The organism is Methylobacterium sp. CM6257 (assembly GCF_054611515.1).
This window is the reverse complement of record NZ_CM137735.1, coordinates 2,902,501-3,017,843: the sequence shown is the minus strand read 5'-3', so window position 1 is coordinate 3,017,843 and position 115,343 is coordinate 2,902,501. Positions and strand designations below refer to the sequence as shown.

The following is a 115,343-nucleotide window of genomic DNA, read 5'->3' as shown; positions in this document are numbered from 1 at the left end:
CCAAGTCCTGATTGAACCGCGCCCTCGTCTTCGCCAGCGCAGCGAAGCAACCCAGACTCCCCAGGCTCGCCAGTGTCGCGCGGCTCCGGATTGCTTCGCTGCGCTCGCAAAGGCGGTATGGGTCAGCTCACCAGCGTCAGGGGCAGGGCGAACAGCGCCAGGGTGAGCAGCCCCAGCACGAGCCCGCCCTGGAGCCAGCAGGCCGTGCGGTAGAGCATCAGCGCCCGGGCGATGTCGCCGGCCGCAGCCTCGGCCCGGCCGTCGCCCATATGGGCGTCCGGGACGAGGGTGCCGCCATAGACCCGCGGCCCCGCGAGCCGCAGGCCGAGCGCGCCGGCCATGGCGGATTCGGGCCAGCCGGCATTGGGCGAGCGGTGATGGCGCGCATCCCGGGCCATCGCCCGGAGCGCCCCGCGCGCGTCGGCGCCGCGCAGGGCGGCGGCCCCGGCGATCAGCAGGCCCGCGAGCCGCGAGGCCGGCAGGTTCACCCCGTCGTCGAGCCGGGCCGCCGCCCAGCCGAAAGCCGCGTAGCGCGGCGTCCGGTGGCCGATCATGCTGTCGGCGGTGTTGATCGTCTTGTAGAGCGCGCCCCCCGGCAGGCCGAGGCAGCCGATCCAGAAGGCCGGCGCCACGATCCCGTCGGAAAAATTTTCCGCCAGGCTCTCGATGGCGGCGCGGCAGACCGCCGGTCCGTCGAGGCGCTCGGGGTCGCGCCCGACGATCATCGCCACGGCCCGGCGCCCGGCCTCCAGGCCGCCTTCGCGCAGGGCGCTCTCCACCGCCGCGACGTGGTCGTGCAGGCTGCGCTGCGCCGGCAGGCTCGCGCAGAGGAGGCCGAGGAGCAGCAGGGCGGGGAGGGGGCCGGCGAGGCCGGCGAGCGCCGTCAAAGCGAGCGCCGGCAGGCCGACTGCGGCGAGCAGGAGTGCGAGGGCGAGGCAGCCCGCGATCCGGCGCCGCCGCTCGGAGCCGCGGTTGAGGCTCCGCTCCAGCGCGGCGATCAGCCGGCCGATCCAGGTGACAGGGTGGCCGACGGCCCTGTAGAGCGCGTCCGGATAGCCGGCCGCCGCCTCGATCCCGAGGGCGAGGATGAGGACGGCAAGCGTGTCGGGCGGATGGACCATTCGGTGTGGAGCGTTCCCGCGCGTGAGGTCGCCTCGATCGCCCATGGCGGCGATCTCGGCGGGCTGCGACTGGCCTTTCCCGACGCGCCGGAGCCCTGGCTCGACCTCTCGACGGGGATCAATCCGGTCCCCTATCGCGTGCCGCCGGTGGAGGCCAGCGCCTGGACGCGGCTGCCCGAGGCCGCCGAGGTCCGGGTCCTCCGGGAAGCGGCCGCCGCGGCCTACGGCGCGCCGGATGCTGCCCAGGTGGTGCCGGCTCCCGGCACCCAGATCCTGATCGAGACCCTGCCCCGGCTCCTGGCGCCGACCCGGGTCGCGGTGCTCGGCCCGACCTATGGGGAGCACGCCGCCGCCTGGCGGCGGGCCGGGCACGGGGTGAGCGAGGTCACGGGGCCCGAGGCCATCGGCGACGCCCGGGTGGCGGTGATCGTCGATCCCAACAATCCGGACGGGCGGACCCATCCGCTCGCCGAGCGCCGCGCCCTGGCCGAGGCGCTCGGCGCCCGGGGCGGTCTGCTGGTCGCCGACGAGGCCTTCGCGGATCTGGAGCCCGTGGAGAGCCTGTGCCGGCACGCGAGGCCGGGGCTCGTGGTGCTGCGCTCCTTCGGCAAGACCTACGGGCTCGCGGGGCTGCGCCTCGGTTTCGCGGTCGCCGACCCCGGCACGGCGGCCCGGATCGCCGAGGCGCTGGGTCCCTGGTCGGTATCGGGCCCCGCCCTGGCGATCGGGCGCGCGGCCCTGTCGGATACGGCGTGGCGCGCGGAGGCCGCCCGGGCGCGGGCCGCGGACGCGGCCCGTCTCGACCGGCTGATCGCCCGGGCCGGCGGCCGGATCGTCGGCGGCACGTGCCTGTTCCGGACCGCCGACTTCCCCGACGGGCCGGACCTCTACCGGCGGCTTGCGGCGGCCGGTATCGCGGTGCGGCGCTTCGCCGAGCGCCCGGAGCGCCTCCGCTTCGGTCTTCCGGCCGGAAAGGCGAGCTGGTGCCGCCTGTCGCGGGTCCTCAAATAGACCGCGCTCCGGGGGGGTGCGGATCGCGGGCCGCCACGATCACGGCCAGCGCCGAGAAGGCGAGGCCCACCGCGCAGACCCCCGGCCAGCCGACCAGCAGGAAGGCCTGCGAGCCGGCATAGGCGCCGAGCGCCCCGAACACGAACAGGGTCGTGAACAGCACGGTGTTGATGCGTCCGCGCGCGCCGGGGACCAGGGCGTAGGCGCGGGTCTGGTTGGCGATGAGCGCGCCGTTCATGCCGATGTCGATGAGCAGCACGCCGAGCGCCACCGCGGTCAGCGACCACGTGCCCCCGGCCCAGAGCACCACGAAGGAGAGGGCGACCAGCAGGCTGCCGCCGAGCACCACGGGCTTCGCCCCACGCCTGTCGGTGAAGCGGCCCGAGATGGGTGCGACGAAGGCGCCGCAGACGCCGATCACCCCGAACAGGCCCGCCCCGGCCGCGGAGAGCGCGAAGGGCGGCCCCTCCACCAGCAGCGCCAGCGTCGCCCAGAAGGCGTTGAAGGCGGCGAACAGCAGCGCCTGCGACAGGCTCGCGGTGCGCAGGACCGGCTGCGTGCGGGCAAGATGGAGGATCGACAGCATCAGGGCGCGGTAGCGCAGGGGATGCGTCTGCACCGTGTGGGGCAGGGTGGCCCGGGCGATGCCCGCCATGGCGAGCGCCAGGAAGGACGCGACGAGGAAGACCGGCCGCCAGCCGAGATGGGCGCCCAGGAAGCCGCTCGCCGTGCGGGCGAGCAGGATGCCGGTGAGCAGGCCGGTCATGACCTGGCCGACGATCCGCCCGCGGCTCGCGTCGGGGGCGAGCTCGGCCGCGAACGGCACGGCCTGCTGGGCCGCGCTGGCGAGGGCACCGACCACCAGATGGGCGAGCGCGAGGCTCGCGAGATTCGGAGCGAGGCCCACCGCCAGCAGGGCCAGGGCGAGGCCGAGGCATTGCCACACGATCAGGGCGCGGCGCGGGAGCGCATCACCCAGGGGCACGAGCCCGACGATGCCGAGTCCGTAGCCGACCAGTGCCGTGGTCGGCACCCACAGGGCGGCGCGGTCGCCGAACTCGGCGACGATCAGCCCGAGCAGCGGCTGATTGTAGTAGATGTTGGCGACGGCCCCGCCGGCGATCAGCGTCAGGCCGAGCCGGGCCTTCGCGTCGAGGACGGTTGTCACGGCTGGGTCGAGGGCAGGCAGGCACGCCGCCGCGGAAGGGCCATGGTCGGGTCCGGGTGTGGGGGAGAAAACGGCAGGGGCGCGAGCGATACGGGGAGAGCGCGCCGCCCGGCAAGCGGCGGCGGCGCATCCCTGCCGGCACGCTGCGGGCCCCTTCACCGCGGCCGCGGCCGCACCATATGCGATTGATGCGGTTCACGCCGCCCATGTGTGGGCGGACGCCGCAGGCACATGTCCCGGGCGCCGAGCCGATCCAGGTTTCGCCCGAGACTACGAATGAGAGGGCGGTTTCGTTCCGTGCGGACGCATCCGGGACCGCCGCAGCAGGGAGTACGGGATGCCGAACTACCGCGTCGACTTCGCCAAGGAGATCCTCGGGGTGCCGTTCACGATCGGGTCCGTCGAGATCACGCGGGCACGGGACCCCGAGCGCGCCCGGCGCGCGGCCGAGCTCCGCTTCGCCCGCCAGCACGGCGTCGGCGACTGGCGGGAGCGGGCTGACCTCGCCACCGTGGCCGAGCGGCTCTGAGCCGGACGGGCGGCCCCGTCACACGGCCTTCATCCCGGGCTCGCAAGCTGGCTGCCCGGACCGCGACCGCTCAAGCTCTGGTCGCGGCGGCCGCGCCGTCCTAGAGTGGACGGCAGGATCGGGAACCTGATCGGGCCTCCATGCGGAGGCCGGCGGCTTCCGGATCCGGTTCCACGCGCTTCCGATCGACGAGCCGGCGTCGCGGAGCCGGAGGCGTTTCACGTCCGGGCCGACGGGGGTCAGTGCGAAGGTCATGGCGGCGATCTCCTTCTTCGGCGACCTGCTTCAGACCATCAGTGAGCGCGGCCGCGACCTGATCGGCATCGGACGCAGCGACATCACGGCCCGGGGCAGCGCGGGCGAGCTGGTGAAGTTGTGCGAGGACCTGATCTCCCGGCGCGGCGAGGCCTCCGGGGTGGCGCTGGCCCGTCTGATCCTCGACCGCTACGCGAGCTTCGGTCAGACCGAGCGCCACGCCTTCCTGCGCACCATCGCCCTGGATTTCGACGCGGACCACGCCGCCGTCGACGAAGCGATCGCCGCCTACCGGGCCGCCCCGTCCCGCGCCCGCCTCGGTACTCTGCACGAGGCCGCCGAGCCGCGCAGCCAGGAGCTGATCCGCCGTCTCAACCTCGCCCGCGGCGGGACCCTCAGCCTCGTGCGGATGCGCGAGGACCTGTTCGACCTGCGCCGGGCGCTCCGCGCCGGCGAGGAGGCCGATCCCAGCCTGCTGGACGCCGTCGACAGCCTCGATTGCGACTTCGAGCACCTGTTCGCCTCGTGGTTCAACCGCGGCTTCCTGGTGCTGCGCCACATCGACTGGACCACGCCGGCGCATATCCTCGAGAAGATCATCCGCTACGAGGCGGTGCACGCCATCAACGGCTGGGATGACCTGCGCGCCCGGATCGAGCCGCCGGACCGGCGCTGCTTCGCCTTCTTCCACCCGGCGCTCGCCGACGAGCCGCTGATCTTCGTGGAGGTGGCGCTCACCGACCAGGTCGCCTCGGCCATCGCGCCGATCCTGTCGCAGGAGCGCAAGCCGCTGCAGCCGCGGGCGGCCAATACGGCGGTGTTCTACTCGATCTCGAACTGCCAGAAGGGGCTCGCCGGCGTCACCTTCGGCAACTTCCTGATCAAGCAGGTGGTCGAGGATCTGACCCGCGAGATCCCCTCGCTCAAGACCTTCGTGACGCTCTCGCCAGTGCCGGGCTTCGCCGCGTGGCTCGCCCGGGAGCGCCGGGCCGACAGCCCGCAGGGCCTGCTCCCCGAGGATGTCGAGACCCTGCGGGCGCTGGACGATCCGAACTGGCCTACCGACAAGGCCCGGGCCGAGACGGTGCGCCGGGCGCTGATCCCGGCGGCGGCGGCCTATTTCCTGCGCGCCAAGAACGAGCGCGGGCGCCCCCTCGACCCGGTGGCCCGGTTCCATCTCGGCAACGGGGCGCGCCTCGACCGGATCAACTTCCTGGGCGACACCTCCAAGAAGGGCCTCGCCCAGTCGCACGGTCTGATGGTCAACTACCTCTACGACCTCGCGGCCATCGAGCGGAACCACGAGACCTACGCGAATCTCGGGACCGTGGTCGCGGCCCCTGCGGTGACGCGGGAGCTGCGCGCCAAGCTGCCGCCGCCCCGCGCGGTGGTGCTCGCCGACGCGTGATTCAGCCGCCCGGCATCAGCCGGGCGAAGGACAGGGTGATTCGCCGGGCGGCGGCCTGCGCGGCCTCTCCCTCCAGAGGCACCCGGCGGTCGAGGATCAGCGCGGCGAGCCCGTGCACCAGCGACCATGCGGCGAGCGTCAGGTCCTCGGCCGGCCAAGCCGGTCCCGCGAGGGCGGCCGCCCGCCGCTCCAGGATCCGATAGGCCCGTCCCTTGTCCGATGTCCGGCAGGGCCGCGTGAACATGAGCCGGAACAGGGCCGGGTGCCGGCAGGCGAAGGCCACGTAGGCCGCTCCCTGCGCGGCCAGCGCCTCATTCCCCTCCGCGGAACCGTCGGCCCCCTCCAGGTCCGTGGCGAGATCCGCGAAGCCCCGGGCGGCGACCGCTTCGAGGAGCTCCTCCTTGCTGGCGAAGTGCCGGTAGGGGGCCATCGCCGACACCCCGCAGGCCCGCGCCGCCCCGCGCAGCGAGAGCGCCGCCTCGCCGCCCGATTCCAGCAGATCCAGAGCCGCCGAAACCAGCGCCGCGCGCAGGTCGCCGTGGTGATAGGTCTTTTCCGAAATCGATGTTGACACTGTACGCAGACCGCCCCATGTTTACAGTGCATACAAACCGAGGAGGCCGCATCATGCAAGGAGCCCCCGCCCGCCGCTCCGTGGACCTCTCCGCCTATCCCGACCTCGTCGTGGTCTATCTCGGCTTCCGCGTGACCCGCTGGCGCGGCCTGCTCGCGCTCATGGGGCTCGGGCGCGACATCGCCGCTTCGGTGCGGAGCCGGCCGGACGGGCTGCTCGCGCACGAAAACCTGTTCTTCGGGCTCGCCCATGTCGGCATGCGCCAGTACTGGCGCGACCTCGAGAGCCTCGAGCGCTTCACCCGCTCGGAGCCGCACCGCAGGTGGTGGCGGGATTTCTCCCGGGACGCCCAGGGGTCCGGCTTCTGGCACGAGGCCTATGCCCGGGGTGGCATGGAGGCGATCTATGTGGGCATGCCCGCGCCCACCGGGCTGGGGCTGTTCGCGCCCGAGCGTGCCCCCGAGGGGGCCTTCCTGTCGTCGCGCCAGCGGTTGGCCGCCTGAAAGGGCTCGCCGAGAGGGCCTCCGGGGGGCTATGGGTGCCGCAAACCCACGGCCCGTGGCAGCTCGACCGCACGATGACCAACCACCTCTTCTCCCTGATCCGCGACGGCGTTCCCGATTCCGCCAAGACCGTGATCGAGACGCCCGAGGGGCGGCGTTACACCTACGCGGACCTGATCGCCCGCTCGGGCGCCTATGCGGCGGCCCTGCAGGCGGCGGGCGTGCAGCCCGGCGACCGGGTGGCCGTGCAGGTCGAGAAGAGCCCCGAGGTGATCTTCCTGTATCTCGGCGCGGTCCGGGCGGGCGCGGTGTTCCTGCCGCTCAACACCGCCTATACGCCGGCCGAGATCGGCTATTTCCTCGGCGACGCCGAGCCGGCCGTCTTCGTCTGCGATCCGGGGAAGCGCGACGCGCTGGCGGAGGCCGCCGCGGGCGTCCGCCGGACTTGGACCCTCGACGCCGCCGGCGGCGGCAGCGCCGCCGAGGCGGCGGACCGGCAAGGGGACGGATCCAGTGACTTCGCCGACGTGCCCCGGGGCCCGGAGGATCTCGCGGCCATCCTCTACACCTCGGGCACGACCGGGCGCTCGAAGGGCGCCATGCTGACCCACGACAATCTCGCCTCGAACGCCCGGACGCTGGTGGAGTTCTGGCGCTTCACCGCCGACGACGTGCTGATCCATGCCCTGCCGGTGTTCCACACCCACGGCCTGTTCGTGGCGATCAACACCGTGCTGGCGAGCGGCGGCTCCATGCAGTTCCTGCCCCGGCTCGATCCCAAGCTGATCCTGAGCCTGATGCCGCGGGCCACCGTCCTGATGGGCGTGCCGACCTTCTACACGCGCCTCCTGAAGGAGCCGGGCCTCACGCCGGAGGCCGCCCGGAGCATGCGCCTGTTCGTGTCGGGCTCGGCGCCACTGCTCGCCGAGACACACCGGGAGTGGCAGGCCCGCACGGGCCACGCCATCCTCGAGCGCTACGGCATGACCGAGACCAACATGAGCACCTCGAACCCCTATGACGGGGACCGGGTCGCCGGCACGGTGGGCTTCCCCCTGCCGGGGGTGTCGTTGCGGGTGGTCGAGCCGGAGAGCGGCGCCGTTCTCGGCGCGGACTCCGTGGGCATGATCGAGGTGAAGGGCCCGAACGTGTTCCAGGGCTACTGGCGCATGCCCGAGAAGACCGCGGCCGAGTTCCGGGCCGACGGGTTCTTCATCACCGGCGACCTCGGCAAGGTCGACGCCCGGGGCTACGTCCACATCGTCGGGCGCGGCAAGGACCTGATCATCTCAGGGGGCTTCAACGTCTACCCGAAGGAGGTCGAGACCGAGATCGACGCCCTGCCGGGCGTGATCGAATCCGCGGTGATCGGGCTGGCCCATCCGGATTTCGGCGAGGCCGTCACCGCCGTGGTGGTGGGCGGTCCGGAGGCTCCGGACGAGGCCGGGGTGCAGGCCGCCCTGGAGGGACGCCTCGCCCGGTTCAAATGTCCCAAGCGCGTGCTCTTCGTGGACGAGCTGCCGCGCAACACCATGGGCAAGGTGCAGAAGAACCTGCTCCGCGAGGCCTATGCGGGGCTGTACGCGGCCTGAGCCGGGCCGCTCCGCCGGTCGGGACCGGCGCTTCAGAGGTTGTGCGCGGTCCGCTCGCCCTCCGGCGGCTTCGGCGTGTCGGTCTCGGCGACTTTGCGGGCGGCGGCGTTGAGGTTGTCCGGATCGAGGGCAGTCTGGACGAATTCGCGGCCCATATTGGTCACCTCGCGGGCGTAGCGCAGCCCCTGGTCGCGCATCTCGTCGGCCCAAGGGCCGATGCTCCGGTCCTCCTGGCGGGTGCGCGGCAGCAGCGCGCCGAGCAGCAGGCCGGCGGCGACGCCGACCACGCCGACGAGGAGCGGGTTATCGTCCACGAAGCGCTCGACGGCGGTGCGGCCGCGGTGGAGGCCGTCGATCCCCTGGCTCGTCAGATCGTCGAGCGCCCGCATGTTGCGCCTGCGGAGCACGGCCGCACGGTCCCGTGCCTCGTCGTAGGCCGAAGAGGCGCGCGCGCGCGCTTGGTCGGCGGCACCGCCGAGACGCTCGTTGATGTCGTTGGCGAAGCCCGACACGGTCCGGCGCGCCTGATCGGCGAGGCCGGCGGCGCGGTCGCCCGCGGTCTGAGTCCCCTCCTTGATGGTGGACGCGGCATCGGCTGAGCGCGGCGCGGCGCCGTGCGGAAGCGGATCGTGCAGGCCGCGCGGGTCGGGCCGGAGCGTGAAGTCGCCGGCCGCCTCGCCGGGCGCCCCGAGCGGGTCGCCGCGGCCGGCCGGGTCCGGCTGAAGGCTCTTGTCGCCCGAACCGGGCGGCATCGCCGCCTCGGCGGCGAGCGGTCCGGGATGGCTGGTCGGGGTGGCTGGGGTGCCGGGCTTGTCGGTCATGGCGCTGTCCTCGGATGTCCGTCTCGGCGGCGCGCGGCCTGCGCAGGCGCCGCTTGTCCCGGCCTTCCGGCCGGCCTCGGGTCGTTGCGGTCCGGGCTCTCCTGCCCGGTCTTCGGGTCTCGGTCCTCAGATCTCGGTCTTCTCCAGCGGATCGCCGGCCGGACGCACCGTCGGGAGATCGGGGTCATAGCCGCGGGCGGCCCCGGTGTTGAGGGTGGCCACCCGCTCGGCCGCCACCTGGGTGCGGCGGCGCTGGGCGTCCCGCGCCATCCGGTTGAACAGCAGGCCCACGCCGGCGGCGATCAGCAGCACCGGCACGGGGTTGCGACGCACCGCCTCCAGGGCGCTGTCGTAGGCGCCGTTCAGGGCCGGCACCCGGCGGGCATTGCCGAGCATCTCGTCTACGATGTTCGGCACCGAGAGCTTGCCCTGGATGCGGTCGATCGTGTCGTCGAGCCGGGCCCGGCTCTCCTCGATCTCCTTCTCGAGGTCGTTCATCGAACTCATCCGGACACGCGCTCCGACAGGGCCTGGGCATCCTGGCGCACCTGGCGCGTGGTGCGCGTCGGGGCCAGGGTCGAGAGAGAGAGAACGCTGCGCGCCCACAGGGCCATCCCGAGGGCGATCAGGAGCAGCACGCCGCCCACGATCAGCGCCGAGAGCCACTCGGAGCCCACGATCGTGGCGAGCCACTTCACGAACGCGCCGATCAGGACCAGCAGGGCGACCACGGCGAAGACCGCGGAGCCGACCATGCAGGCGAGGCCGACGATGAGCTGGCGGATGTTGCCGGCCATCTCGGCGCGGAACAGCGCGATCTCCTTGCGGGCGAGCTCGTTCGTCTCCCGCAGGGCGTCGCCGATCAGGCTCTGGATGCTGGAGGGACCGGCAGAGGCGCCCGTGTGGCGCGGATCAGGACCCTGGGCCATGGCTCAAGCCCGGAAGGTATCGCGGGCGTCGCCGTCCGGCGCTTCCGGCGGCAAGCTCGACGACTTGACGAAGCGGGCGGCGATTAGGCCGGCCACGAAGGTGCCGACCGCCACCGCCACCGGGGCGCGCCGGGCGAAGGCCTCGGCCTCGCTGTAGAAGTCGCCGAGGCTGCGCCGCTCGATCGAGGCGCCGAGCTGCTCCAGCCCGTCGGCGGCACTGTCGAAGAAGGCGCGCACGTTCGGCTTGTCGCCCAGATCGCGGCCCGAATTGCGGATCGTCCGGGCCAGCTCGTGGACCGACTGCGCCGCGTCGCTCTTGCGCTGCTCGACATAGGTTTGCGCCTGCAGCCGGGCGGCGTCGAGCAGCCCGCGCCCGCGCTCGGCCGCCACGTCGGCCAGCCCCTCGACGTCGCCCTGGAGCGCGCGCCACTGGGCGCGCTCGTCCGCGGCACCGTGCGGCGTCTCGTGGAGCGGATCCGCGAGCGGATCCCTGGGCGTGTCCTGCGGGAACTCGTTGCCGGCCATCTCGAAAACACTCCTCGCGGCGCGGGGGCGCCACCGCTCGCGGCGACCGCGGCCCCCGCGATGGCTGAGTAACTGATTGGGCTGTCACCGGTTCCGGTGCCGATTGCGCTCCGGATCGAACCGGCTTGGCGCCCGGATCCGGGCACCGCTCAGCGCGCGTTCAGGCGCGGTCTGGCAGAACCGCCACGCTTGCACAGCGCCGCGCCGAGCCGGCCGCGGGGACGGCCCGGGGGAGGCCGCGCAGCGCCGGAACGGAGCGGCCGCCCTGTTCCGGAACGGCACGACCGCGACTTGACCCGCGCCCGGCTTCACGCTTGGGTTGCCTCAAGACCTAACAAAGGATCGCGCAGGGCCTCCGCGCGTTCTGACATATTAGTGAAGTCCCGATGCAGGCGCGGCCGGCCGCGCCCCTGATCCGGAGCCGACCCGCGTGGCACGCCTTGTGATCGTATCGAACCGCGTCGCCGTCCCGGAAGAGGGCGGCAAGGCGGTGGCGGCGGGCGGCCTGGCCGTCGCGGTCAAGGAGGCCTTCACGGCCTACGAGGGGCTGTGGTTCGGCTGGAGCGGCACCATCACGGAGGAGCCGTCCGAGGAGCCGACCCTGATCGACCGGGGCCGTGTCCAGTACGCGGTGGTCGACCTCTCGCCGCAGGATCACCTCGAGTACTACGCCGGTTTCGCGAATCGGGCCCTGTGGCCGATCATGCATTACCGGCTCGGGCTCGGCGCCTTCTCGCGCTCGGATTATGCCGGCTACAGCCGCGTCAACCGGACCTTCGCGCGGGCGCTCGCCAAGCTGGTGGAGCCCGACGACATCATCTGGGTGCACGATTACCACCTGCTGCCGCTGGCCGCCGAGCTGCGCGGCCTCGGGCTCGACAACCCGATCGGCTACTTCCACCACATCCCCTGGCCGGCGGCCGACGTGTTCAACTCGCTGCCGGCGAGCGGCGAGTTGCTGCGCGCCATCGTCGATTACGACCTGATCGGCCTGCAGACCGAGGCGGATGTCCAGAACCTCCAGCGCAACCTCGTGGACACCCAGCGGGCGATCCCCCTGGGCGGCGGCTCGCTGATGGTCGACGGGCGCCGGACCCGGCTCCGCGCCTTCCCGATCGGCATCGACGTAGCGGGCTTCAAGGAGGCCGCCGACAAGGCGAACGCCAACAAGGTCGTGCGCGAGACCATCGCGGGCCTGCGCACCCGCAAGCTGCTGATCGGCGTCGACCGGCTCGACTATTCCAAGGGCGTGCCCGAGCGGATGGAGGCGGTGGAGAGCTTCTTCGCCTCGAATCCCGACCAGCGCGGCAACGTCACCTACATCCAGATCACCCCGAAATCCCGCAGCGAGGTGCCGGAATATGAGCAGCTCGCCCGCGAGGTGAACGAGAAGGTCGGCGAGATCAACGGGTCGCTGGGCGACCCCGCCTGGACGCCGATTCAGTACATCACCAAGGCCTATCCGCGCCCGGTGCTCGCCGGCCTCTACCGGGCGGCGCGGGTCGGCCTCGTCACGCCGATGCGCGACGGCATGAACCTCGTCGCCAAAGAGTACGTGGTCGCTCAAGCCGAGGACGATCCCGGCGTGCTGGTCCTGTCGAAATTCGCCGGCGCCGCCCGGCAATTGCCCGAGGCGCTGCTGATCAATCCCTACGACCGGTTCGAGGTGGCGGAGGCGATCCGCGCCGCGCTCTACATGCCCAAGGCGGAGCGGGTCGCCCGCTGGAAGCCGATGGTCGAGCGCATGACCCGCGAGGACGTCGACTGGTGGGCGCGCAACTTCCTGGCGGAGCTGGAGAATTTTCGCACGATCGAGCGCGAGCCGCCCACCGCCGCCGCCGCCGCCGAATAGCCGGCGCGTCCCGCTGATCCCGCCTGCGGCCCCATTTGCGACCGGACGCCCCGCATGATCGCCGTCGATGACGGGGTGCCGGCGCCGCTCGGTGCGCATTTCGACGGGCGCGGCGTCAACTTCGCCCTGTTCTCCGAACACGCCACCGCGGTCGACATCTGCCTGTTTGAGCCAGGTGAGCGGCACGAGGCCCGCACGGTGCGGCTGCCCTGCCGCACCGACGACGTCTGGCACGGCTACCTGCGCGGGGTTCTGCCGGGCCAGCTCTACGGCTACCGGGTGCACGGGCCCTGGGATCCGGCGGGCGGCCACCGGTTCAACGCCTCGAAGCTGGTGCTCGACCCCTATGCAAGGGAGATCCGCGGCAGGATCCGCTGGCATGACGCGCTCTACGGCCACCGCCGCGGCGCGCGCGAGGACCGCATCGACCGGCGCGACAGCGCTGTCTACATGCCCAAATGCGTGGTCACCGCCCCCGAGGTGCCGAACCTCGCCCTCACCCCCGTGCGCCGGCCGCTGGCCGAGACGGTGGTGTACGAGGCCCACGTCAAGGCGCTGACCCGCACCCATCCCGACATCCCCGAGGCCGAGCGCGGCACCTACGCGGCGCTCGCCCATCCGGCGATCATCGACCACCTCGTCAAGCTCGGGGTCACGGCCCTGGAGCTCTTGCCGATCCAGGCCTTCGCGGATGACCGCTTCCTGGTCGAGAAGGGGCTCATCAACTTCTGGGGGTATCAGCCCCTGGGCTACTTCGCTCCGGACCCACGCTACCTGGGCGAGGGCGGCCCCGGCAGCCTGAAGGCGGCGATCCGGGAGCTGAACGCCGCCGGGATCGAGACCTGGCTCGACGTGGTCTACAACCACACCGCCGAAGGCGACCATACCGGCCCCACGCTGTCGTTCCGCGGCATCGACAACGCCAGCTACTACAAGCTCGACCCAGCCGATCCGCGCCGCACCATCGATTGCACCGGCTGCGGCAACACCTTCGACGTGAGCCACCCGCGGGTGATGCAGCTTGTGCTCGATTCCCTGCGCCACTGGGTGATCGCCTACGGCATCGCGGGCTTCCGCTTCGACCTCGCCTCCAGCCTCGGGCGCGCACCTCTCGCCTTCACCCCGCAGGCGGCCTTCTTCCAGGCGGTGGCGCAGGACCCGGTGCTCGCCCGGGTCAAGATGGTGGCCGAGCCCTGGGACATCGGGGAGGGGGGCTACCAGCTCGGCGGCTATCCGCGCGGCTGGAGCGAGTGGAACGACCAGTTCCGCGACGCCACCCGGGGCTTCTGGCGGGGCGATCCCGGCACGCTGGCGAAGGTGACCCAGGGGCTGACCGGCTCCCGCGAGGTGTTCGCGCCCTCCCGGCGCTCACCGCTGGCCAGCGTCAACTTCATCGCCAGCCACGACGGCTACACGCTGGCCGACACGGTGGCGTACGAGGAGAAGCACAACGAGGCCAACGGCGAGGACAACCGCGACGGCCACGGCCACAATGTCAGCCGCAACTACGGCGTCGAGGGCGACACCGACGATCCCGCGATCCTGGCCGTGCGCGCCCGCCAGAAGCGCAACATGCTGGCCACCGTGATGCTGGCCCAGGGCGTGCCGATGCTGCTGATGGGCGACGAGCGCTCCCGCAGCCAGGGCGGCAACAACAACGCCTATGCCCAGGACAACCCGACGAGCTGGATGGACTGGACCACCGATCCGGATCCCAGGCTCACGGACTTCGTCGCCAACCTGCTGGCCCTGCGCCGCGCCCAGCCGGCCCTGCGGCGGCGGCGCTTCTTCACCGGCACGCTGATCGACCCGGACGAGCCCCTGCGCGACGTGCACTGGCTCTCCCCCGAGGGCACCGAGATGGAAGGGCGCCACTGGTCCGACGACGGGCTCCAGGTGTTCGGCATGCAGATCGGCAACGACGGCGGCCCGGGCGACCGCCTGCTGATGCTGTTCAACGCCGGGGAGGGGGCCTGCACGTTCCACCTCGTCCCGGTGATCGGCGGCCCGTGGCATCCGGTCTTCGACACGGGCGAGCCCACCGGCGCGCTCCCGCCGGACGCCCCGGCCTACGCGGCCGGCGCCGCCGTGCCGCTGCCCGGCCGGACGGTCCTGGTGCTCACCGCCGCGGGGACGGAGAACGGGACGCGGAACGGATGGGTGCCGGGGCGGTAGGCGCTCACGCCGAAGCGGGCCCCGGTTCGGCGAAAACGTCGGCCGCGCGTCCGGACATCCCATCCTCATCCGGGGGTGCCCGCGTCGGCGGGCCTCGACGGAGGCCTCCAGGCAGCCGCGCGGCCGGCTGGAAGCCTCCTTCGAGGCCTGCGCTGCCCTTCGACACCGCAGGATGAGGGGGCTGGCCGGCACGATCCGGAACCCGACGCAGGCTCCCGGCAGGATGACCGGACACGAGGCCCTGCCCTTCCCGGGAGCAGGGAGGCATCGCGCGATGCCCGTCCCCCATTGCCACACCGACGTCCCGCCATAGCTGCGCTGCGGGAACCGGATCGGGCCCGGGGCCTTCTCCCACGACGATGACCCTGCTGCGCTTGTGCCCCGGTGCGCGCGGCCAATGACGAGGACGGTGGCCCGATGCGGCGCGCCCACAGCATGGATTTCGGGGCCGAGATGGTCGAGGGCGGCGTGCGCTTCGCCCTCTGGGCGCCCACCGCCAAGAGCGTCGAGCTCATTGTCGACGGCACCGACCATCCCCTGCCCGAATCCGGCGGCGGCTGGCGGCGCACCGCCCTGCCCGGGGTGCGGCCCGGCGCCCGCTACGGCTTCCGCATCGACGGCGACCTCGTCGTCCCCGATCCCGCCTCGCGCTTCCAGCCCGACGACGTCTCGGGCCTCAGCGAGGTGATCGATCCGCGCGCCTATGCGTGGTCCGACGAGGGCTGGACCGGGCGCCCCTTCGAGGAGGCGGTGATCTACGAGTGCCATGTCGGCACCGCAACGCCGGAGGGCACCTATGCCGGCCTGCAGGCCCGGCTGCCGGATCTCAAGGCGCTTGGCGTCACGGCGATCGAGCTCCTGCCGCTCGCCGATTTCAAGGGCTCGCGCAACTGGGGCTACGACGGCGTGCAGCCCTACGCCCCCGATGGCGCCTACGGCCGCCCGGAGGACCTCAAGCGCCTGATCGACGCCGCCCACGGGCTGGGCCTGATGGTCTACCTCGATGCGGTCTACAACCACTTCGGCCCGGCCGGGAACTACCTCCACGCCTACGCCAAGACGTTCTTCACCGAGCGCCACCAGACCCCCTGGGGCGCGGGCATCAACTTCGACGGCAAGGAGAGCGGCGCCACGGTGCGGCAGTTCTTCATCCAGAACGCCCTGTACTGGCTGGAGGAATACCGTTTCGACGGCCTGCGCTTCGATGCCGTCCACGCGATCCTCGACGATTCGCCGCGGCACTTTCTGGCCGAGCTCGGCGAGACGATCCGGAAGACCTTCCCGGACCGGCAGATCCACCTGATGCTCGAGAACGAGGCCAATCAGGCGCGCTGGCTGGAGCGGGACGCCGCCGGGCGTCCGAAGATGCACGACGCCCAGTGGGCCGACGACCTGCACCATTGCTGGCACGTCCTGCTGACGGGCGAGGACGCCGGCTACTATAAAAGCTTTGCCGACAAACCCGTCGAGCACCTCGCGCGCTGCCTGGCGGAGGGCTTCGCCTACCAGGGCGAGCCGTTCTTGACGCTCGACAACCACCCGCGGGGCGAAGCCTCCGGGCACCTGCCGCCCTCTTCCTTCGTGACCTTCCTGCAGAACCACGATCAGGTCGGCAACCGGGCGCTCGGCGAGCGCCTCAACCACCTCGCAGACTCCAAGAAACTCGGCCTCGCCCGGGCCGGCTTCCTGCTGGCGCCGCAGATCCCGATGCTCTGGATGGGCGAGGAATGGTCGGCCTCGGCGCCGTTCCTGTTCTTCGTCGACTTCGCGCCGGACGAAGGTCTGAACAAGGCAGTGCGGGACGGCCGCCGCCGGGAGTTCAAGAGCTTCGCCGCGTTTGCGGACGACACCTCGAAGATCCCCGACCCGACCGAGCGCGAGACCTTCGAGGCTTCGAAGCTCGACTGGTCCGAGCGCGAGCGCTCGCCCCACCGCGAGGTGCTGGCCGAGACGACGCGGCTCCTCGCCTTACGTCGCGACGTGATCGTGCCGCTGGCGAAGTCCGGCTATGAGGGTGCCGCCGCCAGCCTGCCACGCAAGGATGTGGTCGACTGCACGTGGCGCTTCGGCGCCGGCACCCTGCGCTTCGTCGCCAATGTCGGGAGCGCGCCCTTCGCGGTGGATCCGGGGAGCGCCCGGGTGGTCTGGACCAATGCCCCGGACGGGGCCGGATGCGACCTGCCCGCCTGGACCGGCGTGTTCCTGACGGAGTCCCGCTCGTGAGCGCCCTGGAGCAGCTCGCCGATCTCGTCGGCGTGGCTGCCGGCTACACCGACGCCTTCGGCCAGCCCGTCGAGACGCCGCTGGAGGTGCGCCGGGGGCTGCTCGCGGCGCTCGGCTTCGCGGTGGACGACGAGGCGGCGATCGCCGGGAGCCTCGCCCAGGTCGAGCGCCTGCGCCGCGGCCTGATCCCGCCGCTCCTGCCCGTGGAGGCCCGACGGACCGCCCGGGTGCCGGTGCGTCCGCAGGACGGCGCGCCCCACACCCTGGTCTGGCGCCTCGTGGACGAGCGCGGAACGGCCCGGGAAGGACGGGCGAACCTGCAAGGGGCCGAGCCGGGCTTCGAGCTGCCGCCGCTGACCCCCGGCTATCACCGTCTCACCGTCCAGGCCGGCCAGATCCGCGCCGAAGCCTGGGTGATCGCCGCACCCCAGCGCTGCTGGCGCCCGCGTCCCTACACGGAGGAAGGGGCCTCCGACTGGGGCATGGCCGCCCAGCTCTACGGCCTGCGCTCGGCCACCAATATCGGCATCGGCACCTACGCGGATGCCGGCGAGGCCGCCCGCGAGGCCGCCCTGCGCGGGGCGGCCTTCCTGGGCCTCAGCCCGGTCCACGCCCTGTTCGGCTCCGACCGGACCAAGATCTCGCCCTACTCACCCTCCTCGCGCCTGTTCCTGGAGACCCTGTTCATCGCCCCGCGCAGCCTGCCGGGGCTCGCCGGGTCCCGGGCCGAGGCGCTGCTCGCCGAGCGCGCGGACGCGATCACGGCGCTGCGCGAGGCGGCCCTCGTCGACCACCAGGGCGTGGCCGACGTGCTCGACCCGGTGCTCCGGGCCCTCTGGGCCGAGTCACCGGCCCGGGCCGGCACCGATGCGGCCTTCGAGCGCTTCCGCCAAGAGGGCGGCGAGGATCTCGAAGCGCATGCCGTATTCGAAGCGCTGTCGGAGCATTTCCGGGGGCAGGGGGCCCACTGGCTGGGCGACTGGCCGGAGGCGTATCGCCGCGCAGGCACGGAGGCGGTGCTGGCCTTCGCGGCGGAGAACGCCGAGCTGGTCGGCTACCACGCGTGGCTGCAATACCTCGCCGACCGGCAGCTCGCAGAGGCCTCCGCGGCGGCGCTCGGCGCCGGCATGCGGGTCGGGCTCTACCGCGACCTCGCGGTCGGCGCCGACCGGGGCGGCTCCGAGATCTGGTCGCATCCCGAGCGCTTCGCCGACCAGGTGTCGATCGGCGCGCCGCCGGATCTGCTGGCGCCGAAGGGCCAGAACTGGGGCCTGCCGGCCTTCGACCCACTGGAAATGGAGCGCGACGGGCTTAGCGCCTTCCGGGCCTTGGTCCAGGCCAACATGCGCCACGCCGGCGCGATCCGGATCGACCACGCCTTCCAGCTCGCCCGCCTGTTCCTGATCCCCCTCGGGCAGGGAGCCCAGGCCGGCGCCTACATGGCCATGCCGTTCGAGCCGATGCTGGCGGTGCTGCGGCTGGAGAGCCACCGCAACAAGTGCCTCGTCATCGCGGAGGATCTCGGCACGGCCCCGGAGGGCTTCTCCGACGCGCTGATGCGGGCCGGGGTGCTGAGCTACCGGATCCTCGCCTTCGAGCGCGAGGGCGACGGGAAGTTCAAGCCGCCCTCCGCCTACCCGCGGGACGCGCTCACCGCCATCACCACCCACGACCTGCCGACCTTCGTGGGCTGGTGGCGCGGGGTCGACACCGACACCCGCCAGTCGCTGGGTCTCTACGACCAGGAACGGGCCGAGGCCGAGCGGGCCGAGCGCGTGGTCGAACGCCGCCGCCTCGCCGAGGCTCTGGCCGGCGAGCAGCTGCTCCCCTCCACCGAGCCTCCGGATGCCGCGCCCTTCGAGGCGGCTGCCCGCTATCTCGCCCGGGCGCCCTCGATGCTCACGGCCGTGCAGTACGAGGACGTGGTCTCCGAACTCGCCCAGGCCAACGTCCCGGGCTCGACCGAGGGCTACCCGAACTGGCGGCGCAAGCTCGACCGGGACCTCGCGGACATCGCGGCCCCCGGCGGCCCGCTCGCCAAGCTGGCGGCTTCTCTCTCCGCCGAGGCGCGGGGGCCGCGCTCGGGCGCCGCGCGGCTCGCCGCGCCGCCGCCGCGCGCGACCTACCGGCTCCAGTTCCACAAGGACTTCACCTTCGCGGATGCGGACCGGATCGTCCCCTACCTGCACCGGCTCGGGATCAGCCACGTCTACGCCTCGCCCCTCCAGAAGGCGCGGCCCGGCTCGACCCACGGCTACGACATCGTCGACCACGGCGCGATCAACCCGGAACTCGGAGGCGAGGAGGGTTTCGTCCGGCTCTCGGAGACGCTGCACGCCCACGGGATGAAGCTCCTGCTCGATATCGTCCCGAACCACATGGGCGTCGGCGGGGCCGACAACCCGTGGTGGCTCTCGGTGCTCGAATGGGGCTCGCTCTCGCCCTTCGCCGACGCCTTCGACATCGACTGGCAGCGGCTCGGAGCCGGGCGCAACCTCGTGATCCCGTTCCTCGGCGACCGCTACGGCGAGGCCCTGGAGAAGGGCACGCTGGAACTGAAATTCGACCCCGAGAAGGGGGCCTTCAGCGTCTGGCACTACGAGCACCAGCTGCCGATCCGGCCGCTCAGCTACCCGACGATCCTCAACCGGGTGATCGCCGCCATCGGGGCCGTGGACGACGACACCACCGCGGAGCTGCTCGCCATCTCGGAGCGGCTGCGCGCCATGGGGATCGACACCGACGAGACCCGCCGGAAAGGCTTCCCCGAGGAGGCCGAGGGCCTGAAGCGCCGGCTCGCCGAGATCTACGGCGTGTCGCCGCTGATCCAGGAGGCCACCGCCAGCACGCTGGCGCTGCTCAACGGCTTCAAGGGCCGCCCCGACAGCTTCGGGCCCCTTCACCGGCTGCTGGAGGCCCAGGCCTACCGCCTGGCCCACTGGCGGGTGGCGTCGAGCGACATCAACTACCGCCGCTTCTTCGACGTGAACTCGCTCGCCGGCCTGCGGGTCGAGCTGTCCGACATCTTCCACCGCTCGCACGAGACCGTGTTCCGGCACGTCCGCGAGGGCCGGATCGACGGGTTGCGCATCGACCACATCGACGGGCTCGCCGACCCGCTGGGCTACGCGCGGGCGCTGCAGGCGGCCGTGGGCCCGGGCTTCTACGTGGTGGTGGAGAAGATCCTGGAGCCGGGCGAGCGGCTGCGGCCCTGGCCGGTGGCCGGGACCACAGGCTACGACGTGCTCAACCAGCTCGACGGGATCCTGGTCGACAAGGCTAAGCGCGGGAAAATCGAGCGGCTCTACACCTGGGCCACCGGCTTCGACGAGCCCTACGGATTCCAGCTCCGCGCCGCCAAGGCCGAGATCCTCGAGATCAGCTTCGCGAGCGAGCTGGAGGTGCTGACCACCGACCTCAAGGAGGTCGCCGACGCCGACCGGCGCACCCGCGACTTCACCGTCAACGCGCTCCGCCGGGCGCTGATCGAGATCATCGCGCGCTTCCCGACCTACCGGAGCTACCTGCCGCCGGAGCTGGAGGAGGGCGAGGTCGAGCCCGAGGATGTCCGCCTGATCGAGGGGGCCGTCGCCAAGGCCAAGCGCTGGTCGAGCCTGCCGGACCGCTCGGTCCACGACTTCGCCGCCGCGGTCCTGCTCGGGCGCATCGAGACATCGGGGCCGGGCCGGCCGGACCCGCGGGTTGCCTTACGCTTCCGCCGCCGGTTCCAGCAGCTCACCGGCCCGGTCATGGCCAAGAGCCTGGAGGACACGCTGTTCTATCGCTACGCGTGCCTGCTGGGCCTCAACGAGGTCGGCGGCGATCCGGGCGAGTACGGCATCGACGCGGAGCATTTCCACGACCTTCAGATCGCCCGCGCCCGGGACTGGCCGAACGCCATGATCACCACGGCGACCCACGACACCAAGCGGGGCGAGGATGCCCGCACCCGGCTGCTGGCCCTCTCGGAGATCCCGGAGGAATGGGCCGGCGCCTGGGACCTATGGCAGCGGGTCGCCGGGCCGCACCTCGCCCGCATCGACGGCGAGCCGGCGCCCGACGCCAACGACCAGTGGATGTTCTTTCAGGCGATCCTGGGTGCCTGGCCGCTGGAGCTGCTGGAGCACGATGAGCCCGGGGCGATCGAGGCGTTCCGCAATCGGCTGATTGCCTACGGCGAGAAGGCCATGCGCGAGGGCAAGCGCCGGTCGAGCTGGGTCAATGTCGACGAGGTCTACGAGGGCGCGGTCAAGAAGCTGTTCTCGGCGCTGATCGCCCCGGGCTCGGATTTCCTCCGGGAGCTCCGGCCCTTCGCCCGGCGGCTCGCCCATCTCGGCATGCTGGCGAGCCTCGGCCGCACGGTCCTGAAATGCACCCTGCCGGGCCTGCCCGACACCTACCAGGGCACGGAAGTGTGGGACTTCTCCTTCGTCGATCCCGACAACCGCCGCCCGGTGAACTACCCGGCCCTGGAGCGGATGCTCGAGGAAGGCGGAGCGCCGGCGGAGCTGCTGGCGCACTGGCCGGACGGGCGGGTCAAGCAGGCAACCCTGACGCGGCTGCTGGCGGAACGGGCCGAGCGTCCCGACTTCTACGCGAGCGCCGCCTACGAGCCCGTGACGGCCACGGGCGCGCGGGCCGACCACGTCATCGCCTACCGGCGGACCGATCCCGGCCAGGAGGGCGGCGACCTGTTCGTGGCGGTGCCGCGGCTGGTGGCGGGCTTCGTCGGCGCGGCGGTCTGGTCGGGCGAGGCCTTCGCGGGCACCCGGGTCGACCTCGGGGCGGGGACCCGCTGGCGGGACCTCGTCTCGGGGCGGACCGTGGAGAGCCAAGGGGAGGGGGCCGATCTCGGCGCGCTCCTGCGCGACCTGCCCTACGCGGTGCTGCGGCGGGAGCCGTGAGGCTCCGCCCGACGCGGCGCTGTCACGCGGGGTCGGCTAAGGGAGGCACGCCCGGGCGGTTCGGGCGTTACGACAGAGTGAACGGGAGCCAGAAGCCAGCATGAACGCACCGACCAAAGCCGCCGCGACATCCGGGGCCGAGGCCGTCCTGCCGGCCTCCCTGGCACCCCGGGCCGAGGGGCCGCGGATCTACAACCTGTTCCCGCTCCTGGTCGGGCGCGTCTCGGACTGGACCGCCGAGCTGCCGCGGATCGCGGGTCTCGGCTTCGACTGGATCTACCTGAACCCGTTCCACCAGACCGGCGGCTCGAAGAGCCTCTACGCGGTGGCGGATCACGAGCGGCTCGACGAGCGGTTCCGCGACCCCGACGGCACGCCCGACGACGAGCAGATCCGCCGCTTCTGCGCCGCGGCGCAAGCCGCCGGCCTGTCGGTGATGACCGACCTCGTGATCAACCACACCGCCGACAACGCCCGGCTGGCGACGGAGCGGCCCGACCTGTTCATGAAGGAGCCCGATGGCTCGATCATGCACCCGGCGGCCGTCGATCCGGATGATCCGTCGATCCGCACCGTCTGGGGCGACCTCGCCGAGCTCGACTACCACACGCCGGCGGCCCGGGACGAGCTGACCCGGATCTGGGGCGCCTACGTGGCCCGGCTCCAGGGGCTCGGCGTCGCGGGCTTCCGGTGCGACGCCGCCTACAAGGTGCCGCCGGAGACCTGGCGCGTCCTGATCGGGCAGGCCAAGGGCCGCGACCCGGCCTGCCTGTTCGCCGCCGAGACCCTCGGCTGCACCTTCGAGGAGGCCCGGGCCACGGCGGGTGCCGGCTTCGATTACCTGTTCAACTCCTTCGCGTGGTGGGACCTGAGGAAGCCCTGGGCGCTGGAGCAGTACGAGCGCCTGCGGGTGCTGGCCCCCTCCATCGCCTTCCCGGAAAACCACGACATGAAGCGGCTCGCCGCCGAGATCGGCGGCGGCTCCGAGGCGGTGGCGGCCCACCTGCGCACCCGCTACGCACTCGCCGCCTTCTTCTCGGCGGGCGTGCTCATGCCGATCGGCTACGAGTGGGGCTACCGCCGGGCGCTGCACGTGGTCGAGACCACCCCGCGCGACCGCGAGAACGAGACCGGCATCGACATCTCCGGGTACATCCGGGCGGTCAACGCCCTGCGGGCCGAGCTGCCGGCCGCCAATGTCGAGGGCGCGCAGCTCCGCATCTCGTCGCCCGACAGCGATCTCGTGGCGCTCGCCCGCTTCGACACCGGCCACCCGGCCTCGGCGCAGCACGGGCTGATCGTGCTCTACAACCCCACCGACCGGCCGGTACCCGTGGAGGCCGGCACGCTCATCGCCCGCACCGGCGGAATGCTCGGCGCCTTCGTCGACCGGACCCCGGAGGCCGAGCCGATCGCCTTCCATCCCGGTAGCGCCATCGACCTGCTCCCCGGAGAGCTCCGCATCCTCGCGGCCGGCGCCCAGCAGGTCGCGCGGGTTCCCGAGCGCGGGACGCCTGACGGCGAGGGGCGGGTGGTGATCGAGGCCGTGAGCCCTGAGATCGACGGCGGCCGCTCGCCGGTGAAGCGGATCGTCGGCGAATCCCTCCGGGTCGAAGCGGACATCTTCTCCGACGGCCACGAGCTCATCGACGCCGCGATCCTGTCGCGGGTCGCCGGCAGCGACACGTGGCGCGAGGACCCGATGGTCTTCGTCGACAACGACCGCTGGGCCGGGCACTTCCCCCTGGAGCGCAACGCCCGCTACGAGTTCACCCTGATCGCGTGGCGCGACGCGTTCTCGTCCTGGGTGCGCGACACCCTGAAGAAGCGCGCCGCCGGCGTCGACGTGCGCCTGGAGACGATCGAGGGCGTGGCGCTCGTCGAGACCGCCGCCTCCCTCGCCCGGACCCGCGGCGGCCGCGACGCGGAGCGCCTCGCCGCCCTGCTCGCCGCGCTCGCCGCCGAGGAGACGGGCTCCGCCGCTCAGCTCGACCGGATCCTGGCACCCGAGGCGTCGCGCCTCGTGCGCCGGAACGCCGAGCGGGTGAACCTCACCCGCTATCCCGTGACCCTGCCGGTGATCGCCGACCGCCTCGCGGCCCGGTTCTCCGCCTGGTACGAGATCTTCCCGCGCTCGCAGTCGATGGACGCCAACCGCCACGGCACCTTCGACGACGTGATCCGGCGCCTGCCCGAGATCCGCGAGCTTGGCTTCGACGTGCTCTACTTCACGCCGATTCACCCGGTGGGCCGCACCAACCGCAAGGGGAAGAACAACACCCTCAAGGCCGAGCCCGGCGATGTCGGCTCGGTCTACGCGGTGGGCTCGGAGGAGGGCGGCCACGAGGCCGTGCACCCCGAACTCGGCACGCTGGAGGATTTCGAGCGGCTCGTGGCGGCAAGCCATGCCTACGGGATGGAGATCGCCCTCGACTTCGCGATCCAGTGCTCCCCCGACCATCCCTGGATCAAGAACCACCCGGAATGGTTCGAGTGGCGCCCCGACGGCACGCTGAAATTCGCCGAGAACCCGCCCAAGAAGTACGAGGACATCTCGAACGTCCACTTCTACGGGGGCGCCCTGCCCTCGCTCTGGATCGAGCTGCGCGACGTCCTGCTCGGCTGGTGCGCGCGGGGCGTGCGCATCTTCCGGGTCGACAACCCGCACACCAAGCCGATCCCGTTCTGGGAATGGGTGATTGCCGAGGTCAATGGCCGCTATCCGGACGCGATCTTCCTCGCCGAGGCCTTCACCCGGCCGAAGATGATGAAGAAGCTCGCCAAGGCTGGCTACCAGCAGAGCTATACCTACTTCACGTGGCGCAACACCAAGCAGGAGCTGACCGACTACGCCCTGGAGCTGGCCGGTCCGATGGGCGAGTATTACCGCCCGAACTTCTTCGCCAACACGCCCGACATCAATCCCTACTACCTGCAGACGAGCGGCCGTGCCGGATTTATCGTCCGCGGCACGCTGGCCGCGACCCTCTCGTCGGTCTACGGCATCTACAACGGCTTCGAGCTGTGCGAGGCCGCGCCCTATCCCGGCAAGGAGGAGTACCTGAACTCGGAGAAATACGAGCTGAAGGCCTGGGACTACGACCGGCCCGGCAATATCCGCGAGCACATCATCAAGCTGAACAAGATCCGGCGCGAGAACCCTGCCCTCTGGGACTTCCGCAACGTCACCTTCACGGGCGCCTGGAACGACAGCATCATCGCCTACGCGAAGACGACGCCGGAGCGCGACAACTGCATCTTCACCATGGTCAACCTCGACCCGAAGAACCGCCAGGAATGCACCTACGAGGTGCCGCTCTGGCTGTTCGGCCTTCCCGACGACGGGGCCGTCGAGGTCGAGGACCTGCTCCAGGGCTACCGGTTCGAGCTGCGCGGCAAGACCCACCGCATCGCCCTCGATCCGGCCGAGCGATCCTGCGTGATCTGGCGCCTCCGGGCGCCGCGGCGGGTTGCGGGCTGAGGCCGCGCGTGGCACTCGACCATGACACCTGATCCCGGCGGCTTACCCGTCGCCGACCATGGCATCCCGCGCGGCGGCCCACCGCCCGCGCCCCGGCCGGTCACCCCGCCGGTTCCGTCAGATTCGACCGATGAGGCAGCGACGCGATGATCGATCGCAGCGACCCGCAATGGTACCGTGACGCCATCATCTACCAGATCCACGTCAAGTCGTTCTTCGACTCGAACAACGACGGGATCGGGGATTTCGAGGGCCTGACCCAGCGCCTCGACTACGTGCGCGATCTCGGCGTCACGGCGATCTGGCTGATGCCGTTCTACCCCTCTCCCCTGCGCGACGACGGCTACGACATCGCCGATTACCGGGACATCAACCCGTCCTACGGGACCATGGAGGACTTCAAGGCCTTCGTGGAGGCGGCGCATGCGCGGGGCCTGCGGGTCATCACCGAGCTCGTCATCAATCACACCAGCGACCAGCACCCGTGGTTCCAGGCCGCCCGCGAGGCGCCCCCCGGTTCGCCCGAGCGCGACTTCTACGTCTGGTCGGACACCGACGAACCGTACAAGGACACGCGGATCATCTTCCTCGACACCGAGGCCTCGAACTGGACCTGGGACCCGGTCGCCAAGCAGTATTTCTGGCACCGCTTCTACAGCCACCAGCCGGACCTGAACTTCGACAACCCGAAGGTGCTGGAAGCTGTCATCGACGTGATGCGCTACTGGCTCGACATGGGCGTCGACGGGCTGCGCCTCGACGCGATCCCGTATCTCGTCGAGCGCGAGGGCACGAACTGCGAGAACCTCGCCGAGACCCACGAGGTCATCAAGAAGATCCGGGCCGCTCTCGATGCCAGCTATCCCGACCGGATGCTGCTGGCGGAAGCCAACCAGTGGCCCGAGGAGACCGCCCAGTATTTCGGCAACGGCGACGAATGCCACATGGCGTTCCACTTCCCGCTGATGCCGCGGATGTACATGGCGATCGCCCGGGAGGACCGGCACCCGATCACCGACATCATGCGCCAGACCCCGGAGATCCCGGAGGGCTGCCAGTGGGCGATCTTCCTGCGCAACCACGACGAGTTGACGCTCGAAATGGTCACCGCGGAGGAGCGTGATTACCTCTGGTCGTTCTACGCCGCCGAGCGGCGGGCCCGGATCAATCTCGGCATCCGCCGCCGCCTCGCGCCTCTGCTCGAGAACGACCGGCGCAAGATCGAGCTGATGAAGTCTCTCGTCCTGTCGATGCCCGGCACGCCGGTGCTCTACTACGGCGACGAGATCGGCATGGGCGACAACATCTATCTCGGCGACCGCGACGGGGTGCGCACGCCCATGCAGTGGACCCCCGACCGCAACGGCGGCTTCTCCCGGGCGAATCCCCAGAAGCTGTTCCTGCCGGCGATCCAGGACCCGATCTACGGCTTCGACGCGATCAACGTCGAGGCCCAGACCCAGGCGCAGACGAGTCTCCTGAACTGGACGCGGCGCATGATCGCGATCCGCAACAACAGCGTCGCCCTCGGGCGCGGCACGATCCAGTTCCTGTACCCGGGCAACCGGAAGGTCCTGGCCTGGATCCGCGAGCATGAGGACGAGCGGGTCCTGTGCGTGGCGAACCTGTCCCGCGCCCCGCAGGCGGTGCAGCTCGACCTGTCGGAGCTGCGCACCGCGGTGCCGATCGAGCTCACCGGCGGCACCGAGTTCCCGGCGATCGGCGACCTGCCCTATCTGCTGACCCTGCCGTCCTACGGCTTCTACTGGTTCTCGCTCAGCGCCGCGCGCTCCGGCGCGGTCGGTCCGCAGCAGGAGCCGCCCGAGCTGTTCACCCTGGTGCTCACCGGGGGCATCGAGACCCTGATGAGCGGGCGCGAGCGCGTCGCCTTCGAGCGCACCGTGGTGCCCGCTTTCCTGATCAGCCGGCGCTGGTTCGGCGCCAAGGGCTCGCGGATCAAGGCCGTGAAGGTCATCGACTGCGCCGCCCTGAACGTGGACGGGAGCCCGCGCTTCCTGCTGCCGCGGCTGCAGGTGCAGCTCGCCAACGGCGAGGCCCAGGAATACTTCGTGCCGGTGGGCGTCGACGAGGGCCGCGAGGACGAGGCGCTGCTGCCTTTCGCGGTGGCGCGGGTGCGCCGGGGCCCGCGCACCGGCCTGCTCTACGGTGCGGCCGGCTCCGACGACTTCGCCGCCGGCCTGATCGACGCCATGCGCCGGGGCAGCGAGATCCCCACGGAGAGCGGGCGGCTCGTCTTCGCCGTCACCTCGGCCTTCGACCCGGACGTCACGGTCGACCCCGCCGACATCCGCCGGCTCTCGGCCGAGCAGAGCAACACCTCGATCGCCATCGGCTCGAAGATGATGCTCAAGCTGCTGCGCCGCCTGCAGCCGGGCATGCATCCCGAGATCGAGGTCGGGCGCTTCCTCACCGAGCAGGCGGGCTTCGCCAACACCCCGGCGCTGCTCGGCACCCTGGAGCACGTGGCCGAGGACGGCACCCGCACGGCGCTCGCGGTGCTGCAGAAATTCGTCATGAACCAGGGCGACGCCTGGACCCTGATGCTGGAAGGCCTGCGCCGGGACTTCGAGACCGTGGTGCTCACCCCCGAGAGCGAGGCCGCGACGCCCGAGGAGGCGTTCCAGGCCCACCGGCCCTGGGCGGACCTGCTCGGGCGGCGCACCGCCGAGCTGCACTCGGCTTTGGCGATCGAGACTGACGATCCGGCCTTCGCGGCCGAGCCGTTCACCGAGGACGACCTCGCGGTGCTGGCCCGGGACGCCCGCCACCAGGCCGAGCGCGCCTTCCGGGCGCTCAAGGGCCTGGCCGAGCGCGGCCTCGACGCCGGCAAGCCCGCCTGCGCGGCGCTCAGCCAGCGCCGCCAAGAGGTCGAGGCGCTGATCGACGCGCTCACCGCCGAGCCGCCGCGCGGCGCCCACAAGACCCGCATCCACGGCGACTACCATCTCGGGCAGGTGCTCGTCTCCGAGAGCGACCTGATCATCGTCGACTTCGAGGGCGAACCCTCGCGCCCGGCCGACGAGCGCAGGGCCAAGTCGATGCCGCTGCGGGACGTGGCCGGGCTGATGCGCTCCTTCGCGTACGGGGCCGAGACGGTGACCCGCGAGATCGCCGCCCGGTTCGGCGATTCCGAGGAGCGGGCGCGGGATGCCGCCACGGCGTGGCGCGGCATGATCGAGGCGGCCTTCCTCGCCGGCTACGAGACCGCGGTCGAGGGCTCGCGGGCGGCCGTGACCGACTTAGGGACCCGCGCCCGGCTGCTGCGCCTCTGCCTGCTGACGAAGGCCCTGTACGAGGTCGATTACGAGGCCAACAACCGGCCGGACTGGATCGAAATTCCCGCACGCGGGGTTCTCACCATTCTGGACACGGACGGATACGAGCCCGGAGCATCTGAATGACGGCGATCGACGAGACCTTCGCACCGCGGGTCGACCCTGAAGCGGCGACGGCGCGGAACGCGGATGTCCCGGGCGCCGCCGGCGCGCCGCCGAGCGTCCACCCGGACGCGATCGCGGCCCTGATGGCCGCCAACCACGGCGACCCGTTCGCGGTGCTCGGCCCGCACCGGGTCGGGCCCAAGGCCTGGGAGGTGCGGGCCATTCTGCCCGAGGCGCGCGCCGCCGCCCTGGTCATGGACGGCCGCACCGTGCCGTTCGAGAAGCGCCACCCGGACGGGTTCTACGTCGCTCGGGTCGAGGGTGAGCACCGGCCGCTCTACGAGATCGAGGTCGAGTTCTGGGATGGGTCGAAGCGGCGCCGCTACGACCCCTACGGGTTCGGCTCGTCCATCGAGCAGTACGACGTGGCGGCGCTCCGCGAGGTCGGCACCAACCTCGTCTACCGGATCCTCGGCGCCCAGTCGGGTCAGCTCGACGGCATCGACGGTTTCCGCTTCGCGGTCTGGGCCCCGAACGCCCGCAAGGTCAGCGTCGTCGGCGATTTCAACGATTGGGACGGGCGGCGCCACCCGATGCGCCTCTGGCAGGACGGCGGCATCTGGGAGCTGTTCGTGCCCGGCCTCAAGGCCGGCGTCAGCTACAAGTTCGAGATCCGCGGGCCCGACGGGTCCCTGGTCCCGCTCAAGGCCGACCCGGTCGCCTTCGCGGCCCAGCACCCGCCGGAGACCGCCTCGGTCACCCACGGGTCGGGCGAGTTCGACTGGCGCGATTCCGGCTGGATGAGCACCCGCGGCGCCAAGGATCCGCGCCACGCGGCGATCTCGGTCTACGAGGTCCATCTCGGCTCCTGGGCGCGGGTGCCCGAGGAGGGCAACCGCTACCTCACCTACCGGGAGCTGGCCGAGCGCCTGATCCCCTACGTCAAGGATCTGGGCTTCACCCATATCGAGATGCTGCCGATCACCGAGTTCCCGTTCGACGGGTCCTGGGGCTATCAGCCGGTCTCGCTGTTCGCGCCGACGAGCCGCTTCGGCTCACCCGAAGATTTCGCCGCCTTCGTGGACGCCGCCCACGAGGCCGGGATCGGCGTGTTGCTCGACTGGGTGCCAGGCCATTTCCCGCTCGACGCCCACGGGCTCGGCCTGTTCGACGGCACGCATCTCTACGAGCACGCCGACCCGCGCCAGGGCTTCCACCAGGATTGGGGCACCTACATCTACAATTTCGGCCGTACGGAGGTCGCGACCTTCCTGGCTGCCAATGCCCGGTTCTGGCTGGAACACTACCACCTCGACGGCCTGCGCGTGGATGCCGTCGCGTCGATGCTCTACCTCGACTATTCCCGGCGCCAGGGCGAGTGGATCCCGAACCGCTACGGCGGCAACGAGAATCTCGACGCCATCGACTTCATGCGCAAGACCAACGAGGCGACCTACAGCCACGCCCCCGGGACGATCACGGTGGCGGAGGAATCGACCTCCTGGCCGGGCGTCTCGCACCCGACCTACACGGGCGGCCTGGGCTTCGGCTTCAAGTGGAACATGGGCTGGATGCACGACACCCTGCATTACATGCAGGAGGATCCGATCCATCGCCGCTACCACCACCACAACTTGACCTTCGGGCTTCTCTACGCCTTCTCGGAAAATTTCATCCTGCCGCTCTCCCACGACGAGGTCGTGCACGGGAAGGGCTCGCTCCTCGGCAGGATGCCGGGCGACCGCTGGCAGAAATTCGCGAATCTCCGGGCCTATTTCGGCTTCATGTGGGGGCATCCCGGCAAGAAGCTGCTGTTCATGGGCGGCGAGTTCGGCCAGGAGCGGGAGTGGAACCATGATTCCAGCCTGGACTGGCACCTGCTGGACGATCCCCTACACAAGGGCGTCCAGAGCGCGATCCGCGACCTCAACCGGCTCTACGTCTCAACGCCTGCCCTCTACAGCCGCGACGTCGAGCATACCGGCTTCCAGTGGCTGGTGGCAGACGACCAGGACAACAGCGTCATCGCCTGGGCCCGCAAGGGCGCCAAGCCCGGCGAGGTCGCCATCGTGGTGTCGAACTTCACGCCAGTGCCGCGGGAGGGCTACCGGATCGGCGTGCCGCAGGCGGGCTTCTACCGCGAGGCGTTCAACTCGGATGCCGGGGTCTACGGCGGCTCCAACATGGGCAACCAGGGCGGCCGCCACACCGAGGATCAGGCGAGCCACGGCCAGGGGCAGAGCCTGTGCCTGACCCTGCCGCCGCTCGCCACGATGATCTTCCTGCTGGAGGGGTGAGGAGGTCACGCGCCGCGCTCTCCCTCCTCCCTCTGCGGGGGAGGGAAGCCTCGGGACCCGCCGCGCCCTACGCCGCCCGCCAGCGCAGGGCGATGCTGTTGCCGATGGCGCGGCTGTAGAGCCCGGCATAGCTGTCGGCGGCCTGATCCCAGCCGAAGCGGGACGTCATGGCGCGCCGCCGCATGGCGTTGAGGCGCTTCTTCTGGCCGAAGGCCTCCAGCGCCCTGCGAACCGCCGCTCCGAAGGAGGCGGCCGAAGCCTCCGCGAAGGTGAAACCCGTGACCCCGTCCTCGACCGTGTCGGCGAGGCCCCCGGTCCGGCGCACGATCGGCAGGGAGCCGAAGCGCTGCGCGTACATTTGAGCCAACCCGCAGGGCTCGAAGCGCGAGGGCATCAGCAGGAAGTCGCTGCCCGCGAACATCCGCCGGGCCTGCGCCTCCTCGAAGCCGACATGGACGCCGACCGCGTCGGGATGGCGCTTGGCCAGTCCGCGGAGTGCCTGCTCGAACCGGCCCTCGCCCTGGCCGATCACCACGAGCTGGCCGCCCTCGGCCACGATGGTCTCGGCCGCCTGGAGGCTCAGGTCGATGCCCTTCTGGTGGACGAGGCGCGACACGATGGCGAAGAGCGGCCCACGGGAGACCGCCAGCCCGAACTGGCGGCGCACCGCCTCGGCATTGGCACGCTTGCCCTTCCAGTCGTCGACCTCGAACCGCGTGGCGAGGTGCGGGTCCGCGCTCGGGTCCCAGGTCTCGTCGATGCCGTTGAGGATGCCGGCGAGCCGGCCCTGGCCGGCGCGGGTGCGCAGGAGCCCGTCGAGGCCGCAGCCCATCTCGGGCGTCTGGATCTCCCGGGCATAGGTCTCGCTCACCGTGGTGACCTGCGAGGCGTAGAAGATGCCGGCCTTGAGGAAGGAGAGCTGGCCGTAGAACTCGGCGCCGTCCACCTGGAAGGCCGATTCGGGCACGCCGAGGCGGGGCAGGGCGTCCCGGGGGAACAGGCCCTGGTAGGCGAGATTGTGGATCGTCAGCACGCTCGGCACCCGCCGGCCACGCCAGGCGAGGTAGGCCGGGGCGAGCGCTGCCTGCCAGTCATTGAGGTGCAGGAGGTCGGCCGCCCAGTCGGGGTCGATGCCGGCGGCGATCTCGGCCGCCGCGAGGCTGAGGCGGGCGAAGCGCAGGTCGTTGTCGCCGAAATCGCCGTGCTGGTCGCCATAGGGCGTGCCATCGCGCTCGTAGAGATCGGGGCTCAGCAGGACGTAGATCCGCAACCCGTCCGCCGCCTCCACGAGGCCGAGGTCGCAAGGAGGAACACCCGCGAACCCGTCGAGCCGGGCGACAACCGGGATATCGGGGAAGGCGGCGCGGACCTGACGGTAACCGGGGATCAGGACGCGGATGTCGTAATGCGGCACCAGGGCCCGGGGCAGGGCGGCCGAAACCTCGCCGAGACCGCCGGTCTTCACGAAATCGGCCATCTCGGGCGTGGCGTAGAGGATGCGGCGGCGCAGCGAGGCCGGCCGGGCCGGGATCGTCACGTGCAGAACGCCGTCGCCTTCGCCGGACGTCCGTTCGGCGAAGGAACCACCACGGCGCGCATCGAGCATCAGCATTGATCCTGGCCGGGCGGAATGCCCCGATCTGGCAGAGGATCGGCCAGGCACGGCTGTCGCGATCTCAACCACGTCCAATGCTCCTCCGCCGCCACGGTTCCGCTGCGACGCACAAAATAGGCCACTATCAGCGTTAAGCTTCACTTACTTATGTGGCATTGCGGCGAAAATACTGCATTCCAGTTCAGTCTTGGCGCAGGATCACCCCCTCGGCGGCCGCGAGGGCGAGGGTGGCCCGGGCCGTCTCGCCCGCCCGCCCGGCGCGCGTGGAGAGCAGCACGGTCCAGGTCCCCTCGGGCAACGGCAGCATCTGCCCGAGGGTCCCGAAATTCAGGACCACCCGCAGGACCGTGTCGCCGGCGAATCGCTCGTAGGCGAACACGTCCGCGGCCCCGAGAGGAAGGCCCCGGTAGCCGCCGACCGACAGCGCCGCGTGGTCGCGCCGCAGGGCGAGCAGCCGCCGGTGCAGGGTGAGCATCGAGGCCGGGTCCGAGCGCTGGCTCTCGACGTTGCGGGTCGCCCAATCCTCCGCCAGCGGCAGCCAGGGCTCGACCGTGGAGAAGCCGGCCTGCGGACTCTCGTCCCACTGCATCGGCGTACGCTCCGGGTCGCGGCCGTGCCCGGGCTCGTTGCGTTCCCAGGGGTCCCGGGCGCGCTCGGGCGGGATCGGCACATGCCCGAGCCCGAGCTCGTCGCCGTAATAGAGGGTCGGGGTGCCGCGCAGGGTCAACAGCAGCATCGCCGCGATGCGGGCCTGATCCTCCCCGACGCGGGCGGCGATGCGCGGCTGGTCGTGGTTGCCCAGCACCCAGTTCGGCCAGCCGCCCTCGGGCAGGGCCGCCTCGTAGCTCGCCACGAGGTCGGCCACCGCGTCCGCCCGCCACGGCGTCTGGATCAGTTGGAAGTTGAAGGGCAGGTCGGCCCCCGTGAGGTCCGGGCCGTAATAGGCGACCAGCCGCTCGACCGGCAGATAGATCTCGCCGATCAGCACGCGCTCGCCGTACGGGCGCAGCACCGCCCGCATCCCGGCGATCACGTCGAACACCTCGGGCCGGTCGGCGGAATAGACCTGGGTGAAGCGGCCGATCTCGGGCGCGCCGGGCGCGTAGTCTGGATTGGCCGGGTTGTCGCGGAATCCGGCATCTTTCATCAGGTGCCAGATCACGTCGACCCGGAACCCGTCGACGCCGCGCTCCATCCAGAAGCGGAGCACGTCCTGCATGGCCTCCTGCACGGCGGGGTTGCGCCAGTTCAGGTCCGGCTGCTCCGCCAGGAAGGCGTGGTAGTAGTACTGGCCGGTCGCCTCATCGAGGGTCCAGGCCGAGCCGCCGAAATTCGACAGCCAGTTGTTCGGCGGACCGCCCCCGGGGGCCGGGTCGCGCCAGATGTACCAGTCCCGCTTCGGGCTCGCGCGCGACGACCGGCTCTCCGCGAACCAGGGATGCGCGATCGAGGAGTGGTTGGGCACGAAATCGAGGATGACCTTCAGCCTGCGCCGGTGGGCCTCGGCGATGAGCGCGTCGAAATCCGCGAGCGTGCCGAACAGCGGGTCGATCCCGCAGTAATCGGCCACGTCGTAGCCGAAATCCGCCATGGGCGAGGGGTAGACGGGCGAGATCCACACGGCGTCGACCCCAAGCCAGGCGAGATAGTCGAGGCGCGCCGTGATGCCGGGCAGGTCGCCGACACCGTCGCCGTCCGTGTCCTGAAAGGAGCGCGGATAGACTTGGTAGACGGTCCCGCGCTTCCACCAGACAGTATCGGTCATCCTGCGCCTCTCGCGTTGCCGGCCCAGGGTTAACCGCAGATCCCGGCGCTGGCGACCGGCGACGGATGCGCCCGGTGCAGCAGGGCCACGCGCGGGTGTGGCTGGAATGACACGACGCGGCGCCATATCTCCGGGGGCGTGCCCGTGCGCTCCGCTGGAGCGGCGCTGCCACGACTTCGCCGGAAGCCGATCGCACAGTCGGACGCTTCGGGGCACGGATCGCTCGGTCGTTCATGCGCCGGCAATCCGTCAAAAGAGATAATCCGCCCACGATACCCCCGGCGCTAGAATTCGGGGAGCTGACTTTGGGGGACCCGCACGTGTTGAACGACGTTCTGATCCGGCCTGGGCCGCAAGACGCCTCGCGCGACGAGCGCGTCTCTGAGAACCCGGCACCCGCCTCATGGACCGCCCCGGCGCTGTCCGCCAGCGGCGATGCCGTGGTGGACCTGCGTGAATCGATCCGCGCCAAGCTCACCTTCGCGCTGGGCCGTACGCCCGAGACCGCCCGCCCGCGCGACTGGTTCGCGGCGACCGCGCTGGCCCTGCGCGACCGGATCGTGGCCGCATCCCTCGCCGCCGAGCGCGGCGTGCCCAACAAGCGCGTCTACTACCTGTCGCTGGAATTCCTGATCGGCCGACTGATGTCGGACGCGCTGAACAATCTCGGCCTCACCGAGAGCACCCGGGCCGCGCTCCGGGAACTCGGGGTCGACCTCGACGCCGTGCAGGATGCCGAGCCCGATGCGGCTCTGGGCAATGGCGGCCTCGGACGGCTCGCCGCCTGCTTCATGGAGAGCATGGCCAGCATCGGCATCCCGGCCATGGGCTACGGCATCCGCTACGACCACGGCCTGTTCCGCCAGTCCTTCGAGGACGGCTGGCAGCGCGAGGCCCCGGAGACCTGGCTGGCCGAGGGCAACCCCTGGGAATTCGCCCGCCCCGAGGCGACCTACACGATCGGCTTCGGCGGCGCCGTCACGCTGTCCTCGCCGGAAGAGGGGGTGATCCGGCGGCACTGGCAGCCGGCCGAGACCGTGCGGGCGGTGGCCCACGACGTGCCGGTGGTCGGCTGGCGCGGGCGTCACGTCAACGGCCTACGGCTCTGGAAGGCCGAGGCCGGCGAGCCCATCGACCTCGCCCGCTTCAACGGCGGCGATCATGTCGGCGCGGTCGCGGCGCGCATGCGCGCCGAAGCGATCTCGCGGGTGCTCTACCCGAGCGATTCCTCGGCCGAGGGCCAGGAGCTGCGTCTGCGCCAGGAATACTTCTTCACCGCGGCCTCGATCCAGGATCTCGTGGCCCGCCACGTGGCCGAGCGCGGCGACGTGCGCTCCCTGCCCGACCACGCGGCGATCCAGCTCAACGACACGCACCCGGCCATCGCGGTGCCCGAGCTGGTGCGCCTCCTGCTCGACGAGCACGGCCTCTCCTGGGAGGATGCGTGGCACGTCACCACCAACACGCTGAACTACACCAACCACACCCTCCTGCCCGAGGCGCTGGAGACCTGGCCGGTGGAGCTGATGGAGCGGCTGCTGCCGCGCCACATGCAGATCATCTACCTGATCAACTGGATGCACCTGGAGGAGCAGGCCAAGCACGGCCGCCAGGATGCCGCCTACCTGGCCTCGATCTCGCTGATCGACGAGTCCCACGGAAGGCGGGTGCGCATGGGGCACCTCGCCTTCCACGGCGCCCGCCGGGTCAACGGCGTCTCGGCGCTGCATACCGACCTGATGCGCTCCACGGTCTTCGCCGACCTGCACGCGCTCGATCCCGACAAGATCGTCAACAAGACCAACGGCATCACCTTCCGCCGCTGGCTCCACAACGCCAATCCGGGCCTCACCCGGCTCGCCGTGGAGACGGTGGGGGCGGGCGTGCTCGATGATCCGGCGCTGCTCCGCGGCCTTGAGGCTCACGCGGAGGATCCGGCTTTCGTGGCGCGCTACGCCGCGACGCGCCGCCAGCGCAAGGAGGCGCTCGCCAGGATCGCGGCCGAGCGCACCGGCATCGACATCGATCCGGATGCCCTGTTCGACGTCCAGGTCAAGCGCATCCACGAGTACAAGCGCCAGCTCCTCAACGTGATCGAGACGGTGGCGCTCTATCAGGCGATCAAGGCCGAGCCGCACCGGGACTGGACGCCCCGGGTGAAGATCTTCGCCGGCAAGGCGGCGCCGAGCTACGTCCGGGCCAAGCTGATCATCAAGCTCGCCTGCGACGTGGCCAAGGCCGTGAACGACGATCCCGAAGTGGCCGACCGGCTGAAGGTGGTGTTCCTGCCGAACTACTCGGTGAGCCTCGCCGAGGCGATCATCCCGGCCGCCGACCTGTCCGAGCAGATATCCACCGCCGGCATGGAGGCGTCGGGCACCGGCAACATGAAGTTCGCCCTCAACGGCGCGCTCACGGTCGGCACGCTGGACGGCGCCAATATCGAGATCCGCGACCATGTCGGGGCGGAGAACATCTTCATCTTCGGCCTCGACGCCGCGGGCGTTCAGGCCCGGCAGGCCGAGCCGGACTACGCCGCTCGGGCGATCCAGGCCTCGCCGCGTCTGGCGGCGGCGCTCGACATGATCGCCTCGGGGCGCTTCTCGCCGGAGGAGCCTGGCCGGTTCCGGCCGCTCACCGACGACCTGCGCCAGCGCGACCAGTACCTGCTGACCGCCGATTTCGACGATTACTGGCGGATGCAGCGCGCCATCGACGCCGCGTGGCGCGACAAGCGCGGCTGGTGGGCGAAGGCGATCCGCAACACCGCCCGCATGGCGTGGTTCTCCTCCGACCGGGCGATGCGGGAATACGCCGAGGAGATCTGGCGGGTTCGCCTCGGCTGAGCCGCCGGCATGGTCACGGATCCGAAAGGTCCGTGACCGTTCGCGGGTGCAGGGCGAAGCCCTGCGATCGGCCTCGACCCCGACGACCCGCCAGGGAGCTCACGCGCCTTGAGTCCTCCTGAGCCGCAGCGTGATGCGGCGCAGATTGCGCCGGAGCCGGTGGCGCAGGAGCGCGGCGCGCGCGGCGAACCCGAGCCTGCGCCGACAGAAGACATGGGACACGCGCCCGAGCCGCGGGCCGCGATCCGGCTCGCCCTTGCGCAGGGCGATGTCCGGGAGCGCCGCCGATTGCGCGAGCCGCAGGGATCGCGCCGCCGGCAAGGCGAGGCTGCGGAAGACCGAGCGCGTGTAATAGGAGAATTCGTCGTAGGCGACGATCCCGCGCGCGCGCCTGGTTCCCGGATCCTCGACCGTCAGCGTGCCCGCCTGCGGACCGTAGGTCACGAGCAGGCCGATCACGTCCCGGGGGTGCCCGAGCGGGATCTCGGCGCGGCCGTCCTCCGGGATCTCCAGGAATTGCAGCTGGACGCCGTTGCGCCGCAGTTCGAAGCCGCAGGTCAGTCCGGGGAGGGTGCGCAGAGGCAGGGATTCGAACCGACCCGGCAGCGCGCGGAACCGGTCGATGTAGGCGCGGCCCGGGGGTGGGGCGCGCAGGAAGCTGTAGACCAGGGTGCCGTAGAGTTCGGCCCCGGCCGGCGTGACGTGGGTTCCGTCCTTCAGGAGATAGGTGATGTCGCCCGCGCCCGCCTCGGCCACCGGGGCGGCGATGTCGAGAAACGGGATGCCGTAGAGGGCGCGGTACTCCGCGAGCAGGCCGGCGACGGTCTCGGCCCCGTACGCGACGCCGCCCTGGTGGAGATTGAGGAAGGCGACGGGCAGGTCGCGCCGGGCGGTCGCCGCGAGGATGTCGTCGAGATAGGCCCGCATCGTCGCGCCGTCGAAGTAGCGCACGTTGCCGGTGAACAGCTCGAGCAGGACGAAGTCGCAGGGGATCGCGTCCAGAATCTCGTCGATCAGGCAGGCGATGGAGGGCAGCGAGTGCCCGCCCCAGCCGCTCCGCAGGAGGGTCAGCGGCCGCCTCTCGGCTGCCGCGAGGGCGTTGGCCCGCTCGACATAGCCCGGCAGCTCCGTGACGCTGTAGCCGAGGCAGAGGACGCGGAACATCGGGGCTCGAATCGGCTCGGGCTCAGGGGGCGTCGATAGGTCGGCGTCGCGCGGCCGGGCCGCCGGGCCACCCCGGCGCGGGTACCAGCGGATCGCAGCCGCGTCGAGGCGGCCCGCCTCAGTCGAGCACGATCGGGTAGCAGCGCGCCCCCACCGAGGCGGCCAGCACCTGCACGGCGCCCACCGTCGAGACGTCGCCCGCCACGTGGACCACGTCGGTGGCGCGCAGGCTCGGCAGATGGGCCGTGAGCGGGCCGGAGCGCACGTCGGGCGGGCGCTGGCGCCCGCGATCCGCGCAGAGCACGATCCGGCCGACGCCGGTGCGGCGCAGCCAGTCCAGGCTCTCGCGCATGTACAGATCAAGGGCGTCGCGGGCACCCACCGCGAGCGCCATCTCGCGGGCGGGCTCGATGTAGCGGGCTGCCCGGGCGATCGCCCAGATCGGGCCGAAGCCGGCGCCGGCCGCCACCAGCACGAGGCGCCCGCCGCCCGGACGGTACTGCCCCCGGCCCACGGGCCCCTTCAGCCGCACGGGCTGATCGAGCCGGATCGCGTCGATCGGGTCACCCTCGGGGTCGCGTGCGATGTGGAACACCGCCTCGTTGATCTCGGCCGCGCCGTCGACCCGCAGCGTCGGGGCGAGCGTCATGGCGGGCAGGCCCGCGAACGTCACGAGGGCCTGGTGGCCGGGCTCGCCGGTCGGGCGCCGGGTCAGGGTCGCCACGATCTCGACGATGCCGGGACTGAGCCGGCGGATCTCCGTGACAGTGCCCTTGCGGATGGCAACCGGTGGCGGCGGCGCCTCCTCCTGGCCCTGGATCGGGGCACCGGGAAGGCTCGGCCGCAGGGCCTCAGCCCGGGCCCGGCGGGCCGGGTGGCGGCGTCCGGAGGGCGCCGTGCTTCCCTGACCGGCCGCCTGGCCGGTCTGCGGCACCTGGAGCGGCGCGATCATGCCCTCCGCGAGCGCCGCCTCCAGCGGCGTGTCGCCGGTCGAGACACGCACCGACCGGCCGTTGACGACGAGCGAGCAGCGCGCCCCCATGGCCGTACCTCGCAGGGTCTGGAGAGGGTTCACCGGGCGCGGATCAGAAGCGTGTCGACGAGGGCCGCCCAGCGCTCCCGGGTCGCGCGGACATCGTCGTCCGGGGCGGATTCCGTGAGGAGCTGGCGCTGCGCCCGCAATGCCTCGACCTCCTGGCGCTGGGCGCGCAGCACCGCCTTCATCACCTGCAGCTCGGTCTCGAGGCGGGCGATCTCATCGGCCTCGTCCGCGTCGCCGGACGGGTCGTCGGCGGTCTCATCGGCGCGGTGCGGATCGCGGCCGGGCAGGGGCAGTCGGGTCCGGACCTGATCCAGCCGGACCGGCCGGGCCATCAGGCGGCGCACGAGATCGGAGCTGCCTGCCTGCTGGTAACGCCGTGCCGCCTCGGCCATCGACCCATCCCCTTCGCGGGCGCTGAAAAGGCCCGTCCATCAACAGGAGCTTGATCGGACATGGTTAAGACCGGCTTAAACCGATCGGCGACTCAGGCCGCTTCCGGGGCCGCGCCGACGATCTGGCGGGCCTGCAGCATGGTCATCGGCTCGCCGAAGGCGGGCCCCAGCGCGTATTCGCAGCCGAGCCCGGCGAGCGCCTGGGCATCGGCTTCCGATTCGCAGCCCTCCGCCACGATGGCGAGGTTCAATTCGCTCGCCATGCGGACGATGGAGCGCAGGATCGCGGTCTGCCCGGTGCCGATCTGGCGCACGAAGGTCGCGTCGACCTTGATCGTGTCGAAGGGGAAGCGCTGGAGGTAGGAGAGGGCCGAGTAGCCGGTGCCGAAATCCGACAGGCACAGGCCCGCCCCGAGGTCGTGGATCCGCGCCAGCATCTGGGCGGCATATTCCGGGTTCTCCATCACGAGGCTCTCGCTGAATTCCAGCTTGAGCGAGCCGGGGAGCGCCCCGGAGCGGGCCAGCACGGTCTTCACGTCGTGCAGGAGGTCGTGGCGCAGGAGCTGGCGCGAGGACAGGTTGCAGGCCGCGAAGATCGGCGGCTCCACTTCGAGGGAGCGCTGCCAGGCGGCGAGTTCGAGCGCGGTGCGCTCCAGGGCGAAGATGCCGAGATTGACCACGAAGCCGCTCTCCTCGGCGAGCGGCAGGAAGGTCGAGGCGGGGATCCGACCGAGCTTCGGGTGGTCCCAGCGCAGCACGGTCTCGAACCCCGCCACGGTGCGGTCCTCGAGCCGCACCACCGGCAGGAACAGCACCTTCATCTCGTTGCGCTCGATCGCCTTGCGCAGGTCACTCTCCAGCATCAGCCGGTCCGAGCGGTCGGTGCGCATGTGGGCGCGGAACACCTCGATCCGGTCGCCGCCGTTGCGCTTGGCCTGGATCATGGCGATCTCGGCGCTCTTGAACACCTCGTCGCGCTTGAGGTTGGCGCCGGCCTCGTAGAGCGCGAGGCCGATCGAGACCGTGAGGAAGATCTCCCGGTCGGCGTAGGTGATAGGCGTGGCGATCGCCCGGCGGATCATCTCGGCGAAGGCCAGGATACGGTCGGGGTCGCGCTCCGAGAGGAGGATCACCGCGAACTCGTCGCCGGCCACCCGGGCCAGGGTGTCCTGCGGGCGCAGCAGGCGCCCGAGCCGGCGCGACAGGGTGAGCAGGATCGAATCACCCGCCGACAGGCCGATCGCGTCGTTGATGCCCTTGAACCGGTCGACATCCAGCACGATCACCGTCGGCTTGAGGCGCTGGTCCTGGCCGGCGAAGGCCAAAGCCGCGTCGAGGCGGTCGCCGAACAATTCGCGGTTCGGCAGGCCGGTGAGGCTGTCGTGCACGGCGTCGTGGAGCAGGCGCTCCTCGGCGGTCTTGAGCTCGGTGACGTCCGCGATGGTACCGACCACGCGGATCACCTCGCCGTCGGCGCCGATCACGGGTCGCGCCTTCAGCCGGTACCAGAAGAAGGTGCCGGCGGCCGAACGCAGGCGGAAATCGTGGACGATGCGGCCGCGCCGCTCCTCGATCACCGTGTCGAGGGCCGCCGAGTAGCGCTCCACGTCGAACGGGTGCAGCGCCCCGAGCCAGTTGGTGGCCGGCCCCTCCAGGGTGCCCCGGGCGAGGCCGAGCTGGCCCTCGATCTCCGGGCCGACGAAGACCCGGTCGGCGGGCACGTCCCAGTCGAACACCACGTCGCCGGCCCCGGTGAGCGCCAGCGCCCGGCGCTCGGTGTCGGAGACCAGGGCGTGGCTGAGGCCGCCCCCCGCGAAGGCGTGCTGGAGCACCGTGAAGCCGATCAGCATCACGATCAGCACGAGGCCGCCGATGAGCGCCGGCTGCACGAGGTCGCTGCCGATCTGGCCGGTGACCGCGAAGCCCGCGGCCGTGACCCAGACCACCAGCAGCAGCCAGGTGGGCACCAGGAGGATCGCCCGGTCGTAGCCGTTATGGGCGGCGAGGTAGACGATCAGCAGCAGGCCGATTCCCGCCACCGCCGCGATGGAGATGCGCGCCACGCCCGCCGCCACCGGCGGATCGAACACCGCGAGCCCGACGAGGCCGGCCAGGAAGGCGAGCCAGAAGAACGCCACGTGGCTGTAGCGCACGTGCCAGCGGGCGAGGTTGAGATACGCGAACAGGAAGACCAGCAGCGTCGCCCCGAGCACCGCCTCGGCGGAGGCCCGGTAGACCCGCTCGGCGAGTTCGGTGACTGGGAAGACCCGCTGCAGGAAGCCGAAATCGATGCAGGCATAGGCGAGCACCGACCAGGCGAGCGCGGCAGCGGCCGGGAAGATGATCGCGCCCTTGACCACGAACACGATGGTCAGGAACAGCGCCAGCAGGCCGCTGATGCCGATGATGATGCCCTTGTAGAGGGTCAGCCCGGCGGTCTTACGGCGATAGGCGTCCTGATCCCAGAGGCGGAGCTGGGGGACGTTGATGCCCCGCAGCTCGGCCACGTAGGTGACGGTCGTGCCGGGATCCAGCGTGATGGTGAACTGGTCGGCCTCGGGGTTCTCGTCCCGCTCCGGGCGGATGCCCTGGCTCGCCGTGATGGCGGCGATGCGTGAGCCGCCGAGATCGGGCCAGATCACCCCGGAATCCACCAGCCGGAAATGCGGGGCGACCAGGATGCGGTCGATCTGCTCGTCGGTGTCGTTGGTGAGCGCGAACACGATCCAGTCGGGCCGGGCCCCGGCGTCGCGCGCCTTCACGACGATGCGGCGGACGATGCCGTCCTTGCCGGGCGCCGTGGAGATCTGGATCAGGTCGCCGTCCGAGCGGTAGCGCTCGATGGCGGTGGTCAGGTCGATCACCGGCGCGTCGAGGGTGACGCGGACCGCTTCCACGGCCTGGGCGGACCCGCTCGAGGCGAGCGTGAGCGCCAGGGCACCGACGAGACCGCCGACCAGGGTCAGGAGGAGGGCGAGGATGCGCAAGGGTGTCTTGACTTCCGGCCGTGCGAGCTTCGGCATCAGCCGCCCGGGCGGCCTCGATCGATAGGCGCGGGCCTCACCTGGGACAAGGTCGCCCCGCAGCCGGTCCACATGCCGCGGATCGCGCCCCTTTGCGGCCAAATCAAGTTGGGCTGAGCGGAGAGCGGTCGCTCCGCAGCACGAATCTGAGTCTGTCGGAGCCTGCTCGCCCCGAACTCTCCAACCCTCGGCCTCCACCTGAGGGACCCGCGGCAGCGGGCCTCGCAGGAGCCCCCCGGACGGCGCGCGATCCCTGGAAGGCTCCTTCGAGGCCTTCGCTGCGCTTCGGCCCCTCAGGATGAGGGGTGTTGGATCTCTGTCGCGGAGATCCGACAAGCCCTCAGGCCGCCCGGAGCGCGGCCGCGATCCGGTCGAGGGCCGGCAGCTTGCGGATCGGGCCGATCGCCGCCAGCGTCGGGGTGCCCTGCAGCATCGCGGCGGCCGCGGCCCGCACGTCCGCGACCGTGACGGCATCGACCTTGGCGATCACCTCCCCGGCGGGGATCACCCGGCCCCAGGCCAGGATCTGGCGGGCGTTGCGCTCGATGCGTCCGCCCGGCGTCTCCAGCGCCGAGAGCAGCGACACCTTGAGCTGCGCCTTGGCGCGGGCGATCTCGGCCCCGTCGAGGTCGCGGGCGGCCCGGGCGGTGGCGGCGAGCGTCACGTCGACGAGCTCGGGCAGGTCCGCCCCGGCGGTGCCGGCGCCGATGCCGAACAGGCCGCAATCGGAGAAGGGCCAATGGAAGGCCTGGATCTCATAGGCGAGGCCGCGAGTCTCCCGCACCTCCTGCCACAGCCGCGAGGTCAGCCCGCCGCCCAGCACCTGCGCGAACATGTGGAGCGCGTAGTAGCGGTCGTCCCGGAACGACAGGCCCGGCAGGCCGATCACCACGTTGGCCTGTTCGAGCTTGCGCGGCATCCGCCGCTCGCCGCCGCCGTAGACGCCCGGCACCGCATCGGGAGCCGCCTTGACCGGCAGGGCGCCGAAATGGCGCTCGGCCGCCGCCACGATCGCCTCGTGGGTCACGGCCCCGGCCCCGGCCACCACGATACGGTCCGGCGTGTATTCCCGGTCGAGGTAGGCGCGGATGCCGGCCTCGTCGAAGCTCCGGATCGTCTCGGGCCGCCCGAGGATCGGCCGGCCCACCGGCTGGTCCGGGAAGGCGACCTCCGTGAAGGCGTCGTAGACCACGTCGTCGGGGGTGTCCTCGACGGCGGCGTATTCCTGCAGGATCACGCCCTTCTCCCGGGCGAGCTCGCCCGCGTCGAAGACCGAATCGGTGAGGATGTCGCCGATCACGTCGAGAGCGAGGCCGACATCCTCGCCGAGCACCCGGGCCGTGTAGCTCGTCCCTTCCGTGGAGGTGGCGGCGTTGATCTCGCCGCCGACATTCTCGATCTCCTCGGCGATCGCTTGCGCCGAGCGCGTCCGCGTCCCCTTGAACGCCATGTGCTCGATGAGGTGGGACAGCCCCGCCTCGTCGGCGCGCTCGTTGCGCGAGCCGGCGCCGACCCAGACGCCCAGGCTGGCGGTGGCCACCCCCGGCATCGGCTCGGTGACCACCGTGACACCGTTCTCAAGCCGCGTCGTGCGCAAGGACGGCGAGGCGGCGTGCGTGGAGAAGTGCTGGTTCATCGAAGGCTCGTCGCGAGGGATCCCGGATGTGGCGCGGGTCCCCTCTCCCGTGCGGGAGAGGGGACCCGCGCCACCCGCTTCAAGCTCACGCGCCCTTCGTGATGCGGGCGCGCTCGCGGATCAGCTTTTCCAGAGCGGCTTGGTCGTTGGCCACCCGGGTCAGGCGCTCGGGCCGGTCCATCAGGTCGGCGAGGTGCGGGGGCAGGGCCGGTCGCAGGCCGCCCGTGGCCTTGGCGACCGCATCGGGGAACTTGGCCGGATGCGCGGTGGCGAGCGCCACCACCGGGGTCGCCGGATCCTTCTCCAGGAGCCGCCGCCCGGCGCGCACCCCGATGGCGCTGTGGGGATCGAGCACCACCCCGGTGGCGGCCTGGGTGAGGGCGATCTCCGCCATGACGTCGGGCTCCGGCACCGCGACGGCGTCGAACTCCGAGCGGACCGTGGCGAGGACCTCCGGGCTGAGGGAAAAGCCGCCGGACTGCTTCAGCCCGGCCATCAGCCGCGACAGGGACGAGGCGTCGCGCCCGAGCGCCTCGAACAGGAGCCGCTCGAAGTTCGAGGAGATCTGGATGTCCATGGACGGCGAGGTGGTGGGCACCACGCCGCGCAGCGCGTAGGCGCCGTGCTCCAGGGTTCGCACCAGGATGTCGTTGGCGTTGGTGCCGATCATCAGTCTTTTGATCGGCAGGCCCATCTGCTTGGCGACCCAGCCGGCGAGCACGTCGCCGAAATTGCCCGTGGGCACCGCGAAGGAGACCGGGCGGTGGGGCGAGCCGAGCACCACCGCGCTGGTGAAGTAGTAGACCGCCTGGGCCGCGACCCGGGCCCAGTTGATCGAGTTGACGCCCGACAGACGCACCGCATCGGCGAAATCGGCGTGCTGGAACAGGGCTTTGACCAGGTTCTGGCAATCGTCGAACGTGCCGTCGACGGCGAGCGCGTGGACGTTCTGCGCCGGCACCGAGGTCATCTGCCGCCGCTGAACCTCCGAGACCCGCCCGTGCGGGTAGAGGATGAACACGTCGACCCGGTCGAGGCCGCCGAAGGCCTCCACGGCCGCCGAGCCGGTATCGCCCGAGGTCGCGCCCACGATGGTGGCGCGGGCGCCGCGCTGGGCCAGCACGTGGTCCATCAGCCGCCCGAGCAGCTGCATCGCCACGTCCTTGAAGGCGAGCGTCGGCCCGTGGAAGAGCTCCAGCAGGAACAGGTTGTCGTCGAGCTGGGTCAGCGGGCAGACCGCCGGATGGCGGAACGTCGCGTAGGCGGCGTCGATCATCCGGTCGAGGTCCGGGCCGGCGATGTCGCCGTCGATCAGCGGGCGCAGCACGCGCTTGGCGGCCTCCGCGTAGGGTCGGCCCGCCAGGGCGGCGATCTCCGAATGGCCGATCTGCGGCCAAGTCTGCGGCACGTAGAGCCCGCCGTCGCGGGCCAAGCCCGCGAGGAGCGCGTCCGAGAACGAGAGCGGCGCGGCCTCACCGCGAGTCGAGACGTGGAGCACAGGGTCCTCCGAGGGGAAGGCGCTCCCTCTACACGATGCGGGCGGGCCTGTCGAAAGCCCGGAACGCGAGCCCGGTCCACCGGGAGAGCGGGGCGGCGGTCTAACGGGGCTGAACGGGCGGGTTCAGACCGGTTTCGCGGCCGCGCCGGCCATCTGAGCCGCATCGCCCGGTGGGCGTCGCAGCCGGACCCATTGGGCGGCGCAGCCGGACCCATGACGGGAGCCGACATGGCTCTGCAGCCTCTCGACAGGCTCGCGACGATGCGGCCCGAGGCCCTACAACGCCGCGCCCGCCGCAACGGCAGCGGACGCCCCTCAGGCACGCGTGCCCGGCGCCTTGGTCAGGCGGCAGCCGGTGATGCGCCACTGCCCGTCCGCGTCCCGGGCAAGGCTGTACTCGGCGGTCCAGTCGACCCCGTACTCGTCCTGGATCGCCACCGACTGGACCACGCTGTCCGCGCCGGTGTCCCGGGCCTCGCCGAACACGAAGCTGCGGTGGCGGTAGACCGGCCGGTACCGGTTGCGGACCATGCCGATGAACAGGTCGGCATTCGGAAAGAGTTCCCGGATAGCCGGGGCCGCCTGAGCGTAGGCGGCCGGCGCGTCGTCGCGCCCGAACGCCTCGACCTGCTTGGTGATCACCGCCCGGGCCGCCGCGCGGGCGCCGTCATCGGCCGCCGCCGGTCCCGCGACGCACAGGAGGAACAGGAGGGCGAGCCACGCGCGCATCGACGGTCACTCCGACCAAGGGGCTCGGGATCGGGAGCCGGCCAAGAATTTAGCTGTCCGGGCGCCGGCGGCAAGCAGGCCGGGCAGGCGCGCACGGTCTGTGCAGGATCCGCGCGCAATGCGGGCAAGTCGCTGTAAAAATAAGCATTTCCGCGCCTGACCGGGCGCGCGGGTTTGACCCCTCGCCCGGGTTTTGCCAGCCTTTCGCGAACCGCTCCCGTCACGGGGCGGGATCGGCCGAGCGGAGCGCGTAGCCATGACGCAGATCCAGGCGGAAGCGGAGACCCGGGCCATGAGCGTCGGGGTGTTCATCCCGATCGGCAACAACGGCTGGCTCCTGTCGGAGAACGCGCCGCAATACCGCCCGAGCTTCGAACTCAACAAGCAGGTGACCCTGAAGGCAGAGGGCTACGGGCTCGATTTCGCCCTCTCGATGATCAAGCTGCGCGGCTTCGGCGGCAAGACCGAGTTCTGGGACCACACCCTCGAATCCTTCACCCTGATGGCGGGGCTCGCCGCCGTCACCACCCGGATCAGGCTGTTCGCCACCGCGGCGACCCTCTGCCTGCCGCCCGCCATCGTCGCCCGCATGGCCGCAACCATCGATTCGATCTCCGACGGGCGCTTCGGCGTGAACCTCGTCACCGGCTGGCAGAAGCCGGAATACGACCAGATGGGCCTGTGGCCCGGAGACGCGTATTTCTCCCGGCGCTACGAGTACCTGTCCGAGTACGCTCAGGTTCTGCGCGAGCTGTGGGAGACGGGCGCCAGCGACCTCAAGGGCACGTTCTTCCAGATGAACGATTGCCGGCTGAGCCCCCGGCCCCAGGCGCCCGTGAAGATCATCTGCGCCGGCCAGAGCGGGGCCGGGCTCGCCTTCACGGCGCGGTACGCCGACTACAATTTCTGTCTGGGCAAGGGGATCAACACCCCCACGGCCTTCGCGCCCGTGGTCGAACGGCTGGCGGAGGCCAGCGCCAAGACCGGACGGCGCGTGACCTCCTACGCCCTGTTCATGGTCATCGCCGCCGAGACCGATGCCGCCGCCATGGCGACCTGGGAGCACTACAAGGCGGGGGCCGACGCGGAGGCGATCGCGTGGCTGGGCGTGCAGGGCGCGGCCGACACCAAATCGGGCAGCGACACCAACGTCCGACAACTCGCCGACCCGGCCGCGGCGGTGAACCTCAACATGGGCACCCTGGTGGGCAGCTACGCCACCGTGGCGGCGATGCTCGACGCGATCATGACGGTCGACGGGGTGGAGGGCGTGCTGCTGGTGTTCGACGACTTCCTGAAGGGGCTCGACGCCTTCGGCACCCGGATCCAGCCCCTGATGCGCACCCGCCGCCACGTCACCGAGGCGGCGCTCGCCGAGGTGGCGTGATGGAGGCGCCCGCGGGTTTTCGCGATGCCAAGGGCCGCCACGGCGGCGTGATCCTGCCGGCCCGCCCCGAGCCGGTCGCCTTCGATCCGGCCGCGACGGTGCTGATCGTCGTCGACCTACAGAATGCCTATGCGAGCCCGGGGGGCTATCTCGATCTCGCGGGCTTCGACGTGTCGGGCACCGGCCCGGTGATCGCGCGCATCGCCCGAGCGGTGGCGGCCGCGCGGGCGGCGGGCATCCGGATCCTGTGGTTCCAGAACGGCTGGGACCCGGATTACGTGGAGGCCGGCGGCCCGGGCTCGCCGAACTGGCATAAGTCGAACGCCCTCAAGACCATGCGGCGGCATCCGGAGCGGAACGCGCGGCTCCTCGCCAAGGGTTCGTGGGACTACGCCCTGGTCGACGCCCTGAGGCCGGAGCCCGGCGACATCGTCATGGGCAAGCCGCGCTACAGCGGCTTCTACAACACGGCCCTCGACAGCACCCTGCGGGCTCGGGGCGTGAACACGCTGGTCTTCACCGGCATCGCCACCAACGTCTGTGTCGAGTCGACCCTGCGGGACGGGTTCCACCGGGAATATTTCGGCATCGTGCTGGCCGACGCCACTCATCAGGCGGGGCCGGAGAGCCTGCAGGCGTCCGCGCTCGCCAACATCGAGACCTTCTTCGGCTGGGTCTCGGACGTCTCCGCCTTCGAGGCGGCCCTCGGCGCAGGCGCCCGCGCCGCGGCCGAGTAGGTCACCCGCCGTCCCATTACCCGCACCGCGAGAGTCCCAAAACATGCCGAAGCAGGCCGTCGTCCGCCGGGCACCGGCAAGCCGCTCGCCCCCTACGTGCCGGGCACGCTGGCGGACAGGGTGCTCTGCGTCTCGGGCACGCTGCCCCTCGATGAGCACGCCAACATGGTCCATGTCGGGGATGCCGCCGCCCAGGCCCGCCACGTGCCGGAGACCATCAAGGGCGTGGTCGAGGCCGCCGGCGGCACCCTGGGCGACGTCACTTTCAACCACGTCTTCTTGGAAGAGGTACTGACGCGGATCGGCGCCCTGGAGCTCGCGACCGCCGACCGGCTCGGGGGCATCCCGCACGAGACCCTGCTGATGGCGGCCCGGGACGACGTGCTGGTGCCCCATACGCCCTCCGAGCGCCTCGCGGCGGCGCTGCCCAACGCCCGCCTCGACCGCGCCCCCGAGGGTGGTCACGCCCACAGCGTCACCCGGCCAGAGGCCTTCAACCGGGTGCTGCTGGATTTCCCGGATCGGCCCTGAGCCCCTCACGCCGATCGAATCAGGACGACCAACGCCGCAACGTTCGCCGCCGCCGCGAGCACCGGGAGCAGGGCGGGCCAGCGCAGGGACGCGGCGGTGCCGAACCGCCCCCGGGCGAAGGCCAGAACCAGCAGGGAGGCCAGTGGCACCAGATCGCGGACCTGCAGCCCGTCGGCATGGCCGGTGGGGGCGAGGGCCTGCGCCAGGACCACCAGCCACAGGCTCAGCACCGCGCAGCCCGCGAGCCAGAGTCGCTCCGCCGGCGGGGGCAGGGGACCGCGCCGCAGGGCGAGTGGTGGCACCAGCAGAGCCAGGACCCAGAGTCCGTAAAGGGCAGGGGGCCAGGATGGGGACAGGGCGGCCCCACCCCCTGCCCCGGCGGCGAGCGACGTCCGGAAGAATGCGGGCAGGAGGGCGAGGACGGCGGGCGCCAGGCGATCCCAGCCGAAGCGGCCGAGCCGCCCCGTCGGCGGGAACGGCACCAGCAGCATCCCGGCGAGCGGCGCGTAGGCCGGCCGCGCCAGCACGATCAGGGCGATGGCCAGCGCCGCAGCGCCAAGGCGCACAGGCCTTCCGCGGCCTGTCAGCGGCCGGGGCGTGAGCAGGGCGGCGGCGAGCGTGGCCAGCCCGATCACCGGCCCCTCCGGGCCGGAGGCGGCCGCGAGCGAGGCCGGCAGGCAGAGCAGCGCGAACAGGGCCGCCTGGCCCCGGGAGGCCAGCGCCAGAGCGGACAGGCCCAGGATCAGGAAGGCCGCGCCATTCCCGAGCCCGCCGACGGGCTCGCCGGGCGGACCGATCAGCGCCAGCGCGACGCAGGCCGGCAGGCCGAGGGCCAGGAAGGCGAGGCACCAGAACCGGGCGCCTGCTGCGAGCGGCGGGCGCGTCACGGCCGGGCCGGATCGATGGCCTCGCTCCCGTCGCGGCCGGCCGCCTGGGCGGGCAGGGCGCGGGCGCGCCGTTGCCGGGGGGTGATCGGCTGTGCGTGCGGCATCGCGGCTCCCGGATCAGCCGGCCGTCCGCACGAGCGCGGATCCTGTAAGCTGCCGCACGAGTCCCGGCAGCGCCGCAGCCAGGAGGCCGGCCGCCCGCAGCACCTCGGCGGCCTCCGTCGGGGAGCGGCGGGCGAGCGCCAGGGCGAGCCGCAGAGGCACCTGCGCGCCGAAGCTCGCCACCGTCAGCGCGAGGGCCGCGGCGATGCCGTGATGCTTGCCGGCGTAGAGGATCTGGCTGCGCAGGAAGTAGAACAGCCGCCGCGCCCGCACCTGCCGGGTCGTGCCCTGGCCGACATGGCGGGCGACTGCGCCGGCCACGTGCCGCACCGCGAACCCCGCAGCGCGGGCGCGGGCGCAGAGGTCGACATCCTCCCAGTAGACGAAGAAGCGCGGGTCGAAGCCGTCGAGGTCCTGGAACAGATCCCGGCGGATCATCAGGAAGGCGCCCATCACCTGGTCGACGGCACGGTCCTCCGCGTGGTCCCACTCGAGGAGGAAATGCGGCCGCACCAGCCCCAGACGGTCCAGCGCCAGGGCGCGGCCGAGGAGGCCGAGGCCGGACGGGGTCCGGGCGCAGGAGCGCGCGGTCCGCCCGTCGGGATCGGCGAGCCGCGCACCCACGATCCCGGTCCGCGGACCGGCCATCAGGGCGGTCCGGGCCACGCCGAGGGCGTCGGGCTCCACCTGCGTGTCCGGGTTGAGGAACAGGATCGCGGGGGCATCCCCGGCGGCAGCGCCCTGGTTGCAGGCCCGGCCGAATCCGAGATTCGCATCGTTCCGGATCAGCCGCAGCGGGCGGGGTAGGGCGGGCAGGTTCTCGGTGGAACCGTCCACCGACGCATTGTCCACCACGGTCACCTGGATGGCGGCGGCATCCCGCGCGGCCGCGAGGCTTGCCAGGCAGGCGCGCAGCAGCGCGCCGCCGTTCCAATTGACGATCACCACGTCCAGAACCGGGCGAAGGGCAGGGCGGTCGGTCACGGACGATCCTGGGGCAGATCCTGAGGCAGGTCCCTGGGCGGACCGAGGCGCCCGAGGGCGCCGTCGCGGGCGGCCGCGAGGAGCCGCACCAGCACGGCGGGCCGCCAGCCAGAATCCGTCCAGTACAGCCCGGCCTGGAGCGGCAGGTAGGCCGCCTGGGCGAGCTTCCAGCGCAGCGGCACATGCGGCAGACGCCACGCATAGACGGCGTTGCGCAGGTAGGTCGCCATGCGGAACAGGGGCTGGCGCGGCATCGCGATCCCGAAGGCGCGGATCACTCCGCCGCCGACCCGGTGCGGGATCGCGGCGGCACGGGCGACGTAGCAGCCGTAGCCGCGGCTCCAGGCGCGAAAGCACCATTCGAGCTCGACCCCGTCGATGAAGAAGTCGGCCCGGAACGGCCCGACCCGAGCGAATGCATCGAGGTCGATGAGCGAGCCCGAGGTCGCCAGGAACTGCACCGGCGCGAGATCGCCGCGCTCCGGCGCGCCGGGACGGGCCGGGTAGGCGGGCGCCTTGTGGCCGGGCGCCGGTCCCGGGGCGGGCCCGACGACCGCCACCGGGATCCCGGCCGCCCGCAGCCGGCCGAGGCCCGCCAGCAGCGTGGGGGCGAGGCCCGCCGGGGGCTCGGCATCCTGGTCGAGGAGCAGGAGGGTGTCGGCCCCCGCGGCTCGGGCAGCGGCTGCGATCCGGTTCAACGCCTCGGCGATGCCGAGGTTTTGCCCCTCCGTCAGCAGGCTCACGCCCGCCCGGGTGAGGCGCGCGCCGTCGGCGGGCGTGAGCCCGCCGTTGTCGAAGGCGATCACCGCGCCGAACCCGGCCGAGGCCTGCGCCACGACCCGGTCCACCTGATCCCGCCCCGGCCGGAACAGGGTGATTCCGAGGGCGAGGCCGCTCAGCCGCGGATCAGGCACCGGTCGCGCCCGGGCAGGGGTGGCACGCCCGGCGGCTCACGCCTGCTCCACCGCGGCTGTCGCCGCCTCCAGGGCGGCCGTGATGGCGGCGGCCTGTTCCGCGCTGAGCGGCCCGCGGGCCAGCCGCATCTGCAGGGCGAGCTTCAGCCCCTCCTTGGCCCGCACCACCGAGGGCGGCGGGCCGTCGCCGCGGGCGGCCTCGGCCTCCGCCATCCGGGCGAGGATTGCCTCCAGGGTCGCGCGATTGCCCTCCAGGACGGCCTGCCCCTCCGGGGTGATCGTGTGCAGCCGCTTAGTGCCCTCCCCGGGGGTCACCGTCACGTGACCGATCTCCTCCAGGAGCGTGAGCGTCGGGTAGACCGTGCCGGGGCTCGGGCTGTAGGCGCCGCCGACCCGCTCCTCGATGGCCTTGATGATCTCGTAGCCGTGCCGCGGCTTCTCGGCGATGAGGTGGAGGATGACGAGGCGCAGGTCGCCATGGGCGAAGAAGCGCGCGAGATCGCCGCGGCCGCCGCGCCCGAACATCCGCCGGTCGCCGGGCCCGCGGCCGTGATGGCCGTGGGGACCGTGCCGCCCGCGGGGATCGGCGTCCATCGGGCTCCGATGTGCGCGGGAGCGATAGATGTCGAAGGGATCGGGGTGGAGGGAGTCCATGGGATGCATGGTGCCGGCTCAATTTCGATATATCTAAATTTCAGATATATCGAAATTGCGTCTCCCACAAGGGCGCGAGCTCGGCGGAGCCGGTCCACTCCGACGCGGCAGCCCCAACAGTGATCGGGCAGAGCGGGCCGGGCGGCCTTGCGGTTTACGGGCTCCGCCGGTTCCGTTAGTGCGACGGATAATCAAATGCCCTTATCGCCGCGCCCCTTTGCGCCCCGACGCTGCCCGCCAGCTGCCGCCCATGACCCGATCCGAGCCCCGCGCCTCGACCGCGGCCGCCCCGAAGGCGGACGATGGATGCCGCGCTCCGTGACGGCACGCGGCGAACGCCCCTCCGCAGAGGCCTGAGATGCGCCTCGGCTCCAACGCAATCGGCCGGGCATCGGCGCTCAGGCAGATCACGCGCGGCCTCGGCCGGTTTCGCGATCCGCTGGCCAAGCCGGCGGCCCTGCACCGTCATTGGGCGGGCGCGGATGCGGCGAAGGGCGCAGACCTCGAAGCGCGCCTGATCGCCGCGCTGGCGCCGTACTTCGACGCGGGGTTCTACGCGAGCTGGTACGGCATCACGGCCGATCCGGTGCGCGACTACCTGGTCCAGGGCTGGCGCGAGGGCCGCGACCCGCGGCCCGACTTCTCCTCCGCCGACTACCTCGCCGCGCGCCCTTACCTCGCCGAAGCTGGCATCAACCCGTTCCTGCACTTCCTTACCGCACAGCGCGGTAAGAGGCGCCACGTCGGCCAGCGCGGCGGCGCGGGCGGTCCGGCTCTGCCCAGACCCGACACGCGCCAGGCCGAGCGCCTGGCCCGCCGCCTCGTGGACGGGCCGTTCTACCTCGCCCACAACCCCGACCTGCGGGACGCCGGCGTCGACCCGGTGGCCCACTACATGGCCTCGGGCTGGCGCGAGGGCCGCGAGCCGTCGCCCCGCTTCGACACCCTGGCCTACTGCCTCACCCGCGGGATCACCTACACCACCCAGAACCCGCTGGTGCACTACGTCCTCACCGGCGGCCTCGCCCGGCCAGGCGCGGCCGAGGCGCTGGCGCTGCGGATCGCGACGCTCGCGCCCTTCTTCGACGCCGCCCACTACCGGCAGAGCCTCGACGCGGCAAAGGTCGAGGCGCTGGCCGACGCCTCGGACGCGGAGCTGCTGCGCTTCTACGTGGCGGAAGGCTGGCGGGCGCTGGCCAGCCCGCGCCCGGACTTCGACCCGGCCGGGTTCGTGCAGGCGCGCGCCGGCAGCCGGGCGGTCAGCGACGATCCGTTCTTCCGCTATGTGGCCGAGGCGCGGCTGAGTGGCGCCGAGCCGTTTGCCGAGCCGCACCGGCTGAACCTGCCGGCGGTGGATGCGGGCTGGTACCGGGCGACCTACCCGGATGTGGGCGGGACGGCGCCGTACCTGCACTTTGCCAGCGCGGGCTGGCGGGAGCTGCGCGATCCGGGCCCCGGGCGCTCGACGCTTTCCGCGCTGCTGCGGGTGTGCGGCCTGCGGCCGGCGCGGGCGCCGGTCGAGGACACGGGCTGGCTCGGGGCGATCGGGCGCGAGCCGGTGGACCGGGCGGCGGTGCTGGATCTGCAGGCGCGGCTGCTGGCGGGGCATTTCGACCACGCCTACTACCGCGAGCGCTACGGGCTGGCTGAGGACGCCGACGCGGTGCGCGACTACTGCGACACCGGCTGGCGCAAGAGCCGAAACCCGCGGCCAGATTTTGACGGGCAGGCCTATCTCGACGCGCATGCCGGGGTGCGCGAGACGGGCTTGGCGCCGCTCGCCCACTTTCTCGCCACGGCGCTGCTGCACGGCACCGATATCACGGCCGGCGCCTTCCACCCGCGCTATGGCAAACCGGATTCGCGGGAGGCGGCGCTCGGCGACGAGGCCCGGGAGATCGAGCCCTTCTTCGATGCCGCCTTCTACGCCAAGCGCAATCCCGACGCCGCCAGCGCCCCGGGCGGGCCGCTCGCCCACTTCGTCGCCTACGGCCAGCACGAGGGGCGCGACCCCAGCAAGAGCTTCTCCATCGCCTTCTACAAGGAGACCTACGGCCACCTGTTCGGTCCGGGGGAGTCGCCGGTCCAGCACTATGTCCGGACCGGCCGGGCCGCCGGGCTGATGAGCGCGCCCGAGGATCTGGGCACCTACCCGCCCATGACCGCGCCCGACCCGCAGGACTGGGACGGCCTGCCCCCGGCGCTGCCCATCGACCAGGCCCGCGTCGTCGTCATCGTCCCCGTCTACAAGGGCCGCGGCGAGACCCTGCGCGCCATCCACGCCTGCCTGTCGGCGCGCCAAGCCACCCCCTTCACCCTGCTGGCCGTCAACGACCGCTCCCCCGACCCGCAGCTCTGCGCAGAGCTGGCCGACCTCGCCGCCCGCGGCCTGTTCCACCTCGTCGAGAACGAACACAACCTCGGCTTCGTCCGCTCGGTCAACCGCGCCCTCAGCCTCCGCCAGGGCCGGGCCGTCGTCCTGCTCAACTCCGACGCCCAGGTCTTCGGCGACTGGCTCGACCGCCTGGTCGCCCATGCCGAGCCCGCTGCCGAGCCGTCCGGGGACGGGGCAGCGCCCGCCGACGCCCGCCCGCGGGTGGGCAGCGTCACGCCGTTGTCCAACAACGCCACGATCTGCAGCTACCCGCGCTTCAACGCCAACAACACCATGCCGCTCGAGATCGCCCGCCCCGATCTCGATGCGGCCGTGTCCCGGATCAACCGCGGCCGCGCCGTGCCCGTGCCCACCGGCGTCGGCTTCTGCATGTACATGACCGCGCAAGCGCTCGACGCGGTCGGCGACCTCGACGCCGAGGCCTTCGGCAAGGGCTACGGCGAGGAGAACGACTGGTGCCTGCGCGCCAGCAAGGCGGGCTTTGCCAACCTCTTGGCCGAGGACGTCTACGTCTACCATGCCGGCCAGATCTCGTTCGGGCTCGATGAGGGCGGCGAGTACGACCAGGGCCAGGCGGCGCTGCTGGCCAAGCATCCCGACTACCCGGCGCTGGTCGGCCAGTTCGTCCAGGCCGATCCCGGCCGGCGCGGGCGGGCGCGGATCGACCTGTACCGGCTGGCCCGGCACTTCTCGGGCCGGGCGCTGCTGTACGTGACCCACAGCTGGGGCGGGGGCATCCAGCGGCACATCGACGACATGATCGCCCAGGCCCGGGCCGAGGGTTTGAGCGTGGTGCTGCTGCAGATCGACCGCACCCGCAACCTGCAGGTCCACGTCTCCTACCGCAGCCCCGAGTTCCTGTACCTGCCCAACCTCGACAGCCTGTACCTGCCGCGCGACGCCGAGGAACTCGCCGGCTTCGTCGCGCAGCTGGCCCCGCGCCTGATCCACGTGCACTCGCTGGCGGGGCTGCGCTGGGCGGCGGCGCGGGTGCTGATGGACCTGGTGGCGGGGTCAGGCCGGCCCTATGCCTGGACGCTGCACGACTACTCGCCGGTCTGCCACCGCAACCACCTGGTGATGCCGGACGGGCGCTATTGCGGCCTGGCGCCGGTCTCCGCGTGCCGGGCGTGCCTGGCCTCGGACGCGGACGGGTTCGAGGAGCCGGATCCGGGCGAGCGGCGGGCCACGTTCGGGCGGTTCCTGTCCGGGGCGGCGCGGGTGTTTGCGCCGTCCTCCGACACGGCCGCGCGGATCCGGGGCGTGTACCCGGACCTGGCGATCACGGTGCGGCCGCATCCGGAGCCGGAGCGCAGCGTGCGCTCGACGGCGCTGCAGCGGCCCGGCCGCGTGCGCCGGGTCGCGGTGCTGGGGGCGATCAGCGCGACCAAAGGCGGCCTGTTCCTGCAGGCGCTGGCCACCGACGCGCAGGACCGGGACCTGCCTTTGCGCTTCGCGATCGTGGGCTTCTCCGACCCGGCGCTCGCGGGCGGGCTGGAGCGGGCAGGGGTCACCCAGACCGGGCGCTATTCCAGCGACCACGAGGCCCTGGACCTCGTCTGGCGGATCTCGGCCGACATGGTGCTGCTTCCGGCGATCTGGCCGGAGACCTACTCGTACGCGCTGACCCTGGCGCTGCGCACCGGCCTGCCGGTGGCAGCCTTCGATCTCGGCGCGCCGGGCGAGCGGCTGCGCGCCTATCGGAACGGCCACCTCCTGCCCTACGCGCTGGCCACCGACCCGGCCGCCTTCAACGACCGGCTGCTCGCCGTCGACGTCTCGGAGCGCGGGCGGCTCTCCGGGCCGATCCAGGCCGCCACCTACGACGACCTGATGCGCGACTATTACGGGCTGGACCCGGCGCCGGCCGCGACGGAACGCCCCATCGACGAGGACGCCGCATGATCTCCGTCAACGAGGACATGAAGCAGGAGATGTTGCGGCGCGGCATCTCGGTGCTGCACCCGGCACCCTTCGCCCTGCCGGAGGACTGCATCTTCGAGCCGCCGTGCAGCATCAAGTGGATGGGCGTCGATTACTGCCTCACCATGGGGGCGTTCTCGTACGCGGTAAGCGGCTACTATTTCGGCGCCGACATCGCCCGCTACTGCTCGATCGGCGAGAGCGTCCAGGTCGGGCGCGGCAGCCACCCGGTCCATTGCGGCTCGACCTCGCCGCTCTTCTACACGCACCACTCGGCCGTGTTCGACCGCCTCGAGCCGCGGGCGGAGGATTACGAGATCTGCGGCCCCTACCTGTGGCCCAAGCGCGTGCGCATCGGCAACGACGTCTATATCGGCCACGGCGCCTTCCTGATGCCCGACATCACGATCGGCGACGGGGCGATCATCGGCGCCATGGCGGTGGTGACCAAGGACGTGCCGCCCTACGCCATCGTGGCGGGCAGCCCGGCCCGGATCGTGAAGATGCGCTTCCCCGACAAACTGATCGAGCGCTACCTGGCAGTACAATGGTGGCGCTACGCCTTCTGGGACCTGCGCCAGTGCTCGATCACCGACCCGGAGAAGTTCCTCGATGCGGTGGAGGAGCGGATCGCCGGCGGGATGCAGGAATACCGGCCGGAGCTGATCCCGATCCAGTCGCTGGTGCCGGAGGGCTGAAGGTTAGGCCCCGGCGGCGAGCCGCGCGAAGGCCGCGACCAGCGCGTCGGCATCCGGCTCGCTCAGGTCGCTGAAGCAGAGGCCAGAGCCGACGAACACGGTCCAGACCCCGTCGGTGATCGCTGCCTTGCGAACCTCCATAGCCGCTCTCCGGGACTGATCCGGATCAATGGACGGGCTCGCCACCCGCGCGCAGCCGGGTCGGCGGTGCGCTCAACCCGCCAGCACCCGCGCCGCCGCCGCGCCCAGCGCCCGCACTCCGAGGGCGAGGTCGGCGTCGCTGGTGTCCTCCGCCCAATGGTGGCTGATGCCGCCGATCGAGGGGACGAACAGCATGGCGGCCGGCAGGATCCGGGCGACGTTCTGGGCGTCGTGGCCGGCGCCGGAGGGCATCACCTGCCACCCGCCGGGGCAGACCTGTTCGGAGGCTTCCGAGAGCGCGCGCATCAGCCCGGGGTCGCAGGGGGCGGGGATCGCCTTCGACAGGGCCGTGAGGGTGGCGGGGCAGCGCTCGCGCCGGTTCGATTCGCGCACGAGCGCCTCCAGGCAGGCCTCCATCCGCTCCAGCACCGGCACCGACACGTCGCGGAACTGGAAGAACACCTCGGCCCGACCCGGGATGATGCTGTAGCCGCCGGGATCCAGGGTGATCCGCCCCGTGGTCCAAGTGCTGCGGGGGCCGCAGATCTTCGGGAATTCCCGGTCGATCGCCGCCAGCAGCCGCACCGCCGAGAGGCCCGCATCCCGGCGCTCCGCCATGGTGGTGCCGCCGGCGTGGTCCTGATTGCCTTCGAACACGATCCGGAATTGCCAGATCGCCACGATGCCGCTCACCACGCCGAGATGCAGGCCGGCGGCTTCGAGTTGCGTGCCCTGCTCGATATGCATCTCCAAGAAGCCGCGGTAGCGACCCGGATCGAGCCGCATCCGCGGCAGGCCGGCAAGTCCGGCGGCATCGAGGGCGGTCCGCAGCGGCGTGCCGTCGGTGCGGTTTCGGGCGGCATCGATCTCGGCCTCGGTCAGATCGCCGATCGCCGAGCGGCTGCCCAGGAAGCCGCCGGAGAAATGCCCCTCCTCGTCCGCGAAGGCGACGACGTCCACCGGCAGCCCAGCCCGGGCCAGCGCCACCCCGGCCACGACCCCGAGCGCCCCGTCGAGCCAGCCGGCCTCGTTCTGGGTCTCGATGTGGCTGCCGACCAGGAGATGCGGGCCGGGGCCGCGATGACGGCCCAGCACGTTGCCGATCCCGTCGATGGAGGCGTCCAGTCCGCATTCCTCCAGCCGGGCCATGAGCCAGCGGCGGGATTCCATGTCCTCAGCGGAGTAGGTCGGGCGATGGACACCGGTGCGGAACCGGCCGATCTCGCGCAGGGCGTACAGGTCGGCCAGGAAGGCTTGGGTGTCGATCGCGGTCATGATGTGAGCCCAGGTGCTGAACGCCCGCGCCGTGCAAACCCCGTGCAGCGGGCTATTCCGCCGCCGCAGGTCTCCAGTCCGGACCCTGCGTCCCCGCCATCCAGGCGGCGAGGTCGGCCCGGGCCCGGTCGGTCAGCGCCCGCTTCTTCAGGGCGGCCTTCTCGGGCCCGCGCAGGCGGCGGCCGGTCTCGTTGCGGGGTGCCTGCGCGAGCGGCGGGAACAGGCCGAAATTCACGTTCATCGGCTGGAACGAGCGCGGCGCGTTGGCCTCGCCGTCCACCAGCACGTGGCCGCCGGTGATGTGGGCGATGAGCGCGCCGAGTGCCGTGGTCTGGGGCAGGGGGGCGAGCGGGTGACCCGCGGCCTCCGCCACCGCGAAGCGGCCGGCCATCAGCCCCACCGCGGCGCTCTCGACGTAGCCCTCGCAGCCGGTGATCTGGCCGGCGAAGCGCAACGCGAGGCGCGCCTTCAGCCGGAGCGTGGCGTCGAGCAGGCGCGGGCTGTCGAGATAGGTGTTGCGGTGCAGGCCGCCGAGGCGGGCGAACTCGGCCCGCTCCAGGCCGGGAATCGTGCGGAAGATCCGGACCTGCTCGGCATAGGTCAGCTTCGTCTGGAAGCCGACCATGTTGTAGAGGGTGCCCAGCGCGTTGTCTTGGCGCAGCTGCACGATCGCGCAGGGCTTGACCAGCGGGTCGCGGGGGTTGGTGAGCCCGACGGGCTTCATCGGCCCGTGGCGCAGGGTCTCGGGGCCGCGCTCGGCCATCACCTCGATGGGCAGGCAGCCGTCGAAATAGGGCGTGCCCTCCCACTGCTTGAACCCGATCTTCTCGCCCGCCACGAGGGCGGCCACGAAGGCGTCGTACTGCTCCCGGGTCATCGGGCAGTTGAGGTAGTCGGCCCCCGTGCCGCCAGGTCCCGGCTTGTCGTAGCGGGACTGGAACCACGCCACGTCCATGTCGATCGAGTCGCGGTGGACGATCGGCGCGATGGCATCGAAGAAGGCGAGGGACTCGGCGCCGGTGAGCCCTCGGATCCCCTCGGCGAGGGCGGGGGCGGTGAGCGGGCCGGTGGCGACGATGCAGGGCCCCCATTCCTCCGGCGGCAGGCCCTCGACCTCTTCGCGGACGAGGGTCACGTTGGGGTGCTGCTCCAGCGCCCGGGTCACCGCGGCGGAGAAGCCCTCGCGGTCGACCGCGAGCGCCCCGCCCGCCGGCACTTGGTTGGCGTCGGCCGCCCGCATGATCAGCGAGCTCAAGCGGCGCATCTCCTGGTGCAGCAGGCCGACCGCATTGCCCTCCGGGTCGTCCGACCGGAAGGAGTTCGAGCAGACGAGTTCCGCCAGCCCATCGGTCCGATGCGCCTCGGTGCCGCGCACTGGGCGCATCTCGTGGATCACGGCGCGATGGCCGGCCTCGGCCACCTGCCAGGCGGCTTCGGATCCGGCGAGTCCGCCACCGACGATATGGATGGTCTGTGTCATGCCCGAAAATAGCGAAGGACCGCCGCCCGGATCAACGGGCGGCGGTCCTTCGATCGGCTCTCGCGAGGGCTGGGATCAGACGCGGGCGATGCCGCGGATCTCGCTGCGGTTGATGCCGAGATCGGCGAGGTCGCGATCCGACAGACGGGAGAGCTGGGAAACGGTGTCGCGGTACCGGAGATAGGCGCGGACGCGGCTCAGGACGCTACGGGCGGCGGACATGGTGTGCTGTGACCTCTGTTCGGGCAGACGACGGCGCCCCATTGCGCAGCGCTGCCTCTTGTTGGTGCAACGCACATATAAGCCCGCCGCACCGCAGCAGGAGTCGCAAGGTCAAGCACCAGACCTGCGCAAATCGCATACCGCGCTTAAGAAATCGCCAACCTTTCCGAATGGTCATACTTTGGGCGCATGCACGGCCATCGCCCGAACGCACGAAGGGCGCCCCGCCGGCCAGCGGGGCGCCCTTGTCGTCTAAACGGAGGCTCGGGCCTCAGTAGAACGGGCGCGGACCGTAGAAGCCGTAGGGCCGGTAGAAGGGACGCGGCCGGACATAGCCATATCCGCCATAATAGACAGGCCGGCGCCAATGCCCGTAGTGGCGGGGACCCCAGCCCCAGTTGGGACGGCAGATGCCCCAGGGGTTGGGATGAAAGCCGGGGCCGCAGCCGCCCGCAGCCTCGGCGGAGCCCGCGAGCCCCAGACCGCCGGCGATCGCGGCGGCCATAACGAGCGCCTTCGCGCGCGGTGCGCTCAGAATCGTCATGACTGGATCTCCTCAATGCGTCCGGCGGATCGGCAGCCGGTCGATGGAGACTCGGCTCCGCCACCTGAACCGACGCTGAGCCGGAAGTTGGATCCGGTACAGGCTCGCGGCGGCGTCCCGGCAACGCCGTCCGCGCCGGGACGGTTGCATGACGCGCCGGACCGAAGCCGCGGTGCCGGCTCCGGCCGGTCAGTGCAGAGACGGTGCGCGCAGGAATCGCTCCCGGTCCGCGGAGACGAGGGCGAGCTTCACGCTGCGTCCCTCGCGGCGGACGGTGAGCGGCACCCGCACCCCCGCCTCGCCGAGCGCCCAGACGCTGCGGAACAGGGCGGCGAGATCCGCCACCGGCTCGCCCGCCACCGCCTCGATTACGTCGCCGCCCTGCAGGCCGCCCGTCTCGGCCGGGCCGCCATCGGCGAGCCCCATCACCACGATGCCCTCCTCGCTCTCCGTGGCGTAGAGGCCGAGCCACGGCCGCGGCGCCCGGTCCGCGCGCCCGCGCGTCGCGAGATCGTCGAGGATCGGCGGCAGCAGGTCGATGGGCACCACCATGTTGATCGGACGTGCCCCGCCGGGGCCGCCCTGCTGCAATTGCAGCGAGCCGATGCCGAGCAGCTCGCCCTGAGGGCCGATCAGCGCGGTGCCGCCCCAGTGCGGGTGCGCCGGAGCGGTGAACAGGGCCTCGTCCAGCACGTATTCCCAGTATCCGGCGAATTCCTGCCGAGCGACGATTTCGACGGCGACACAGCGCTGACGCCCGCCCGCCCCCGCCAGCACCGCCCGGTCGCCGGTCCTCAGGCCGGCTGAGCGGCCCAGCGGCAGGGGCGGTACGCCGAGGTCGCCCAGCGCCTGGACCAGACCGAAGCCGGTGGCGGCGTCGAAGCCGAGCACGTGGCCCGGCACCGAGCGGCCCTCCCGGGTTGTGAGCCAGATGCTCTCGGCCTCGGTGACGAGGTAGCCGATGGTGAGCACCAGCCCGTCCTCGCGGATCACGACGCCGTTGCCGGCGCGCTCGGTGCCGAGCGTCTCGGCCGTGAAGGCGCCCTCCGGCACCCGCGCCGACAGGGCGAGCACCGCCGAGAGCGCCCGGTCGAGGTCGTAGGTGTAATCCGCGGGCCTGGGCTGGGCCTGCGCGGGGATCTTCCACTCGCCCTGCGTCGCCATGGGTATCCTTCGGCTCGTCCGTCCGCACCCGGGCCGGAACCGGGCGCGCGAAAGGGCACAAGATAGGATGTCTGCGCCGTCCGCGACACCCGCGGGACAGCACCTGCACGCCATTCGCCGCACGGGCACGAACGAAAACCGCCCGGCCGCGGGGCCGGGCGGTGCGCCGTCCGGAGGGACGGCGATCGGGAGATCCGGACCCTCCCGCCGCGGGGCGGCGGGAGACCGGCGTCTCAGTACTTGCGGACCAGCGGGGCCGGGATCGGCGACGCGGCCGGGGCCGGCGAGTAGAGCGGCACGATCAACCGGATCCAGCCGTCGGTGGAGTAATCGGCGCGGGCGCTTCTGAACGGCGTGGCGGCGATCTGCGCGCCGGTGACCACGTCGCGGGCGACGTAGGCCTGCACGGTGAAGACCTTGAAGTCGTAGCCGATCAGGCCACCCAGAGCGAAGCGGCCGCGGTTGCCGACCGCCGCGCTGAACTGGCTGATGTCGAAGTTGTAGGTGCCGTAGCCGACGGCGCCGATCTCGAAGTTGCCGAACTTCTTCGTCGCGGTGAGGTCGAAGTTCAGGGCGTCCGACAGGCGCAGCGGTCCGATGGCGGCGCCGACCTGACCGGGGAAGCGGCCGGGCGAGTCGTAGATGTTGGCGGTCAGGTTGGCGGTGAGGTTCCAGCCGTCGCCGGTGTAGCTGCCGGCGATGCCGAAGCGGTAGGTGTTCGAGGAGAGCTGCGGCAGGATCGGCGTGCCGACCGGGCTGACGCCGAAGGGCGAGGCCGGGTTGCGGACGAAGCCGCCGTTGAACAGCGAGCCGCGATCACCGTCGAGGTCGTTCAGATACACGCCGCCGAGCAAGCTGACGCCGAAGTTGCTGCCGAGGTCGAACGCCCAGATGCCGCCGACAAAGGTGCCGACGTTGATCGAGATGTCCTTGTTGCCCACGCCGGCCGGGTTGCGGGTGAAGGCGAACACGGTCGGGGGCGCGACGAGCAGCTCGACGCGGCCGCCGAGCGGCACCAGCGGGGTCGACCAGACCAGGACCGGGATGTTGACGGCTGTGTCGGGGTCGTACCGGCCATCGGTGCGGCGGTACGTGAACGTGTTGATGGCGTAGATGCCTTCCGGCAGCGGCGCGCCGACGGCGAGGCCGACCTGCTCGCCCGGCACCGTCGTGGTCTGCGCCTGCGCGATCGTCGAGGTCATGCCGACCGTGAGCGCGACCGTGCCGGCCGCGAGCCAGTTCTTCATCATTTTTTCATTCCTTCCCAAGGTCCCAAGGCATCCGTCCCGCATTCGGCACTTCCCTGCCGGTCTGCTCGCCTATCGCGGCTGCCGGCTTCGGACCTGCCGAGCGCCCCCACGGAGCCCGCCCGTCTCAACGTCTGCGACTATTCTACAGAGACCTGGAGAAAGACAGTGGAATGCTCGCCGAAACGCCAAAACCGGCCGAACCGTTGCGCAAAAGCCGCATTTTTGCGGCGATGCAACACTGTCCACAAGACCGGCCCGAAACACCCCGTCCGGCAAAATATCGTTGAACGGTCAAGCTGTTGTCCCCCGGATTCGCGGGAGAATCCGGCAAGCGCGGGCAGACCATCGGGCAGCCCGGCGGATCGGGCGGCTAGGCCGGAACCGAGGGCCGGAGCGACCTGCGCCGGGCCCGGATCATGGGTCGCCGGCTCGAATCACCGGGTCGGACGGGCGACCGGGGCAGGTCGGCGAGCCGGAACCCGGCAGAATGTGCCGCCTCGGCTCCGACCGTGTCTTCAGCCCGGCCTTCGGACGCGCCGGACTATTCGGCGGCGCTGCGGCGGCTGGCCTGCGGGGCGGGGCGCCGCTCCAGCACCTCGCGCAGGAACCGACCGGTATGGCTCGCCGTCGACCGGGCGATCGCCTCCGGCGTGCCCTGCGCCACCACCCGGCCGCCGCCGTCGCCGCCCTCGGGACCCATGTCGATCACCCAGTCGGCGGTCTTGATCACTTCGAGGTTGTGCTCGATCACCACGACCGTGTTGCCCTGTTCGACAAGCTCGTGGAGCACCTCCATGAGCTTGGCGACGTCGTGGAAGTGCAGGCCGGTGGTCGGCTCGTCGAGGATGTAGAGGGTGCGCCCGGTGGCTCGCTTCGACAGCTCCTTGGAGAGCTTCACCCGCTGGGCCTCGCCCCCCGACAGAGTGGTGGCCTGCTGGCCGACATGGACGTAGTGCAGGCCGACCCGCTTCAGGGTCTCGAGCTTGTCGCGGATCGCCGGCACCGCCTTGAACAGCTCGGCCGCCTCCTCGACGGTGGAATCGAGCACGTCGGCGATGGACTTGCCGCGATACTTCACCTCCAGGGTCTCGCGATCGTAGCGCTTGCCCTTACAGACGTCGCAGGTGACGTAGACATCCGGCAGGAAGTGCATCTCGATCTTGATGACGCCGTCGCCCGAGCAGGCCTCGCAGCGCCCGCCCTTGACGTTGAAGGAGAAGCGGCCGGGCTGGTAGCCGCGGGCCTTGGCCTCCGGCAGGCCCGCGAACCAGTCGCGGATCGGCGTAAAGGCGCCGATATAGGTGGCGGGGTTCGAGCGCGGGGTGCGCCCAATCGGCGACTGGTCGATGTCGATGACCTTGTCGAGGTGCTCCAGCCCCTCCAGCCGCCCGTAGGGGGCCGGGTGCTCCAGGGCGCCGTTCAGCTTCTTGGCCACCGCCTTGTAGAGCGTGTCGATCACCAGGGTGGACTTGCCGCCCCCCGAGACGCCGGTGATGCAGGTGAAGGTGCCGAGCGGGATCTCGACATCCACGTCCTTGAGATTGTTGCCCCGGGCACCGAACAGCCCGAGCTTGCCCTTCCGGCCCTTGCGACGCGCGGTCGGGGTCCGGACCGACATCTCGCCCGTGAGGTACTTGGCGGTGAGCGAGGCCGGGTTGGCCAGCACCTCCGCGGGCGTCCCTTGCGCGATGATCTCGCCGCCGTGGATGCCGGCGCCCGGGCCGACATCGACCACGTAATCGGCCTGCAGGATCGCGTCCTCGTCGTGCTCGACCACGATCACCGAATTGCCGAGGTCGCGCAGGCGCTTGAGCGTGCCGAGCAGCCGCTCGTTGTCGCGCTGGTGCAGGCCGATCGAGGGCTCGTCCAGCACGTAGAGCACGCCGGTGAGCCCGGAGCCGATCTGCGAGGCCAGCCGGATGCGCTGGCTCTCGCCGCCCGAGAGCGAGCCCGAACCGCGGGCAAGCGTCAGGTATTCCAGGCCGACATCCACCAGGAACGTCAGCCGGTCGCGGATTTCTTTCAAAATTCGGGCCGCGATCTCGTTCTGCTTCGCCGTCAGCTTGTCCGGCAGCTCCGAGAACCAGCGGTGCGCCTCGCTCACCGAGAGGGCCGTGACGTCGGCGATGTCCGCCATGGCGACCTTCACGGCCAGCGCCTCGGGCTTCAGCCGCTTGCCGCCGCAGGCGGCGCAGGGCGTCTCGCTCATGAAGCGCCCGATCTCCTCCCGGACGGCGTCCGAGTCGCTCTCCTTGTAGCGGCGCTCCAAGTTCGGGATCACGCCCTCGAAGGGCTTGTTGACCGTGTACTTGCGCAACCCGTCGTCGTAGGCGAAGCGGACCGCCTGCTTGCCCGAGCCGTACAGCACGATGGCGCGGGCCGTCTCCGACAGGCTCTGCCAGGGGACGCTCGTCTTGAAGCCGAAATGCTCGGCCAGCGCCTCCAGGGTCTGGCCGTAATAGGGCGAGGTCGACTTCGCCCAGGGTCCGACCGCGCCGCGCTTCAGGCTCAAGGCCGGATCGGAGATCACCAGCTCGGGGTCGATCCGCATCTCGTGGCCGATGCCGCTGCAGGTCGGGCAGGCGCCGAACGGGTTGTTGAACGAGAACAGCCGCGGCTCGATCTCCGCGATGGTGAAGCCCGACACGGGACAGGCGAAGCGCGACGAGAAGGTGATGCTCCGGGGCTCCTCGCCCTCAGGGGCATCCGCGAAGACGATCTCGGCGATGCCGTCGGCGAGTTCCAAGGCGGTCTCGAAGGAATCGGCGAGCCGCGAGGCGATGTCCGCGCGGACGACGATGCGGTCGACCACCACGTCGATGTCGTGCTTGAACTTCTTGTCGAGCTTGGGCACGTCGTCGATTGGGTAGTACTCCCCGTCGACGCGCAGCCTCTGGAAGCCCTTCTTCTGGTACTCGGCGATTTCCTTCCTGTATTCGCCCTTCCGACCGCGGACCACCGGGGCGAGCAGGTAGAGCCGGGTCTTCTCCGGCAGCTCCAGCACCCGGTCGACCATCTGCTGGACGGTCTGGCTCTCGATCGGCAGGCCGGTGGCGGGCGAGTAGGGGATGCCGGTCCGCGCCCAGAGCAGGCGCATGTAGTCGTAGATCTCGGTGACCGTCCCCACGGTGGAGCGGGGGTTCTTGGAGGTGGTCTTCTGCTCGATGGAGATGGCCGGCGAGAGCCCGTCGATCTGGTCGACATCGGGCTTGGACATCATCTCCAGGAACTGGCGGGCATAGGCCGAGAGCGACTCGACGTAGCGGCGCTGCCCCTCGGCGTAGATCGTGTCGAAGGCGAGCGACGACTTGCCCGAGCCCGAGAGCCCGGTGAACACCACGAGCTTGTCCCGGGGGATCGTCAGGTCGACGTTCTTGAGGTTGTGCTCCCGGGCGCCGCGGATCGCGATGACCCGCCGGTCCTCGCCGGCCGCCGGCGCGGCGTCGAACAGGGCCTCCAGCTTGGCGTCGATGGCGGCCTCCGCGGCCGCCTCGGGCCGGGCGGCGGGGTGTTCGGATTTCGCGCGGGCCGGCTTGAGCTGGGATGTCTTGGCGACGGAGGCCTTCGGAGCCTTCGGAGCCGCCTTGGCGGCGGCTTTCGGAGCGGCTTGGGCGGCGCCGGCGCGGCTTGCGGCACGACTTCCAGCTTGGGCTTTGGCCATGAGGGCGGCGGTCTTTCGAAGCGTCGACGCAGTCGGATCGGATTCCGGATCGGATTCGCGCGCGGGCCAGCCGCCGCTCCGACACATGTCGAGCCTGATGGGGCCGACGGCAAGGTGGGGGCCGGCGGGACGCAGGCCCGTCATGCGCCGCCCTTGCTAGAACGAAACGCGTACGGCGGCAACCGCTCCGTGAGAACGTGGATCATTGTTTTCGCCCGAAGCGGAATGATCCGGCCCGGCTCCCGATCACGGTGCGACGTTCACGGCAGGCGCCCGCGGGTCTTGGGTGCCGCTCCTCCAAAACTCTCCCTCATCCTTCGAGGCTGCTGCGCAGATCCTCAGGATGAGGTGGGAGGTGGGAGGTGGGATGGAGCTGCCGCGCCGGCGTGCAGGCTCTCACGACGGTCTATGCCGCGCACGATCACGGCGTGGCGGGAATCGACCCGCGGGATGCTCATGGCCCATCTGAAACTGGCAAGCTTCGATGTTGCACCGCGGAAGTCGAGGCCCCACGTCGCTGGGACCCGCTCTCAGACTCTCCTCGCAGACAGGTGCCGATGCCAGCACTCGACCTGACGGACCCGGTCGCCCTCCGCGGAGCCGGAGACCAGACCGCCGCCCGCGTGCAGAGGCTGGCCACGCGGCTGCTGTTCCTGATCGTCGGGATCGCCAACGCCACCTGGGCACCCCTGGTGCCGCTGGTGAAGGCGCGCGCCGGCCTGGACGAGGCCGGGCTCGGCCTGCTGCTCCTCACCTTCGGCATCGGCTCGATCCTGGCCATGCCGAGCGCCGGGGCGGCGGCAGCGCGGCTCGGCTTCCGGCCGGTCCTGCTCGCCGGCACGCTGGCGCTCGGCCTCGCCTTGCCGGTGCTGGCTACAGGCTCGGGACTCATGCCGCTCACTCTGGCGCTGCTGCTGTTCGGGGCCGGGATGGGGGCGGTGGACTGCGTCATGAACCTACAGGCCGTCGTCGTGGAGCGCGCGGGCGGGCGCCCGATGATGTCGGGCTTCCACGGCCTCTACAGCCTCGGCTGCATCCTGGGGGCGCTGCTCGCCAGCGGTCTGCTGGCCGCCGGGTTCGGCGCGGGCTGGAGCGTGCTGATCCTGGTCGGGGGCATCGCGGGCCTGTTCGCGGCGGCCTGGCCGGGGATCCTGCGGACCGACAGGGCAGGGGGCAGCGGCGGCCCCGCCTTCGCGCTGCCCCGCGGCCCGGTGCTGGTACTGGGCCTGCTCTGCTTCGTGGTGTTCCTCACCGAGGGCTCGGCCCTCGACTGGAGCGCGGTGTTCCTGATCCAGCAGCGCGGTCTCGATCCGGCCTGGGCGGCGCTGGGCTACGCGGCCTTCTCGGTGGCGATGACCGCCGGTCGGCTTACCGGTGACCGGGTGGTGGCCCGGCTCGGCCGGCGGAGCGTGGTGGTCCTCGGCGGTCTGTTGGCGGCGGCCGGACTCGCGCTCTCGGTCCTGGTCCCGGCCTGGGAGGCAGCGCTCGCCGGCTACGCCCTGGTCGGGGCGGGATGCGCCAACATCGTCCCGGTCCTGTTCACGGCGGCCGGCCGCCAGACCGCGATGCCCGAGAGCGTGGCGGTGCCGGCGGTGACGACGCTGGGCTACGCCGGGGTGCTGGCAGGCCCGGCGCTGATCGGCTTCGCCGCGCAGGCCCTGGGCCTGTCCGGGGCGCTCCTGATCGTGGCGGCCCTGCTCCTCGGCGTAGCTGCGGCCGGCCGGTCCCTGCGAGGCTGAGGCCAGATCCGCGCCGCCCTCAGGCCTCGGCGTTGCGCGCCATGAAGGTCGCCGGGGTGCCATCCTCCGGGTTCACGAAGATGATGTCGGTGGGCGCCCGCCGGGGCGTGGCAATCGACAGGAACACCACCGGCTCCCCGGGCTCGATCTCCGGCATCGCGTGGATCGTGCCCTTTTCGAAGAACAGGAGCTGGCCGGGGCCGAACGTCGTCACGGCGGCCGGGTCGCCCAGCCAGACCCGGCCCCGACCGGAGAGGCAGTAGAGGTACTCGTCGCAGGTGGCGTGATAGTGGGGCGGGGTCGGCCGGTAGACCCGGAAGGCCCGGGCGCTCGCGGCCTTCCGGTTGGTCAGGTAGGTGTCGACCAGGAGAGTCTGGGCGCTGTCGGGCAGAGCTGCCGCCAGCGCCGCCACGTCGAAGATGCCGGTCCCCGCCGCCTCCGCCATCGCGTCCTCCTCAGTTCGAGAAGCCTTCGAGCCCGATCTTGCCCTTGGCGCGCCCGCCCTCGATCAGCGCATGGGCACGCCGCAGGTTCGCGGCGTCGATCCGCCCGTAATGCTCACCCGGGGTGGTGCGCAGGCGTCCCGCATCAACGAGGCGGGCGACCTCGTCGAGGAGCGCGCCCTGGGCGGCGATGTCCTGTGTGCCGAACATCGAGCGCGTGAACATGAACTCCCGGTGCAGCGACAGGCTCTCGCGCTTGAGGAGCGCGTCATCGAAGCGCTCGGGGTCGTCGATCAGGGCGAGCCGCCCTTGCAGGGCGATCAGGTCAACGATCGCGGCGAGGTGGGCGTCAGTGTCGGTGGTGGAGACAACGAGGCCCGGCGCCCCGCGCCCCAGGGCCGCCACCTCGGCGGCCAGGGGCTCGGAATGGTCGACGACATGGTGGGTGCCGAGATCCCGGCCACCGTGGGGGTGCTTGCCGTGCAGGTCTAGGCGACCGGCTGACCGCGGGGGTCCCGAATCGGTCCGCTCAGTCGGGAATCGCGAAGCCGATCGACAGGCACACGACAGCCATCGCGGTCAGGGCCATGGCGGCCTGCCGGACCTGATACCAGCGGGCGCAGCGTGCCCGCTCCTCGGTGGAGGCCCCCAGGCACAACTCGTCGTCGAACCCCTTCACGAAGGATTCGAAGCTCGGAAAGGCGCGCCGCGCGAGCCACAGCCATACGCCGACGGCGATCAGGCCGAGTGCCCAGCCCCCGTAGGTAAACGTATCGTCCAGCATCCGGCGCACGCCATCCAGCCTACGCCCCCCTCGGGCTTCACTCTACGCGAGGTTGCGGAAATTGCCTAGGTTGGAGGCGGCATGCGGGGCCGCCTCTTGGTTTCCGAACGTGTCCGGGACGGCGCTTCAGGCCGGCGTCCGGCCCAGCGCGTAGAGGGTGATGGCGGCCGCGTTCGAGACGTTGAGGCTGCGGATCGCCCCCGAGAACGGGATCCGGGCGAGGACGTCGCAGCAGCTCCGGGTCCGCTCGCGCAGACCCTTGCCCTCGGCGCCCAGCACGATCACCAGCGGCCGGGCGATCGTCAGGGCATCGAGGCTCTCCGGTGCGTCGGAATCGAGCCCGACCCGGGTGAAGCCCCGCTCGCCCAAGGCGATCAGCGCCTCGGCGAGGTTCCGGACGGTCACGAACGGGACGTGCTCCAGCCCGCCGGAGGCGGATTTCGCCAGGACCCCGGTGGCGCCCGGCGCATGGCGCGCCGTGGTGACGATCCCAGCGACCCCGAAGGCCGCGGCGGTGCGCACGATAGCCCCGACATTGTGGGGATCGGTGATCTGGTCCAGCGCCAGCAGCAGGGCGTCGACCGGCAGGTCGTCGAGGCCGGGGGCGGGCAGGGGCTCCGCCTCGAGATACAAGCCCTGATGGACGGCGTCCGGTCCGAGCAGGCGGCCGATCTCGCTCGGCCGCACCAGCTCGGGGGCGATCCGCAAAGCGCCGCCGAATTCCGCCTCCAGACGGGCGGCGGCATTCTCGGTGGCGAGCAGCCGGTGCAGGCTCCGCGCCGTGTTGCCCAGCGCCTGCACCACCGGATGCCAGCCGTAGAGCACGGCCGATCCCGCGTGGCCGGGTTGCGGGCCTGGTTGGGCGCCGGTCTCGCGCCGCGGCCCGGTGAGGGCAGGGGGGCGGTTTCCGGACCGGAAACCCGGCCGCCGGGCACCCGGCGGGCGCGAATCGGGTGGGCGTCCGTCGTTGCGGCGGTCCTTCATGGGGACGCGATCGGGAAGCGGGGCATCGGCACGGCCTTCTCTGGAGTGACCGAGAAACCGGGCGGCATCGCCCGCGTCAAGTCGGCGGCACGGCCGGCAGCTGAGGCGACCGAACGGCTCCGGGCAGAGGCCGATCCCTCGGCGGCCTGTCCCGGGACCCGCGGGTGGCGCCCTATGTGGAAAAATCCGGATTATTCCCTTCTCGCCCTGTGAACACCGACGGGATCCGGGGTTCGTTCGTCAGAACGAACAGCGTGGTCCGCGCTAGGAAGATTATCTAGAAGACTCTTTCAGAGAGTCAGTTCGGCAGGTTATATGCCGTGCCGGATTTCATCGCCGACACAAAGGTTTGGGCTCGCTTCGCGTACCCGACTCTGCGTGGCTCCGCATCGAACTCTGCGCGGGCGCGTATCGGAGTCTGCGTCGAGCTGGCGGGCCGGCGTATCGGATTCTGCGCGATGGCGTATCGGATTCGGCGGCGATTCCCGCGGCACGCGGTGGATAACGGGGACGGAACGCACAGCCCCGGCCGTATCGGACTCTGCGTGCGCCGACACTGCCGCGCCGGCCCGTATCGAAGTCTGCGTGTCCCGCCCGAACACCCGCCCGGGAACCGTGGATTGCCGGGACAAGCCCGATCGGACCGGGGCTCCGGCGGGCGAATCGTGGCATGGCAGGATCGGGCCATCCTCCCGCCGCCCGGCGGGACGCGCGCCCGTGCGACTCGGGCCGAGGGGCGATGAGCATCGAGGAGAAGATCGCCGGGATCCACGATCCGGACCTGCGCGCGGAGGTCGAGGCGGCGCGGGGCGGCTTCCTGTTCGCTCAGATCGTCGAGCACGTGCTGCATCGCCAGCGCGAGCGCGACGCCCAGGCGGTCGTCCTGGGGGAGGAGGAGATCCGCCGCGCGGGGCTGTCGCGCGACCAGCGCCGCCGCGACGCGGTGCGCCTCGTGATCGAGAGCGAGCCGGCCCTGCCGTCGAGCCTCCAGCACATTCACTCGGTGCTGGCGCTGTGCGGCCTGCCCTATCGCGACCCCGGCCCGGTGCGGGAATTCTCCCGCACCTACGGGCGCAATTCCCTCAGCCTGATCGCCGGGCGGATCAAGGATCCGGAGACCGGCGCCTTCGCGCCGCAGGGGCTGCCCTACGGGCCGAAGGCCCGGCTGGTGCTGCTCCACCTCTGCACCGAGGCCGTGCGCCAGCGCAGCCCCACCGTGAAGGTCGCCGAGACCCTGTCGGGCTTCATGCGCGAGATGGGCTTCGCGGTCACCGGGGGCGAGCGCGGCACGATCCGGCAGTTCAAGGAGCAGCTGAACCGGCTCGCCGCCTGCTCCATGCAGATCGGCCTCTGGGACGGGCGCGACAGCGCCACCACCCTCAACGTCCCGCCGTTCCGCAGCCTGGAATTGTGGCGTCCCCGCGCCGGCGAGGGCGACGAGGAGGCGGGGCGCACGGTGCGCTTCGACCCCGAATTCTACGAGACCCTGATCCGGCACGCCCTGCCGGTGGACGTGCGGGCGGCTCGGGCCTTCTCGGGCTCGGCGCGCAAGCTCGACCTGCTGTTCTGGACCGGCTACCGGCTGCGGTCGCTGCAGCGCCCGCTGCGGTTGACCTGGAACAACCTGCACGCGCAGTTCGGGGCCGAGAACGCCTCGATCCGCAGCTTCCGGCAGGCCTTCAAGGCGGATCTGGCGCATCTGCGCGAGGTCTTCCCGCGCCTGCCGATGGTGCTCGACGACGGCGGCCTGACCCTGCATCCGGCCGATCCGGGAACGCTGCTGGTTCCACCGCGACCGGCGTCAAAGGGAATACGGGGCCGGCGCCAGGGAATATAGATCGCCGCTTCGGAATAGAATTTATTCCCTACAGTCTCAGACTGCGCTGCCATCATCAGGGAATTGTGTTCCCAACGGTTTCGGAACAGGATATATGTTCCATCCGGATTGAGGGAACGTCCCGTGGGTCTATCGGAAGCCGAGATCGAGGCGCGGCTTGCCGTGCTGCGGCGCCAGCGCGAGGCGCTCGATCGGGAGATCGCGGATATGGTTCTCTACCTTGAACTCGGCCGTCGTCTGGGCGCCGTCGGGACGGTTCCCGACCCCCGGGGCGACGGCGGGCCCGCCCCGGCGGGTGAAGTCCTCGGGCAGAGGACCGGCGCGGAGCCGGTGCCGCTGCGGGATGCCGCTTCGCCGCAGCCGGCCGGGACGTGGAGCCCGCCTCCGGTCCGACCCGGGCCGCCTCTGGACGAGGTCCCTGTGCCCCGCGGGGGCCGGATCTCCGGTCGCCGTTCCGAGCTCCCGGCCGACGGACAGGCAGCACCCGGAACGATCCCGCCGGCGATCGCCTTCACGGAGGATGCGGCCGGTGCCCGCCGCTACGGTCGGGCCCTCGTGAACGCTGCCTGTGGGGCGATCACGGAGGCGGGCCGCCCGCTGCACGCGGCCGAAATCCTGGAGATCCTCCTGGCCCGGGGCTTCACCCTGCCGGGCCGGGATCCGGTGGCGGCCCTCAACACCCGCCTGTGGAAGCGGGCCGGCCCGGGCGGACCCCTGCGGCGGGTCGGCGAGGCCACCTACGCCCTGGCGGTGTCACCGGGCGCGGAACCGGCCTGAGCAGCGACGGACCGGGTCGCAGGCGGGTCACGAAGACGTGACGGTGCGCCGCCCGGCCTTCCGCGTCATCCATATTGGGGTCGCACAGGGGCGGGAAACCTGCTCCGAACTGTCCCGTGCCCTGGCGCGACCCGGCGCCGGCGGCGGGCGGGTGTCTGGCGGGGGAGGTCGGGATGTCCGGACTGCGCATGGATCGAGGCAGCCCAGGGGCAGGCCGTCGCGGCCTGGACCGGATCGCCGGGGGCAGGCGGTGACGGCTTCCTTCACGGCGCCGGCCGCGCAGCTCTGCGCCTTCGTGCTGGGCTGCGCGGTGATCCACGCGGCTCGCGCGCATGCGGAGATCCTGACGCGGGTGCTCGCCGCCGCGGCCGTCGCAGCGGCCGTGCTGGTGCTGCTCGTCGCCTGCCTCGACTACACGCCGGGGGCCGGCGAGACCTACGACGAGATCTCGGTCTACGCAGCCTCCTGAACCGGCCGGGACAGGCGGCGCCCGCCGGTCCGGTTCAGTTGACCAGGCAGAAGCCGGCGCCGGTGCCGACCCGGCGCTCCTGCGCGCACCAGGGCTTGGACACCCCGGTGGGGGGGTTCAGGTCGGCGACGGTCTGGGCCGCGCCGGGCTCCGCGCTGCGGAGCGTGAAGCTGCCGAGAGGCCCGCCTCCCTGTTCCGGGCTGCGCTGCGGAGTGTTGGGGCTCGCGGCCACCGGCTGCCCCAGATCGGGCGGGCTCACGGTTGCGAGTCCGGGCCCATCTTGCGCGGCGGCGGCGACGCAGAGGGCCAGGCAGGCGGCCGGCGTTGCGAGGAACCTGAGCATCGACGAAGCTCCTGCCGAGAACGATCCGCCGGCCGGTCCCGCGCGGCGGGTCGGCCGGACCGGTCGCGTATGACCGAATCTCGTTAAGGCAGCGCGAAGATTCACGCTTAACCGGCTCCGAAGATCGCGCCGCCCGGTCACTGCGGCCAGCGGCAGATCGGGCTGCCGGTGCCCGGCGCCCCGGGGTCCCGGTCGAAGCGGGTCCGCGGCTCGTCTTGCCTGCGCGACCGCCGCGGCGGTCGCGCGCAGGATTTCGGCGCCGGCGGCGACCGCGTGGCGCGCCCGTCAGGATCTCGCCCCGCTCCATGCAGGCCTCCGCCCGGCATCAGGCCGGCGCGGAAGCTGCCGGGGATCCCGACCTCACGCTCACGCCGCCTGCCTGCGGCCGCCGACGCACGAATCCTGGGCCACGGAATCCTGGGCCACGGGCATGTCGGCCTCCCCGATCGGCCGGAAGCGCCCGCTCAAGCCGTCATAGGCCAAGAGCGCGCCGGTCTCGATCTCGAAGAACCAGCCGTGCAGGCGCAAGGACCCCTTGGCGAGGGCGGCCGCGACGCTCGGATGGGTGCGCAGGTTGGAGAGCTGCACCACCACGTTCTCCAGGGCCAGGGCGTGGTGGCGCGCCTTCGCGTCCATCCCCTCGGGATAAGCCTCGCAGACGATGCGCTCGGCGGCCGCCGCGTGGTGCAGCCAGGCCGCAACGCTGGGCATCCGCGCCACGAGGTCCCGGTTCATCAGGCCCTTCATGGCGCCGCAATCGGAATGGCTGCAGACGACGACGTCGCGCACGCCGAGCGCCACCACGGCGTACTCGATCGCCGAGGAGACGCCGCCGACCACGTCGGAGGCCGGGGGCACGATGTTGCCGGCGTTGCGGCAGACGAACAGCTCGCCCGGCCCGGCCTGGGTGATGTGCTCGGGGGAGACGCGGGAAGCCGCGCAGGCGATGATCAGCGCGCTCGGATGCTGACCGTCGCGCACGAGCTGCTGGTACATCTGCCGCTGGCCGGGGAAGACATGGCCCTGGAAGGTGGCGATGCCCTGGATGAGGGTGTTCATGGCGGGAACTCCGAAGCTGGGACGGCGAGGGGCCCTGGGGCTCGGCCGCGCGCCCGGAAGGGCAGGCCGGACGGGAGCGTGAGGATGCCGGGGGCCGGCTGTGCGGCCCGGACGCCCAGCGGGAATCGATCCCACCGTGCGGGACCGCGACCCCGTCCTCGATCCTCGGAGCGCCGAGGAGCTGGCCGGTGCGCCGGCGCTGCGGAGGGAGCGCGCGCGGGTCGTGGGCGGGACCGGCGACGGAGGAGCCCCTCTGGCCGCCGACGGGTTGACGGCCTCCGTCGCCCGCGCCCGCCTGGGCCGCTCCGGGCAGCGCCACGGCGTTGGCCAAGGTGTCGGCCGGGAGGCCACGCAAGGCCGAGAGCCGGGAAGTGCCGGGCGCCTGCGCGCGTCATCGCGTTCCCCCACGTGGTCGTCCTGAGGCGCGGGACACCGTGTCCCGTGCCGGCAGGTCGAGCACTAGCCAAGCTCGGCAGGATTTGATGTGCGCGTCGACCCTATAAACCGGTAAGATACGTCATCCTCATCTTTGATCTTACTGCGTGCGCGGACGCACGTCTTTGTCTCATCACGAAGCCGGCGGCGGAATCAAGACTCGCCGCCCATCCTGCGCGCGGGACGCCGGCCCGACGATGAGGCGTTCGGACACGTGGCCGTCCTCCTTGCGGAGCGAAGCTGTCCCTCGCCTCGCGCCGTCCTGGGTCGTCTCGCCGCGCAGGCGATGGCGGGTGGGCGCGGCCGACCGGGGAAGGCGAGCGGAAGCGGATCAGGCCCGCCCGGCCCGGAGACGCCGCGGCGGGGCCGCGTCGGCCTCCGCGCGCCCGGGGACGGGCAGGGGGCTCGCCGCCACATAGACGAACCCCTCAGCCTCGTAGGCGAGGCTGGCGGTGTTCCGCCCGGCGAAGCCCCGCTCCAGCAGGCGGGTGCCGAAGCCGCTCCGCGACGGCGGCGCGACCGGGGGCCCGCCCCGCTCGCGCCAGGTCATCCGCAGGATCCGGGCGCCCGGCCCGGTCTCCAGCGCCCAGGCCAGCGCCGCCCGGCCGCCCGGAACCGAGAGGGCGCCGTGCTTGACCGCGTTGGTGCACAACTCGTGCAGGATCATCGTGAGGGCCAGCGCCACCGCGGGCGGCACCCGCAGGTCGGGTCCCTCCAGGGTGATGCGCACCGCCTCCTCGCCGGGCGAGGCCGGGCTCAGGAAGGGGCGCACGGCCTGGCCGGCGATGCCCCGCAGATCGGCGCTCGCCCAGCTCTCGCGCGTCAGGATGTCGTGGGCGCGCGAAAGAGCGAGCAGCCGTGCCTCGAAGGCGTCGCGTCCGGCCGCGGCGCCGCTGCCGAGATTCTTCAGGCTCTGCGCTGCCATCGACTGCACGGTGGCCAGGGTGTTCTTCACCCGGTGGTTGAGTTCGTCGATCAGGAGCCGGTGGGCCTCCGCGCGCCGGGTCAGCTCCTCCGCGGCCGCACTCAGGGCGTCGGCGATCATCGCACCCTCCCGAACGGGGGAGCGGGGAAGCGGGGGCAGCGGCCGGTCCCGGCCCAGCGCGCCCGCGGCCGCCGCCAGCTCCCGCAGGGGACGGGCGATCAGGCCGGCGAGCAGCCACGCGAGGAGCGCCGCCGCGAGCGCCACGGTGCTGCCCGTCGCCAGGATGCTCCAGCGTAGGGCCGTCACCGAGGCCAGGGCCCGGTCGGCCGTCTGGCGCACCACCACCTGCCAGCCGAGGCCGGGATAATCGCGGTAGCCGGCCGTGCGCGCGCTGGCGCTGAGATAGGCGGCGGTGCCGTCGGGCCAGGGGCCGACCCGGCTCGTGCCCTGCGCATCCAGGGGACGCCCGTCCGCCGGAAGCGCCCGGGGCACGGGGGCGCCCTGCTGGGCGGCCGGTCCGAGCAGCACGGTGCCGTCGCGGGACAGGATCAGGATCTCGGCCCCCTGCCGATGGCCCCGGAGCTAGCCTTCGAGGAGGCGCGCCATGTCGCGCGCCCAGGCCCAGTCGAGATGGGCGGCGAGCACCCCGAGGACGCGGCCGTCCGTGGCCCGGACCGGGGCCGCGAGATCGAGGAGGCGCGGGGGCTCGCGGGCGGCCGCCGTGCCCGGGGGCGCCTGCAGCAACCTGGCCGGATGCACGCCCCCCACGAAGGCCCTCTCCCGGCCCGCGCGGAAATAGTCGCGATCGGATACGTCGGCGCCCTCCAGGGCGCCGGTGCTGGTCACCGCCACGCGCCCGTCCGCGTCGATCAGCCCGATGAGCGAGTAGGCCGGGTAGGTCGTCTGGAGCCGCGCCATCACGGCGCGCTTGGCGGCGGCCCCCGCGCCGGGATCGCGCAGGCTGTCCGAGGCGGAGGCGATCTGGATATCGCGCCAGCGCTCGAACATCCCGAGGTCGAGACCCCGCGCCATCTGTCCGGCGATCTCGGCGAGTTGGCCGCCGACCTCCGCCTCGAGCCGGCGGCTCGCCTCGTGGCTCACCAGGGCGGAGAGTGCCAAGGTGGCCAGGAAACCCACGGTGCCGAAGCCCAGCGCCAGCACGACGCGCAGCCGCGGCGCCGGCCCGCGGTGGAGCCCGGCCCGGGCTACGGGCTCGGCATGCGCGGCCGCCGCAGGGGATTCCGATCGCGCGACCGCTTGCATCCGATCTCCCTCGGATCCGGCCCGCCCCGGCGGAAGGGGACTGCGCCCGCAAGGCCTTCTCAGCACGCGCCAGGAGCCTCAGCAAGGCAGGATCGACTTCCCCGGCTCCACTATTGCTATCGGGAGTTGCAAATATGCACCCGGCTGACCCGGTCCCCTCAGCCTCCGAGCAGGGCGTGGGCCGCCCGCACCAGGATCCCGTCCGGGCGGCGCAGCGCGTCGAGCACCGAGAAGTGCTCGGTGCCGGGCACCGGCAGCAGGGGGCCCGGGGCGTGGGCTGCCGCCCGGAGCGCGTGCAGGTTGCGGGCGTCGTGGATCAGGGCCGGCAGCTCGCGGGTGCCGTAGGCGATGCACATCGGCTTGCCCACCGCCGGCAGGCGCAGCGGCGAGAGGGTCTCGACCTCCGTATCCGTGAGGCTCAGCTTGGCGTCGAGATAGGTCTGGCGGATCGGCGCGAGATCGTAGACGCCGGAGATCGCGAGCCCCGCCGCCACCGCCGGGTGGCCGAGCTGCATCGCGGTGAGCAGCCCGCCCGCCGACCAGCCCGACAGGACCAGGGGGCCGCGGATGCCGTGGGCGGGCCCCTGCGCGGAGATCCAGTCGAGGGCCGTGCCGATCTCGGCCACGATCCGGGTGAGGCTCGCCTCCGGGGCGAGGGTGTAGCCGACCATCGCCACCGACCAGCCGGCGGCGTTCGGGCCTTGCGCGAAGCAGGCGAACAGCTCCCGGGCGCCCCGCTGCCAGTAGCCGCCGTGGAGGAAGACCAGGCAGGGCGCCGCGCCGTCCCGGGCCGGGTAGAGGTCGACGGCGTTGCAGGGGCCGGGGCCGTAGGGCAGGTCGAGGCCGGCCGGATGCGCGGCCCGGTAGGCGGCCGAGGCGGCATCCCGGTCGGCGACCTGCCGGGCGCTGTCGTGCACCGCCCGGGTGTTGTCGTAGCAGGCGTCCCGTGCCTCCTGGTCGAGGGTGGCCCAGCGGCGGCGCGGATCCGCAGGGGTCGGGTCGTCCAGGCGGAAGTCCAGAACCATCGTGGGTCGTCTCCGGTCGCCCCGGTCGCACCATGGCAGGCCGACGGGCCCGGGTCGAGGCGGGTCAGAAGCCGGGCCGGGCTCCCGGGATCGTGCCGCCATAGCCCCAGCCCGTGAAGGGCGGAGCCGCGACCCGCTCCCGCGTGGCCGGGGCGAAGACCCGGGCGAGGGGGCTCGGCGCCTCCCAGGCCCGCCAGTCCCGGAGCCGGCCGCGCGCGGCCATGCGGGCGAGCGTCCGGTCCATGTCGGACGCCGTGCCGGAGACCGCCCGGTGGGGCCGCCCGGGATGCGGCCGGGCTTCGGCCGGGAGCACCGCCGGCATCAGGAGCGGGAGGATCAGGACTGCGTGGATCGGCTTCGGACCGGCGCGCATGATTCGGGCTCGACGCGGAGGGGCGGCACCGGCAGCTACGCCGCGGGTGCCCTCGGGGTTCCGGGACATGGTCGGACGGACCGGATATTCCGGTATCCCCACCGCGCCGAAAACCCCGTAGGAAGCCGGATGCCCTCAGCCGGGGTGATCCGCGCGAACGGTCCGGACGGTCCATGTCAGAGCCCGAACAGAACGCCGCCCTGCGTCCCACCGGGTCACCCGATCCGGTGGGGCTGCTCGCGACCCTCGTCGCTTTCGACACGGTGAGCGCCCGCTCCAACCTGCCGCTGATCGACTGGGTGGAGGCCTTCTGCCACCGCCACGGCGCCGCGGTGGAGCGTGTGGGCGACCCGAGCGGCCGGAAGGCGGCGCTGTTGGTGAGCGTCGGCCCCTTCGAGACGCGCCCCGGCTACGTGCTCTCCGGCCACAGCGACGTGGTGCCGGCCGAGAGCCAGCCCTGGTCGTCGGACCCGTTCCGCCTCCGGGAAGAGGCGGGACGGCTCTACGGGCGGGGCACCTCCGACATGAAGGGGTTCTTGGCGGTCTGCCTCGCGCTCCTGCCCGAGATGGTCGCCGCGGACCTCGCGACCCCGATCCACCTCGCGATCTCGTACGACGAGGAGATCGGCTGCCTCGGGGTGCGTCCGCTGATCGCCCGGATGCTGGAGCGCGTGCCGCGGCCGCTCGGCTGCTTCGTGGGCGAGCCCACCGGGATGGACGTGGTGATCGGCCACAAGGGCAAGTCGGCCGCGCGCCTCACCTTCCGGGGCAAGGCCAGCCACTCGGCCCTGGCGCCCCAGGGTGTCAACGCGGTGGAATACGCCGCCCGCTTCATCGAGCATGTCCGGCTGTCCGCGGAGGCGCTCGCCCGGGACGGCGCCCGCGACCCCCTCTACGACGTGCCCCACACGACCGGCCTGTCGAGCGTGGTCCGGGGCGGCACGGCGCTCAACATCGTGCCCGACACCTGTAGCGTCGAGTTCGAGTATCGGGCGATCGGGGCGGACGACGCCGGGGCGCTGGCGGGCGCGGCGATCGCCTACGCCACCGGGACGCTGGCGCCGCTGATGCGGGCGGGGGACCCCGCCTGCGGCGTCGCTGTCGAGCCGCTGATCGACTATCCGGGCCTCGACACCGACCCGGAGGCACCGATCGTGACGCTGGCCAAGCGGCTCGCCGGCCGCAACGGCCACGCCAAAGTCTCGTACGGGACGGAGGGTGGCCTGTTCGAGCGGCTCGGGGGCGTCCCCGCCGTGGTGATCGGCCCCGGCTCCATCGCCCGCGCCCACAGGGCGGACGAGTACGTCACCCGGGACGAGCTCGAGGCCTGCGCGGGCTTCGTGCGGCGGCTGATCCGGGCGTGTCGGGGCTGAGGCGCTCTGCCGAGCGGGCGCGTGGAAGAAACCTTTGCGCCGCTCGCGGCTTGGATCAGCGGCCCGAGCCGGGCCGGGTCGGGAGTCGGTTCCGCGCATGGCCAGCCTCAGCGTCGCGATCGCGTTCGGCGTCCGCCTGCTCCTCGTGCTGCTGTTCCTGCCGTTCAGCGCCCTCGACAAGATCCTGAACTTCAAGGGTGCGGTCGGCCAGGCGCGGCAGGCCGTGCACGCCACGGGGCCCGCCACGCTGCTGATCCTGATCGGGCTCTGCGTGGAGATCGGGATGTCGCTGTGCATCCTGACCGGCACCGCCGACCGGGCCGCCGCCTTCGTGCTCGCCGGCTATTGCGGCGTCACGGCGCTCCTGTGGAAGCAGTTCTGGGTGCCGGGTGACTTCTGGGCCGGCGGCAAGGGCCGCGAGCTGTTCTGGGATTTCCTCAAGAACTTCGCGCTCGCGGGCGGCTTCCTGCTCATCACCTTCGGCACCGGGGCCGGGACGGTCCAGAACTTCTTCGCTGACCCGCTCGGGTCCACGCATCCCTACGCGGCCGCCGATCGGGCCGGGCCGTAGCGCCCGCGCCGCGCGGGCGCCCGGATCCTCAGCCCTTCGGGACGGTGGCGGCCATCGAGGGCCGGCGCTCGAAATCCGCGTACCATGCGGCCACGGCCGGACGACCCTCGCGCCAGGCAAGGTCGGGGAAGCGCAGGTCGAGATAGCCCAGCGCGCAGGCCATCGCGACGGTGCCGATGTCGAGCGCCGGCATGGTCGCCACCAGGGTCTCGAACCGGTCCAGCGCCGCCGTGATCTTGCCGATCTGGCCGGCCTCCCAGGCATCCCAGCGCTGGGATTCCGGCCGCAGCACCCGCTCGTAGCGGGTGAGCAGCGCCGCATCGAGCAGGCCGTCGGCTAGCGCCTGCCGGGTCAGCGTGTCCCAGCGGGCAGCCCCTTCCGGGAACAGGCGCGGGCCGGCCGAGAGGCTGTCGAGATACTCGCAGATCACCCGGCTGTCGTAGAGCGCGGTGCCGTCCTCCAGCACCAGGGCCGGGATCTTGCCCAGCGGGTTGTGGACGGCGACCTCCGCGGAAGGGCCGGTCGGGGAGGCCCCGGCGGCGGTGACGGCGATCCGGCCGATCAGCCCGGTCTCGTGGGCGAGGACCAGCACCTTGCGCGCGTAGGGAGAGGCGGGGGAGTAGAGGAGCTTCATCGGACCGTCCCGGTTGGTCGTGGCGCCGGGACCTTGCACTCTCGCCCGGCGGAATCCAGCCCCCTTGGGGCCGACGGGCGGTCAGACCTTCCGCACCATGCCGGATCCGGCATGCACCGCCCGCGCCCGGTTCCGACGCGCCTGCCGGACACGCTCACGCCAAGCGAGAAAGCGGGTTGCCATCCGGTCCAAGACGAGCATGCACAGGCTGACGACGATCGCCAGCACGCAGGTGGCGCCGATCAGCACGCCCCAGATCCCGGGTGCCGGGATGATCATCAGACACAGCAGGCCGAACACGGCCGCGCCGGGTATCCACTTCGCCATCGCATCATCCGCCTGGAATACGAGGTCCTTCACCGGGGGCAGCATGCGGCGGACGTCTTAACGCGATCGGATCGTGGCTCGGAATCGCCATAATATTTGCGATATCAGTGTATCCTGGTAAAAATTTAGGTTTATCCACCGTAAACAAAGTCCCGGACCGGCATGGTGAAGCTTACGGCCGCGTCATCATCTCCGGCCACCCGTTGCTCGTCCGCCGCCCGTCCCACGACGGTCGGGCTCGACCGCTTCCGGTGACAGCGCGCACCCGCTGTCCCCGGAACGGGCAGGATGCCGGGAATCCGGGCTTCTCCCGCGCGGTCGAATCGGGGTATCGAAGGGGTAGCCCATCGCGACGATGCGGGAGAGACTGGGATCCGCCCACCAGAGGCGGACCCGGCGCCGACGGAGCAACCGCCCCGGAAACTCTCAGGCACCGGAACCGTGTCGTCAGGGCGATCTGGAGAGTGGTGCAGCGGGTGGAACTCGTGGGCACCCGCCGAAGGGGACGTCCGCGCATCGCCTCGCCAGGGCAGGCCGGATCAAGCTCTCAGGCACCGGGACAGATGGGGCGCGCAACCGGCCGACCGCTCGAGGACGGCCTCCACGCGTCCAGTCCCGGAGTCCAAGCCCATGACCCACATCGCCGTGATCGGCGCCGGCATCACCGGCGTGACGACCGCCTACGCCCTCGCCCAGCGCGGCTACCGCGTCACCGTCCTCGACCGGCAGCGCTACGCCGCCATGGAGACCTCCTTCGCCAATGGCGGCCAGCTCTCGGCCTGCAACGCCGAGGTCTGGAACAAGCTCTCCACGGTGATCCAGGGCCTGCGCTGGATGCTGCGCCGGGACGCGCCGCTGCTGATGAATCCCAAGCCCTCCTGGCACAAACTCTCCTGGATGGCCGAGTTCGTGCGCGAGATCGCCCATTACCGCGAGAACACCCTGGAGACCGTGCGGCTGGCGCTCCGGGCCCGGCAGGCCCTGTTCGCCATGGCGGAGGCCGAGGGGATCGACTTCGACCTGAAGACCCGGGGCATCCTGCATTTCTACCGGGACCGGGCGAGCTTCGAGAAGGCGGACGGCGTCAACGCGCTGCTGCAGGAGGGGGGCCTGGAGCGCTACGCCGTCACCCCGGAGGAGATCCGGGCGATCGAGCCGGCGCTCGCCGGGACCTACCACGGCGGCTTCTTCACGCCGTCGGACGCCACCGGCGACATCCACAAATTCACCCGGGGCCTCGCCGCCGCCTGCGCCCGCCTGGGCGTCCGCTTCGTCCAGGATGCCAGCGTCGAGACGGTGGCGCCGGGGGAGGGGGGCTACGCCGTCCGCTGGCGTGCCGCTGCCCACCCTGCCGGGGCGCCGCAGGTCCTGCACGCCGACGCCGTGGTGATCTGCGCGGGCTGCGCCAGCCGGCACTTCGCCGCGAGGCTCGGGGACCGGGTCAACGTCTACCCGGTGAAGGGCTACTCGATCACCGTGAACCTGCTGACGCCGGAGGCCCAGAAGGCGGCTCCCGAGGTGAGCATCCTCGACGAGGCGGCCAAGATCGTCACGAGCCGGCTCGGCGACGAGCGCCTGCGGGTCGCCGGCACCGCCGAGTTCAACGGCTTCAACCGCGACATCCGCCACGACCGGATCCAGCCGCTGGTCGACTGGACCCGGGAGCAGTTCCCCCTTGTCGACACCGACCGGGTGGTGGCCTGGAGCGGCCTGCGGCCGATGCTGCCGAACATGCTGCCCAAGGTCGGCCGCGGGCGTCTGCCGGGCGTGTTCTACAACACCGGCCACGGCCATCTCGGCTGGACCCTCTCAGGGGCCACCGCCGAGATCGTCGCCGAGGCGATTGCCGCAGAGCACGCGCCGGAGAAGCCCGTCCTGCGGCTCGCGGCCTGACGGCCTCCGCGGATCCGGGCGTCCGGAGGACTTCAGGTCCTTCGGCGGGTCGTCGGGACCGCGCCCCGGAGCGCGGGGCGCGCCGTCATTTTCTCCGCGACAGACGGCGCGCCGCGCAAGATTATTTTGTATTATGTGTCCGACCCGCCCCGGAACCCGAGCCGCGATGCGCATGTCCCCGGCCTATATCGACCCCGCGACCGGCGCGACCTTCCCGATCGAGATGCCCCGCTGGCGCTCGGAGACGGGCGGTCCGCTGATGATCACCGACCTGCCGGGGATCGGCCGCGGGAAGATCGATACGGCGAAGCGCTCCCTCTGGCGCTACGCCGCCGCGCTGCCGGTGGCGGTGGCCGACCCGGTCACGCTCGGCGAGGGTTGCACCCCGCTGGTGCGCCGGCCCTGGCGGGGCGGCCATGCCCATTTCAAGCTCGAATGGTTCGCGCCCTCCGGCAGCTTCAAGGATCGGGGCGCGGCCGTGATGCTGTCGATCCTGCGCCAGCAGGGGATCGACGCGGTGCTGGAGGATTCCTCCGGCAACGGCGGTGCCGCGGTGGCGACCTACGCGGCCGCCGCCGGGATGCGGGCGAAGATCCTGGTCCCGGCCTCCACGTCGCCGGCCAAGACCGTGCAGATGCGGGCCGTCGGCGCCGAGGTCGAACTGGTGCCCGGCTCCCGCCAGGACACCGCCGACGCCGCCGTGCGGCAGGCGGAGTCGATCTTCTACGCCAGCCACAACTGGCAGGCCCATTTCCTCCAGGGCACCAAGACGCTCGCCTACGAGCTGTGGGAGGATCTGGGCTTCTCCGCGCCCGACAACGTCATCATCCCCTGCGGCGCGGGCAGCAACATCCTGGGCTGCGACATCGGTTTCTCGGAGCTTCTGCGCCGGGGCGAGATCGCCCGCCTGCCGCGGCTCTTCGCGGTGCAGCCGGCCCATTGCGCGCCCCTGCATGCGGGGTTCGCGGCCGGCGCCGCGGATTTCGTGCCCGTCACCCCGCGCCCGACGCTGGCCGAGGGCGCCTCGATCGCCCAGCCGGTGCGCGGCCGCGAGGTTCTGGCGGCGCTTCGCCGATCCGGCGGCGGCACCGTGGCGGTCTCCGAACCGGCGATCGAGGCGGCCCTGATGGAGCTCGCCCGCTCCGGTCTCTACGTCGAGCCGACCTGCGCGATGGCGGCGGCGGCGCTCACCGACCTCACCGGACGCGGCGCGATCCGGCCCGAGGAGACCACCGTGGTGGTGCTCACCGGCACGGGCATCAAGGCGACGCCGCGGATCGCCGAGCTTCTGGGTCTCGCCCCGTGACGCGCGCCCGCTGACACCACCATCAGATCAGGAGGACACACCATGCGCAACAACATCCCCGCCAGCGTCGGGATGCCGGTCGAGGAGGTCGACACCCCCTGCCTGCTGGTCGACCTCGACGCCCTCGAGCGCAACATCGACAAGCTCGGCCGCTTCATGAAGGAGCACGGCCTGCGCCACCGGGCGCACGCCAAGACGCACAAGTCCTCCGACATCGCCGTGATGCAGATCGAGCGGGGCGGCGCCTGCGGTGTCTGCTGCCAGAAGGTCAGCGAGGCCGAGGCGCTGGTGAGCGCCGGCATCCGCGACGTGCTGGTCTCCAACCAAGTGGTCGCGCCCAAGAAGATCGAGCGCCTCGCAGCGCTCGCCACCCGTGCGCGGGTGCTGGTCTGCGTCGACGACCTCGGCAATGTCGACGACCTCTCGGCGGCGGCGGTGAAGTACGGCGTCACCCTCGAATGCCTCGTGGAGATCGACGTCGGCGCCGGCCGCTGCGGCGTCGCGCCGGGCGAGCCCGCGGTGGCGATCGCGAGAAAGATCGCGGCGGCGCCGGGCCTGACCTTCGCGGGTCTGCAGGCCTACCAGGGCAAGGCGCAGCACGTGCGCGACTATGGCGAGCGCAAGGCCCTGATCCAGACGGCGATCGACGAGACCCGGCGCACCGTCGAGCTGCTGAAGGGAGCGGGCCTCGACTGCGCCATCGTGGCGGGGGCCGGCACCGGCAGCTTCGCCATGGAGGGCGGCAGCGGCGTCTACAACGAGCTGCAGTGCGGCTCCTACGTCTTCATGGACGCGGACTACCAGCGGGTGAAGGACGCGGAAGGGCGGCCGATCGCCGAGTTCGAGAACAGCCTGTTCATCTACACGGCGATCATGAGTAAGGCGAAGTCGGATGTCGCGATCTGCGATGCCGGCCTGAAGGCGCAGAGCGTCGACAGCGGCCTGCCGGTGGTCTTCGGCCGGGACGACGTGGAGTACGTCAAGTGCTCGGACGAGCATGGGGTGATCAGCGATCCCGGCAACGTGCTCAGGCTCAACGAGCGCCTGAAGCTGATCCCGGGCCATTGCGACCCGACGGTCAACGTCTACGACTGGTACGTGGGCGTGCGGAACGGCCGGGTCGAGGCGATCTGGCCGGTCACCGCCCGCGGTATGACCCTGTGATCGATCGGTAGAGGCGCTTCTCCCACCAGACCTCCTCATCCTGAGGCGGACCGCGCCGACGGCCTTCGAAGGCGGACTCAGAGGCCGCGGAGCCGGCCGGAGGCCGTTAGCGCTCCGGCACCTCGGGATGCGGGCGTGGAGAGGAGGGGCCGAGCACAAGAAGGATTTGCCGTTCATGCGCTTCATCTCGGAAGAGGAATCCGCCGCCTTGGTCGATCACGCCATGGCGTTCGAGGCGGCCCGCGAGGCGCTGATCGCCGCGGTGGCGCCGGGCACCACCCTGTTCCCGGCGGTGCTCGGGCACGGCTCGGAGCCGACCAACCGGTTCTCGATCAAGTCGGGCTCCACGGCCGACTATGCCGGGCTGAAGGTCGGCTCCTTCTGGCCGGGCAACCCGGCCCGGGGCCTGCCGCGGCACAACTCGGTGATCCTGCTGTTCGACCAGGATGTCGGCCGCGTCGACACGGTCATCGAGGCGGGGCGGGTCAACGCCTACCGGACCGCCGCCGCCGACGCGGTGGCGGCCAGCGTCCTCGCCCGGCCGGATTCGGCGGTGCTCGCCGTGTTCGGGGCCGGGAACCAGGCGGAGTTCGAGTGCGCGGCGCTCGCCCGGGTGCTGCCGATCAAGACGGTGCTGGTGGTCGCCCGGGACACCACCAAGGTCGCGGGGTTCGCCGAGCGCTTGGCGGGGCAGGGGGCTTCCGGACTCGACGTGCGGGCAGCCTCCCCCCAGGAGGCCTGCACGGCCGCCGACGTGATCGTCACGGCGACGCCCGCCCGCGCGCCGCTGTTCGAGGCCGCCTGGGTCCGCCCCGGCACGCATGTCGCCGCCATGGGGGCGGACGCGAAGGGCAAGCAGGAACTGCCCCCCGCCCTGCTGGAGCGCGCGCGCCTGTTCTGCGACCTGCCGGAGCAATCCCGGGTGATCGGCGAGTTCCAGCACGCCTCCGCGACCGCCCTGGCGGGCCTGCGGGCGCTCGGCGACGTGCTCAGAAGCGGGGAGGGGGGCCGGACGGATCCGGACCAGATCACCGTGTTCGATTCCTCCGGCATCGCCCTGCAGGACCTGACCATCGCGCGGGCGATCCTCGCCAAAGCCGACGCACGCGGGTAGGGGACGCCGACGCCGGCCCTCCCCCGCCCCGGCGGAGGACCGCACGGCATGAAGGACAGGCAGATCCGGGTCATCGGCATCGGCACGGGCGATCCCGAGCACCTGACCCTCCAGGCGGTGCGGGCGCTCGCCGGCGTCGACGCGGTGTTCGTGCTCGACAAGCGCGCCGAGACCGCCGACCTCGTGGCGATCCGCCGGCGGATCTGCGCGGCCCATATCGCCAAGCCCCACCGGGTCGTCACCGTGGAGGACCCACCCCGGGAGCGCCGCCCGGCCGATTACGGGAGCACCGTCGCGGCGTGGCACGCGGCCCGGGCCGAGCGGCTGGAGGCGGCCTTCGCGGCGCATCTCCGGCCGGGGGAGGTGGGAGCGATCCTCGCCTGGGGGGACCCTGCCCTCTACGACAGCGTGCTCCGCATCCTCGACCGGATCGCCGACCGTGGCCGCGTGGGGTTCACCCGGACGGTGATCCCCGGCCTGTCGAGCGTGCAGGTGCTCGCCGCCCGCCATGGCGTGCCGCTGAACGGCATCGGCGGATCGGTGCTGATCACCACGGGCCGCCGCCTCGCCGCGGGCTGGCCGGCGGATGCGGAGAGCGTCGTCGTCATGCTCGACGGCGACCCGGCTTTCGCGCATCTCGACCCGGACTTGACGATCTACTGGGGCGCCTATCTCGGCAGCCCGGACGAGGTCCTCGTTTCCGGCCGCCTCGGCACGGTGGGCGACGAGATCCGCCGGGTCCGGGACGAGGCCCGCGCCCGCCACGGCTGGATCATGGACATCTACCTGCTGCGGCGTGACCGCGCCGCCACGGACAGGGCCGGCGAACCCGACTAGACCGCCGCCATGCTGCGCCTGCGGGACTACCAGCGCGCCAGCCTCGACGCGCTCTCGGCCGCCTGGGCGCGGGGAGGGGCCGACGCGGCGGTGCCCGGCCACTTGATCGTGCTGCCCACCGGCGCCGGCAAGGCGCTGGTCATCGCGGCGCTTGCCCGGGAGACCCTGGAGGAAGACCCCCTCGCCCGGGTGGCGATCGTCACCCACAGCCGCGAGCTCGTCGCCCAGAATTTCTCGGAACTGACCCGCTACTGGCCGGGAGGCGCCGGCCGGGATCTTCTCCGCCGGCCTCGGGCGGCGGGAAGCCGGGGCGCAGGTGCTGGTCTGCGGCATCCAGTCGGTGGCCGACCGGCCCGATGCGGTCGGACCGCGCGACCTCGTGATCGTCGACGAGGCCCACCTGATCCCGCGCGCCGCCGATACCCGCTACGGACGCTTCCTGGCCGGTCTGCGGGCGCTGACCCGGGGCATGCGCGTGGCGGGCTTCACCGCCACCCCCTACCGGCTCGATTCGGGCCGCCTCGACGAAGGCGAGCACCGCCTGTTCGCCGGGATCGCCTACGAGGCCGACACGTTCGAGCTGATCCGGCGCGGCTTCCTGGCACCCCTCGTCTCCAAGGCGACGCTGACCCAGCTCGACGTCTCGGGGGTCGGCCGGCGCGGGGGCGACTACATCCCGGGCGAGCTGGAGGCGGCGGTCAACCGCGACTGGATCACCCGCGCGGCGGTCGCGGAACTCGCGGAATACGGGCGCGGGCGCCGGGCTTGGCTCGCCTTCTGCGCCGGCCTCGCCCATGCAGAAGCCGTGCGCGACGCGGTGCGGGCGGAGGGCTATTCCTGCGAGGCCGTCTCGGGCGAGACCCCCCGCCGGGAGCGCGACCGGATCGTGGCGGCGTTCCGGGCCGGACAGATCCGCTGCCTCACCTCGGTCGGCGTGCTCGGCACCGGCTTCAACGTGCCCGAGGTCGATCTGGTGGCGCTGCTGCGCCCGACCCGCAGCACCGGGCTCTACGTGCAGCAGGTCGGCCGGGCGCTCCGCCGCGCGCCGGGCAAGGACGACGCGCTGATCCTCGACTATGCCGGGCTGGTACGGATGCACGGCCCGGTCGATGCCGTGACCGTCCGGAGCGCCGCCCAGGTGCTCGGCGGGGCAGGGGGCCTGCGCGCTAAGCCCTGCCCCGGCTGCGGCGCCCTGATCGCCCTCAACGCCTCCACCTGCGAGGCGTGCTGGACGGAGCCGGCGGCGGACGAGAACGCCGAGGCCCCGCACGAGGCCGCAGCCGACGACGAGCTGCCGATTCTTGCGGGCGATCTCACGCGCTCTGTCCCCGGCCCTGCCCCCGCGGCGGAGGTCGCGTGGCATCCGGTCACGACGCTGAGCCTGGAGGCTGCACCGGACGGCCTCGACCTCGTGCTCGGCTGGCGGGATGGCGCCGCGCAGGCCGATTGGCGCGTGCGTCTGCGGCCTGAGCGCAGCGGCTATGAGCGGGAGAAGGCGGTGCAGTGGTGGCGTGGCCTCGGCGGTGGCCGCGACGCGCCGATGACGGCCGCCGGGTTCCTGGAGCGCGCCGAGACGCTGACCCGGCCGGCGGCGATCCGGATCCGGCCCGGCCGGATGTCGGAGCAGATCGAGTGCCGTGCGGGCGACGGCCGGCTCCTCGGCGACGTGCGCCGTCTGGCCGGGCCGGCCGCCTGATGCCGCCGCGGGGAGGGGGCGTGGACCACCCTCGCCCGGGTGGTCCACGCCCCGCCTCGTGGGGCCCGGCGACGGGTTGCCGATCCGGCGCCGCGCGGGAGCTCGCCACAGATCCGGCCAGGACCTGTGCCAGAATGTCAGTCGGTGGCAGGGCCACACGACAGCCGGAGCCCCTCACCCGGGCGAGTCTGGAGCTTTGGTTCCATAATATATCTTATGCGAACACCGTCGGCAGGTGCGGGGTCCGCATGTGGCAGGTCGCCCCGTGCCCCCGTCCAGCACATGGGATCGGTGAGCCGCCCGGGTGACACCGTCTGGGCGACTGTCGGCGTTCTCCGCGGACGGCCGCAACCGCGACGCGCCCTCCCCTGAAGCGGGCGGCCGGATCTTCGCCTCCGCGTTCTTCCGGTGCGGAAGCGCGGAGGCGCGGCTGTCCCGCGTCAGTGAATGCCGCCGCTGGCCGTAATCTCCTCACCCGTGACCCAGCGGGCATCGTCGGAGGCGAGGAACGCCACCACGCCGGCGATGTCGTCCGGCTGGCCGGCTCGGCCGAGCGGTGTCTGTGCGACGAGGCCGGCCTCCATCTCGGACCCAACGATGCCGGCCGAATGCGTGCCCTCGGTCACCACAAAGCCCGGGCTGACCACATTGACCCGGATCTTGCGCGGAGCCAGTTCGTTGGCGAGGACGCCCGTGATCGCGTTCACCGCTCCCTTGGTCCCGGTATAGGCTGCCGTGGTCGGCGTATGCACGCTGGTGACGGCGGACGAAATGTTGACGATGCTGCCGCCTTCCCCGAGATGCCTTGCTGCCGCCTGAGTCGTCAGCAGCACGCCCAGCACATTGACGTCGAAGAGACGGCGATAGTGCTCTTCGGTCACGTCCTCGATCGATGCAAACTCATAAATACCGGAGTTGTTGACCAGCACGTCGAGCCGGCCGAACTGCTCGACGGCCGCCTCGATCAGGCCCTGTGCCTGCGCGGCTTTGGAGACGTCACCCTGGACCGCGATGGCTTTCCCTCCAGCCGCGGTGATGGCCTCGACGACCATGTCGGCCCCCGCTTTGCTCGATGCGTAGTTGACCACAACGGCTGCGCCGTCCTTCGCCAGCGCTTTGGCGATCGCAGCGCCAATGCCCTTCGATGCGCCGGTCACCACGGCGACTTTGCCTTCAAGCTTCGACATGTGTGCTAGCCTTCACCATGGGCCGGCCCCGGGAGGGGTCCTCTGGTCCCATAGTTCGGAATTTTGGAACTAGCGAGTCGCGGATCAACCCTCCACATGGACGAAATATGAGGCCCCTGTTTCATCCCGCGATTGAGGACGTTCAACCCGAAGCGATTCTCCACGCGCTGTCCGACCCCTCCCGCGCGGCAATCTTCGCCAAGATCACGAGCCTGGGGTGCGTCGAGGCCTGCTCGGCTGTCTCTGCCCTGGGGGATCGGGTGATTCCGAAATCGTCGCTGTCCAGCCATTTCAAGGTACTGCGCGAGGCTGGATTGATCCGCTGTGAGCGGCACGGTGTGGAGTTGCGGAACCATTCCCGTTGCGCCGAGGTGGAGGCGCGCTTTCCAGGTCTGCTGTCCGCGATCATGAGCGCCTATGCCCGCTCAACAGCCGCCCAGGCGGCACCGCAATAGGTCAGGCCGCGACCGGCGCGGCTCTCACAGGAACCGCGGTCGCAGCCGGGCGAGAAGGTCCTGGCCCGGGAAGCGGGCAGGCGGCATCCTGACCGCCGGCTGGGGCTCCTCCCCCGGAATCGGCCCCTCGCTGAACCGTGCCCCGATGGACCAGAAGCTGTCCCGGTGCGTGCCGATCATGCCGAGCCCGACAGGTTCGCGGTCCGCGTCCCGGCGCATCCGCCCGGCGGCCCAGACCCGCTGCCAGCACTCGCGTCGCGACAGGTCTGCATCGCGCCAGCCGAGGCGCGCGTAGCCTGCGGCCGCAAAGACCCGCTCCCCGCCGAACGCCTCCGGGATCCACACCCAGCTCGAGAACACGTAGATCGTGTCGGGGCTGTAGCCGGCCGGGTCGACCGCCCTCGTATAGGCGCTGAGCGCCTTGTCCCGGTGTCGGCCGACATGGCGGCGCAGCTTGCCCGACAGGGACAGTGCCGTCGGAAAGGCGTCGGCCTCGAGACGGGTCTGCACCTCGCCCCGCTCCAGCGCGTAGGCGCTGTCCACGAGGTGCATCCAGGGCTCCAGGTCGACGTCCCAGGCCTGCTCGGCGGGGGCGAAGCGGCGCACCGTCCCCTCGATCAGGCGGTCGGCGACGCGCCGGGCGGGCTCCGGGCTCCAGCCCGGACCGGCCTCGCGCACGCGCAGCAGCGTGGAGGGGCCGTGCACCCAGACCGCCTTGGCCAGGCGCGCGAAGTCGGAGTCCGGTTCGTCGCGGCCGGCCTTGCGCACCAGGATCTTCGACCCGTCGGCGAGATCGGCCAGCATCTTGCGCTTGAGATGGGCGAGGCGGCCGTACTCCCGCTCCAGCAGGAGCTCCGGGTCGATCGAGCCGGCCGGATGTCCGGTATTCGCCCAGATGTTGTAGTGCCGGCTGTGGCAATAGTAGGTGCCGCCCTCGCTCACGGAGAGACGCAGGTCGCCCGGCACGCCGAAATCCGCGAATCCGCAGTGCAGGCCGCGGATCAGATCCTCGATCGGCGTGTAGGAGAACCGCAGCAGGCCGGACGGCTCCACGCCGCCGTAGCGCTGCACGAACCCGAACTCGCAATTGTCGCCCAGGCTCCGAAAGCCGTGGAGCCGCCTCGCGAGCGTCGCGGCCGCCGTATTCCTGATCCCGGTCACTGCATTCGCTCAATCTCGCCGAACCCGTCGCACGGTTCGCGACGGCGCGGGTCCCTTGTCCAGCTTCAGCCGGTGCCGGGCAAGCCGCCCCGGGGCAGGGGAGCCCCGAAGGCCCCTGCCCTCACGCGGTCAGCGGCACCTCCAGCCGGAAGCAGGCGCCCCGCTCCCGCGGCGGTGTCGTCAGGGTGCCGCCGAGCTGGCGCGTGAGGCTGCCGACCACCCGCATGCCGAGGCTCTTCGAGGCGCGCCCGATCTCGAAGCCCGCCGGTAGCCCGATCCCGTCATCGGCGACCTCGACCACGAGCCCGCCGGGGTGGCGCTCGGCCCGGACGCGGATCTCGCCGCCCGCCGGGTGGGTCTCGGGCGGATAGGCGTATTTCAGGGCGTTGGTGACGAGTTCGTTGACCAGGAGCCCGATCGGGATCGCCCGGTCGGCCGAGATCCGCTGCGGCACGGCCGTGCAGGCGAGCCGCTGGCCTGGCGCGCCGCTGGCGAGGTTGGCCACCAGCTTCTCCAGGAAGGGCGCGAGGTCGAGCTCGCCCGGCACCCCCTCCCCCTCGCCCGCCCCTTGGCCCTCGGCCTTGTCTCCGGCCTTGTCTCCTTGTCGCCAGAGCTGGTCGTGGACGCCCGCGATCGCCTCGACACGGCTGCGTGCGTCCGTCAGGGCCGCCTGCACGGCGGGCTCCTCGGCGGCGCGGGCCTGGAGGGCGAGCAGGCTCGCCACGATGGCGAGACTGTTCTTGACCCGGTGGCTCATCTCGCGGGCCAGCAGGTCCTGGCGGGCCAGCGCCGCGCGCAGCAGGCTCTCGGTGCGCTGGCGTTCGATGGCGCCGCCGAGCAGGTTGGCGAAACCCTGCATGAAGGCGATGTCGGCCTCCTCGAACATGCCCTCGCGGGTGTCGTCCACCTCAAGCACCCCGAAGGCGCCGTCCCGGTTCTCGATGAGCACGTTGATCGCCCGGCGGATGCCGTGATCGGCCATGAGCTGCGGCGTGCGGAACCGGGTCTCGTCGGCGAGGTGGTTCGAGATCACCGGGCGGCCGGTCTTGAGGGCGAAGCCCGCCGGGGAGGCGAGGTCGGCCCCGATCCGGGCCTGCCCGATCACGTCTGGGCCCCAGCCGACACCGGCCCGCACCAGCAGCGTGTCCTCGCCGCGCCGGTACTCCAGGGCCTTGCAGAACTCGGCGCCCATGCCTTTCGCGCACAGCTCCGCGGCCCGCTGCAGCAGGTGGTCGACATCGGTGCCGCGCAGGGCCTCGACGCCGAACTCGGACAGGATCGCCTGCTGGCGCAGGCGATAATCGAGATCGGGGGGCGCGGGCCCGCGGGCCGCCTCGGGGCTGGGTTCCACTTCGGTCTGGTCGGTATGCGCGGTCATGGAGGGCGGCAGACTAGCAGGAAGGCGCGTCCAGCGCGACGCGGGGCCGCCGGGGCGACCGCACCTGTCGTCGCACCCCTGCCCGCCCCCGGAGCCCCCGACCCTGTGCGGCGTTCGTCAGTCGAACCCGACGCGAGGAACCCACGCATGGCCGACGATGTGAACGGACTCTCCGACAAGGCGCTCTCGATCTTCGCCTTCGCGGCCTATCACCGGCTCGTCAGCGGCGAGACGGTCACCTCGGTGATCCGCCGGGACGGCGCCGGCCACGAGGCCGACCCCGAAGGCGTGAGGGAGCTGGAGGCGCGCGGCCTCGTCACCGCCGGCGAGACCGACATCGGCCTCGGTGACACCGCGCAGGCGGCGGTCGAGACGATGGTCGCGGCCCTGCGCCGGGAGGTCGGCCGCTGAGGCTGTCGCTTGGCCCGTCCGGCTGCCGCATCCCGGCCGTGTAGACCCGGGAACGCCCCTGCCCCGGGTCGCCTTTCCCCGCACCCGCGATGGAGGATCGGATGACCGCCAAGGCGAAGGTGAAGACCGGAGACGACGTCACCAACACATGGGACAAGGGTACCGTCTCGGGGGAGGTGACCAAGGTCCACACCCGGGACGTCCCGAAGACCATCAGGGCCAAGACCGTGAAGCGCGCGGCCTCGAAGGACGGGCCGGCTCTCGAGATCAAGACCGCCAAGGGTAAGACCGTCCTCACGTCGAACTCGGACGTCACGGTCAAGTCAGCATAACAGCGCAACCTGCGCGTGCTGTGAGCTTGCGCACATCGCCCCCCGCTCAAGGTCTCGCCGCGGGCGGGGTGGCGGCTATCTGGTACGGTTCCAGCCTTCACAAGCCGGGACCCCCCGCATGACCATTCCCCTCAGGCTCACCCTGAACGGGCAGCCGCGCGAGATCGCCCTCGACGATCCGCGGGTGACCCTCCTCGACCTCCTGCGCGAGCGCCTCGGCCTGACGGGCGCCAAGAAGGGCTGCGACCGCGGCCAGTGCGGCGCCTGCACGGTGCTGGTGGACGGGCGGCGGATCAATTCATGCCTGACGCTCGCCGCGAGCCTCAATGGAAGCGAGATCCTGACCATCGAGGGACTCGCCGAGGGCGACCGGCTCCACCCGGTCCAGGCGGCCTTCATCGCCCATGACGGTTTCCAGTGCGGCTTCTGCACGCCCGGACAGATCATGAGCGCCGTCGGCCTGATCCGCGAGGGCCAGGCCGGTACCGATCCCGAGCGCATCCGCGAGGGCATGAGCGGCAATCTCTGCCGCTGCGGCGCCTATGCGGGCATCCTGGAGGCCGTGCAGGAGGCTTCGCGCGACGCCGCCGGCCAGATGGAGCACCGGGAGGACGCCGCGTGAGGACCTTCGACTACCTCCGCCCGACAAGCGTGCCGGAGGCCATCGCGGCCGGGCAGCGTCCGGGCACCGCCTATCTCGCCGCCGGCACCAACTTGGTCGATCTCATGAAGGGCGGCGTCGCGACCCCGGAGCGGGTCGTCGACATCACCCGCCTGCCGGGCCTCTCGGCCATCGAGCGGCTGCCGGACGGCGCCACCCGGGTCGGCGCCCTGGTGCGCAACAGCGACCTCGCCCATGACCCGGCCTTCGCCGCGGCCTATCCGATGGTGGCCGAGGCCCTGCTGGCCGGCGCCTCGGCGCAGCTGCGCAATGCCGCCACGGTCGGCGGCAACCTGATGCAGCGCACCCGCTGCCCGTACTTCACCGACGCCGTCTCCCCCTGCAACAAGCGGGCGCCCGGGTCCGGCTGCGCGGCGCTGGGGCACGCCACCCGGATTCACGCGGTCCAGGGCTGGAGCGAGCACTGCATCGCCACGCACCCGTCCGATTTCTGCGTGCCGCTCGCCGCCCTCGACGCTGTGGTTGAGATCGCCGGGCCGGACGGCGCCCGGGAGGTGCCGCTCACCGCGTTCCACCTTCTGCCCGGCGACCACCCGGAGCGGGAGACGGACCTGCGTCCGGGCGAGCTGATCACCGCTCTGCGCCTGCCGCCCGAGGCGGCCGCGTTCCGAGGGAACGCCCGCTACCTCAAGGTCCGCGACCGGACCTCCTACGCCTTCGCGGTGGTCTCGGCCGCCGCCGCCCTCACGCTGGAGCCCGGCGGCACGATCAGCCGGGCGCGGCTCGCCTTCGGCGGGCTGGCGCTCAAGCCCTGGCGGGTGGAGGAGGCCGAGGCGGCACTCGCCGGCCAGGCACCCTCCCCCGGGTCCTATGCCAGGGCCGCCGACGCCGCGCTGGCCGGCGCCAAGCCCACCGGCGCGGCCAATGTCTTCAAGATCGAGCTCGCCCGGCGGGTGGCGGTTCGCGCGCTGACCCTGGCGGCCGCCGGGACGCCCGCCCGGATCCCGGCGCTCCCCGCCTCCCCGTTCGGCATCGTCTGAGGAGACCCGCATGACCGCGACCTCCACGCCTGCATCGAACCTCCCGGCCGGGGCCATCCGCCACGGCTCCAGCATCGGCCAGCCGCTGACCCGGCGCGACGGCCCCCTCAAGGTGACCGGACAGGCCCGCTTCTCCGCCGACAACCTGCCCCCCGGCACGCTCCACGCGGCGCTCTGCGTCGCCCGGATCGCCCGGGGCCGCGTCACCGGCCTGAACGTGGCCGCCGCCGAGGCGCATCCCGGCGTCGTCGCGGTGATGACCCCGGAGAACGCTCCGAAGCTCGCCAAGGACCCGGACGCCAAGGACGGCCCGTTCACGTTCCGCCTCGACCTCCTGCAGAACGACCGGGTCCGCTACGCCAACCAGCCCATCGCCGTGGTGATCGCCGAGACCCTGGAGGCCGCCACCGAGGGCGCCCGGCTGCTCGCCCCGACCTACGCGGCCGAGACGCCGCGGATCGGGCTCGACGCGGGCGAGGCTTTCACCCCGCCGTCCGTGGGCGTCGGCGCGCCTCCGGCCGAGAGCGACGGCGATGTCGAGGCCGGTCTCGCGGCCGCCTCGAGGACCATCGCCGCCACCTACGAGACGCCGGCCCAGTACCACAACGCCATGGAGCCCCACGCGGCGGTGGCGCGCTGGGACGGGGACCGGCTGACGCTGCACATGCCGACCCAGGCCCTCGCCATGTCGCAGGCGCGCCTCGCCGGCCTGTTCGGCATCAGCCCCGACGACATCCACATCGAGAGCCCCTATCTCGGCGGCGGCTTCGGCTCGAAGGGCGTGCCCGCGGGACCGCAGGTGCTCGCCTGCATGGCGGCCAAGCTCGTGGGACGGCCGGTCAAGCTCGTGCCGACCCGGACCCAGATGTACGGCCCGATGGGCCATCGCGGCCCGACCCGCCAGACCCTCCGGCTCGGCACCGACGCCGCCGGCAAGCTCACCGCCCTCGACCACCACATCCTCACCGCCTCGTCGAGCTTCGACGACTTCTTCGAGCCGGCGGGCCGGGCCACCAGCACCCTCTACGCGAGCCCGGCCATCGCCATCCGGCACGAGGCGGTGCGCCTCGATACCGGCACGCCGCTGTTCATGCGCGCGCCCGGCGAGGCCACCGGCAGCGTCGCCCTGGAGAGTGCTCTCGACGAGATGGCCCACGAACTCGGCATGGATCCGCTGGCGTTCCGGCTCGCCAACTACGCCGAGGTCGAGCCGATCACCGGAAAGCCGTTTTCCTCCAAGGCGCTTCGGGAATGCTACCGGCGCGGCGCCGAGGCCTTCGGCTGGGCCGGGCGCCCGCTCCAGCCCCGCCAGACGCGGGACAAGGACGGGTTCCTGGTCGGCACCGGCATGGGGACCGCCACCTTCCCGGCGCTGATCTTCGAGGGGATGGCCCGGGCCGAGATCCGCGCCGACGGCACCGGCACGGTGGAGCTCGGGGCCATCGACATGGGCCAGGGCTCGTGGACGGCGCTCGCCCAGATCGCCGCCGACGGGCTCGGGATCGGGCTCGATGCCCTCACCTTCCGGATGGGCTCCTCGGACCTGCCGAATGCCGGCATCGCGGGCGGCTCCGGCCACACCGCCACGGCGGGCAGCGCAATCCACGCGGCCGCCGCCGACGTGATCCGGCAGCTCTCGGAGCTGGCCACCAACGACCCCGCCTCGCCCCTCTACGGGGCGGGCAATGCCGGCGTGACCGCCGCGGACGGGCGGCTGGCCCGGCGCGACGATCCGGGCCGGAGCGAGTCCTTCACGGACATCCTCGAGCGGGCGGGCCGGCCGAGCATCGGGGGCCAGGGCAAGGCCGGTGCCGATCCGGCGGCGCAGGCCTCCTACGCCATGCACGCCCACGGCGCGGTCTTCGCCGAGGTGAAGGTCGATCCCGATCTCGGTCAGATCCGGGTGAGCCGCCTCGTCGGCGCCTTCGCGGCGGGCCGGGTGATCAATCCGCGACTGGTCCGGAGCCAGTATTACGGCGGGATGATCTGGGGCCTGTCCTTCGCCCTGCACGAGCGGGCCGAGATGGACCCGCGCACCGGCCGCTTCCTCAACGACAACCTCGCCGAGTACCACGTGCCGGTGAACGCCGACATTCCCGCGATGGAGGCGATCCTGGTCCACGAGGACGACGCGGTGGTGAACGCGCTGGGCGTCAAGGGCGTCGGCGAGATCGGCATCACCGGCACGGTGGGCGCCATCGCCAACGCGGTCTGGCACGCCACCGGCGTGCGGGTGCGCGACATGCCGATCACGCTGGACAAGCTGCTGGGCTGATCGGGGCCTGATGGCGTTCCGGGCGTGTCGCCGCGTCCGGAATTTTCCAGTATGGGGCATGCCACCAGCGGCCGTCGGCCGCCGCAGCACCGAGGAGACCGGCATGCCCCTCACCAGCGATATCGGCGGCGTCGTGCCGATCGCCCCGACGCCGTTTCATCCGGACGGCCGGATCGACGAGACGTCCCTCGACCGGATGACCGACTTCTTCGGCTCCGCGGGCGTCGATGGCCTGACGATCCTCGGCCAGCTCGGCGAGGCCGGCAAGCTCGACCACGCGGAGGGTCTCGCGGTGGCCCGACGGGTCCTCGGCCGTACGCGGCTCCCGGTGATCGTCGGCGTCACGGCTCCGGGTTTCGCGGCCATGCGGGCGCTCGCCCGGGAGGTGATGGAGCTGGGCGCGGCCGGCGTGATGATCGCGCCGCCCAATACGCTTCGCACCGACGATCAGGTCGTCGGCTACTACCGCAACGCCGTGGAGGCGATCGGGACGGACGTGCCCTTCGTCCTGCAGGATTACCCTCTCACCTTCTCGGTGCAGATGACGCCGGGCGTGATCCGCCGGATCGTCACCGAGAACCCCTCCTGCGTGATGCTCAAGCACGAGGACTGGCCGGGACTGGAGAAGATCTCGACGCTGCGCGGCTTCGAGGCGGACGGCTCGATGCGCCACATTTCCATCCTCGTGGGCAATGGCGGCCTGTTCCTCGATTTCGAGACCGAGCGCGGCGCCGACGGGGCCAATACCGGCTACGCCTTCCCGGAGATGCTGGTCGACGTGGTCCGCCTCGGCCGGGCCGGCGAGCGCGACGCCGCCCACGACCTGTTCGACGCCCACCTGCCCTATCTCCGCTACGAGCAGCAGCAGGGCCCGCTGGGGCTCGCCGTGCGCAAATACGTGTTCATGCGCCGGGGCATCTTCGCGTCCGACACGCAGCGGAAGCCCTCGCAGGCGCTGACCGCCACCGCGAAGGCCGAGGTCGAGTACCTTCTGGCGCGTCTCGCTCGCACCGACGCGCGGGCGCGGCTGGAGAATTAGAACGCCCCTGCCCCGGCCTGAAAGCCGGGGCCTCCGCAAAGCCTGCCGTGGCGGGAGGCGGGCATTTCCCGGCCTCGCGACCGGTGCGCGCGACGGCTCACTCGAGCCTGAAGGCGATGACCGAGTCGCCCGGCGTGGTCCCGAGCGAGCCGTGTCCGCCCGCCGCGATCACCACGTACTGCCGGCCGTCGTTGCCGCGATAGGTCATCGGGGTGGCCTGGCCGCCGGCCGGCAGCGCCATGGACCACAGGATATCCCCGGTCTGCATGTCGTAGCCGCGGATGCGGTCGTCGAGCGTGGCGGCCGTGAACGCGACGCCGCCGGCCGTGGTCAGGGTGCCGCCATGGGCGAGCATGCCCATCTCGAGCGGGATCGGGACCGCGACCCCGCCGATCTTCTGCCCCGCGACGGTGCCGCTGCGGTGCTTCCAGGCGGTGGTGCCGTCCGCCAGATTCACGCCGACGCGCACCCCCCAGGGCGGCGCATTGCAGGGGATGCCGAGGGCGGAGCGCATATGCGCGATGGAGACCGCGTAGGGGCCGCCGAGATTCTCGTTGCCCGGGCTGGTCTCGGGATCGGTGGTGACGAGGCGCCTGTCCGGCTCGTTCGCCGGGCGCGGAATCAGGCGGTAGATGTAGGGCAGGTATTGCGGGGTCGCGATCATCCAGTGCTGGACCGGATCGACGGCCACCGAGCCCCAGTTGAACACCCCGATATTGCCGGGCCAGATGATCGCGCCGCCCGATACCTGGGGCGGCGTGAACGGGTTGCCGTCGTAGCGGTTCGACCGGAAGGCGAGACGGCACTGGATCTGGTCGAAGGGCGTTACGCCCCACATGTCGGCCTCCGTCAGTGCCGCGGGCGCAAAGCTGAGCGAGGACATCGGCTGGACCGCAGAGGGCGCCTCCCCCGGGACGTCGGTCCGGGTCGAGACCGGCACCTGGGAGACCGGCAGGATCGGGGTGCCCGTGCGGCGATCGAGAACCCAGACGTTGCCGACCTTGGTGGGAATCAGGATCGCCGGCACCGTCCCGTCGCCGTGCGGCAGGGTCAGGAGGACCGGCTGGGACGGGTTATCGCGGTCCCACAGGTCGTGATACGTGGTCCGGAACGCCCAGGTCAGCTTCCCGGTCTCCAAGTCCAGCGCCGCCAGGGCGTCGATGAGGGCCTCGTCCGCCTTCGACCGGGACACGCCGACCTGATCGGGTGCCCGGTTGCCGAACGGTACGTAGACGAGCCCCAGCGCCTCGTCGGCCGAGAACTGCGTCCAGGCCACCGCCGAGTTGGGCTCGTAGAGCGCGCCGGGCTGCAGCGGCGCGGTCTCGTCGGGCTTGCCGGCGTCGAACTTCCAGACGATCGCGCCGGTGCGCACGTCGAAGGCGCGGATCACGCCCGAGGGGTTGTCCGCGTAGTAGTTGTCGGCGATCGCGCTGCCGAGAACGATGAGGTTCCGGGTCACCAGCGGCGCCGAGGTCTGCTGATAGGCGGCGCGCCTGAGGTTCGGCATCTGCGCTGTCAGATCGACGAACCCGTCCGTGCCGAAGGTCCTGCACAGGGCGCCAGTCTCGGCATTCAGCGCGTAGAGGCGCGCATCGACCGAGGACGCGATGATCCGGCGCGGGCATTCGGCGATGGCGGCCGCGATGGCGGCGGCCTTCGCCGGATCGGTCTCCGTCGGCGGCGCGTACTCGGCCGAGTCGTTGTAGGACACACCGCGGCAGGTCTGGTGCTGGTACTGGCTGTCCCGCGCCATCTTCGGGTCGAAGGCCCAGACCAGCTTGCCGGTCTCGGGCTCCAGGGCCTGCACGATGTTGTGCGGGGTGCAGAGATACAGGAGCCCGTTCACCTTGATCGGTGTGGCCTCGAAGGTGAATTCCTTCGAATCGGTCCGGCTGTCGCCGCGCAGGTCACCCGTATGGTGCTCCCAGGCCACCGTGAGGCCCCGGACATTGCCGGTGGTGATGTCCTTGAGCGCCGAGTAGCGCTGGCCGAGATTGGTGCCGCCGTAGGCGACCCAGTCATCGGCCGGATAGGGAACGCCGCTCGGATCGACGGCGGCGGGCCCCGCCCCCGCGACCTTCGGCAGACTGCCGCGCGTCTCGACCGGGTCGACGAACCAGGCCGCGGCGCTCAGGGCCGCGATGAGCAGGACGACGGCCCGGAGGGCGAGCGGGCCGTTCCTGGGGCCGGGTGCCCAGGGCCGTTCGGGCGCGTCGCGCAGGCGCCGCACGACGAAGGGCAGACAGAGCACAAGGCCGAGGAGAAGGATCAGGGCCCCGCGGGGGATCCATTGCCACTTGTCGAGCCCCACCTCGCCCACCGTCCAGACGAAGGCGGCCGCCAGCACCAGGGCGTAGATCCAGAGGCCGCTCTGGCGCCGCCGGGCCAGCTGGACGCCGGAGGCCAGCAATCCCGCGCCCATGGCGGCGTAGAACCAGGATCCCCCTGCGAGGGTCAGGTTCAGCCCGAAGGTCGCGAGGGCGAGGCCAAGCAGCGCGATCGACAGCGCTATCGTTCTGAGTGCCACGGCGGCCGTATCCGCTTCCTGAGCCAGTCGGTCACGACGGCGCCGCGGGGCCGGCCGGCTCCCGCGGCGGACGCCGCATGTCCGACCGCTTATCGCCGCCGAAGCTGTCCCAAGGCTGGACACCGGCGGCCCGGCCGGGGCGGGTGCGGTTGGATCGGCCTGCGCCGCCGCGGATGGAGCACGCCTCCCGACGCGCTGCCGCTCAGGCCCCCGCCCTGCCCTCCGGCCGCAGGGCGACCCTGTCGCCGTCGCGCAGGGAGGCCGGCGGCCCCACGACGACCCGCTCGCCGCCGTTCAGGCCGGCGCGCAGCTCCAGGACCGACCGGGTCTGGCGGAAGATCGTGACCGGGCGCATCCGCACCACGCCGCTCCCGTCCCCCGAGATCTCGACCACCGCCACCCGGGTCCCGTTCTGGTCGAAGATCAGGGCGTCGCTCGGCACCGTCACGGCCGGCGAGACCCGTGGGATCTCCAGCGTCAGGGTGATGTAGAGGCCGGCCCGCAGCGCGCCGTCCGGGTTGGGGATGTCGACCTGCGTCACCAGCGTGCGCGCGGCGGACAGCAGCGTCGTCGACGAGCGTGAGACCTTGCCGGGGAAGATCTTTCCGGGGATCTGCGCCACCTCGACCTTGGCGTCGTGCCCGTCGCGGACGCCGTCGGCGGCGTAGAGGGGCACGTTCACCGCCATGCGCAGCACGTCATCCCGCGCCAGCGTCAGGAGCGGCGGGCCGGTATTCGTGTCCGCCGTGACGGCGTCGCCGACATCGTTGTTGCGGGTCGTCACTACCCCGTCGAAGGGCGCGCGGATCTCCTCGAAGCCGGTCAGGACCTTGAGCCGGGCGACCTGCGCCTCCTGGGCCGCGATGTTGGCCTCGGCGACCTTCACGGCGGCCTTGGCGGCGTCGACATTGGCGGTCTGCGCCAGAACCCCGGCCTGCGACGTGTCGGCGTTCTGCCGGGTCTCGGCGCCGGTCCCGGCGAGGGTCGAGGTCCGCCGATTGGTCACGTCCGCGAGGTGACGGTTGGCCTCGGCCTGATCGACCATCGCCCGCGCCTGGATCAGCGCCGCCTGGAGCTGCAGCACCTGCGACTGCGCCTGGACGAGCTGCTGGTCGAGGTCGGGCGCGCTGATCCGGAACAGCAGGTCGCCCCGCTTCACGTGCGAGCCGATATCGACCTTGCGCTCGACGATATAGCCGGTCGCCCGCGGGTAGAGGCTCGCCGTGGCGAAGGCCTGGGCTGTGCCGGTCTGGGTCAGGCTCAGGGGACCGGCGGCTTGGACGGCCCGAGCGACCCGCACGCTCGGCGGCTTCGCGGCGGCGGCCGGCGGCGGGCTCGCCGCCCGGGACTGCTCCGGCCAGTGGCGGTACCCGAGGATCCCGGCGCCCGCCAGCGCCAGCAGGACGAGCCACAGGCGGCCGCTCGCCGCAGGGCCATGGGCCTCGCCCACAGCTGAACGATCCGCGTCCGCCATCCCCGCCCCCGAGTCGCGCGGCGCATCCACCGCCGCGTCGGCGTCCGCCGACCGGGATGCGTCCGGCCCTGTCCTCAATGCATAGACCACGCGCGGGCTCCGGGCGAGATGCCGCAGCGCGGCATACGGACCGGCGCCGGATCCTCCGTGCCGACGCCCGGTTACCCTGCGAAACCTCAGGGACCGATCCGAATGACCGAGATCTCCAGGCGCGCCGTCATCGCCGCCGGCGGCGCGATGGCGGCGTCCTCCGCGGCGGCGCAATCCGCTCTTCCTGCCGCGCCCCGCCCCGAGCGCGGCGGCAAGGGCGCCGACATCCTGGGGCCGCAGAATCATCCCCGGGCCGCCGAGGAGCCGTTCACCCTGGTCCCGCCCGCAACCGACCACGGCACGATGCCGAACCTGAAATGGTCCTTCGCCGACAGCCACATGCGGCTGGAGGAGGGCGGCTGGGCGCGCCAGACCACGATCCGCGAGCTGCCGGTCTCCAAGGCCATGGCCGGGGTCAACATGCGGCTCAAGGCCGGCGTGGTCCGCGAGATGCACTGGCACAAGGAGGCCGAGTGGGCCTACATGATCAAGGGCAAGGCCCGGATCACCGCCATCGACCAGGACGGGCGCACCTTCGCGGACGATGTCGGCGTGGGCGACCTCTGGTACTTCCCGGGCGGCATCCCGCACTCGATCCAGGGGCTCGCGGCCGACGGGGTCGACGGCTGCGAGTTCCTGCTGGTGTTCGACGACGGCGGCTTCTCGGAGGATTCCACCTTCCTGCTGACCGACTGGTTGGCGCACACGCCCAAGGACGTGCTCGCCAAGAATTTCGGCCTGCCCGAGAGCGCCTTCGCCAACATCCCCGAGAAGGAGCTCTACATCTTTCCCGGCCCCAAGCCCGGCCCGCTCGCGGCCGACAAGATGGGGGGCTCCGGCCCGGTCCCGCGGACCTTCAGCCACCGGATGCTGGCGCAGGAGCCGATCCGCACCAAGGGTGGCAGCGTGCGCATCACCGATTCCACGGTGTTCCCGGCCTCGGTGACGATCGCCGCGGCGCTGGTCGAGGTCGAGCCCGGGGGCCTGCGCGAGCTGCACTGGCACCCGAACGGCGACGAGTGGCAGTACTATCTCTCGGGCAAGGGCCGGATGACGGTGTTCGGTTCGGAATCGAAGGCCCGCACCTTCGACTACCAGGCCGGCGACGTGGGCTACGTGCCCTTCGCCATGGGCCACTACATCGAGAACACCGGCGACACGACGCTGACCTTCCTGGAGATGTTCAGGAGCCCGCGCTACGCCGACATCTCGCTGACGCAGTGGCTGGCGCTGACTCCACATCCCTTGGTGCAGGCCCATACGGGCATGGATCCCAAGCTCGTCGAAGCCCTGCCGGAGGTGAAAGCGCCGGTCGTGCCGGGTTGACGCGCCCCGGAACCTGAAGGGGGCGAGCGGCGTCGAATCTGCTATACGTCCCGCACAGTGATGGAGGGATCCATGCGCGCCGCGTCCCGCGCGCTCCTCGCCCTGGCGCTCGCTCTTCCGGCGGGCTCCGCCTGGGCTCAGGTGCAGCAGAACGACCCGAACGCGGCCAACGCCTCGTTCGCCCTGCAGAGCCAGATCCGGACCCTCAACCAGCAGCGGGTCACGGACTTCAACACGCTGAACCAGACGATCCAGCGCAACGTCCAGTATGAGCCCTTGGGCCCTTACCTGCCCTATCGAGGTGTCTATGTGGGCCGTCATATCGGCCGCCACGGGGTCGTGCGGCGCGGCGGCGGCGTCAACACGCGCATATGTATCGGCTGCTGAGCGGCCCGAATTTCCGAGCAGAGCGGGGAAAGCCCGAAAAAAACCTTTTCCCGCCGGCACGCTTCGCCCAGAAGCTGGGCCCATGGTGGCGTGCGCATGAATATTCTGCTGATCGGCTCCGGCGGCCGCGAGCACGCTCTGGCCTGGCGGCTGGCCCAGAGCCCGCTCTGCACCCGCCTGTTCACGGCGCCCGGTAATCCCGGCACCGCCCGCCACGGGACCAACCGGCCGGACCTCAAGGTCACCGACCACGCCGCGGTGGCGGCCTTCTGCGCGGCGGAATCGATCGGCCTCGTGGTGGTCGGCCCCGAGGCGCCCCTGGTCGCCGGGCTCGTGGACGACCTGAAGGCGGCCGGGATCCGCGCCTTCGGGCCGACCCGCGATGCGGCCCGGCTCGAGGGGTCCAAGGGCTTTACCAAGGATCTCTGCGCCGCCTGCGGCATTCCGACCGCCGCCTTCGCGCGCTTCACGGCGCTGGAGCCGGCGCTGGCCTATGTCCGCCAGCAGGGCGCCCCGATCGTCGTGAAAGCCGACGGGCTCGCCGCCGGCAAGGGCGTCACCGTGGCCGAGACCCTGGACCAGGCCGAGGACGCGCTCACCGCCCTGTTCGCCGAGCCCGGCGCCGAGGTCGTGGTCGAGGAGTGCCTGTTCGGCGAGGAGGCGAGTTTTTTCGCGTTGTGCGACGGGACGCGGGCGATTCCCCTCGGCACCGCGCAGGACCACAAGCGCGTGTTCGACGGCGACCGCGGCCCCAATACCGGCGGCATGGGCGCCTATTCCCCGGCCCGGGTCGTAACCCCGGAGATCGAGGCCCGGGTCATGGCCGAGATCATCGCCCCGACGCTCGCCGGCATGCGGGCCCGCGGCTGCCCCTTCACCGGCATCCTCTATGCCGGCCTGATGCTCACCGCCGACGGCCCCAAGCTCATCGAGTACAACACCCGCTTCGGTGACCCCGAGGCGCAGGTGCTGATGCCGCGCCTCGCCTCCGACCTCGTGCCGGCCCTGCTCTCGGCCTGCGAGGGTGACCTCTCCGGGCTGAGCCTGGAATTCGACACCCACCGGGCGGCGCTCACCGTGGTGATGGCGGCGGCCGGCTATCCGGGCGCGGTGGTGCGGGGCTCGGTGATCCGGGGCGTCGACGAGGCCGAGGGCGACGGCGTGTTCGTCTTCCAGGCCGGGACCCGCGCCGAGGGCGCGCAGCTCCTGGCCGATGGCGGCCGTGTCCTGGCGGTCACGGCCTTGGGCGACAGTGTCACGGACGCCAAGGCCCGCGCCTACGCGGCGGTGGCCCGCATCGACTGGCCGGAGGGCTTTTGCCGCCGCGATATCGGCTACCGGGCGGTGGCCCGGGAGGCGGGCGGACAGGGCTGAGCCTCGGGTTTCGGACGGTCCGAGACCCGGTCCTTCCCGGGGCGCTGACCCGTGACGGATGACGCACGCCGCGCAGCGGCACAGGGCAGAGACGGCTCCGCCCGGCACCCTACTCCCCAACCGCGGCGCCGGCCGGCCGGCGGTTGTCGTTGGCGCCGTAGAGCAGGCCCGGACGCATCCGCTCCGTGCGCGAGGCATCGTTGCCGGAGGACGCGGTCTCCGGGGCATCCGGCGCGGCGGCGCGCACCGCGATGAGCTCCTGGGCGCCCCAGGGCTTCTGCTCGACGATCGTGTGGCCCATGCCCCGCAGGATCGCCTGTGTATCCGCCGAGAGCGCGAAGGGCTCGGCGTAGACCGCGTCGGGCAGCCACTGGTGGTGGATGCGCGGGGCGTCCACCGCCTCCTGCGGCTCCATGCCGAAATCCAGCATGTTGATGAGCGTCTGCGCGTTGATCGTGATGATCCGCGAGCCCCCCGGCGAGCCCGCCACCAGCGCCACCTTGCCGTCGCGCAGCAGGATCGTGGGCGCCATGGACGAGAGCGGGCGCTTGCCGGGCTCAATCGCGTTCTTCGTCCCCTGCACGAGCCCGAACAGGTTCGGCACCCCGGTCTTGACCGTGAAGTCGTCCATCTCGTCGTTCAGGAAGAAGCCCGTATCGGCGGCGATCACTCCGGCGCCGAAATAGCCGTTGATCGTGTAGGTCAGCGAGACCGCGTTGCCGGCCCGGTCCATCACGGAGATGTGGGTGGTCTCGGCCCGCTCCCGCGTCTCCAGGTCGGAATCCGGACGGATCTCTGCCGACGGGGTCGCCCGGTCGGGCCGGATCGAGGCCCGGAGCGTCTCCGCGTAGGCCGGCGACAGCAGCCGGTCGACCGGGTTCGCCACGAAGGCCGGGTCGCCGAGCAGCAGGTTGCGGTCGGCGTAGGCGCGCCGCATGGCCTCGACCATCAGGTGCACGCTCCGGGCGGAGTTGAATCCCGCCGTCCGCAGGTCGTAGCCGTCGAGGATCCCGAGGATCTCGCAGAGCGTCGTGCCGCCAGACGAGGGCGGGGGTGCCGACAGGATCGTGGCGCCCCGGTAGCGGCAGGTGAGCGGCTCCGACTCGGCCACCGTGTAGGCGGCGAAGTCGGCTGCCGTCAGCAGGCCGCCGCCCGCGCGCGACGCCGCCTCCACCGCCTGCGGAATCGCGCCCTTGTAGAACGCGTCCGAGCCGTGATCGGCGATGGCTTGGAGGGTGCGAGCGAGGTCGGCTTGGACGAGCCGGTCCCCGGGCCGCCAGGGGCTGCCGTCCGGGCGCAGGAAGATCCGGGCGACGTTCGCCTGCCCGGCGAACAGCTTCGTGCCGGATTCGAGGATGTCGGTGTCGCCCCGGGTCAGCACGAACCCGTCCCGGGCGAGGGCGATCGCCGGCGCCATCACTCGGGCCAGCGGCAGCGTGCCGTAGGCGGCGAGCGCGGTGTTGAGGCCGAGCACCGTGCCTGGCACACCCGCCGCCTTCCAGCCGTGCAGGCTGGCGCCCTTCACGACGTTGCCGGCGGCGTCGAGATACATGTTCCGGGTGGCGGCCGCCGGGGCCTTTTCGCGGAAATTCACGAAGCGGCTGCGCCCATCGGCGGCGTGGAGCACCAGGAAGCCGCCGCCGCCGAGATTGCCGCAGCACGGGTTCACCACTGCCTCGGCGTAGGCCACCGCCACTGCGGCGTCGACGGCGTTGCCGCCGGCCTTGAGGATATCGGCGCCCGCCTGCGAGGCGAGGCGCTGGGACGAGACCACCATCCCGTTCTCGGCCTCCACGGCCGGCCCCGAGGCGGCCCGGGCCGCGGGGCCTCCCAGAGCGAGCAGGGTTGCCAGGAGCAGCGCGCGTACCGGTGCGATCATCCCTACCCTCTCCGGTGCGGGGCCCGCGCCATGGCCGGCGCTGGCCGCCATATAGGGCGGGCCGAAACGCTTCTCGCTCCTTCACACCCCCCACCGCATCCTGAGGCGCCGGAGCGTAGCGAAGGCCTCGAAGGAGGGCTCCTTCGAGGCAGCTTCCGCCGCACCTCAGGATGCGGTGGCGGATGGGAGACGCCGGTCAAGCCGTCAGGGACCGCCTCAGCCGTTGCGGAACGTGTAGCTGTAGCCGTTCAGGGCCGGGGCGCCGCCGAGATGGGCGTAGAGCACCTTCGAGCCCTTCGGGAAGAAGCCCTTCTTCACGAGGTCGATCATGCCCTGCATCGATTTCCCCTCGTAGACCGGGTCGGTGATCATCCCCTCGAGCCGGGCCGAGAGGCGGATCGCCTCCACGGTCTCCTTCGAGGGCACGCCGTAGACCGGGTAGGCGTAGTCCTCGTTGAGCACCACGTCGTCGGCCACGATGTCGCCCGCGCCGACCAGCGCGGCGGTGTTCTGGGCGATGTCGAGGACCTGGGCCTTGGTCTGGGCCGGGGTGCAGGAGGCGTCGATGCCGATGACGTTGCGGGCGCGCCCGTCGGCGGAGAAGCCCACCAGCATGCCGGCATGGGTCGAGCCCGTCACCGTGCAGACCACCACGTAGTCGAAGCGCAGGCCCATCTCGGCCTCCTGCTTGCGGACTTCCTCCGCGAAACCGACATAGCCGAGCCCGCCATACTTGTGCACCGAGGCACCGGCCGGGATCGCGTAGGGCTTGCCGCCCTCGGCCTCGACCTCGGCGAGCGCCCGCTTCCAGCTGTCGCGGATGCCGATGTCGAACCCGTCATCGACGAGCTGCGTCTCGGCCCCCATGATCCGCGACAGCAGGATGTTGCCGACCCGGTCGTAGACCGCGTCCTCGTGGGGCACCCAGGCCTCTTGGATCAGGCGGCACTTCATCCCGAGCTTGGCGGCGACCGCCGCGACCATGCGGGTGTGGTTCGACTGCACGCCGCCGATCGACACCAGCGTGTCGGCCCCGCTCCGGATCGCGTCCGGCACGATGTATTCGAGCTTGCGCAGCTTGTTGCCGCCGAAGGCGAGGCCGGAATTGCAGTCCTCGCGCTTGGCGTAGAGCTCCACCTCCCCGCCGAGATGGGCTGTGAGCCGCTTGAGCGGCTCGATTGGTGTCGGGCCGAAGGTCAGGGGGTAGCGCTCGAACTTGTCCAGCATCGGGTCTCTCCGGGGCTCGAGACGCGGCCGGGACGGGGCTCGTTCAGCCCGGACGCGTCGAGGCGAGGCCCCGAGGACGGTCGGCGGGAGAACTCGGCTCCGCCTTCGGGGCACAGGGAAAACTACCCGATCCGCGACGAAAGGTGCTCTCGAACTTCCGGCGCAAAAGGCCGGCAGCTTGCATTGCCAAGCCTACAGACCGCAGAGAATTCCGGATCTGTGATCAATCCTGAAAGGATCCTCCATGTCCGCAGGGCTCGACCGGATCGACCAGAAGATCCTGCGCCTGCTGCAGGCGGACGGGCGCATGGCCAATGCCGAGATCGCCGAGCGGGTCGGTACCAGCGCGGCCACCTGCCACCGCCGGATCCAGCGCCTGTTCACGGACGGATTCGTGCGCGCGGTGCGGGCGTTGATCGATCCGGTCCGGGTCGGCCGCGGCACCCTGGTCTTCGTCGGCGTCGTGCTCGACCGCTCGACGCCCGAGAGCTTTTCGGAGTTCGAGGCCGCCGTGCGGGCGATCCCCGTGCTTCTCGACTGTCACCTCGTGGCGGGCGACTTCGACTACATCCTGAAGATCCGGGTCTCCGACATGGCCGACTTCAACCGGCTTCACAGCGCCACGCTGATCGGCCTGCCGGGCGTGCGCCAGACGCGCACCTTCTTCGTGATGAAGGAGGTAATCGACAACGCACCCCTCGACCTGTGAGAGGGTCTAGTCCTCCCCGCGCCGCTGCCTGCGCAGCGCCTCCCAGCGCTCAAGGCGCTCGGCGAGGCGGGTCTCGTAGCCGCGCTCCGTGGGCTGGTAGAGGTGCTGGCGCCCGAGGGCGTCGGGCCAGTAATCCTGGCCCGAGAAGGCGTCGGGTTCGTCGTGGTCGTAGCGGTAGCCCTCGCCGTAGCCGATCCGCTTCATCAGCTTGGTCGGCGCGTTGAGGATGGTGCGCGGCGGCGGCAGGGAGCCCGCCTCCTTGGCGAGCCGGGTCGCGGCCTTGTAGGCGGTGTAGACCGCGTTCGATTTCGGCGCGCAGGCGAGGTAGACCGCCGCCTGGGCGAGTGCCAGTTCGCCTTCGGGGCTGCCGAGGAAGTCGAAGGCCTCCTTGGCGGCGTTGGCCACGACCAGCGCCTGCGGGTCGGCGAGCCCGATATCCTCCACCGCCATGCGCACCAGCCGCCGGGCGATGAACAGCCGGTCTTCGCCGGCGTCGAGCATCCGGCAGAGATAGTAGAGCGCCGCGTCCGGATCCGAGCCGCGCACGGTCTTATGTAGGGCCGAGATCAGGTTGTAGTGGCCCTCCTGCGCCTTGTCGTAGATCGGTGCCCGCCGCTGCACGATCTGCTGCAGGGCCTCGGCGTCGAGGGTCTCGCCCGGTTGCGCCGAGCGCCAGACCTCCTCCGCGAGGGTCAGGGCCGCGCGGCCGTCGCCGTCAGCCATGCGGACCAGCACGCCCCGCGCCTCCTCGGTGAGCGGCAGGGCTTGGCCCGTCAGCGCCTCGGCCCGGACCAGCAGCCGCGCGATGGCGCCCGGATCGAGGGCCCGGAACAGCAGCACCCGGGCGCGGGACAGGAGCGCGGCGTTCAGCTCGAACGAGGGGTTCTCGGTGGTGGCGCCCACCAGCGTGACGGTGCCGTCCTCCATCACCGGTAGGAAAGCGTCGAGCTGCGCCCGGTTGAACCGGTGGATCTCGTCGACGAACAGCAGGGTCCCCTGCCCGGTCGCCCGGCGCTTGCGCGCGGCCTCGAACACCTTGCGCAGATCGGGCACGCCGGAAAAGATCGCCGAGATCTGCTCGAAATGCAGATCGGTGCCCTGGGCGAGCAGCCGCGCCACCGTGGTCTTGCCGGTGCCGGGTGGTCCCCAGAAGATCAGCGAGCCGAGGCTGCGCCCCCGCAGCAGGCGGGTCAGCGCCCCGCCCTCCCCGGTCAGGTGCTCCTGGCCAACGACCTCGGCGAGGCTTTGCGGACGCAACCGGTCCGCGAGGGGGCGGGCGGCCTCGGCGCCGGGGGCGCGGCCGGGATCCGGCGCCGGTGTGGGCTCCGCGGAGGCGAACAGGTCGGACATCGGCGCATCAACACCGGGCGTGGGCGGCGGCGCAACCCGGGGGCCGGAGCTTGCCCACGGCGACGGACTTGGCGCCCCGGGGCGGGATCAACCCCCGAATACGGAGGTCAGGATCTCGCCGTTGCGGTTGATCGCAACCTCCCAGGAATTGAGGCTGTTGCGGGTGACCCGGTCGAGGTCCTTGGTGGTCGCCATCGGCACGCCGTTGACCGCCACGATCAGGTCGCCCTTCTGCAGCCCGACCCGGGCCGCGATGGAGTTCTCGTCCACCGCCTGCACGGCCACCCCGTCGGACGGGAAATCCACCTGCATCTCCTCGGCCACGGCCGGCGAGGTGTTGACCAGGGTCGCGCCCAGGAAGGGAGAGCGGGTCTTCACCTTGAGCACGTCCCGCGGGCGCGTCTCCGGAGCCGGGGCGAGCTTGACCGCGACCGTCTGCCGGGTCGTGCCGCGCAGGATCCCGAACCGGGCTTGGCCCTGGACGCCCTTGAGGGCGAAGCGGTACCCGAACGCCTCCGGGTCGGCCACCTCCTGGCCGTCGACCGTGAGAACCAGATCACCGCGCTTCAGGCCCGCCTCCTCCGCCGGGCTCTTGGGCTGCAGGCTCGCCACCAGCACGCCGGTCGGGTGATCGAGGCCCATGCTGTCGGCGATGTCGGGGGTCACGCTCTGGATGCGCGCTCCGAGCCAGGGTCGGCGCACCACGCTCGCTCCGTCGCGGGCGGCGTCGACCACCGCCTTGACCATGCCTACGGGGATCGCGAAGCCGATGCCGTGGCTGCCGCCCGACTGCGAGTAGATCGCAGTGTTGATGCCCACCAACTGGCCGCGCAGGTCCACCAGGGCGCCGCCCGAATTGCCCGGGTTGATCGCCGCGTCGGTCTGGATGAAGTATTGGTAGTCTGCCGAGCCGACCTGCGTCCGCGCCAGCGCCGACACGATGCCCTGTGTCACCGTCTGGCCGACGCCGAACGGGTTGCCAATCGCCATCACGAAGTCGCCGACCTCAAGGGCGTCGGCGTCGCCGAACGGCATCGGCACGAGGCCCTTCGGCGGCTCCTTGATCTTGAGCACCGCGAGGTCGGTGCGGGTATCACGCATCACGATGGCGGCCTCGAACTCGCGCCGGTCCGCCAGGGCGATCCGCACCTCGTTCATGTTGTCGATGACGTGATTGTTGGTGATGACGAGGCCGTCGGCATCGACCAGCACGCCCGAGCCCAGGGAGCGCTGCGCCCGGTCGCCCCGCGGCCCGCGGCCGCCCTCCGGCTCTCCGAAGAAGCGGCGCATGAACTCCTCCATGGCGCTGGTGCGGGCGCTGGAGCGCTTCTCGACGTGGGAGGCGTAGACGTTCACCACTGAGGGTGCGGCCCTCTTCACCACCGGGGCGAAGGACAGCTGCACATCGGCCTTGCTGAGGGGCACGGCCTTGGCCGTCCCCTCCTTCGGGGCCTCCGTGCGCGCCATCTGCGCCGAGGCGGGCCCGGTGGCCAGCAAGGCTGCGACGAGAGCAGGCAGGGTGAGGCGGGTCAGCATTCAGGGCTCCGGCGGCAGGGCGGGCGCGCCGTCCAGGCCGGGAAGGGGGAGGCGCGCCGTGCAGCCCTACGCTATCGGGGCTGATTGCGGCAGGCCCGCGACACCTTCGCCGCAGCCGGGTTATCGCGTGTCAGGCGGTCTCCTTGCGCCGTGCCCGGCGCCTCCCCGCGACCTGAGGGGCGGGTTCGAGCTCCGAGGCCGAGGCGACGGATTCCCGGCGCTGCTGCCCAAGGCCCAGTGAGCGGGCGAGCTGCGAGCGCTGCTCGGAATAGCTCTGGGCCGTCATCGGGTAGTCGGGGGCGAGGCCCCACTTGGCGCGGTAGGCCTCGGGGGTCAGACCACGCAGGGTGAGATGGCGGCGCAGGGTCTTGTAGGGCTTCCCATCCTCGAACGAGATCAGGAAATCAGGGGTCACGGAGCGCCGGATCTCCTGTGGGGTCGCCTTGGCGGGCGGCGCGCTCCGACCCACGGTATGGATTCCGCGGATCGCATCATGAACATCGTTGAGGAGCTTCGGCAGATCCGCGCTCTGCACGTGATTGTGGCTCACATAGGCCGAGACGATCTCGGAGGCGAGCGTGACGAAGCGGATGATGCCGCCGTTCGACTGAGCCATGTCTTATGCGTTGCCTTCTCGAGATGACGAAAATCGCCAGAACGCAAGCACTGCGTCGCGATTCGGCCGGCAGATACAATCGCATTTCCAAAATGGGTCAAGTCTTAAGCCAAAAATGGGCTTGTACATTCGCAGGTAACGTCAGAAGA

General features: G+C 71.7%; 88 protein-coding genes, 4 pseudogenes and 2 riboswitches. Of the genes and pseudogenes, 42 read left to right on the top strand and 50 right to left on the bottom strand.

Translation table 11 applies throughout. The annotated features are described in order from the left end of the window. Positions 1-122: 122 nt before the first annotated feature. Complete coding sequence (gene cbiB, locus ACYCO6_RS14700) at positions 123-1,121, bottom strand: adenosylcobinamide-phosphate synthase CbiB (RefSeq protein WP_459772491.1); 999 nt, start codon at positions 1,119-1,121, stop codon at positions 123-125. On the opposite strand from cbiB, the gene cobD reads away from it, so the two are divergent. Next, the gene (gene cobD / locus ACYCO6_RS14695) at positions 1,113-2,132 is read left to right on the top strand and encodes a threonine-phosphate decarboxylase CobD (protein WP_459772489.1); all 1,020 of its coding nucleotides are present in this window, start codon (positions 1,113-1,115) and stop codon (positions 2,130-2,132) included. The genes cbiB and cobD overlap by 9 nt on opposite strands. Here cobD and ACYCO6_RS14690 read toward each other — a convergent pair. Beyond that, positions 2,125-3,300 (bottom strand): MFS transporter, encoded by a 1,176-nt coding sequence (locus ACYCO6_RS14690; RefSeq protein WP_459772487.1) that lies wholly within the window; start codon positions 3,298-3,300, stop codon positions 2,125-2,127. The two genes, cobD and ACYCO6_RS14690, sit on opposite strands and share 8 nt — an antisense overlap. A 337-nt stretch (positions 3,301-3,637) precedes the next feature. Here ACYCO6_RS14690 and ACYCO6_RS14685 point away from each other — a divergent pair, with 337 nt between their 5' ends. Beyond that, positions 3,638-3,829: a hypothetical protein gene (locus ACYCO6_RS14685; RefSeq protein ID WP_192709409.1), complete on the top strand. Its 192-nt coding sequence runs from the start codon at positions 3,638-3,640 to the stop codon at positions 3,827-3,829. 253 nt (positions 3,830-4,082) lie between these two features. Then, positions 4,083-5,492: a malonyl-CoA decarboxylase gene (locus tag ACYCO6_RS14680; RefSeq protein WP_459772484.1), complete on the top strand. Its 1,410-nt coding sequence runs from the start codon at positions 4,083-4,085 to the stop codon at positions 5,490-5,492. A 1-nt stretch (position 5,493) separates the two neighbouring features. Here the strand turns inward: ACYCO6_RS14680 and ACYCO6_RS14675 are convergent, their stop codons facing one another. Then, a complete protein-coding gene (locus tag ACYCO6_RS14675) occupies positions 5,494-6,066 on the bottom strand; it encodes a TetR/AcrR family transcriptional regulator (protein ID WP_459772483.1) in 573 nt (190 codons plus the stop codon). A 53-nt stretch (positions 6,067-6,119) separates the two neighbouring features. Here ACYCO6_RS14675 and ACYCO6_RS14670 point away from each other — a divergent pair, with 53 nt between their 5' ends. Both ACYCO6_RS14670 and ACYCO6_RS14665 read left to right on the top strand, forming a co-directional pair. Further along, positions 6,120-6,569: a monooxygenase family protein gene (locus tag ACYCO6_RS14670; RefSeq protein WP_459772481.1), complete on the top strand. Its 450-nt coding sequence runs from the start codon at positions 6,120-6,122 to the stop codon at positions 6,567-6,569. A gap of 74 nt (positions 6,570-6,643) precedes the next feature. Continuing rightward, positions 6,644-8,161, top strand: coding sequence for a malonate--CoA ligase (locus ACYCO6_RS14665; protein WP_459773574.1), 1,518 nt, complete (start codon positions 6,644-6,646; stop codon positions 8,159-8,161). A 32-nt stretch (positions 8,162-8,193) separates the two neighbouring features. On the opposite strand, the gene ACYCO6_RS14660 is transcribed toward ACYCO6_RS14665, so the two are convergent. From ACYCO6_RS14660 to ACYCO6_RS14645, 4 genes are all read right to left on the bottom strand, one after another. After that, positions 8,194-8,982, bottom strand: coding sequence for a hypothetical protein (locus ACYCO6_RS14660; protein ID WP_459772480.1), 789 nt, complete (start codon positions 8,980-8,982; stop codon positions 8,194-8,196). Between the two features lie 126 nt (positions 8,983-9,108). Beyond that, positions 9,109-9,480, bottom strand: a complete 372-nt coding sequence (locus ACYCO6_RS14655) for a DUF3618 domain-containing protein (RefSeq protein ID WP_459772478.1) — start codon at positions 9,478-9,480, stop codon at positions 9,109-9,111. 5 nt (positions 9,481-9,485) lie between these two features. Continuing rightward, positions 9,486-9,911, bottom strand: a complete 426-nt coding sequence (locus ACYCO6_RS14650) for a phage holin family protein (RefSeq protein WP_459772477.1) — start codon at positions 9,909-9,911, stop codon at positions 9,486-9,488. A 3-nt stretch (positions 9,912-9,914) separates the two neighbouring features. After that, a complete protein-coding gene (locus tag ACYCO6_RS14645; RefSeq protein WP_459772475.1) occupies positions 9,915-10,436 on the bottom strand; it encodes a hypothetical protein in 522 nt (173 codons plus the stop codon). 430 nt (positions 10,437-10,866) lie between these two features. Between ACYCO6_RS14645 and ACYCO6_RS14640 the strand changes: the two genes are divergently transcribed. From ACYCO6_RS14640 to glgB, 7 genes are all read left to right on the top strand, one after another. Further along, positions 10,867-12,288, top strand: coding sequence for an alpha,alpha-trehalose-phosphate synthase (UDP-forming) (locus ACYCO6_RS14640; protein WP_459772474.1), 1,422 nt, complete (start codon positions 10,867-10,869; stop codon positions 12,286-12,288). 54 nt (positions 12,289-12,342) lie between these two features. Continuing rightward, complete coding sequence (gene glgX / locus ACYCO6_RS14635; RefSeq protein WP_459772473.1) at positions 12,343-14,463, top strand: glycogen debranching protein GlgX; 2,121 nt, start codon at positions 12,343-12,345, stop codon at positions 14,461-14,463. A 417-nt stretch (positions 14,464-14,880) separates the two neighbouring features. Then, a complete protein-coding gene (gene treZ / locus ACYCO6_RS14630; protein ID WP_459772472.1) occupies positions 14,881-16,686 on the top strand; it encodes a malto-oligosyltrehalose trehalohydrolase in 1,806 nt (601 codons plus the stop codon). Continuing rightward, complete coding sequence (locus ACYCO6_RS14625; RefSeq protein WP_459772471.1) at positions 16,683-21,590, top strand: malto-oligosyltrehalose synthase; 4,908 nt, start codon at positions 16,683-16,685, stop codon at positions 21,588-21,590. Before treZ ends, ACYCO6_RS14625 begins: the two co-directional genes overlap by 4 nt. A 100-nt stretch (positions 21,591-21,690) precedes the next feature. Next, on the top strand, positions 21,691-25,071 hold the full coding sequence (locus tag ACYCO6_RS14620) for a maltotransferase domain-containing protein (RefSeq protein ID WP_459772470.1): 3,381 nt from the start codon (positions 21,691-21,693) through the stop codon (positions 25,069-25,071). Between the two features lie 146 nt (positions 25,072-25,217). Further along, positions 25,218-28,493, top strand: a complete 3,276-nt coding sequence (treS, locus tag ACYCO6_RS14615) for a maltose alpha-D-glucosyltransferase (protein ID WP_459772469.1) — start codon at positions 25,218-25,220, stop codon at positions 28,491-28,493. Then, entirely contained in the window at positions 28,490-30,769 is a 2,280-nt protein-coding gene (gene glgB, locus ACYCO6_RS14610) for a 1,4-alpha-glucan branching protein GlgB (RefSeq protein WP_459772467.1), read from the top strand. The genes treS and glgB overlap by 4 nt, the downstream gene beginning before the upstream one ends. Before the next feature lie 67 nt (positions 30,770-30,836). Here glgB and glgA read toward each other — a convergent pair whose 3' ends face one another. Next, positions 30,837-32,375, bottom strand: a complete 1,539-nt coding sequence (gene glgA / locus ACYCO6_RS14605) for a glycogen synthase GlgA (RefSeq protein ID WP_459772465.1) — start codon at positions 32,373-32,375, stop codon at positions 30,837-30,839. 190 nt (positions 32,376-32,565) lie between these two features. Further along, entirely contained in the window at positions 32,566-34,149 is a 1,584-nt protein-coding gene (locus tag ACYCO6_RS14600) for an alpha-amylase family glycosyl hydrolase (RefSeq protein ID WP_459772463.1), read from the bottom strand. 320 nt (positions 34,150-34,469) lie between these two features. Here ACYCO6_RS14600 and ACYCO6_RS14595 point away from each other — a divergent pair, with 320 nt between their 5' ends. Beyond that, positions 34,470-36,995, top strand: coding sequence for a glycogen/starch/alpha-glucan phosphorylase (locus tag ACYCO6_RS14595; RefSeq protein ID WP_459772461.1), 2,526 nt, complete (start codon positions 34,470-34,472; stop codon positions 36,993-36,995). Between the two features lie 99 nt (positions 36,996-37,094). On the opposite strand, the gene ACYCO6_RS14590 is transcribed toward ACYCO6_RS14595, so the two are convergent. The 7 genes from ACYCO6_RS14590 to ACYCO6_RS14560 form a co-directional block, all read right to left on the bottom strand. Further along, the gene (locus ACYCO6_RS14590; RefSeq protein ID WP_459772460.1) at positions 37,095-38,159 is read right to left on the bottom strand and encodes an SGNH/GDSL hydrolase family protein; all 1,065 of its coding nucleotides are present in this window, start codon (positions 38,157-38,159) and stop codon (positions 37,095-37,097) included. A gap of 118 nt (positions 38,160-38,277) precedes the next feature. Beyond that, the gene (locus ACYCO6_RS14585; protein ID WP_459773572.1) at positions 38,278-39,201 is read right to left on the bottom strand and encodes a ferredoxin reductase domain-containing protein; all 924 of its coding nucleotides are present in this window, start codon (positions 39,199-39,201) and stop codon (positions 38,278-38,280) included. Between the two features lie 29 nt (positions 39,202-39,230). Beyond that, positions 39,231-39,593 (bottom strand): hypothetical protein, encoded by a 363-nt coding sequence (locus tag ACYCO6_RS14580; RefSeq protein ID WP_459772459.1) that lies wholly within the window; start codon positions 39,591-39,593, stop codon positions 39,231-39,233. 92 nt (positions 39,594-39,685) lie between these two features. After that, a complete protein-coding gene (locus ACYCO6_RS14575) occupies positions 39,686-42,616 on the bottom strand; it encodes an EAL domain-containing protein (protein ID WP_459772458.1) in 2,931 nt (976 codons plus the stop codon). 340 nt (positions 42,617-42,956) lie between these two features. Further along, positions 42,957-44,252 (bottom strand): M16 family metallopeptidase, encoded by a 1,296-nt coding sequence (locus ACYCO6_RS14570; protein ID WP_459772457.1) that lies wholly within the window; start codon positions 44,250-44,252, stop codon positions 42,957-42,959. A gap of 85 nt (positions 44,253-44,337) precedes the next feature. Then, positions 44,338-45,750: a threonine synthase gene (gene thrC / locus ACYCO6_RS14565; protein ID WP_459772455.1), complete on the bottom strand. Its 1,413-nt coding sequence runs from the start codon at positions 45,748-45,750 to the stop codon at positions 44,338-44,340. Positions 45,751-46,065: 315 nt separating this feature from the next. Beyond that, a complete protein-coding gene (locus ACYCO6_RS14560; protein ID WP_459772453.1) occupies positions 46,066-46,479 on the bottom strand; it encodes a DUF4864 domain-containing protein in 414 nt (137 codons plus the stop codon). A gap of 292 nt (positions 46,480-46,771) precedes the next feature. Between ACYCO6_RS14560 and rutA the strand changes: the two genes are divergently transcribed. From rutA to ACYCO6_RS14540, 4 genes and pseudogenes are all read left to right on the top strand, one after another. Further along, positions 46,772-47,866 (top strand): pyrimidine utilization protein A, encoded by a 1,095-nt coding sequence (gene rutA / locus ACYCO6_RS14555; RefSeq protein WP_459773570.1) that lies wholly within the window; start codon positions 46,772-46,774, stop codon positions 47,864-47,866. Beyond that, entirely contained in the window at positions 47,866-48,603 is a 738-nt protein-coding gene (gene rutB / locus ACYCO6_RS14550) for a pyrimidine utilization protein B (protein ID WP_459772452.1), read from the top strand. Before rutA ends, rutB begins: the two co-directional genes overlap by 1 nt. Before the next feature lie 43 nt (positions 48,604-48,646). Next, a pseudogene (locus ACYCO6_RS14545) lies at positions 48,647-48,891 on the top strand (Rid family hydrolase); the annotation flags it as partial. 3 nt (positions 48,892-48,894) lie between these two features. After that, positions 48,895-49,134: pseudogene (locus ACYCO6_RS14540) on the top strand (alpha/beta fold hydrolase); the annotation flags it as partial. Between the two features lie 5 nt (positions 49,135-49,139). Here ACYCO6_RS14540 and ACYCO6_RS14535 read toward each other — a convergent pair. From ACYCO6_RS14535 to ACYCO6_RS14520, 4 genes are all read right to left on the bottom strand, one after another. Further along, positions 49,140-50,021, bottom strand: a complete 882-nt coding sequence (locus ACYCO6_RS14535) for a hypothetical protein (protein WP_459772451.1) — start codon at positions 50,019-50,021, stop codon at positions 49,140-49,142. 117 nt (positions 50,022-50,138) lie between these two features. Beyond that, positions 50,139-51,107 carry a glycosyltransferase family 2 protein gene (locus ACYCO6_RS14530; RefSeq protein WP_459772449.1) on the bottom strand — a complete coding sequence of 323 codons (969 nt, stop codon included), beginning with the start codon at positions 51,105-51,107 and terminating at the stop codon, positions 50,139-50,141. Continuing rightward, the gene (locus ACYCO6_RS14525) at positions 51,104-52,021 is read right to left on the bottom strand and encodes a glycosyltransferase family protein (protein WP_459772447.1); all 918 of its coding nucleotides are present in this window, start codon (positions 52,019-52,021) and stop codon (positions 51,104-51,106) included. Before ACYCO6_RS14525 ends, ACYCO6_RS14530 begins: the two co-directional genes overlap by 4 nt. 36 nt (positions 52,022-52,057) lie before the next feature. Further along, positions 52,058-52,615: a PadR family transcriptional regulator gene (locus ACYCO6_RS14520; RefSeq protein WP_459772446.1), complete on the bottom strand. Its 558-nt coding sequence runs from the start codon at positions 52,613-52,615 to the stop codon at positions 52,058-52,060. A 418-nt stretch (positions 52,616-53,033) separates the two neighbouring features. Between ACYCO6_RS14520 and ACYCO6_RS14515 the strand changes: the two genes are divergently transcribed. Both ACYCO6_RS14515 and ACYCO6_RS14510 read left to right on the top strand, forming a co-directional pair. Continuing rightward, complete coding sequence (locus tag ACYCO6_RS14515) at positions 53,034-56,975, top strand: glycosyltransferase (RefSeq protein WP_459772444.1); 3,942 nt, start codon at positions 53,034-53,036, stop codon at positions 56,973-56,975. Continuing rightward, positions 56,972-57,691 carry a CatB-related O-acetyltransferase gene (locus ACYCO6_RS14510; protein ID WP_459772443.1) on the top strand — a complete coding sequence of 240 codons (720 nt, stop codon included), beginning with the start codon at positions 56,972-56,974 and terminating at the stop codon, positions 57,689-57,691. Before ACYCO6_RS14515 ends, ACYCO6_RS14510 begins: the two co-directional genes overlap by 4 nt. Positions 57,692-57,694: 3 nt before the next feature. On the opposite strand, the gene ACYCO6_RS14505 is transcribed toward ACYCO6_RS14510, so the two are convergent. From ACYCO6_RS14505 to uvrA, 8 genes are all read right to left on the bottom strand, one after another. Beyond that, complete coding sequence (locus tag ACYCO6_RS14505; RefSeq protein ID WP_459772442.1) at positions 57,695-57,832, bottom strand: hypothetical protein; 138 nt, start codon at positions 57,830-57,832, stop codon at positions 57,695-57,697. Between the two features lie 72 nt (positions 57,833-57,904). Further along, positions 57,905-59,107: a hydantoinase/carbamoylase family amidase gene (locus ACYCO6_RS14500; protein WP_459772441.1), complete on the bottom strand. Its 1,203-nt coding sequence runs from the start codon at positions 59,105-59,107 to the stop codon at positions 57,905-57,907. 52 nt (positions 59,108-59,159) lie between these two features. After that, on the bottom strand, positions 59,160-60,587 hold the full coding sequence (trmFO, locus tag ACYCO6_RS14495) for a methylenetetrahydrofolate--tRNA-(uracil(54)-C(5))-methyltransferase (FADH(2)-oxidizing) TrmFO (protein ID WP_459772440.1): 1,428 nt from the start codon (positions 60,585-60,587) through the stop codon (positions 59,160-59,162). A gap of 75 nt (positions 60,588-60,662) precedes the next feature. Further along, positions 60,663-60,809 carry a DUF1127 domain-containing protein gene (locus ACYCO6_RS14490; protein ID WP_459772439.1) on the bottom strand — a complete coding sequence of 49 codons (147 nt, stop codon included), beginning with the start codon at positions 60,807-60,809 and terminating at the stop codon, positions 60,663-60,665. Between the two features lie 271 nt (positions 60,810-61,080). Further along, positions 61,081-61,353: a GCG_CRPN prefix-to-repeats domain-containing protein gene (locus tag ACYCO6_RS14485; protein WP_459772438.1), complete on the bottom strand. Its 273-nt coding sequence runs from the start codon at positions 61,351-61,353 to the stop codon at positions 61,081-61,083. 189 nt (positions 61,354-61,542) lie between these two features. After that, positions 61,543-62,517, bottom strand: a complete 975-nt coding sequence (locus ACYCO6_RS14480) for a S1C family serine protease (RefSeq protein ID WP_459772437.1) — start codon at positions 62,515-62,517, stop codon at positions 61,543-61,545. A 233-nt stretch (positions 62,518-62,750) separates the two neighbouring features. Next, positions 62,751-63,767: a transporter family protein gene (locus tag ACYCO6_RS14475; RefSeq protein WP_459772436.1), complete on the bottom strand. Its 1,017-nt coding sequence runs from the start codon at positions 63,765-63,767 to the stop codon at positions 62,751-62,753. Between the two features lie 541 nt (positions 63,768-64,308). Continuing rightward, positions 64,309-67,428 carry an excinuclease ABC subunit UvrA gene (gene uvrA / locus ACYCO6_RS14470; protein ID WP_459772435.1) on the bottom strand — a complete coding sequence of 1,040 codons (3,120 nt, stop codon included), beginning with the start codon at positions 67,426-67,428 and terminating at the stop codon, positions 64,309-64,311. Between the two features lie 557 nt (positions 67,429-67,985). Here uvrA and ACYCO6_RS14465 point away from each other — a divergent pair. Beyond that, positions 67,986-69,167, top strand: a complete 1,182-nt coding sequence (locus tag ACYCO6_RS14465; RefSeq protein WP_459772434.1) for an MFS transporter — start codon at positions 67,986-67,988, stop codon at positions 69,165-69,167. A gap of 19 nt (positions 69,168-69,186) precedes the next feature. On the opposite strand, the gene ACYCO6_RS14460 is transcribed toward ACYCO6_RS14465, so the two are convergent. The 4 genes and pseudogenes from ACYCO6_RS14460 to ACYCO6_RS14445 all read right to left on the bottom strand — a co-directional run bounded on the left by ACYCO6_RS14460 (position 69,187) and on the right by ACYCO6_RS14445 (position 71,378). Further along, positions 69,187-69,612 (bottom strand): cupin domain-containing protein, encoded by a 426-nt coding sequence (locus ACYCO6_RS14460; RefSeq protein ID WP_459772433.1) that lies wholly within the window; start codon positions 69,610-69,612, stop codon positions 69,187-69,189. Positions 69,613-69,622: 10 nt separating this feature from the next. Continuing rightward, a pseudogene (locus tag ACYCO6_RS14455) lies at positions 69,623-70,069 on the bottom strand (zinc-binding dehydrogenase); the annotation flags it as partial. A gap of 70 nt (positions 70,070-70,139) precedes the next feature. After that, positions 70,140-70,394, bottom strand: coding sequence for a hypothetical protein (locus ACYCO6_RS14450; RefSeq protein ID WP_459772432.1), 255 nt, complete (start codon positions 70,392-70,394; stop codon positions 70,140-70,142). Between the two features lie 126 nt (positions 70,395-70,520). Continuing rightward, positions 70,521-71,378, bottom strand: a complete 858-nt coding sequence (locus ACYCO6_RS14445; RefSeq protein WP_459772431.1) for a TrmH family RNA methyltransferase — start codon at positions 71,376-71,378, stop codon at positions 70,521-70,523. Positions 71,379-72,117: 739 nt separating this feature from the next. On the opposite strand from ACYCO6_RS14445, the gene ACYCO6_RS14440 reads away from it, so the two are divergent. The 3 genes from ACYCO6_RS14440 (at position 72,118) to ACYCO6_RS14430 (ending at position 74,461) form a co-directional block, all read left to right on the top strand. Beyond that, positions 72,118-73,215, top strand: coding sequence for a replication protein RepA (locus ACYCO6_RS14440; RefSeq protein WP_459772430.1), 1,098 nt, complete (start codon positions 72,118-72,120; stop codon positions 73,213-73,215). Positions 73,216-73,338: 123 nt separating this feature from the next. Then, the gene (locus tag ACYCO6_RS14435) at positions 73,339-73,992 is read left to right on the top strand and encodes a hypothetical protein (protein WP_459772429.1); all 654 of its coding nucleotides are present in this window, start codon (positions 73,339-73,341) and stop codon (positions 73,990-73,992) included. 250 nt (positions 73,993-74,242) lie between these two features. Continuing rightward, entirely contained in the window at positions 74,243-74,461 is a 219-nt protein-coding gene (locus tag ACYCO6_RS14430; RefSeq protein WP_459772428.1) for a hypothetical protein, read from the top strand. Between the two features lie 34 nt (positions 74,462-74,495). Here ACYCO6_RS14430 and ACYCO6_RS14425 read toward each other — a convergent pair whose 3' ends face one another. The 6 genes from ACYCO6_RS14425 to ACYCO6_RS14400 form a co-directional block, all read right to left on the bottom strand. Then, positions 74,496-74,804: a hypothetical protein gene (locus ACYCO6_RS14425; RefSeq protein WP_459772427.1), complete on the bottom strand. Its 309-nt coding sequence runs from the start codon at positions 74,802-74,804 to the stop codon at positions 74,496-74,498. 366 nt (positions 74,805-75,170) lie between these two features. Beyond that, positions 75,171-75,863, bottom strand: a complete 693-nt coding sequence (locus tag ACYCO6_RS14420; protein ID WP_459772426.1) for a carbonic anhydrase — start codon at positions 75,861-75,863, stop codon at positions 75,171-75,173. A gap of 766 nt (positions 75,864-76,629) precedes the next feature. Further along, on the bottom strand, positions 76,630-77,751 hold the full coding sequence (locus ACYCO6_RS14415; protein ID WP_459772425.1) for a sensor histidine kinase: 1,122 nt from the start codon (positions 77,749-77,751) through the stop codon (positions 76,630-76,632). 54 nt (positions 77,752-77,805) lie between these two features. Beyond that, entirely contained in the window at positions 77,806-78,486 is a 681-nt protein-coding gene (locus ACYCO6_RS14410; protein ID WP_459772424.1) for a PDC sensor domain-containing protein, read from the bottom strand. Between the two features lie 158 nt (positions 78,487-78,644). Beyond that, positions 78,645-79,511: an alpha/beta hydrolase gene (locus tag ACYCO6_RS14405; protein WP_459772423.1), complete on the bottom strand. Its 867-nt coding sequence runs from the start codon at positions 79,509-79,511 to the stop codon at positions 78,645-78,647. Positions 79,512-79,575: 64 nt separating this feature from the next. After that, positions 79,576-79,884: a hypothetical protein gene (locus ACYCO6_RS14400; protein ID WP_459772422.1), complete on the bottom strand. Its 309-nt coding sequence runs from the start codon at positions 79,882-79,884 to the stop codon at positions 79,576-79,578. A gap of 173 nt (positions 79,885-80,057) precedes the next feature. Between ACYCO6_RS14400 and argE the strand changes: the two genes are divergently transcribed. Beyond that, entirely contained in the window at positions 80,058-81,257 is a 1,200-nt protein-coding gene (gene argE, locus ACYCO6_RS14395; RefSeq protein WP_459772421.1) for an acetylornithine deacetylase, read from the top strand. Positions 81,258-81,354: 97 nt separating this feature from the next. Beyond that, complete coding sequence (locus ACYCO6_RS14390) at positions 81,355-81,828, top strand: DoxX family membrane protein (RefSeq protein WP_459772420.1); 474 nt, start codon at positions 81,355-81,357, stop codon at positions 81,826-81,828. 28 nt (positions 81,829-81,856) lie between these two features. On the opposite strand, the gene ACYCO6_RS14385 is transcribed toward ACYCO6_RS14390, so the two are convergent. Both ACYCO6_RS14385 and ACYCO6_RS14380 read right to left on the bottom strand, forming a co-directional pair. Next, positions 81,857-82,462, bottom strand: a complete 606-nt coding sequence (locus tag ACYCO6_RS14385; RefSeq protein WP_459772419.1) for a glutathione S-transferase — start codon at positions 82,460-82,462, stop codon at positions 81,857-81,859. Positions 82,463-82,543: 81 nt separating this feature from the next. Beyond that, on the bottom strand, positions 82,544-82,834 hold the full coding sequence (locus ACYCO6_RS14380; protein ID WP_459772418.1) for a hypothetical protein: 291 nt from the start codon (positions 82,832-82,834) through the stop codon (positions 82,544-82,546). Positions 82,835-83,137: 303 nt separating this feature from the next. Beyond that, positions 83,138-83,241: riboswitch (glycine riboswitch) on the top strand. Between the two features lie 3 nt (positions 83,242-83,244). Continuing rightward, positions 83,245-83,354: riboswitch (glycine riboswitch) on the top strand. A gap of 65 nt (positions 83,355-83,419) precedes the next feature. Between ACYCO6_RS14380 and ACYCO6_RS14375 the strand changes: the two genes are divergently transcribed. The 6 genes and pseudogenes from ACYCO6_RS14375 to ACYCO6_RS14350 all read left to right on the top strand — a co-directional run bounded on the left by ACYCO6_RS14375 (position 83,420) and on the right by ACYCO6_RS14350 (position 90,799). Next, positions 83,420-84,682 carry a D-amino acid dehydrogenase gene (locus ACYCO6_RS14375; RefSeq protein ID WP_459772417.1) on the top strand — a complete coding sequence of 421 codons (1,263 nt, stop codon included), beginning with the start codon at positions 83,420-83,422 and terminating at the stop codon, positions 84,680-84,682. 166 nt (positions 84,683-84,848) lie between these two features. After that, positions 84,849-85,988 carry a pyridoxal-phosphate dependent enzyme gene (locus ACYCO6_RS14370; protein ID WP_459772416.1) on the top strand — a complete coding sequence of 380 codons (1,140 nt, stop codon included), beginning with the start codon at positions 84,849-84,851 and terminating at the stop codon, positions 85,986-85,988. Positions 85,989-86,030: 42 nt separating this feature from the next. Further along, positions 86,031-87,152, top strand: coding sequence for a DSD1 family PLP-dependent enzyme (locus tag ACYCO6_RS14365; RefSeq protein WP_459772415.1), 1,122 nt, complete (start codon positions 86,031-86,033; stop codon positions 87,150-87,152). A 175-nt stretch (positions 87,153-87,327) separates the two neighbouring features. Then, on the top strand, positions 87,328-88,266 hold the full coding sequence (locus ACYCO6_RS14360) for an ornithine cyclodeaminase family protein (RefSeq protein ID WP_459772414.1): 939 nt from the start codon (positions 87,328-87,330) through the stop codon (positions 88,264-88,266). A 48-nt stretch (positions 88,267-88,314) separates the two neighbouring features. Further along, complete coding sequence (gene cobF, locus ACYCO6_RS14355) at positions 88,315-89,103, top strand: precorrin-6A synthase (deacetylating) (RefSeq protein WP_459772413.1); 789 nt, start codon at positions 88,315-88,317, stop codon at positions 89,101-89,103. Positions 89,104-89,112: 9 nt separating this feature from the next. Continuing rightward, positions 89,113-90,799, top strand: a pseudogene (locus ACYCO6_RS14350) (DEAD/DEAH box helicase). Between the two features lie 440 nt (positions 90,800-91,239). On the opposite strand, the gene ACYCO6_RS14345 reads toward ACYCO6_RS14350, so the two are convergent. Then, on the bottom strand, positions 91,240-91,986 hold the full coding sequence (locus ACYCO6_RS14345) for a glucose 1-dehydrogenase (protein ID WP_459772412.1): 747 nt from the start codon (positions 91,984-91,986) through the stop codon (positions 91,240-91,242). Positions 91,987-92,093: 107 nt separating this feature from the next. Here ACYCO6_RS14345 and ACYCO6_RS14340 point away from each other — a divergent pair, with 107 nt between their 5' ends. After that, on the top strand, positions 92,094-92,441 hold the full coding sequence (locus ACYCO6_RS14340; RefSeq protein ID WP_459772411.1) for an ArsR/SmtB family transcription factor: 348 nt from the start codon (positions 92,094-92,096) through the stop codon (positions 92,439-92,441). 24 nt (positions 92,442-92,465) lie between these two features. On the opposite strand, the gene ACYCO6_RS14335 is transcribed toward ACYCO6_RS14340, so the two are convergent. Both ACYCO6_RS14335 and ACYCO6_RS14330 read right to left on the bottom strand, forming a co-directional pair. Next, positions 92,466-93,602, bottom strand: coding sequence for a hypothetical protein (locus tag ACYCO6_RS14335; RefSeq protein ID WP_459772410.1), 1,137 nt, complete (start codon positions 93,600-93,602; stop codon positions 92,466-92,468). Between the two features lie 121 nt (positions 93,603-93,723). After that, on the bottom strand, positions 93,724-94,980 hold the full coding sequence (locus tag ACYCO6_RS14330) for a sensor histidine kinase (RefSeq protein ID WP_459772409.1): 1,257 nt from the start codon (positions 94,978-94,980) through the stop codon (positions 93,724-93,726). A gap of 147 nt (positions 94,981-95,127) precedes the next feature. Here ACYCO6_RS14330 and ACYCO6_RS14325 point away from each other — a divergent pair, with 147 nt between their 5' ends. From ACYCO6_RS14325 to ACYCO6_RS14300, 6 genes are all read left to right on the top strand, one after another. After that, positions 95,128-95,391 (top strand): hypothetical protein, encoded by a 264-nt coding sequence (locus ACYCO6_RS14325; RefSeq protein ID WP_459772408.1) that lies wholly within the window; start codon positions 95,128-95,130, stop codon positions 95,389-95,391. A 101-nt stretch (positions 95,392-95,492) separates the two neighbouring features. Beyond that, positions 95,493-95,723, top strand: a complete 231-nt coding sequence (locus tag ACYCO6_RS14320) for a hypervirulence associated TUDOR domain-containing protein (protein WP_459772407.1) — start codon at positions 95,493-95,495, stop codon at positions 95,721-95,723. A 118-nt stretch (positions 95,724-95,841) separates the two neighbouring features. Further along, on the top strand, positions 95,842-96,345 hold the full coding sequence (locus ACYCO6_RS14315) for a (2Fe-2S)-binding protein (RefSeq protein WP_459772406.1): 504 nt from the start codon (positions 95,842-95,844) through the stop codon (positions 96,343-96,345). Further along, positions 96,342-97,385, top strand: coding sequence for an FAD binding domain-containing protein (locus ACYCO6_RS14310; protein ID WP_459772405.1), 1,044 nt, complete (start codon positions 96,342-96,344; stop codon positions 97,383-97,385). The genes ACYCO6_RS14315 and ACYCO6_RS14310 overlap by 4 nt, the downstream gene beginning before the upstream one ends. Positions 97,386-97,395: 10 nt before the next feature. Then, positions 97,396-99,660 (top strand): xanthine dehydrogenase family protein molybdopterin-binding subunit, encoded by a 2,265-nt coding sequence (locus ACYCO6_RS14305; protein ID WP_459772404.1) that lies wholly within the window; start codon positions 97,396-97,398, stop codon positions 99,658-99,660. A 103-nt stretch (positions 99,661-99,763) separates the two neighbouring features. After that, positions 99,764-100,699, top strand: coding sequence for a dihydrodipicolinate synthase family protein (locus ACYCO6_RS14300; RefSeq protein ID WP_459772403.1), 936 nt, complete (start codon positions 99,764-99,766; stop codon positions 100,697-100,699). 97 nt (positions 100,700-100,796) lie between these two features. Here the strand turns inward: ACYCO6_RS14300 and ACYCO6_RS14295 are convergent, their stop codons facing one another. Both ACYCO6_RS14295 and ACYCO6_RS14290 read right to left on the bottom strand, forming a co-directional pair. Beyond that, positions 100,797-103,226, bottom strand: a complete 2,430-nt coding sequence (locus ACYCO6_RS14295; RefSeq protein WP_459772402.1) for a membrane-bound PQQ-dependent dehydrogenase, glucose/quinate/shikimate family — start codon at positions 103,224-103,226, stop codon at positions 100,797-100,799. Between the two features lie 202 nt (positions 103,227-103,428). Next, positions 103,429-104,700 carry an efflux RND transporter periplasmic adaptor subunit gene (locus ACYCO6_RS14290; RefSeq protein WP_459773568.1) on the bottom strand — a complete coding sequence of 424 codons (1,272 nt, stop codon included), beginning with the start codon at positions 104,698-104,700 and terminating at the stop codon, positions 103,429-103,431. 192 nt (positions 104,701-104,892) lie between these two features. Between ACYCO6_RS14290 and ACYCO6_RS14285 the strand changes: the two genes are divergently transcribed. The 3 genes from ACYCO6_RS14285 (at position 104,893) to purD (ending at position 107,877) form a co-directional block, all read left to right on the top strand. Continuing rightward, positions 104,893-106,116, top strand: coding sequence for an oxalate decarboxylase family bicupin (locus ACYCO6_RS14285; RefSeq protein ID WP_459772401.1), 1,224 nt, complete (start codon positions 104,893-104,895; stop codon positions 106,114-106,116). A gap of 72 nt (positions 106,117-106,188) precedes the next feature. Further along, complete coding sequence (locus ACYCO6_RS14280; protein WP_459772400.1) at positions 106,189-106,503, top strand: hypothetical protein; 315 nt, start codon at positions 106,189-106,191, stop codon at positions 106,501-106,503. A gap of 96 nt (positions 106,504-106,599) precedes the next feature. Next, entirely contained in the window at positions 106,600-107,877 is a 1,278-nt protein-coding gene (gene purD, locus ACYCO6_RS14275; protein WP_459772399.1) for a phosphoribosylamine--glycine ligase, read from the top strand. A gap of 109 nt (positions 107,878-107,986) precedes the next feature. Here purD and ggt read toward each other — a convergent pair whose 3' ends face one another. Next, the gene (gene ggt / locus ACYCO6_RS14270; RefSeq protein WP_459772398.1) at positions 107,987-109,756 is read right to left on the bottom strand and encodes a gamma-glutamyltransferase; all 1,770 of its coding nucleotides are present in this window, start codon (positions 109,754-109,756) and stop codon (positions 107,987-107,989) included. 216 nt (positions 109,757-109,972) lie between these two features. Further along, a complete protein-coding gene (locus tag ACYCO6_RS14265; RefSeq protein WP_459772397.1) occupies positions 109,973-110,983 on the bottom strand; it encodes a 1-aminocyclopropane-1-carboxylate deaminase in 1,011 nt (336 codons plus the stop codon). Positions 110,984-111,227: 244 nt separating this feature from the next. On the opposite strand from ACYCO6_RS14265, the gene ACYCO6_RS14260 reads away from it, so the two are divergent. Next, complete coding sequence (locus ACYCO6_RS14260; RefSeq protein ID WP_459772396.1) at positions 111,228-111,692, top strand: Lrp/AsnC family transcriptional regulator; 465 nt, start codon at positions 111,228-111,230, stop codon at positions 111,690-111,692. A gap of 6 nt (positions 111,693-111,698) precedes the next feature. Here ACYCO6_RS14260 and ACYCO6_RS14255 read toward each other — a convergent pair whose 3' ends face one another. The 3 genes from ACYCO6_RS14255 to ACYCO6_RS14245 all read right to left on the bottom strand — a co-directional run bounded on the left by ACYCO6_RS14255 (position 111,699) and on the right by ACYCO6_RS14245 (position 115,194). Then, positions 111,699-113,042 (bottom strand): replication-associated recombination protein A, encoded by a 1,344-nt coding sequence (locus ACYCO6_RS14255; RefSeq protein WP_459772395.1) that lies wholly within the window; start codon positions 113,040-113,042, stop codon positions 111,699-111,701. Between the two features lie 87 nt (positions 113,043-113,129). Further along, positions 113,130-114,578, bottom strand: a complete 1,449-nt coding sequence (locus ACYCO6_RS14250) for a Do family serine endopeptidase (RefSeq protein WP_459772394.1) — start codon at positions 114,576-114,578, stop codon at positions 113,130-113,132. A 130-nt stretch (positions 114,579-114,708) separates the two neighbouring features. Then, positions 114,709-115,194: a Ros/MucR family transcriptional regulator gene (locus ACYCO6_RS14245; protein WP_459772393.1), complete on the bottom strand. Its 486-nt coding sequence runs from the start codon at positions 115,192-115,194 to the stop codon at positions 114,709-114,711. Between the last annotated feature and the right edge of the window lie 149 nt (positions 115,195-115,343).

Coding starts and splice junctions, on each gene's coding strand:
- cobD (WP_459772489.1), top strand. CDS start 1,113: ATGGACCATTCGGTGTGGAGCGTTCCCGCGCGTGAGGTCGCCTCGATC.
- cbiB (WP_459772491.1), bottom strand. CDS start 1,121: ATGGTCCATCCGCCCGACACGCTTGCCGTCCTCATCCTCGCCCTCGGG.
- ACYCO6_RS14685 (WP_192709409.1), top strand. CDS start 3,638: ATGCCGAACTACCGCGTCGACTTCGCCAAGGAGATCCTCGGGGTGCCG.
- ACYCO6_RS14680 (WP_459772484.1), top strand. CDS start 4,083: ATGGCGGCGATCTCCTTCTTCGGCGACCTGCTTCAGACCATCAGTGAG.
- ACYCO6_RS14670 (WP_459772481.1), top strand. CDS start 6,120: ATGCAAGGAGCCCCCGCCCGCCGCTCCGTGGACCTCTCCGCCTATCCC.
- ACYCO6_RS14665 (WP_459773574.1), top strand. CDS start 6,644: ATGACCAACCACCTCTTCTCCCTGATCCGCGACGGCGTTCCCGATTCC.
- ACYCO6_RS14660 (WP_459772480.1), bottom strand. CDS start 8,982: ATGACCGACAAGCCCGGCACCCCAGCCACCCCGACCAGCCATCCCGGA.
- ACYCO6_RS14655 (WP_459772478.1), bottom strand. CDS start 9,480: ATGAACGACCTCGAGAAGGAGATCGAGGAGAGCCGGGCCCGGCTCGAC.
- ACYCO6_RS14650 (WP_459772477.1), bottom strand. CDS start 9,911: ATGGCCCAGGGTCCTGATCCGCGCCACACGGGCGCCTCTGCCGGTCCC.
- ACYCO6_RS14645 (WP_459772475.1), bottom strand. CDS start 10,436: ATGGCCGGCAACGAGTTCCCGCAGGACACGCCCAGGGATCCGCTCGCG.
- glgX (WP_459772473.1), top strand. CDS start 12,343: ATGATCGCCGTCGATGACGGGGTGCCGGCGCCGCTCGGTGCGCATTTC.
- treZ (WP_459772472.1), top strand. CDS start 14,881: ATGCGGCGCGCCCACAGCATGGATTTCGGGGCCGAGATGGTCGAGGGC.
- ACYCO6_RS14620 (WP_459772470.1), top strand. CDS start 21,691: ATGAACGCACCGACCAAAGCCGCCGCGACATCCGGGGCCGAGGCCGTC.
- treS (WP_459772469.1), top strand. CDS start 25,218: ATGATCGATCGCAGCGACCCGCAATGGTACCGTGACGCCATCATCTAC.
- glgB (WP_459772467.1), top strand. CDS start 28,490: ATGACGGCGATCGACGAGACCTTCGCACCGCGGGTCGACCCTGAAGCG.
- glgA (WP_459772465.1), bottom strand. CDS start 32,375: ATGCTCGATGCGCGCCGTGGTGGTTCCTTCGCCGAACGGACGTCCGGC.
- ACYCO6_RS14600 (WP_459772463.1), bottom strand. CDS start 34,149: ATGACCGATACTGTCTGGTGGAAGCGCGGGACCGTCTACCAAGTCTAT.
- ACYCO6_RS14590 (WP_459772460.1), bottom strand. CDS start 38,159: ATGTTCCGCGTCCTCTGCCTCGGCTACAGCGTCACGGAGCTGCCGGGC.
- ACYCO6_RS14585 (WP_459773572.1), bottom strand. CDS start 39,201: ATGGGGGCGCGCTGCTCGCTCGTCGTCAACGGCCGGTCGGTGCGTGTC.
- ACYCO6_RS14580 (WP_459772459.1), bottom strand. CDS start 39,593: ATGGCCGAGGCGGCACGGCGTTACCAGCAGGCAGGCAGCTCCGATCTC.
- ACYCO6_RS14575 (WP_459772458.1), bottom strand. CDS start 42,616: ATGCCGAAGCTCGCACGGCCGGAAGTCAAGACACCCTTGCGCATCCTC.
- ACYCO6_RS14570 (WP_459772457.1), bottom strand. CDS start 44,252: ATGAACCAGCACTTCTCCACGCACGCCGCCTCGCCGTCCTTGCGCACG.
- ACYCO6_RS14560 (WP_459772453.1), bottom strand. CDS start 46,479: ATGCGCGCGTGGCTCGCCCTCCTGTTCCTCCTGTGCGTCGCGGGACCG.
- rutA (WP_459773570.1), top strand. CDS start 46,772: ATGAGCGTCGGGGTGTTCATCCCGATCGGCAACAACGGCTGGCTCCTG.
- rutB (WP_459772452.1), top strand. CDS start 47,866: ATGGAGGCGCCCGCGGGTTTTCGCGATGCCAAGGGCCGCCACGGCGGC.
- ACYCO6_RS14520 (WP_459772446.1), bottom strand. CDS start 52,615: ATGGACGCCGATCCCCGCGGGCGGCACGGTCCCCACGGCCATCACGGC.
- ACYCO6_RS14515 (WP_459772444.1), top strand. CDS start 53,034: ATGCGCCTCGGCTCCAACGCAATCGGCCGGGCATCGGCGCTCAGGCAG.
- ACYCO6_RS14510 (WP_459772443.1), top strand. CDS start 56,972: ATGATCTCCGTCAACGAGGACATGAAGCAGGAGATGTTGCGGCGCGGC.
- ACYCO6_RS14505 (WP_459772442.1), bottom strand. CDS start 57,832: ATGGAGGTTCGCAAGGCAGCGATCACCGACGGGGTCTGGACCGTGTTC.
- ACYCO6_RS14500 (WP_459772441.1), bottom strand. CDS start 59,107: ATGACCGCGATCGACACCCAAGCCTTCCTGGCCGACCTGTACGCCCTG.
- trmFO (WP_459772440.1), bottom strand. CDS start 60,587: ATGACACAGACCATCCATATCGTCGGTGGCGGACTCGCCGGATCCGAA.
- ACYCO6_RS14490 (WP_459772439.1), bottom strand. CDS start 60,809: ATGTCCGCCGCCCGTAGCGTCCTGAGCCGCGTCCGCGCCTATCTCCGG.
- ACYCO6_RS14485 (WP_459772438.1), bottom strand. CDS start 61,353: ATGACGATTCTGAGCGCACCGCGCGCGAAGGCGCTCGTTATGGCCGCC.
- ACYCO6_RS14480 (WP_459772437.1), bottom strand. CDS start 62,517: ATGGCGACGCAGGGCGAGTGGAAGATCCCCGCGCAGGCCCAGCCCAGG.
- ACYCO6_RS14475 (WP_459772436.1), bottom strand. CDS start 63,767: ATGATGAAGAACTGGCTCGCGGCCGGCACGGTCGCGCTCACGGTCGGC.
- uvrA (WP_459772435.1), bottom strand. CDS start 67,428: ATGGCCAAAGCCCAAGCTGGAAGTCGTGCCGCAAGCCGCGCCGGCGCC.
- ACYCO6_RS14465 (WP_459772434.1), top strand. CDS start 67,986: ATGCCAGCACTCGACCTGACGGACCCGGTCGCCCTCCGCGGAGCCGGA.
- ACYCO6_RS14460 (WP_459772433.1), bottom strand. CDS start 69,612: ATGGCGGAGGCGGCGGGGACCGGCATCTTCGACGTGGCGGCGCTGGCG.
- ACYCO6_RS14450 (WP_459772432.1), bottom strand. CDS start 70,394: ATGCTGGACGATACGTTTACCTACGGGGGCTGGGCACTCGGCCTGATC.
- ACYCO6_RS14445 (WP_459772431.1), bottom strand. CDS start 71,378: ATGAAGGACCGCCGCAACGACGGACGCCCACCCGATTCGCGCCCGCCG.
- ACYCO6_RS14440 (WP_459772430.1), top strand. CDS start 72,118: ATGAGCATCGAGGAGAAGATCGCCGGGATCCACGATCCGGACCTGCGC.
- ACYCO6_RS14425 (WP_459772427.1), bottom strand. CDS start 74,804: ATGCTCAGGTTCCTCGCAACGCCGGCCGCCTGCCTGGCCCTCTGCGTC.
- ACYCO6_RS14420 (WP_459772426.1), bottom strand. CDS start 75,863: ATGAACACCCTCATCCAGGGCATCGCCACCTTCCAGGGCCATGTCTTC.
- ACYCO6_RS14410 (WP_459772424.1), bottom strand. CDS start 78,486: ATGCAAGCGGTCGCGCGATCGGAATCCCCTGCGGCGGCCGCGCATGCC.
- ACYCO6_RS14405 (WP_459772423.1), bottom strand. CDS start 79,511: ATGGTTCTGGACTTCCGCCTGGACGACCCGACCCCTGCGGATCCGCGC.
- ACYCO6_RS14400 (WP_459772422.1), bottom strand. CDS start 79,884: ATGCGCGCCGGTCCGAAGCCGATCCACGCAGTCCTGATCCTCCCGCTC.
- argE (WP_459772421.1), top strand. CDS start 80,058: ATGTCAGAGCCCGAACAGAACGCCGCCCTGCGTCCCACCGGGTCACCC.
- ACYCO6_RS14390 (WP_459772420.1), top strand. CDS start 81,355: ATGGCCAGCCTCAGCGTCGCGATCGCGTTCGGCGTCCGCCTGCTCCTC.
- ACYCO6_RS14385 (WP_459772419.1), bottom strand. CDS start 82,462: ATGAAGCTCCTCTACTCCCCCGCCTCTCCCTACGCGCGCAAGGTGCTG.
- ACYCO6_RS14380 (WP_459772418.1), bottom strand. CDS start 82,834: ATGCTGCCCCCGGTGAAGGACCTCGTATTCCAGGCGGATGATGCGATG.
- ACYCO6_RS14375 (WP_459772417.1), top strand. CDS start 83,420: ATGACCCACATCGCCGTGATCGGCGCCGGCATCACCGGCGTGACGACC.
- ACYCO6_RS14370 (WP_459772416.1), top strand. CDS start 84,849: ATGCGCATGTCCCCGGCCTATATCGACCCCGCGACCGGCGCGACCTTC.
- ACYCO6_RS14365 (WP_459772415.1), top strand. CDS start 86,031: ATGCGCAACAACATCCCCGCCAGCGTCGGGATGCCGGTCGAGGAGGTC.
- ACYCO6_RS14360 (WP_459772414.1), top strand. CDS start 87,328: ATGCGCTTCATCTCGGAAGAGGAATCCGCCGCCTTGGTCGATCACGCC.
- cobF (WP_459772413.1), top strand. CDS start 88,315: ATGAAGGACAGGCAGATCCGGGTCATCGGCATCGGCACGGGCGATCCC.
- ACYCO6_RS14345 (WP_459772412.1), bottom strand. CDS start 91,986: ATGTCGAAGCTTGAAGGCAAAGTCGCCGTGGTGACCGGCGCATCGAAG.
- ACYCO6_RS14340 (WP_459772411.1), top strand. CDS start 92,094: ATGAGGCCCCTGTTTCATCCCGCGATTGAGGACGTTCAACCCGAAGCG.
- ACYCO6_RS14330 (WP_459772409.1), bottom strand. CDS start 94,980: ATGACCGCGCATACCGACCAGACCGAAGTGGAACCCAGCCCCGAGGCG.
- ACYCO6_RS14325 (WP_459772408.1), top strand. CDS start 95,128: ATGGCCGACGATGTGAACGGACTCTCCGACAAGGCGCTCTCGATCTTC.
- ACYCO6_RS14320 (WP_459772407.1), top strand. CDS start 95,493: ATGACCGCCAAGGCGAAGGTGAAGACCGGAGACGACGTCACCAACACA.
- ACYCO6_RS14315 (WP_459772406.1), top strand. CDS start 95,842: ATGACCATTCCCCTCAGGCTCACCCTGAACGGGCAGCCGCGCGAGATC.
- ACYCO6_RS14305 (WP_459772404.1), top strand. CDS start 97,396: ATGACCGCGACCTCCACGCCTGCATCGAACCTCCCGGCCGGGGCCATC.
- ACYCO6_RS14300 (WP_459772403.1), top strand. CDS start 99,764: ATGCCCCTCACCAGCGATATCGGCGGCGTCGTGCCGATCGCCCCGACG.
- ACYCO6_RS14290 (WP_459773568.1), bottom strand. CDS start 104,700: ATGGCGGACGCGGATCGTTCAGCTGTGGGCGAGGCCCATGGCCCTGCG.
- ACYCO6_RS14285 (WP_459772401.1), top strand. CDS start 104,893: ATGACCGAGATCTCCAGGCGCGCCGTCATCGCCGCCGGCGGCGCGATG.
- ACYCO6_RS14280 (WP_459772400.1), top strand. CDS start 106,189: ATGCGCGCCGCGTCCCGCGCGCTCCTCGCCCTGGCGCTCGCTCTTCCG.
- purD (WP_459772399.1), top strand. CDS start 106,600: ATGAATATTCTGCTGATCGGCTCCGGCGGCCGCGAGCACGCTCTGGCC.
- ggt (WP_459772398.1), bottom strand. CDS start 109,756: ATGATCGCACCGGTACGCGCGCTGCTCCTGGCAACCCTGCTCGCTCTG.
- ACYCO6_RS14265 (WP_459772397.1), bottom strand. CDS start 110,983: ATGCTGGACAAGTTCGAGCGCTACCCCCTGACCTTCGGCCCGACACCA.
- ACYCO6_RS14260 (WP_459772396.1), top strand. CDS start 111,228: ATGTCCGCAGGGCTCGACCGGATCGACCAGAAGATCCTGCGCCTGCTG.
- ACYCO6_RS14255 (WP_459772395.1), bottom strand. CDS start 113,042: ATGTCCGACCTGTTCGCCTCCGCGGAGCCCACACCGGCGCCGGATCCC.
- ACYCO6_RS14250 (WP_459772394.1), bottom strand. CDS start 114,578: ATGCTGACCCGCCTCACCCTGCCTGCTCTCGTCGCAGCCTTGCTGGCC.
- ACYCO6_RS14245 (WP_459772393.1), bottom strand. CDS start 115,194: ATGGCTCAGTCGAACGGCGGCATCATCCGCTTCGTCACGCTCGCCTCC.